The following is a 115,343-nucleotide window of genomic DNA, read 5'->3' on the forward strand; positions in this document are numbered from 1 at the left end:
GGGAACCTGGTACATGGCCTCAAGGACATTGCTGGAAATGATACCCTTCCTGTTCAGGGACTCCACCATCTCCTTTCTTATATAATGCATACCGTCAGCGCTCTGGTACAAAATATCCTCCGTATTCCACGCCTTTTATTCCCTTGTAATCCACCTCTAATTTCACATCGGACCACCAGCCCCGGAATGACGGCATCTTAAAAGTGGAATAAATGAGAACATAGCGGTATTCCTCGGATTGCTTCACCTCATCATAGAGGCGGCGCAGCGTATCCATTTGGGCAGGCCTGATAACAGCTCCGCCCGTATCGCGGGCGATCATGGCCAGGGACTGGTCGGGTTCCTTGACTGAAATGATATAGATTGGTATGAAGTGCGACCTGGCGTACTGGATTACGGTTCGAACCGAATACTGGGTAAATGAATTCTCTGCAACTGTACCGTCGGTGATCATGATAACGGCCCGGCGGTTCAAACGGGGTATGAGGTCGGTAACGGCGTTGTACAGGGCTGATCCCATGTTTTTACCCTTATCGTATTCACCTTCTTTGACAGCTTTCAGGGTCCTTCTTCTGCTCCAGTCGAAGGGGCTGCCTTCCCAATAAGTGTTGTTGAAGTTCATCACCCTGATCGAATCGTTCTTCCTCATCTTTTTGAGATAAAAATCGGCCAGCCAGGCAAGCTCGTTCCGGTTACCCCGATTCTCCTCGGACCTGTCCACACAGAGAACCGTGGAGACTGAAACCGCCTTCTTCTTCAGATAATTTGTCTGAATCTGCGTGATGGGAGCATTATCCTCCACAATGGTAAAATTGCTCCTGTCCAGGGCGTAGAGAGGATTTCCTGATCGGTCCCTCACATTGATATAAAAAGCAACAATGGGAAACCGGCTCACATCGACAGACACTATTTCCACATCGAGATTGGCATATTTTTTCTGTACCGGTGAGAAGACATCAACGGCCTGACGGTCGAAATCGAGACAATACAAAAGGCCGTCCCGGTCCACAACGGAGGACATGAGACGTGCGAATTTATTGTTATCCCTGCTCCCGTTATTTTCGCTCTCCCAGGAGTAAAACCAGTTTATTTCACCCGATACGGTATTATACTGAAGAAGTCCCTTTTTCTCATCGGCAATGAGCAGAATGTCTCCCGCCGAACTGATCCCACGGGGAACCTCAAGCTGATCCGTGAGGATATTCTCGATGAAATTGCCGGAATCATCAAAACAGGCAATACGGTGATTATTGGTATCGGTTACATAGACCCTGTTACCGAGACACACCATATCGTTGGGATTATCCAGCTCCCCCTCATAGGTCCCCTTGGTGCCGAAGGAATAGAGGAAGGAGTTTTGGCTGTCAAATTTCTGGACGCGGTGATTTCCCGAATCGGCTACATAGAGATGACCCTCAGGGCTGAAGCATACTCCTTCGGGACCGTGAAACTCCCCGCCGTTATTCCCGCTCTTTCCTATCTTGCTCTCGATGGTGCCTTTCGTGTTGTAAAGGAATATCATGTCATTTTTGAAATCAGCTACGGCTAACTTTCCGTTACGGTAATCAAGGCCGTAGAGGCGGCCGTCCAGGGAAGGCGTCCTGGTAAACTCTCCCTGACCGTTGGCGTTTATTTTCACCAGCTTCCCGCCGGGGAAGGATGTTATATAGATATTTTTCTCATTATCCACGGCGAGATCAACGGGCTGGGCAAAATTGAAACGCTTCATGCGATAGGAATGCAGGGTGTTATTATATACCAGCGTAGCCAGGCTTCCCTGCTCTTCCATGAGGCTGTCCCTGAATTGCAGGCTCTCAAGCCTCGAGGCTGCCAGCACATTGTCGGGAAACATGTCATTGAGCACTTTCAATTCCAGCATGGCCGGATCGACAAATCCTGAAAGCTTATATGACCGTACCAGGTAATCACGGGCTGAAAAGTAGTCGGGATAGATGGCAATAGCTTTTCGAAAAAATTCCACGGCCGCCAGGTAATGCATCTTGTTATAGTGCTCCATCCCCTTCCGGAACTGGACCTTGGCAGTCTCGAACTTCACGAAATCCCTGGACTGCGAAAAAAGATTTTCCGCGGCGATGCCCAGGAACACAAATAGTATAAGTGCCGTTATTTTTCTTTTTCCCATGTTCTGTGAAATCCGGAGTTATTTCATTCTGCTCTGAAAAAATGCGCACCAATGATAATATCTTTTAACATTATCGGACCGTATTATGTCTTTTTAAAAGGACTTTTTAAAAGATGCAAGCTTTATTTGCAATGAGGCTCTGACCCCTTTTTTTCGTCAAATTTGTTTATATAATTTTGCATTTCATAAATTTAAAAAAATTAAGAAATTTCATTGACTCCGTATATGCTCAGGCCTATCTGTCCTTCATTTATTGTATATATTATATTCATAGTGATAATGGCCATGGAACACACAATATACACAAGGGACTCTGATGAAACGCTCTTCGGGCTCCTATCCTCGTATAAATTCAATAACACCTATGTGAGAGTACTGGAATCTCCTTCAGACAACTGCATTTCGGTACAGGTCACGGATAATCCCAGGAAATGGAGTTATATTCAGGACCGGAAATACACCAATTTCCGGGAGCTGCGCCGCCTGGAAATAGGCTGCGACCGCCTCTGCCTCAAATATATCAATCACAACCAGCTCCTCATGGCCCGTGGGCCGCTGCTTGGGATAAAGATACCTTCAAAAAATGCTGCTGTTGTCAACAAACTGGAAAACCTGGATGTACATATCTTTGAGACCACCATGGAATTCAGGGAGAAGATACTGAAGGGTGTGAAAAATCTGCTGAACCTGAGCCCTCAGAAAAAGATGGAAATAATAGAGAAATGCATCAACCAGTGTCTCCGGGACCAGGAGGACTGATCCTCAGCGCCTGCTGAATATCCGCTTGAGAAACTGTCCCGTGTAGGATTCCTTCATCCTGGCTATTTCCTCGGGCGTTCCCGCACCCACGATGGTACCGCCGCCGTCACCGCCTTCGGGGCCCAGATCGATGATCCAGTCAGCCGTTTTAATGACATCGAGGTTATGTTCTATGACAATGAGCGTGTTGCCCTTGTCCACCAGGGAATTGAGCACATCAATAAGCTTCTGTATGTCGGCGAAATGCAGTCCCGTTGTGGGCTCATCGAGAATATACACGGTCCTTCCCGTGGCCCGCTTTGACAGCTCCGTGGCCAGCTTGACACGCTGTGCCTCACCGCCTGAAAGTGTCGTGGCGGGCTGTCCCAGCTTGATATAACCCAGCCCGACTTTGTTCAGCGTATCCAGCTTGCTTTTAACGGCTGGAATGCTTTCAAAAAATTCCAGGGCCTCCTCGACGGTCATCTCCAGTATTTCGTATATGTTCTTTCCCTTGTAGCGGACCTCCAGGGTCTCATGGTTGTACCGCCTTCCCTTGCACACCTCGCAGGTAATGTAGACGTCGGGAAGGAAATGCATTTCTATCTTCTTGACGCCGTCTCCCTGGCACGTTTCGCACCGGCCCCCGGCAACATTGAAGGAGAAGCGGCCGGCCTTATATCCCCGTACCTTTGACTCGGGAAGCCTGGTAAAAAGATCACGAATGGGAGTAAAGAGCCCGGTATAGGTGGCAGGATTGGACCGGGGCGTCCTTCCGATGGGCGACTGGTCTATATCAATGACTTTATCCACTTCCTCAATGCCCGTTATCTTATCGAAGGCGCCGGGATATTCCCGGGAGCGCATGAGCAGGTTTGAGAGCGCCTTGTACAGAATTTCAATGACCAGGGTGGATTTTCCCGAACCGGAAACACCGGTAATCGCGGTAAAAACACCCAGGGGAAACCGGGCATCAATTTTTTTCAGATTATTTTCGGCTGCTCCCGTTATTTCTATATGCCCCCGGGACTCACGCCGTTCCTGCGGTACCGGAATGGACTTCCTGCCTGCGAGATAATCGCCGGTTATCGAAGCCATGTTTGCCTCGATTTCCGCGGGAGTTCCCGTGGCCACAACGTAGCCGCCATGAAGCCCCGCCCCGGGTCCCAGGTCCACGACGTAATCGGCCTCGCGAATGGTCTCCTCGTCGTGTTCAACGACAATGACCGTGTTGCCCAGGTCCCGCATGTGCTTCAGGGTGGTAAGGAGCTTCTGGTTGTCGCGCTGGTGCAGGCCGATGCTGGGCTCATCCAGTACATAGAGTACACCCGTGAGGCTCGAGCCGATCTGTGTGGCCAGGCGTATGCGCTGTGATTCGCCGCCCGAGAGGGTTCCGGCCGCCCGGTCAAGAGTCAGGTATTCTATGCCCACGTCGTTGAGAAATTTAAGCCTGGTCCTGATTTCCTTCAGCACCTGGCGGGATATTTTTTCCTCCGTGGGAGAAAGGGCCATGGACCCGAAAAAGTCATGGGACTGCCTGATAGACATGGCCGTCACCTGGTCGATCGGTCTGCCCGCCACTTTTACTGAAAGACTTTCCTTTTTCAGCCGCTTGCCGTTACAGCTGTCGCATACCTGGTTGGCCATGTATCCTTCCATCCATTCACGCATTTCATCGGACTTTGTTTCACGATAGCGGCGCTCCAGATTGGGAATGACCCCCTCGAAGGAACGGTTGAATTTGAACTCCAGGTTCTCGCGTTTCACATTGAAATTCATGCGCTCACCGCCGGAGCCGTAGAGGATGATCTTTTTTATCCGTTCGGGCAGCTTCTTCCACGGCATGTGCGCATCAAAATTCAGGCCCCGTTCCAGGGACTTTATCTGTTCAATATACCAGTAGCTCGTGGTCTTCCCCCATACATCAAGCACCCCGTCGTAGAGTGATTTGTCGGGATCGGAGACTATTCGTTCGGGATCGAAACGCATGATAAAACCGAGGCCGCTGCACTTTTCGCAGGCGCCGTAGGGGCTATTGAAGGAAAACATGCGCGGCGAGAGTTCCGGAATGGATATACCGCAATCGGGACAGGAGAGGCTCGTGGAGAAAAGTTTCTCCTCGTCATCCTTGAGTAAAACAAGTACCAGTCCGTCGGCAATAGACAGGGCCGTCTCAATGGAGTCGGCCAGGCGGGGACGGATACCGTCCTTGATGACGATGCGGTCCACGACGATTTCTATTGAATGTTTTTTGTTTTTATCGAGCTTGATAGTCTCTTCCAGGGTGAGAATTTCACCGTTCACCCTGACCCTGACGAATCCGTCTTTCCGGGCATGCTCAAACTTATCGGCATGCTCGCCCTTTCTGCCGCGGACCACGGGCGCCAGGACCTGTATCCGCGTTCCCGAACGAAGCGTCATGAGGGACTCCACTATCTGGTCCAGGGACTGGGACGATATCTGCTTGCCGCATTCATGACAGTAGGGAACACCGATGCGGGCGTATAATAAACGGAAATAATCATATATTTCCGTAACGGTCCCCACGGTTGATCGGGGATTACGGTGCGTGGTCTTCTGTTCGATGGAGATGGCCGGGGAAAGCCCATCGATGAAATCGACATCGGGCTTTTCCATGAGGCCGAGGAACTGGCGCGCATACGAGGAGAGGGACTCAACATATCGCCTCTGACCCTCGGCGTAGATCGTGTCAAAGGCGAGGGAGCTTTTTCCGGAACCGGAAAGACCGGTCATTACCACCAGACTATCCCGCGGGATTTCCAGTGATATGTTTTTCAGGTTATGCTCGCGGGCTCCCCTGATGACAATGGAACGGCTGGTCATATCTGCTCGATATTGAGAGAACCGCACATGGGACAGATGACGTCGGCTTCATCCACCTCCTCAACATAATCATCCTTTTTCTTAATTATTATATCATCCCAGCGATAATCACAGTCTTCGCAGGCATAGCTCACATGAATCTTTTTTTCATTTGCTTCGAGATCGTCAGCATCGTCGTCAACGAGATCATCATCATCCACCAGTTCTTCCTCGTCGTAATGCTCTTCATAATATTCGTCTTCGTATACGTGATCGTCATATTCTTTTTCGTAGCTTTCGTGTTCGTTCGACATGATATCACCCTGCATTTCTAAAGTTTATTTTTCATTGTCCCATTGCCGAATACTGAACCGTCCATTTCAGCTAAATGACCTGTCCGGGTACCTTTTCCATAAAATGAAACAACCAGCACTCACCTTCAGCCCGTCCTTACCAAAGGTTCACTTTTAATATAATAATAAAAGAAAGATAAGAATGAAAAATATTTTTTTAAATAATTGCTACTGAAATCAACTTACAAACATGCTCTTTTTATTGTCAAAAAAATTTTATCCCATTAAAAATATTTTTACAAAAGTGTCGGATGCTATAACTATTCAAATTTACATAAACACAATAAAGGCTATTCACTTCTACACTTTCACCCGGAAGACCCCGGCGAAAACAGGCCCTTTTGTTATGTATCCCCTCTCGCCGCCCCTTTAAGGGGCTGGGGAATGATCCCCGGAAACCTCTGAAAAGATATCCCTTATTTCTTAATATGTCTACTCCAGAATCTTCTCCTTCACCGGCAGTTTCACGGGCTCATGGATCTGCCGGTAATAGTCCGGAGAAAGGGGCAGTTCCCGGGTATCGGTGATGATCATGTCCCAGATACCCCAGGTCCTTTTCATGGGAGACAGCTCTCTGAAGAGAATAGTTATTTCCCCTTCAGCGGACATCTCAAAGGGTATCTCAATCCGCAGAAGTTCGCCCCCCGCATGTGGAAAGGAACAGGTGCGCATGAGACGGTAGTCGTGACGGCGGCTCCTGATAAAAATTTTTAATGTCGAGGGAAACTGCGCAGAATCAGGATTGCGGAAGGACACCAGGTCGAGCCAGAGAATGTACATCCCCGAGGTTCTCAGGTCCTTCACCGTGACATAGGTGCCGTGAAGGGACACAAAAGCGGCCATTTTATCCACAACAGGACCCATGTCTTCCTTCATGTAAAGATTCTGGCCCCTGCCCCAGGCATAGATTGCGGCGCCGTCAATCAGGGGCCCCCACGTTGACGACCAGGCAGCGGCGTCGGCCGAGCCGGGATTTATAACGATGATCTGCGGCTTCTGCGCCGTCGTGTTATCGGCAACAGCTTCTTCTTTTTTATCAGCGACATTTTCCTCTTTTTTCTCCGGTTCTTTATCAGGCGCTTTTTCAACATCCGTTAAAATGTCTTTTTTGGATTCTTTATCCGGTGTCGCTTTTTTTTCAGGTTTTTCCTCAGTTTTTAACACCGTCGCTTTTTCAGTCTTCGCAGGTTTTTCATCGGGTTTTTTTATCGCAGTCTCCGGGGCTTTATCGGTTTTCACCTTATCTTTTTTCGATTTTCCTTTTACAGGAGCGGCGGCCTTTTTATCAGCTTTTTTCGCTGCCGGTTTCGCGGCTTTATTCGTTTTCGGGGCTGTTTTTTTCGCAGGCGCTTTCACGGATTTGGGGAGCTTTGCATCGGCTTTCTTTGTCGTGGGCTTTGCCGTATCAGCGGTTTTCACATCGGCTTTTTTCTCAGCTTCCATTGCAGGCTTCTTGTCTGCCAAATCGGCCTTTTTTTCAGTCGCTTCAGGAATAGCTTTTTTTTCTTCTATAATCTGTTCTTTTTTATCACCTGCGGCAGGTTCCTTTTCCTGAGCCGCGGCAGAATTCACCGTAAGCAAAAACAGGATCGTGCATAAAACTGCAAAATATTGTCGAAATGTTTTCATTTTCAGATCCGCCAGTTCTTATAGCATTTTCCGGGAAAAGCATGCCTTATTAAAAATCACCATTCCCGAAACGCGTCAAGCAGGAATAAGAGAAATTTTAAAAATAACAAGTTGAGAGTTCCCTTGCGGCACCGGGGGTGGTAAAACCAGGTTTTCCACCACGTTGACATGATAAAACCTGATTTTAATAAGTGTACATAAAATAATTTATCGCCCAAATTTAATTATTGACTTGGAAAATCGGGACGAGGCATATATCTTAATTAGTATTAAAACATGATAAAAAATCTTACGAAAATATCGGGAGAATACGCTATGAAAAAATATGGGATATTACTGGGGATTCTGGTGGGTGTGATGGTGATGGTTGGGTGTGTGGGGGATACTGAGCTTCGATGGAAAAATGTGAGCAGCAATACGGCAACAGATATTCGCTGGGTGGATTACTCCGGAGATGAAAGCGACGTTGTCTGGAATGAAAATTTGGCTGATACTGATTACAGCAATTTTAAAAAAGTAAATGCTACCCATGGGTGGGGAGAATGCGACCTTGGAGGGGGAGCTGCTCAAATTGATGTAGATAATGATACTAATCCTGATACTTTATCTTTGAATGAGGGCAGTTCAGAAACATATAATATTTATGGTGTGGCAAAATAAATTATTTAAAATTTTTGATAAAAAAATCAGCGATAAATAGGAGTAGAATCTGAACAGATTATTAATAGCACTGGCAATAACGATAAACATGATTAATTGCTCATCTTCAGCAAAGGATGATATAAAGCCACTGAGAATGACTACAATTTCCAATGCAGAGGAACAAGCAAAATGGTATCGCATTGCCGGCTACTGGACTGTTCAGGACTCACTCCTTACGGAAAACCGCGGCAGGTCGAGCATCTGGGGCTATCATGAATTGATGAACTATAATACCCTGGTTACTGTTGACAGCTATCCCCAATATACAAACTATAGTGCCGATATTAAAATTTTTAATGTAAAGCGCACACCCGTTGAAATACTTTTTGCTTTTCTTGTCAATAGTCCCCACCTGCATTACTATTACAATTTTTACGCTTTTAAACTTACCGGTTCAGCGGAAAAGATAACCAGGATAAGCCTTATTCAATCACAGCGTAAAAATGACGCTCTCCCGTTCAATGCCAAGTTCAATTATACAATAAAGGAACTACAGGGTGTTGATTATAGTCTCAACTATAATGAAAAACATGCAATTAAAATCACCTTTGACGAAAAGAAAGCAACTCTTAACATAAACGGCAAACCCGTAATTTCTTTTGAACTCCCCGTTGAAAACATGGAGGGACGGTTCGCCATCAGCAACCGAAATGCCAGCATTCAAATTGATAAGATCACCATTAAAAACGGGAAAGAAATTCTTTTTACCGATGATTTCAATTATGATTCCATCAAGGTCTTCAAGGTTAAGGCCGTAAAAACAAACAATCCACAGTAATCATGCAGCGCCGCACGGACTGATTGACCTCACCCCCTGCCCCCTCTCCCACAGGGAGATGGGGTATCATTAAAAAATATCCAGCGATAAATATACCTATTCTAATGTATGTAATTATAATAGTTATGAATGAATTTATCTGGCAATGCATTAAAATGCATTCAGGCGGGGGTAATCATTTTAGCTCCCCCTCTCCGCTCCGGAGAGGGGGCCGGGGGTGAGGTCAGCGTATCAGCTTCATCACCGCGTCGGGGCTCAGGCGTGAAATGTTTTCCAGGTGGGATGCATCCACGCCGGAAACCACGGTGTTGATGTTGCCCATGAGGTTCTCCACCTTCTCGGCGCCGGCAAGGTTGGAGGCCATAATGTTATCCACCTCGACCTGCAGTTTTTTCAGTCGTGAAACATCGCCGCTTATATCGAGGTTGATCTGTTCTGATTTCTTCGTCAGCGTATCGCCGGTAAAGGGTTCACCAACATAGTCCAGCAGGACTTGCTTTTTATTGAAGGTGACGTCGGCGAGAATGGCCTGCTGACCGGTGCTGCCGCGGGAAATATCTTTCTGTAACTGATCGATGCCGTCTTTGACAATCTGGTTTTTGGTGAGCGAGTTCTGGATGTCGCGAAGTTCCGTCTCGATGGAATCGAGGCGGGAGTTTATTCTGGAGCCAATGGTCACAGAATCGGTTTTAATATCTTTTTTCTTTTTGGTGCTGCCCGCATCCTCTTCAACCTGCCGCTGATTGTTAATCCTCCGTGCCGATCCCAGGATTCCGTCTACTGTTACTTTCATTTTACACACCCTCCTTTGTGTTTATAGGGATTTTCAAATACATCCGACGAACTCTGTTTTTATTTCCCTGCGGAAACCGGGGGAAACCATCGGATATATAAGTTCATTTTACACCTATCCAATGTCAATATATCAACTGTCTATTGGTATGTCAATAACATTACTTAAACATACAGTTAAATATGACTATGATAATAGTAATATATTGATCAAACCAATTGCTCATACCGGGCTCTGACCCTTGATTTGGCATTTAATTTATATATTATAATTTTTTTATTGAAAATCAAATTCCATCAGCATAGTATTGACTATTACTTTAAGGAAAGGCTTTCGTACTGATAGTGCATAAACAATGATTTTTCATGCTTGCAAAATGATTGTTTATGCACTATTAATATGTTACTATTAAAAAAGCACTACTATCGGGGCATCAGAATGAACACACAACCGAATATGTACAAAACCCTTCTACAGTCCCTTCCCGATATCGTTTATGAAATTGACCATAAGGGGAATTTCCTCTATCTCAATGATGCCGTTGAGAGGCTTGGATATGACAGGGGGGCGCTCCTTGGGTGTCACTTCAGTTCCATCATTCACCCCGATGACCTTCAGGACATTCAGAGAGCCACGGTGCTTCCGCAATTTGTGGGAAGGGAAACAGGAGCCGATGGCTCTCCCGGACTTTTTGATGAACGGCGTAACGGTAAAAGGATAACAAAAAATCTCCGCCTCAGGCTGAAAGCGGCCCCTGGCACCAATCCCGAGACATGGAACGGCGAAGTCATTTCCCTGGGCCTGTACAATTTCCATACCACATCTGACAGGGACTTTATCGGCACCCTGGGCATCATCCGCGACACAACCTGGAAGAAAAAAAGTGAGGAGGCCTTTCTCCGTACGGAAAAATATTACCGGGTCCTCCTCCAGAACTCATCGGAGCTCATTTCCATCATTGCCAACGACGGAACCATACTATATGCCAGCGATTCATCGGAAAAAGTTCTGCGGTATAATTCCTTCGAGCTCATCGGTGAAAACATCAATGATTATATTCACAGCGATGATGCCGAAAGTATGAAAAAAATCCTTGAAGAGCGTAAAACACCGGAAGAACCCGACGCGGTCATCACCATCCGTTTCTGCAACCGCAACAGCGCCTGGCGATTCTTCAAAACAGAGATGAATAAAATCGCCGATGACCTGGATGAAACGATCTGCTTTGTCATGAATTCCATCGATGTTACCGACCGCGTCCTGGCCGAAGAGGCCGTGAGGGAAAACGGCGAAAAATTCAGAGCCATCGTCGAACACAGCTCCGAGGCAATCGCCCTTATTTCACGCACCGGCGAGATCGAATACATGAGCCACCCCATCGAGAGAATCATGGGCTATTCACCGTATGAACTGGCAGGAGAAAATGCCAGCCGGTACCTTCATCCCGATGAAATACAGCCTCTCATGGACCGGTGCACGACACGAATCCGGGAAGGGAACATGTTTTTCACGGAAGAATTCAGGATGCGGCACAAGAACGGCTCATGGCACTATATGGAAGCAAGCATCAGCTGCAGGCTCAATATACCGCCCATTGACGGCATTATCGTAAACCTGAAGGATATCTCCGAAATTAAATCGGCCCGCACTGCCCTGAAATACAGCGAGGAAAAATACCGCATGCTCTACGACTCAGCGCTGGTGGGGATGGCATCCCTCGAGGCCGACACCGGCACCATACTGACGGTAAATAAGATGACCTGCGGCATGTTCGGGTATCAGTTAAAAAACGAATTAATCGGTGAAACTATTTTCAGCCTCATTGCAAACCCTCAAATACTTGAGCATATAAAAAGACAGGTTTCTTCGAATGGACTTATTGACAACGAAGAGATGATGTTCACACGCCGAGACGGTTCCACATTCTGGGGAGCCCTGACCGCCAGAACCAATCTCCAGACGGGCGCGGTAAACGTCATCATCAATGATATCACCAGAAGCAAAAACGCCGAGGACCAGCTCTACCGGCTCACTTTTTTCGACCCCCTCACCGAGCTGCCCAACAGGGAGATGTTTAAAAACAGGCTTTCCGTCGAGCTCATGCGAATGAAACGGTTCGCCATCATGTGTATAGGCCTTGACAACTACAAACAGATGAACAATGTCTTCGGCCCCGTTTTCGGCGACCGTCTTCTCTACACCGTGGCCTCGGAGCTCGATGAGGTTTATTTTAAAAACGACATGGTTTCCCGTCTTGCCGAGGACATATTCATCATTCTTCTCTCCGATATCGGCGGCGGTGACAACACAACAAATATTGAAAACATCGACACCATCGCCCAGAAAACCAGGGCCATCTTCAGCCGTCCCTTCCTTGTCAACAATCAGAGCATCGACATCGTCACCAGTATCGGCATTGCCATTTTCCCCCACGACGGCAGCGACGCCGAAGCCCTGATAAAAAACGCCGAGTCGGCCATGTTCGTTGCGCGGGACAGCGGGCACAACAGGTTCCATTATTTCGACAGAGAACTGAATCAGAAAATGATGACCCGCATGAAACTTGAGAACGAAATAAAGACAGCCATTAAAAAGAAGGATTTTTTCTCACACTATCAGCCCAAGTTCGACGCAAACGGCGTCATAATTGGCATGGAATCCCTCATGCGATGGCATCATCGCAAAACCGACACACTCATCCCCCCGGCAGAGTTCATTCCCATTGCTGAAAAAAACGGCATGATAATCGACCTGGGAATGTTCATCCTGGAAGAGTCATGCATCCAGAACCAGTTGTGGCACGTGGACAATGACCCGCCGCTCAGAGTAGCCGTAAACCTGTCACCCTTTCAGTTCAGCCATCCGGAGCTGATCCCGGAAATCATCAGGAGACTTGAAAAAACGGGACTTCCCGCTTCACTGCTGGAGCTGGAAATAACGGAAAGCGGTATCATGGAAAATGAAAAGGACAGCATCGGAAAACTGAGAAAGCTCCACGAAATGGGAATAGCCATTTCCATCGACGATTTCGGCACCGGTTATTCCTCGTTGAGTAAACTCAAGGATTACCCCATTGACACGCTGAAGATAGACCGCACCTTCGTAATAGACCTGCCCGGCAATGCCATGGCGGCCACGCTGGCAACGACCATCATTGACCTGGCACATAACCTGGGATTCAAGGTCGTTGCCGAGGGAGTGGAGACTGCGGAACAGTTTCACTTCCTCCGGGAGCATGGCTGTGAATACTACCAGGGATATCTCCTCTCCCGCCCCCTCTCATCGGAAGATTTCACGGCGAACCTCGACCGGTTCAGGAAGGGGATACCCCCCCTAAATTTCCCGGAGGGGAATTTGAATAATCGTTAATATCAATCCCGCCCCCCGGCGAATTAATCTATAGTATACATACAGGCTCTTTCGCCGCCCCCGGAGGGGGCTTTAAACATCAGTAGTAGTTGAGGAGTAAAGAACTGATAATTCTTCGACCCCTCGCAGGGGTGGCGGCGATGAATCCGGAAAACAGGAAGGATATCTTCGCCGGGGTCTTTCTCTCGGCGGATGACAGCATATACATTACAAACGGACAAACACCGTAAACCGGTGCCAGAATTTACTATTCAGGAGTCAGTATTACCGGCGAGGGCAGCACTCCCGGAGCGGTGACGGTTTCTGTTGCGGATATATATCCATCGAGAGAAAACTCCAGTGTGTGTTCTCCATCGAGAAGTATGCGGTGAAACCAGCCGTTCTCATCGGTATGGGTGATGATATCGCCGTCCGTTACTTTTACGGCTACACCGGGCAGGGGATTCCCGCCTCCATCCTCCACATATCCGGAAACGCCCAGGCCGGCGGCGTCGATATAGGCCAGGAGTGACTCACGGTTATAGGCATAGACTTCGTCTATGCCCTCTTCGGTTTCGGGACTGTAATCGGCGATTTCTATGGTAATATCGATGCATCCCTTTTCCACATAGCTCCAGTCCTGAAGCGACCCATATGCGATGTACCAGTCACCACCGTTAATGACGCCGTCATCCACATCGGGATCGGCGAGAATGTCGGGATTGGCCAGAAATGTCCCGGCCATGGAATAGATTTTCCCCAGTTCCCACACCAGATCGTTCTCCAGGGGAATATCCCCGCCGGTACTCATACGGGCATAATCGAAGGGAAGATTGACAATGACCGTCCCGGCATGAAACGTCGCCGACAGATGGAAATTTTTGTCCATGGAATAATCCCGCAGGGCCGCCGATTCGGGTTCCGAGAATGCAACATCGCCATGGGACCCGCCCGGCACAAAGGCGGTGCTGAAATTCCGGTTCAGGTCGACATCATGGTCGTTATACCGTCGCCCGTCCCACATGCCGTCGGGATTCATGACGGGAATGATGACGATGTACCGGGTGTCCACGAGATTCTTGATGTCGGGGTCCGTGCCGTATCGGCCCGTAAGCTCTTCGATGAGGCGGATAAGTATTTCGCCCGAGATTATTTCATTGCCGTGTATGGTCCCGGTGAGACGGACCCGCGGCTCCTGTTCATTGAGCTCCGGGTTATCCGATAAAACCAGGGCGATGATTTCCTCGCCGCGCACACTGAAGCCCACAGTTTCCAGGCGGGCAATGTCGGGATGCTGCGCCTCCACATTTTCAAAAAATGATCGTACTTCGGAAGGGTCATGATAGTCTACAGGTATAGCGAGTTCAGCGGGGCTTCCGTTCCAGCACGAAATGGATACCATAGCAAGAAAAAGCAGTAAAATAGAAAGCCGGTAAGTAAGGGGACTGTTTTCTGGAAGCCTGCTCATCATACTTTTTAATATATCAACAGCTTAAACAACGGGCAATTACATTTTTTAATCACAAATGCTTAAAAACCCGGGAGAGATTATGTATTTTTTCAATTGGGCCATGGATTATCTCACGCAATTTCCACCCGACTCTCCGTGCCCCTGTGTCTCTGTGGCCACATTATCTTTAGAGATATTGTCTGAAACCTGTTTATTATAACACAACCATTCCCTAGTTGGGATTGGCCACCTTGTTCATCTGGAGAGACACCACCTTGGAAACCCCGGCCTCTTCCATGGTGACTCCATAGATCGATGCGCCGATACTCATCGTCTTCTTGTTATGCGTAACAATGATAAACTGGGTACCCTTGGCGAACTCCCGGAGCATCTTCAGAAATCGCCCGATATTTTCCTCGTCGAGAGGGGCGTCGATCTCGTCAAGAAAGCAGAACGGCGACGGCTTCACCATATAGGTGGCGAAGAGCAGCGCGATGGCCGTAAGGGCCCGTTCTCCCCCGGAAAGCAGGTTGATATTCTTCGCCTTTTTACCGGGAGGGCGCACCATGATATCGATGCCGCTGTCGAGAATATTCTCCGGGTCCGTGAGTTCCACCATGGCGTCGCCGCCCTCGAAGAGCTGACGAAATATCTGGGAGAAGTTTTTCTGTATTTCCTTGAACGTATCCAGGAACAGGTCAACGGAAGTCTTGTTTATATCCTCAATAACAGAGAGAATGTCCTCCCGGGCGGACTCAATGTCCTTTTTCTGGCTTATGAAATATTCGAAACGTTTTTTCAGATCCTTGAATTCCTCTATGGCCAGGTTGTTGATGGGGCCCAGATCGCTGATTTTACCCTTCACGCCCTGAAGCGAAGACTGGATATCATTCAACTGCGATTCATCGAGGACGACCTTGCTGAATTCTTCGACCTTTTTCTCGTAATCCACCCAGATGTAATCCTCGATGTTGGACTTTTTAAACATGAGCTCCACGGTGGATTTTTCCAGGTTGCCGATGCGATCAACGATTTTCGACAACTCCTCTTCATCTTTACGTGAAATATTTTTCCTGTCGTGAATTTTCTGTTCCAGTTCCTGGCGCCGGCTCGTGAACTCCGTGATGTTTTTCATCAGGGCATTGCTCTTTTCATTGAATTCGATGAGCCTGTTTTCCCACTCCTGAATCTCATTCTTCAGGTTTTTCATTATCTTCTCGGAGCGCTGCATATCCTCGCGGTGGTTTTCGATCTGCATATCCATGTCCTTGATCTGGTATCCCAGGGACTGCAGATGCTTTTCGATCCAGGCAATATCATTCTCGAATTTTGACAGGTCTTTTTCAATGCGGGTGATCATGCCGTTTATATCTTCCAGTTCGGCTTGTTCGTTCTGGATAAATTCATCGAGCATGGAGTTCTGGCTCCGCAGCCCGTCAATGGCGTCAGTCTCGGCCTTGATTTTTCTGTCCAGTTCTTCCTTCCTGGCATGGATACCCGTCTTATCGAAGAGGATGGACCGGAACCCGTCCTCATAGCTTTCAAATTTCTGGATATTATTGCGCAGTAGAATTATATCGATCCCGGCAAGGTACCGTACCGCCTCCTCGGCCATCCCGACTTCAAGGCTCTGCCTGGCCTTGCGCAGAAGTTCATCCATACTGTTAAGCGTCTCGTTAATTATTCCTCGGACCTGCTGGCGTTCATCCTCGGACCCCTGGAGCTCGGCCTTGCGTTTATCAATGGCGTCAATAAGCTGTTTTACCACCACCTCCAGGGCCTCGCGAAGCTTCTTCAGGATTTCTTCCTTTTCCTTGATGAGCCTTTTATTTTCTTCGATAGTGTCGCGCGATTTATGTATGGATTCTATCTTGCGCTTTCTCGACTCGAAGAGGTTGGCGAGCTTGACCTTGTCGCTCTCTACTTTACCGCGGATATCAACCTCGGACTTTTCAGTTTTAAGTTTTTCCTCAAGAAGGCGCTTGCGGTTTTCAGTCCGCTCCTGGATCTTTTTATCGACACCGGCCCGATGTTCTTCCTGCTCGGCAATGCTCCGCCGGTTCATATCGGTTTTCTTATCGATATCCTCCACGCGGATCTTGTAGGCGTCGAGGCGCTTGTCCAGCTCCCAGAGCTGATGCTGGATATCGTTCTTTCTCTTTTCATCCTTCTCGTTTTCCGACGATATGGATGATACGCGGACCGATATTTTTTCCCGCTCCTCTTTCAGGCGGTTGATATCGTCCTGCACTTTGGTAAGTCGCTTATCAAGATCACGGAATTTCAGAATATTCAGTTTTATGTCCAGGTCCTGCAGTTGATCACGAAGTAAGAGATAATCCTTGGTTTTATCGGCCTGCTTCGCCTTCAGATCCTTTTCACGCTCTATTTCTTTTATAACATCGTTGAGCCTTTTCAGGTTCTCGCCCGTCTCCTCGAGTTTCCTGATGGACTCCTTCTTCTGCATTTTGAAGCGCGATATTCCCGCCGCCTCTTCAAAGAGATACCGGCGGTCTTCGGCCCGGGTCGAGAGGATGAGATCCATCTTCCCCTGCTCCATGACGGAATAAGCCGACTTGCCGATTCCCGTATCCATGAAAAGCTTTTCAATGTCCTTGAGGCGAACGGGGGATTTGTTAATCAGGTATTCCGATTCGCCGTCCCTGAAGATACGGCGGCCCACGGTGACGGAATCGGCGTCGAAATCGAGAATGCGTTCGGTGTTGTCAATGGTGACTGAAACTTCCGATAGTGAAACGGGTTTGCGGTTATCCGTGCCGGAGAAAATAATATCCTCCATCTTAGAGCCGCGGATATTTTTGGCCTGCTTCTCCCCCAGCGCCCATTTAATGGCGTCAACGATATTGGATTTCCCGCATCCATTGGGACCCACAATAGCTGTAATTCCCGGCTCGAACTGGACCATGGTCCGGTCAGCAAAGGATTTAAATCCAAAAAGTTCCATTGATTTTAAAAACATAGAGCAAGCACCATTCCAGGAACCCTATTCCCGTGTCAGATTATATGATTATATAGACATTTTTGAAATTATACGAATATTATCATCAAAAATGAGAATCATCGTGGCTTTTTGGCATAAGGCCAGACTGTTAATTAAGATTCTATGGCTTCATTAGGCAAGAAAAATTTACATTTCTCACAAAATTTTTAGATGACGGGACATAAAGATATTGCATCATAATGGAGATTATTTCACAATAGCGTCCATTATCCGGGGTCAGAGCCTCCATGAAAAGCATGCAAATACTCATATCACTACTCGTTTTATCCGTGTTAACAGCCTGCGCCGGTGCAGGGACACGGGGCTCCGGTGACATCATGTCCACGCTCAACGCCAGTTCCGGGGAACTTTCGCCCTGTCCCGACGCTATAGACAGGGGAAAAACCTACCAGGTTTTCTTCAGGCTTGAGAAAGAGACACGCTGCATCCGGGTCAGTGTAATCGCACAGTTTCATCCCGATGAATTCACCACAAAGATGAGAGTGGCGAAAACCTATTTCACCGTAGACAGAATGATAGACATATCATCCTTTAATAAAAAGCGGAATTCTCTTTTCACCGAGATGGGCAGAAATTTTACCGGCACCTGGGACCAGCAGAGAGACGCAACGGTCTGCGCATCGATAACCGACCCCCTGCAGAAACTGGACAGCCAGTCTACATACAGGATCAGAATAGCCACGTTCGAAAAAGACAACTACCAGTTTCAGGTCATTATTCATGCCGATGAGAAAGTCCAGTTAATGAAGGAGCTGATGCAGTAATTGTATACCGAAAACAGGGAAAGGTTATTAAAAGAGAAATTTTTATGTTGCCATGTTTCACTTGTTATTGTAGTATTGCACCATATATTAAAATATTAACCATAAACAGAATGAATAAAATTAGGAGGATATGCACAATGAAAATGTTCATCAGGAATACCGTTACAACATTTGTTCTTGTATTATTTATTTCCCTGGTTTCGGGAAATGCCTTTGCCGAGGCCTTCAAGAGTCCCAGTTTCGGAGGGACAACGGGACTTGTTTCCACACCCACGGCCAATACGGGATGGGAGGACGCCAAGATCGGCCTTGATGTCGGGTATCATTATATCAACAACGATAATGATGACAGCTCTCACATACCCAAGGTTACGCTGCAGCTCTTCAACATCTGGGAACTGGGAGTAGCCTTTGATCTCCAGGACCGCGCCGCGCAAGATGAAAACGATATGATCCTTCACACAAAAATCAATTTTTACAATGCGGGATCATCGGCCCTGGCCATTGGTGGCAACCTGCAATTCATCGACATGGGAAGGGACGATGGCGAACCCAACGGAGGCTATGCCGATCATGGAACATATGGACAGCTCTACATGGCCGTGACCTACAGCGGCAACTTCTTTTCCATGCCGGCCGAGACCACCCTGGTTGTGGGAAAAACCTTTGGAGATAACTACGACAACAGCAACATCGACTTCTCCATGGGCTTTGACCTGAACCTCCTGCCCCAGTATCTTAAAGGATACGTTCACTGGATCAACGACTTTGCCAACTATTCATATAGTGTTGATGCCATGGGATCAAACAACTGGTACCGGGGCTGCTTCAACACGGGGATCCGGCTTGCCATTCTTAAGACCAGCCGGTACAAGTTCAACATTGACGTAATCATGACCGACGCACTGGACACGAACCGGGGCTTTGCCCTGGGAACTGCCTTCGGTCTGGCGTTCTAAGCAGAATTTAGTATAACCACATAAAAAGAAAAATACATAGAGGCGCATAAACAAGTAGAGACGCGAGACATCGCGTCTCTACTTGTTTATGCGCCTCATTTTTCTACTCCTCTTTCCCGTACTTGCGGGGCCAGAGCCTCCGAAGCCTTTCGGCCATGGCCTTCTCCGTTCCTTCCTCCGACGGTTCGTAAAACACCAAGTCTTTTATGGCATCGGGCAGATATGCCTCATCGACAAAATGGCCCGGGAAGTCGTGGGGATAGCGGTAGCCTTTCGAATATCCCATCTTTTTCATCAGGTCCGTTGGGGCATTACGCAGGTGAAAGGGGATTTCGTGGGGATATGCCGCTGCTGCTTCCTTGGCCTTCCCGATAGCCAGATATGAGGCATTGCTCTTGGGTGATGATGCAAGAAATACGGCGCACTGGGACAGGATTATCTCAGCCTCGGGCAGGCCGATATTTTTCACTGCCGTAAAGGCAGAGACAGCCAGGGTCAGAGCCGTGGGCGATGCATTGCCCACGTCTTCCGAGGCGAAGATGACCATGCGCCGTGCAATAAAAAGGGGGTCCTCTCCCGAAAGGATCATGCGCGCCATATAATATACGGCCGCGTCGGGGTCAGAGCCCCGCAGTGATTTAATGAAGGCCGAAATGGTGTCATAATGCTTCTCGCCGGCCCGGTCATAATAGAGCATGCTGTTTTTCACGGCCTCGGCAAGGTTATCACCGGTAATCATACTGCCGTCGGAAACGGCATGGGCGGTTTCCAGTATATTCAGGAGCCGCCGGGCATCCCCTCCGGCCAGGTCGATAAGGCGGTCCCTTACCCCGTCCCCGAAGGTCATATCCCCAGAGCTGAAAAGTTCATCCCTGGCCATGACGGAATCAAGAATTAAGGACAGGTCTTCGTTTGAAAGAGGGTTCAACTTTATAACACGGGTCCTGGAGAGAAGAGGCGAAATCACACTGAAGGAAGGGTTTTCCGTTGTCGCCCCTATGAGGATAATATCACCCGATTCCACGGCACCGAGAACGGCATCCTGCTGGGCCTTGTTAAACCGATGGATCTCATCAAGGAATAACAGGGTCTGCATTCCCTCCTGCCGGTTTTTTCTTCCCGTATCGATTACTTTGCGCACATCGGCAACGCCGGCGGAGATAGCACTGAGAAAATGGGAGTCCATGGAGCAGTATCGGGCAATAAGCATGGCAAGGGTGGTCTTCCCTGTTCCCGGTTCTCCCCACAGTATAATGGAAAAGGCCTTGCGCGAATCAATGATGGAGTGGATTATTTTCCCCTTATCCAGCACATGCCTCTGCCCCACAAATTCCTCAAGTGTCCCGGGGCGACATCGCTCAGCCAGCGGCGCCATTGTATTTCGATCTTTCATAGCAGTTATCTTTTAAATGATGGGGATATAAAAAGAAAGCGACATCGTTTGATGTCGCTGACCCTTATTCAAGTAAATTATTTTTTTCGATTACATTTAAACTTCTCATCAGCAGGTCTTACATACCCGGTCCTCTTTGAACCTTTTTAGTCCTGCTTTGCTGAGCCGCCATTCTTCTCATCTTTTTCAGTCTGCGTCTTTCAGCTTCCTCTTTTTTCCGCTTTTTTTCTACGCTGGGTTTCTCGTAGTATCTTCGCCTTTTGAGTTCTTTGAAAATACCTTCAAAAGCCATCTTCTTTTTAAGATTCTTAAAGGCTTTCTCGATATCGCCATTTACCTCAACTTCGAGGGGACTGGTCATTGGTAATCACATCCTTTTTTATTAATTTTGTAAGTACAATGGAAATTAGAGATAATTTTTTGTCAATGCTAAAACATTAATCCCTCAAATATCTTTATTCCATCAGAATTACTTTATTTCCCTACATATTCATCATTCTTAAAGCGTCCCTTGGCTATCTCATCACCATAGGTGTTATACAGGGTACCCTGCCCGTTGGCCCTGTTATCGCGATATTCGCCCACATATTTCTGGCCATCGGGCCAGGTGTATGTACCGATTCCGTGCCTCTTCCCATCCTTAAAATCACCCACATATACAGAGCCCGTGGCCCAGGTCAGAGTACCCTTCCCCTCCGGCTTGCCGTTTTTAAAATCACCGTTGTATTTCTGACCGTTGGGCCAGGAAAAGGAACCGACACCATGAGGCCGACCATCAAGCACATACCCCTCATATTTCCTGTTATCAAACCATGTTATGGCTCCTTTGCCGTTGGGGCTCCCCTTCTTAAACTCGCCCACATAACGCTCTCCATCGGGCCATACCTGTACACCCTTTCCCTCGATCTCGTTATTTTTAAAATCACCGGAATACTTTTTACCGTCCCGCCAGGTCATAGTCCCGGTTCCATGCATGTTTCCCCGGTCGAAATCCCCTTCATATCGACGTCCGTCCTTCCAGGTCATGATCCCTTTTCCGTTGGGTACCCTGTCCTTTAAATCTCCTGAGTATTCCGTACCATCGGGCCAGATAAGAATTCCCGGGCTGGCCGGCTCCCCATCGACAAAATTGCCCTTGTAGCTTTTACCATCGGACCAGGTGAGCATGCCCTGCCCGTGAGGAACACCGTTTTTGAACGAACCGGTATAGGATCGGCCGTCCTTCCATTTCATGGTGCCCGTACCGGAGGGTACACCATCCTCAAACACGCCAGTATAGGTCCTTCCATCGGTCCACACAATGGTCCCCTTTCCCGACGGTTTGCCCTCCTTGAATTCACCGACATACCGGGTGCCATCTTTCCATTTCATGACACCCTCACCATGAGGCTCGCCATTGAGGTACTGGCCGGAATAAGTTCTGCCGTCACTCCAACGCATAACACCCTTTCTGTCCGGTTCACCGTTTAAAAAATTTCCCGTATAACTGCGGCCGTCTTTCCAGGTCATGGTCCCGTTTCCATGGGGAACGCCGTTTTTAAACAACCCGGTGAACCGGCGACCATCCTTCCAGGTCATAGTCCCTTTGCCCTCGGGCAGCCCTTCCTTGAAATTTCCCGTGTATGTCTTTCCATCCAGCCATGTCATTCTTCCTACACCCTGGGGCTCACCGTTAAAAAATGTGCCGGTATAGGTGCGTCCATCACTATAAGTCAGCGTTCCCTTGCCTTCAGGTTTTCCGTTTTTAAATTGTCCGGTATAAACCGTTCCATCGGGTTTCTCCAGGGTTCCCGAACCATGGGGTTTGCCGTGCATGAACTCACCTGAATATTTCGATTTGTCGGCAAAAATTTTAACTCCCCTGCCATGAGGTTCTCCATTGAGAAAGTCCCCTTCATACCGTGATCCATCGGCCGACTCAAGCACGCCTTTCCCGCCGGGCAAACCGTTTTTCACCGCACCGGTATATTTGGAGCCGTCCTTATAGACAAATGTTCCCGTTCCATGGGGTTTCCCGTCCTTAAACTGCCCGATATAGCGGGTCCCGTCGGCATAGGTAATGGTGCCGGATCCGTCGGGCTTCCCTTTTTTAAATTCACCCGTATAAGCGGTACCGTCTTTATATGTTATAGTCCCCGTTCCTTCGGGAACGCCATTTTTAAAATCGCCTTCATACACGGACCCGTCGGCATGGGTCAGCTTCCCTTTTCCATCGGGAATATTATCCTTAAAGGTTCCCACATACTGTGATCCATCGGGGCTTATCCGCTCTCCTTTTCCGGTAAGCTTCCCATTGACAAAAGTTCCGGAGAGCACCGTACCATCGGCAAGAGTGAAAGTTCCTACTCCGTGGGGAAGACCGTTGCGAAATTCGCCCTTATAGGAGTCGCCGTTTTTCCAGGTAATTTCACCGGAGCCGTGGGGTTTACCTCTTTCAAGCTCCCCCGTATAGACACTGCCGTCTCTCATTTTTATCGTACCACTGGGCCGCCCGTTATGAAACGTCCCCTCGTAACTGGAACCGTCGGAATATACCTGTTTGCCCGTTCCATGGGGTTTCCCGTCCTTAAACTGCCCGGTATAGCGGGTCCCGTCGGGTGCTGTCATGGTGCCGCTTCCCTGCAACTCCCCGTTTATGAATGTCCCGACCAGAACAGTCCCGTCAGGCATGGTCTTTGTGCCGCTGCCATAGGGAACACCGTTTTTGAATTCGCCTGTATATTTTGATCCGTCAGGATAGGTGAGCACCCCTCTGCCGTGGGGAACACCATTGATGAAATCCCCCTCGTAAACAGAGCCGTCTTTTTTTGTCAGGACGCCCTTGCCATAAGGAAGGCCGTCTGCAAATTCACCGGTATAGATGGAACCATCGGGATTATATTGAGTTCCCATGCCATGTGGCCTTCCATCCCTGAATTCACCTACATATTTTGTGCCGTCGGGCAGTATTCTCGTCCCATGACCATGGGGTTTTCCGTCCTCGAAATCACCCTCATAAACAGTACCCACGGGAAGCGTGAGTTTCCCCTTGCCATGAGGTTTCCCATCTTTAAAATTGCCCACATAAACCGACCCGTCGGGCATAATCATTTTACCATATCCATCGGGTACATCGCCGCGGAGCTGACCCGCGTACTTTGATCCATCGGGGAGAACCTTCATCTTCTCACCGTCCTGGGTCGTTTTACATGACAAGGACAGCAGAAAAAGTAAACAGACCAGAATAATGATAACCGGTGAATTTTTTTTCATTAACATCGACCTCTGTAATTTATGGTTTTTATTGATAATTATCGAAGACACGTATTTGCAGATTCCTTCTTGACCTTACCTCTATTAAAATATTTGTCAAGATATATGCTCCAAATTCTCTAATTATTTTTTAATTGACTGGGGTAACAACTTCATTTACTCTCAGATTATATGCGGCCTGGTATGCAACCGGACTACGCCGGAAGCATTTCCGCCCCCTTCGGCGGTAAATATCACCACCGGTTCGCAGCTGATCCATAACTTTGACATATCCCCAATTACACCGGAGTAAAATCATGATGAATGCCGAGCAGAAAAACGGGCAGAAAATAACAAAACCAAAAAAAAAGATGAAACTCAAAGTAAAAATCACAGGATTGAAAAACAGTTTCATCGCCTATTTTTTTGAAGACAGTATTGGAAGCAGGGCATATAATAAATACCTCTCCAGGCTGATAACCGTCGTAAAGGTTTTCTTCATATCTACTCGCAAATTCCTGGCCGATGAATGTCTCACCAAGGCTTCATCAATAACCTATACTATTATTGTTTCATTGGTGCCCACGCTCACGGTGGTACTCACCTTCTATTCGATTTTCTCAGGGGTGGGCGATAAAAAGGAAGATCTTTTTAAAAATATTTCCCTCTTTATGCTTGAGCACAATATAAAACTTAACATTGACTTCCTTTTCGCAGCCATCTCGGACCTGATCGAGAACGCGGAAGCAATCGGAGGCATCAGCGCCGCCATCATGATTTTTTCTGCAACAGCCATGCTCAGATCTCTGGAGAAAAGCCTTAACGACATCTGGAAAATAAAAAAGCAGCGTCCCCTGGTTCTGAAAGTAGTATATTACTGGGCGGCCCTGACCCTGGGACCGGTAATGCTCATTGCCGGCACGACCGTTGCCGCCCAGGTTTCCGAACTCTTCTCGGCACCCCACTGCCGTTCAGCCTCTTTCGACGACGCCGGCAACATCTGGACGACGGGAACAAAGGCAAGAATACAGTACTCGCCGACACAAAAACTACAGCTGACTACAATCACCGATGACAAAATAGATTTTGACAACCAGAAGGCCTATCAATTCATCGCCGGTGAGAAAGTATTCAAACAGCAGGAACTGGGAATAGACATACTGGAATACAAAAAAATCAGGTTCAACGATATCCAGTTCATTGACAACGAGGGATGGATAGTCGGCAGCCAGGGGATTGTCATGCACACGGCGAATGGGGGAAAGACCTGGAGCCTTCGAAAATGGGGCGTTTTTTCCATTAACGACATACACATGCTGGACATACGCCGCGGCTTCATGGCATCGGATAATGGAATAATACTTGAAACGGAAGACGGCGGTAAAACATGGAAGGTCCTGGAGTGGGAAGGCGTTGTTAATAATTTTTCATCAATCAGCTTTTTCAACAACAGGGGAATAATAACGGGGAGCGGTGGTATCATTCTTTACACGGCCGATGCCGGTAAAAAATGGCAGCTCATGAATATCAAGGAGGCCCGCCGCAAGGACAGGCCCATTAATTTAAACAGCGCGTTTTTCGTCAATGAAAACGTCATATGGCTCATGGGGAACGAGGGGGTGATGCTGAAAAGCACCGATGGCGGTAAAAGCTGGAAAAACCTGAAGTTCAAGGAAATAAATTACCATTACTGCTACTTCTTCAATGAAAAAGAGGGGATGGTCGTGGGGACCAAGGGAACCGTGACAACCACCGTCGACGGCGGTGAAAACTGGGTAGTTAACGAACTGCCCACATACCAGATTAACAAACTGATCCACCGGCAGGGCCTGTTCTGCGCCGTAGGTGACAACGGCATGATAATGCTGTCAAAGGACCGGGGAAAAACCTGGAACGGCACGGAAGGAAAAAGCATCATTGCGTTCCTCATTAATTTCCTGGCCCCCTTTATCATCATCTGGCTCTTGTTCTTCCTGTGCTACCTCACCCTTCCCAACACAAAAATACCGGTTAAGGACGCAATGCTCGGGTCAGCCTTCACCGGAGCAGTCTGGGTAATATTCATCCTGTCCTTCATCGTATATGTCAAGGCATTCGCCCGGGGAACCTTTGCCGTATACGGCGCCCTGGCGTCGATCCCTCTTTTCCTTCTCATGATCTATGCCTCGGCAGTCATCATCCTCTACGGTGCCGAGGTGTCATACACGCTCATGCATCCCGAAACATACCGGGATCTGAAACGGGCCTTAAAGGGAAAAGTCGAGACACATGTCTATTACGGCATCGCCATTCTGCACCATATATATGAAAAATTCGAAAGCGGCAAGGGGGCGGCGAGTTTCAACGAAATACTGAAGGTATGCTCCAACAACACGGAAGAGGTGGATTTATTCCTCGCCATGTTTGTCAGGGACGGCATCATTGTTCAGAAAGACGAAACGGAATATATTCCGGCTAACGCCTCGGAGAATATCCTGCTTGCCAATATCATCGACAATATACACGACATCAGCCTGCATATCCCTGGAGCAAATAGAAAATCGCCACTCAGGGATTACCTGGAAACCATGTTTAAAAATATGAAAGATAGCAGAAGCAAGGTTCTTGGAACCACGACACTGAAAGACGTCATTTCGCACAGCAAGGGTTAGAGAGTATCCCCCCCGGTATGTGACAGCGCTGCCGGGGTTTTCACTTGAATATGTTTTTCTCATCGGGGAAGAGACGTTCCTTTACTTCCCTGCTGTAGTCATTGACGGCATTGGTTATAGTGACGGAAAGATCGGCGTACTTTTTCAGGAATTTAGGATAGAATTCCTGTTCAATGCCGAGCATGTCGTTGACGACCAGGACCTGGCCGTCGCAGTAACGACCGGCACCGATACCGATTGTGGGGATGGAAATACTCTCCGATATCTCTTTTGCCAGTTCCTCGGGAACCATTTCCAGCACCAGGGAAAAAGCCCCTGCCTCTTCCAGTATTTTCGCATCTTCAAGGATCATCTTTCTCTTCTCCTCGTCACGTCCCTGGACCGAGTATCCCCCCAGCTTGTGTACCGACTGCGGCGTGAGCCCCAGGTGTCCCATTACGGGTATGGAGGCCCTCACCAGGGCCTCGACGACGCCACGGAAATCGCTACCCCCCTCAAGCTTGACCGCATTGGCGCCGGTCTTCTTCATGAGATTCCCGGCATTACGCAGAGAATCCTCTATGGAGACATGATAGCTCATGAAAGGAAGGTCCGATACGAGAAACTTGGATGGAGCGCCTCGCCTCACTATTTCGGTATGATAAATCATCTGCTCCATGGTCACGGGAATGGTACTGGTGTATCCGGCGACGACATTGCCAAGGGAGTCACCGACAAGAATAACGTCCAGGTCGGTTTTTTCCATGATCCGGGCGAAAGCGTAATCGTAACAGGTCAGCATGGATATGGGTGTGCCTTCTTTTTTGAATTTTTTAAAATCATTTATGTTTTTCAGTGCCATACCGTACCTCGCTGATTTTTTTCTGTGTCACCGGATCGACAAGCCCGGGATCGAGTTCCAGAAGCTGGTCCATCACAAATACTCTCCTTAACATCTCCCCGTGAGGGATGGTAAGGCTCCCCGTCTTCATTACCAGGGACCCGTAAAGAATAATATCAAGATCGATGATTCGGGGCCCTTTGGGAACGGATTCTTTTCTGCCCATATCCTGCTCAATATTTTTCAATAAGGCAAGCAATTTTTCCGGCTCATAGGCGGTCTCCACCATGACCATCTGGTTAAGAAAAAAGGGCTGATCAGTATAGTCCACGGGTTCCGTTTCCAGGACCCCGCTCACTACCTTGATCCGCATTCCCCGGTCTTCCCTGATTTTCGAAAGGGCCGTGGAGAGATTCCGTTCTCGGTCTCCCAGGTTGGTCCCCAGGCCGATATATACGTCCGTCATTTACAGGCTGTTCCTGAAATCCTCGCCGCTCAGTTCAAGGATATGACACATTTCTTTTATGCGGGAAAGAATCCTTCCCTCGGAGAGCTCCTTGAATGCCTTGAGGGGATTGAGATTGGACGTAAACACGGTGAATTTTTCCGCTTCGTAGCGGGCATCCACCAGGTTGTACAGAGTTTCCTGCTCCCAGGGCGAATCGCGCTGAACGCCGAAATCATCGATGACCAGGATATCGACCTCCTGGACTTCCTTCTCGATCTGGCTCGACTGGCCGTAGGTTTCCGACGCCTCATGAAAGGTGGCTTTAAGCCGGTTGAAAAAATTGCGCGATATTTTCACAAAACGTCCCTCCACGGCGTGCCTGGCAATGATTTCGGTCAGCATAATGGAGGAAAGCAGGGTTTTTCCCGTACCGGGATTCCCCCAGAGAAATAGTCCCTTGCGCACATCGGGAAAGTTCCTGACGATCTCATAGGCGGCATTTTTAGCTTCATTCCCCAGCCTGTTCCGGGAGGCATCAAAATCACCGAGAAACTTCCACTGGAATTTCCTGTCTATGCCGGACCGATTGTATATTTTTTTGATCTTTTCTATGCGCATCCTGGCCTCGCGGCAGGAACAGTCCTGTATCTTTCCATTATCAATATAATAATAGGGCTCCTGCCCGCCGCAGCGGCATCCCGGTATGACACAACGGGGACAGGGCAGCAGGGGCTCCTCGCCCAGTTCCAGGTAATGGGCATGATGAACAATGCCATTGAATTCACAATAGGAGCATTTTTTAATTTCACCTTTTCCGGTTGCCTGATCAGTATTCATAATTGTATCCATATCCGCAGGATTTGCAGTAATTTCATATGAATAAACCTGATAAAATTGATGTCAACAAAATAAAAAGGTATTATTATACTTATTAGACAGGGAGACTTGCTTCTCTCATGAAAACGCTAAAAATTCACCCCGTGAAACCGGGCAAAAGAGAAAATGAATCAATTTTACAAGCCCCTCTGCCGATAAAATATAGTGAACAATACCACGTTTTAAATAAAGGGGATACTAATGAAATCAAAAATTAAAAATACAACAGCACTCTTTATTGGCCTTTTTCTCATGCTTTGTACGGTGACGGCCCTGGTGGCGCAGCAGGCTCCGGCAGGAGACAAAACAGACCCGGCAAAGGAAGGGAAAATTCAGCCCGATGATACGGGATGGAGAATACGCGATTTTCAACCCTATGTCAAGGCCATCGAGGAGCTGGAAAAGCTCAATAAGGAATATTCGGAAAACCTTTTAAAACTTTCCATTGATGAATATTCAACGGGACTGGACATCCTGGAAGATATGGAAAATGACCTGGTTAAAATCGTCGAGCAAAATAAGGGCAAAAAGAACCTGAATGAACGATGGTACTGGCAGGAAATCGACAGAAAAAACCAGGAACAGCGCCAGATTGCCATGAAAAAATATGAAGCGAAAATGAAGTCCGTTACCTATTTCACCAAATCGATTAATTTCCTGGATCAGGTTCAGAATGTGGAAGTAAAGAAGGACCCGAAATTCATCAATTTCCAGGCGCGCCTTTTCCAGGCCTATGTATCCAGCCAGTACGACCTGGCGAACATGAAGCCCTGCATTCCCATCCTGGAAAGATACCTTGCTCTATCGGAAAAAAACAAAAAGGACATATGGGCCTATAAATACCTGGCCAGCTGTTATGGGTACATGGAGGCTGTTCTGGCCAAGTACAAGCACGCAACAGAAGACCAGATCATGGAATACCGCAACAAGAAAAACAAGAGTATGCTCCAGGCCGTTGAGTTGAAATACGGCGTTGATTCGCCTCATTACAAACATATGCAGGAAGTCGTGCAATCCAACGAGAAAAAAAGTGAGAGAATCAACGACTTTAACTGATCCGCATATAATTTTTAATTTAAGCAAAAAAGCGGCGCTCAAGGGCCGCTTTTTTATTTCCTCTCAATAATACTCCAGACTTTTATTCCTTCATGACGCTCTGGCGGAATTGAAACTCCTGTCCGTCGAATTCCAGGGAAAGCCGTATGATCCTGTTTTCCGGAACAAATATCCTTACCGCCCCGGGCTGATATACATTGTTGGCGCGGTAATATTGTTTTTTCCATTTATCGAGCTCCCACCGCTCCACCTGGATAACATGGTATTCACCGGCTTCACACATGATTTTGAAGGATTTCACCACATGCTTCAATCCCGTCTCCGTCCTTCCCTCTTCACTGCCGTCGATAAAAATTTTATAAAAAACCATGGTTTCGGCATCAAGGGGCTTATCTGCGGGATTCACATCCAGGGCATCAAAGACAAGATTGTATTCATCGGGCACCTTCAGGCCCGATTCCCGGGAAAACTGATAGAGATTTTTCAGAAGGCGGATATCGACCAGTTCATTGCCGTCATCACCGCTTATCACGGCCATGCGCTCCCTGTAAACAGTACTTATGCGGAGCGCTCCCCTCATCATGAGGGGCACGGTCCCGCCATTAAAATTAAGACGGAGTGAATCACCGGCGTCCTCGATGAGAAGCAGTTTCCCCTGAACGGAACAGGCATCGACAATATTTTCTTTTTGTTCAACCCTGCCTTCATTAAGGCTGAACCGCATGAGAACTGACACGGAACTTTCTTCAGTCCCGTAAAGCACATAGGCGGCGTCATCCATAATAAATAATTTTTTTATTAAACATTCGTGTGGATCCAGGGGAAGCAATTTTTCATACACGGGAACGGTATCACCGCGATTTATGCAGCCTACATACCATGCGGAACTTTCCTCCGTCGGCAACGTCACGGTTTCAGTTTCCGCATTTTTATCAATTTTTTCTTTGCAGGCGGGCATACCAGCCTTGATATAATACACACGATACGGCGTCTCAAATATCTGCGCTACACGTCCTTTCACATCGATAATGGCGGCCCTGGCCGGATACAATCCCAGCAGAGATCCGTCACTTAACTGATAGGAGCTGATTTGCTCATCGGGGGAAGGAGGCATCGCCTCGTCTCCGGCCAGTACACGGCAAGGAATTGAAAGGAAGAAAATGACAATAAGAATTTCAACCCCGTACCGCCGCATAAGATCAAACTTTTTCAAGACGATGATAGAATTCCGATTTGTAGATTTTTATACCCAGCCTGTCCTGCTGGTCTACGATTTCCTTTAATATCTCCGGTGTTGTGAGCGGGTTGATTGTTATGGCCCGCAGTATGACGACATTTTGAGACAGATAGTAAGGTGAATCCAGCATTGTCCGCGAGACAAAACTCTCGTCTTCCTCGCGCAGTTCCTTGTGAAGCTCAATATTGAGATCGTTGAGAATATTATTTATCTTTCTGACAAGTTCTATCTCATGTCCGGCTTCCCCGTCAGGTTTCCCATTTATCTTCAGCATGAGAGATTCAAGCCTCTCACGGATCTTTTTCGGCACGAACCGGTAATTGTAAATAAACAGCTCGGGCTGGTTCATGGGCTCAAAATTGCAGTGCCGCTCCACCAGCCCCCTCAACGCCGAGGTCAGTTCAAAGGCGTGCTCAAAAAGGACTTTGAAGCCGTCCTTCCCGAAAATCTTAATCGTCGTCCAGGGCTTCAAGGCAGAAAAGGGACGGGAGCCCTCAATATTGAATCGTCCCAGGTCCACCGAATCGGGCCTGATGATATAGTTAGCAGTATGTTTCAGATTGTTCAGATCATCCTTCTTGCGAAACACCACGATACCCATAGCTACCGGTGAATAGAGAAGTTTGTGGGCGTCAACGGCGACTGAGTCGGCTCTTTCAATACCGTGAAAGAGATATCGGAATTCATCGACCATGAGAAGCGAACCGCCCCAGGCAGCATCAACATGAAAGTGGGTCTTATATTTCGTAGCTATCTTTCTTATTTCCTTGAGATTGTCAATGTTGCCCGTCTCCGTTGTCCCGGCAATTCCCACGATGCTGATTATTATAATTTTCTCCCTGCTATTCTCATTGTGTTTACGAATATCCTCACACACCTTTTCCAGGCTGTTGATGTCCATCTTGTTCCGTGAATCCACGGGAATTTTGATCACATTGTCGTCGCCGAGTCCAATGGTCCGTGCCACCTTATCAATGGAGTAATGTCCCCGCTTGGAAACAATAATCACGGCCTTGCTCACGCCATAATAGCGGTACGCTTCAGCTATGCCCGCCCTCCTGATACCGGGAAATCTCTCGTCGGCCGGAAAGGCCTTGTTGCGTGCCACAAGCAAAGCCGTCATGTTGGCCAGGGTTCCATCCAGTGTTATCGTCCCCAGGGCCACATCGCGATTCTGTATATGGGACTTGTAGTATTTGGGGTCCTTGTTATAGACAAGCCGATGCATCCACGCAATGAACTCGCGCTCCACGAAGGTGGATGCCTTTGCCGATTCCACCTTCACCTGGTTCTGGTTGAGAGCAGCAATTATCATTTCGAGAAGAATCATGAAATAGGGAATGGCACTGGTCATGTGGCCCACATAGTAGGGATTTCCCACTTTTACCGAATGGGCTATCATTTTATTTTTTATTTCAAAAAGGACGTCCTTTAGCAGATGAGGTTCCTGAGGGATGCTGATATCTGAAAAAAGTTTTGCCAGATCCGGGAGGGAAATGGCACTATGTATGCCGCCCTTTTCCTTGAAAAAGGAATGAATAAGATCCAGGAGTTCTGTTCCAAACTCAATAAATTTATCGGGTGAATCGGGCATTATAAAGAGCTTTCTGAGATGCTCCATATCAGCCCTGATTACAGGCCTTCTATCCTGCTTTTCAACGAGCTTCATCGCTTCTCCCGAATTTCTAGAACTCATGCCATGGATCCTGACTCTAAAATAGAAAATATTTCAGAAATAGCCTATCATTCATAATAACGAATAAAGTCGCATCCAGCAAGCTTTCTTTTTCAGATGATGAAACATTTGAAGAGAAGACGCCTGATTCATTATAATGAGTAATTCTATAACCTAACAAATGATTGTTAACCACTTAAAAACTATTCTTTCATTTTTCAAGTGATTTTTAACTCCAAACTAATGAATAATTCCGTCCGTCCGTATTCTAAAACTATTGCCTGAAATCTTTGCGATTTTTCTGGAATCTCGCAGGTGTTTTTTTCTTTAGCAAAACTCAATTTATAACGAAAATAAATACAGAGGGAGGAATACGCAGGAGGCTTACTTTCTCCCTTGTTTGTAAAAAAAACGCTAACAACAGGGATGTTAAACACTATGAATATGAAAATCCACAACACTAAAGAATGGCTGTTTCCCGAATCTATCAAATTTGAATCCGTAGCCGATTACATGCAGCATTTTGAACAGGTTGATACATCGGCACATATAACCTTTGATCTCAGCGACACTACAACAATCCATTCATCCTTCATCGGATTCCTGATTCACGTCAAACATATGACACAGCAGAACGGTGGAAAACTATCACTCGTGCTCTCATTTACTGCCGAGAGAATACTTATTATGCTGAATATTCTGGACTACTTTGCTCCGGAAATATCGACGCTGATCAACAGGAAAACCGCCTGATCATTTTAACGCAGGTGTGAAAAAACATTGACAAAAATTACAGCATTTCACAGAATACCTTAATACTTAATTGCTAAAACTTTTCACCTATAGAAGGTATTCCCAATGATGTTTTCAGATTGCCAGATCGATATAGCAACCGAGATATTGAAATCAATTGCGCACCCCATACGCCTGAAAATACTCTGCTTCCTGTTGGACGGCGAAAAAAATGTGGGCGAAATAGAACAGCAATTCGGATCAACCATCTCGAATATCTCCCAACACCTCACGGTGCTGCGCAAGGCAAACATAATCTTCCGCAGAAAAGAAGCAAATTTCATGTTTTACTCCCTGAAAGACACGAACATCTCCACTCTGATGGAAACCATAAAAGCAAATTTCTGTGAATGAATTCTTCATTATCCTTACGTCTCTTCTGCTTAACGTGCCTGATTGTTATTTTCATCGTCAGCCCCCTGACCGCTCGTGACCGCCTGGTTTACATCCGCGGCCTTTCAATCTACAATGAAAAAACACTGCTCCGATCCCTGGGGCTTAGTAAAAGAATCCCCGACTCCTATACCCCTTCCAGATTAATAAGGGAAATTAACTCATTCTACCGCGAGAAGGGATATATTCTGGTGAGGACTTACATCGTCGCCAAGAATGACACCTCACTCGAACTGTTTGTCGACGAGGGCCGACTGGGTAGAATAGTCTTTTACGATCTCAACACATACGATATGCTCAGGGTAAAATATGACTTTACCCTCAAAAATAAAATCTACAACAAACCGGAAGTTGATCATAATGTCAGCAGACTGAAGGAAAAATTCGATTTCTCCGACGTAAATATAAGAATCGTACCTGCTGAAAATTACGATAACTCCCTCTTCCAGATAGACCGGGACCTGAACATTCCCATATTGGGCAGAAACCAGATTGAATTTTTTGATAAAATCGGATACCGGTATAACATGGAGGTCTATGTAACAAAAAAAAAGGGACAGGGTTTTTCAACGGGGAAGAAAGACGGATTTGCCATAAAAGTGAAATCGGACGGTACACGCGGTTTAATGCCCATTTTCCGCTTTTACCAGCATGATGTGTTACAGCAGAAGGATTTTATCAACGCAGGTACATCCATGGGCCTCATGTATGGATGGGATTACAAATTCGACAGGCCTCCCCACATCACGTATCTGGCAGCCGACGCCGATTATCATTTCCCGCCCATGCTGATGAACTACTTCACTCCTCTTGCACGGGTGAATTACCTTACCTCCAATAACTCGAGGAAGGACCTGGGGATAGAGGAATTCCGGTACAGTAAAATAAAGGGATTGATCATACCCGGTCTCACCCTTCTGGAAAAACTGAAATTATACCTTGGAGCCGGCATTGAACTATCACACCTGTACAACAGTGTCAGCGATCCGTCGGCCACAGCACCCGTGATTTTCAACGATGAGAGATCAATGTATTACCTCATGGAATCGGAACTGAAGCTGGAACTGCTTCCGGACCGCATCGGAAGTCCCCTTAACAGAAGCTTCTCCATTTTATACGACCTGTACGGCGACCACCGGACATTCCACAAACTGCAGGTTGCCGCCCTGTTTGATTTCGCCTTTGAAAGAAATGATATTCTTGCCCTGGCATCGGAATATACGGGACTCTGGGGCAAGGTCCCTTACAGTTATGAACAGCCGGTCACGGATTCCGCATTCAAAGGATTTCAGAGACTTGATATTTATACCAATTCTGTCTGGTCCCTTTCGTCGGAATACCGTTTTTCCATTTACCGGGATTTCGTTTATCTGGGGATTTTTATCGATACCGTACTCTTCCAGGGAAGTGGATACGACTACAGCGGACTACAGTCCGGGCTGGCCGGCGGTATCTCCGGACGTTTTATTGTTCTGGACCAGTTCGAATGGACCGTCTACTACAGCCGGGACTGGCTTATAAAAGAAATGAAGAGTCAAAATAATTTTTATTTCAGATTCGTGAAAAAATGGTGACCCCTACCCTATTTCCAGAATTCCCTTTGTACTGAAATAACGCTCATTATTCCTCAGGTAGCAGAAGGCAACCAGATAGTTCGTATTTCCGAAACGGACAAATTCCCGTGGAAGAATATCGCGCTCCGTGACTTTTCCCTCGGAATCGCAATACCGTATATGAACACGCTTCCCCATGACGAAATTACTGCTGTAATACAAGGAGGCTGACTTTCTCCTGGGCAGCCTGGGCTTTACCAGTTCTCCATGAAACTTCAGTAAATGAGAGAGTCGCCACAAGGCCCGGGGATCAAGGTCCCGCATCACTCTCTTAAATATACCCATGGCCCCTCCTGCGTCGGAGAGGGCCCGATGGTGGCTGAGCGGAATATTGAGATAACCGCAGAGCGTGTCCAGTTTATGATTCAGTATATCGGGATAGGCATACCGGGCCAGCCTCACCGTGTCCAGCGCCAACATGCGGGGAAGCGGACGGTTATTGCTCCTGAATGCGCCGGCCAGGAAGGAAAGGTCAAAATCGGGATTATGGACGACCAGTATCGAGCCGCGCATAAATGTTTCAACATCATGAAGAAGATCGGCAATCACGGGTTGTGAGGCCACCATGCCATCGCTGATACCGTGTATCGCTTCGACCTTTTCAGGGATATCCATTTCTGGATTGACAAGCGTCTCGTATTTATCTTCTTCTCCGCCCATGGTAAACCGGATCATCCCGATTTCCACAATACGGTGAAATACCGGATTGGTCCCCGTTGTCTCCAGGTCCAGGGCGCAGAATTCCAGGTCGGATATTTTTTCCCCCTTGAGGGTGTTCATTTAAAATTCACCGATCATCCGTATTTCCGTTTCCAGTGATACGGCGTAGCGGGTCAGTACGGTTTCCTGTATCGATTCTATGAGCGTCTTGATATCCTTCGATGAGGCATTACCCCGGTTTATGACAAAGTTCGTATGTTTCTCCGAAACCATGGCACCGCCTATGCTTTTACCTTTCAGGCCTGCGCCGTCGACAAGCTGCCAGGAGCTGTGGCCCGCGGGATTCTTGAACACCGATCCGGCCGAGGGAAATTCGAGGGGATGCTTGCCCCGCCTGTCCTCCAGTATATCGGCAATTCTCTGCTTCAGAAGATGCGGATCATCACTGATGGGCAATCTAAAACTTCCACCCAGGATCAAGGTTCCCTTTTCTATTCTGAAAGTGCGGTAATCGGACATACCCCGGTTCACCTCCATGGCATGAAACTGTCCTGCTGCATCGACATATTCAACATGCACCAGTACATCGATAAAGGAACCCAGATTTGTCCCGGCGTTCATGACGATCCCCCCACCAATGCACCCGGGGATGCCGGTCATGAATTCCACACCGCCCAGGCCCTTCTCCAGGACGAAATCGATAAAGCGTTCCTTCAGGACCGGTGCATCGGCATAGACCAGGCCGTCGTCGCCAATCCCGATACGCCCCGGGCCGCTGAACTTTTCGCACAGCACAATGACCAGTCCCCGCACACCCCGATCGCCGACAAGCAGGTTGGATCCGCCGCCAATGACAGTCACAGGAATGGATTCACCGGCAGCGGCCCTGATCACTTCGCCGGCCAGTTTTGCATGACGGGGAATAACCAGTATATCGGCCGGACCTCCCGTTTTGAACGTGGTATATGAACTCATGGGCTCATTGATCCGGACAGTACCCAGTTCGCCCAGATGATCAAGCAGGTTCTTTTTTATAGTTATATTATCGTTCATGAGGATATTTCGCCTGCCGTACGCCGGTAAAAATAGTATAAAAGTCATTTCCGGCGGCCGTCACATTACTTTCAAGGTCATCCAACATTTTTGACACGGCTACTTTTCTGTCAATCATTATCAACGGAACCTCTATAAATCATACTATGGATGTTCCCTTGTGGCGCAACATTGGAAAAATCAGTTTCCCCCCATCTTGTTGATAATGAAAAACCTGATTTTTAGAGATACTATCAAATAAGCAGGTTTTATTGTTGAAATTTGGATTATACATGCCGAAATATTGATATAGAAGAGTTATATTCACAAATAACCGCCGTTTACAGCCATGAAAAAGACGACAAAAAAGACAATAATTCCCGATCTGACGGAATTTATCGACGAAGAGGGGAAAAAGTGGGTCCAGACATCTACCGATGACCTTTTTTCAATGAAGGAATTCAATGAGATACTTGAATCCATTGAAAAAGATAAGGATAAGGGCGAGATAGTCCTGGCGCGAATCAATTTCCAGAAAGTCAATAAAGAATACTATGAAACGGCCCTGGCCCTGAAAAGCAAACTGGATAAGCAGACGCAGGTTCTGCGCAAGGTGATCACGGAATCCACCAGGATAATCGACAGAAAGAATAAAAAGCTCAACGAGCTCATCGAGTATATTAAAAAGCTCCATTATTTTATAGCCAACCTCCAGGGCGGTGTACAAGACCTGGACAAGGTCAGCATCTTCACCAAGCCCGTCGAAGAGAAAAAGACCCCGGAACCGGAAATCCATACCTCAATCTACGAGGATGTTGAGGAGATCATCATCCCTCTGAAAGAGGACATCAACGGCAAGGTTTCATAAAAAACATTTGACAACCATATCCCCGTCCAAAGATTTAAGAGTGTCTGACAGTTTACCGCTTAAAAATAATGCTGAATGAGATGTCACCAGGAGGTTGTCGTGGCACTGAGAATACACAACACTTTGACGGGTATGACCGATGAACTGGTTCCCGGCGGCGTAAAAAAGGAGCGCATTGAGGATTATCCTCACGTCACTATATACTCTTGTGGTCCCACGGTGTACAGCTACGCCCATATCGGCAACTTCCGGACTTTTCTCTTCAATGACTTTCTCCGACGCTACCTCAAGTTCCGGGGATTCATGGTCGATCACGCCATGAATATAACCGATGTGGACGATAAAACCATCGCGGGGGCTGAGAACGAGGGTATCTCTCTGAAGGAGTACACGGAACGTTACACCGACATATTCTTCGAGGATCTGAAAACGCTGAACATTGAGATCGTTGAGTTCATCCCCCGTGCCACGGAATCCATTGATGCCATGGTGGACATAATTAAAAAACTCGACGAGAAGGGTCTGATCTACGAAAAGGACGGGTCCATATATTTCAGCATCTCCCGGTGGGATGGTTACGGTCGCTTAAGCCGCCTCGACTCCCGCGAGATCAAATCGGGACTGCGGTACGATACGGACGAATACGAAAAAGATGATGTACGGGATTTCGCCCTGTGGAAATCGGCAAAAGAAGGAGAAGTATGCTGGGATACACCTTACGGCAAGGGACGCCCCGGCTGGCATATCGAATGCAGTGCCATGATCAGGAACATCTTCGGAACCACCATTGATATTCATACCGGCGGTGTCGACCTTATATTTCCTCACCATGAAAATGAAATAGCTCAGAGCGAAGCGGCCTACGGCGAACTTTTCGTAAGACACTGGATCCATGCCGAACACCTCCTGGTTGACGGAACCAAGATGTCCAAATCAAAAGGCAATTTTTACACGCTCCGCGACCTCCTGGCAAAGGGTTTCTCCCCCCGCTCTATTCGGTATCTTCTGCTCTCGGCCCATTACAGAAAGCAGCTGAACTTCACCTTCGAGGGGATCGGCCAGGCCGACCAGGCCCTGGCCCGCATCGATAATTTTATCGTCCGTCTGAAGGACGTCAAAGGCGACGGGCCCCGATGCGCCGAACTGCCGGGTCTCATGGAAAAATTCATAGCCGATTTTATCGAAGGCGTCGATGATGACCTGAATATTTCCCGGGGACTGGGGGTCCTGTTCGAGTTTCTCCACGAGATGAACAGCCTTATCAACGAAGACAGGCTATCCCGCGACGACGCCGGAGCGCTTCTTGAGACACTGGCAAAAATAGACTCGGTACTCGGTGTCATCTTCTTCCCGGCTGCAGACGATGCCGTGGATGCGGAACGCATAGAGTCCCTCATCGCAGAACGAATTGCCGCTAAAAAGGCGAAAAATTTCCAGCGTGCCGATGAGATACGGACGATCCTCCTCGAAGAAGACATTATTCTGGAAGATACGAAAGACGGAACGCGGTGGAAAAGAAAGAACTGATCCTGGGCAGAAACCCCGTCATGGAATACCTGCGCACCCTGGCACCGGGAGCGGGCGGCCTTCTGCGCGTCTCGGACCACGCCCATGGCCGCATCATCGACGAAATAATGGGCGTAGCGAAAAAAAAGAATGTACCGGTCCGCCGTGAAAACAGGGAGTTTTTCTCATCCCTGGGTCCCTCGTCGGCTCATCAGGGCGTGGCACTGGAAGTCAGCCGGCAGGCAAAAAAACATGACGAATTGTCCCTTCTCGAGGATGCCATGGCGGCAAAGGGGGTCCTCGTGGCCCTGGACCAGATAACTGATCCCCATAACGCCGGAGCGATAATCCGCAGCGCCGAGGCCCTGGGGTGTCACGGTATTATTATGCCCGCGGCCCATACAACCGAAATAACCCCTGTCGTTATCAAGGCATCGGCGGGGGCCACGGCGTATATCCCCGTTATCACGGTAAGCAACCTGGCATCGTTCCTTGAGAAAGCGAAAAAAACGGGGTTCTGGATAATCGGTTCCACGGATCACGGCGACCGGGACCTGGACTCGCTGAAGAACACGCGGCCGGCTATTGTAGTCATCGGCAGCGAGGGTAGCGGTATGAGACGGCTCACCGAAGAAAAATGCGACTACACGGTGCGGATTCCCCTGAGGGGACGGGTATCATCGCTGAACGCCTCCGTGGCCGCCGGTATCATCCTGTATGAAATATTGAAAGAAACGCCGGAAAAAAACAATCACTGATCGCCGGAAGACTCATTGATGCGGGAATAATCAACATCCTCATCGAAACGCATCTCCGTGACCATCTGCAGTGTATTCCTGCCGTTATAGAGATGCTGCATATGCACCTCGGTGCACACCCTTGTATTGCCGACAACCCTGAACTCTTTACAGAGCATCTGCTTGAAGGGCGTGCTTTCATTCTTCTGGTAATAATCAATGCGGACCACGCTGTACTCTTTCATATCGACCCACATGACAAGCCGGGTATAGGCCGACCCGTCATACACGGGACGGAGACTCAGCACAAGACAGGGCACACCGCCCTCCTCCTCCATGCGAAGCGTCATTCCCGCATAATGGTCCCCCCATGAAAAAGAAGCCAGGTCTTCGTAGGTGAAATCCGATTCCATCACGTAAGCACTGCGGTTCACCGGCTGTATATCGCGTGTATCTTTTTTAAACGGAGAGGTGACGCTTATGGCATTCCCCTTCTTTTCAATATTGACGATAATTCCCTTGACCCAGGCAGGGGACAGGTAGTGATATATGCGTCGCTCGCCTTTATCAATGCAATACAGGTCTACATTGACGATTTTCTTTCTTCCCGACGGCTCTGTTATGATCTGCTTCAGGTTCTGGTAAATATTCCGTTTCTTTGATCCGTCGTCAATTTTATTCAGTACACTTTCGGCCGGTTCGAGATCCGCGGCAGTAATAGTTCCCGGCTCCAGAAAAACAAGAGAAAGACCCATGATATAGCAGCATAAACCTGTTTTCAGCATCGTTTCAATCATCCTTTTGTCCGTATGGGAGATTAATGCTATCAATACGGGCTCCCATAACGATTCACGTGAACTGATATAACAGTGACACCAAAAGCGCAAGCATAATTGCAATCTTTTATTGAGATTTTCAGCGTGTTCATTTTATTTAGTTGCCAAAACTACGGTAATTTTTGTAACGTTGAATCGGTTTTTCAGTATTTTGTATCATGCGGCACATGAACCAATGAAAAGTAAATGCGGGATATTACCGTCATAGTACATATCCTGAAGACCATAACAACACTCAGCAGGATTATCACTAATGGATCTCAGACACATACGCAATTTCTCAATCATTGCCCACATCGATCATGGCAAATCCACCCTGGCCGACCGCATCATTGAAAAATGTCACCTCGTAGACCCACGGGAACACAAGGACCAGATGCTGGATACCATGGACATCGAACGCGAACGGGGCATCACCATCAAGTCCAACGCCATCACGCTTAATTATACGGCCCGTAATGGGGAAATTTACGTTTTCAACCTCATCGACACGCCGGGCCACGTGGATTTCACCTATGAGGTATCGCGGGCCCTCCATTCCTGTGACGGCGTACTTCTCATCGTAGACGCCACCCAGGGAGTTGAGGCCCAGACGATCGCGAACCTCTACCTTGCCATGGAAAACGATCTTGAAATATTACCGGTCATCAACAAGATCGATATGCCCGCAGCCGACATCGAACGGACAAAGGAAAGCATAGAAAAAAGCCTGGGACTAAATGCCGAAACGGCCGTGCTCGTATCGGCCAAGACCGGCCAGGGTATTGATGAACTCCTGGAAAGGATCACCGAGGTAATACCGCAGCCCAAGGGCGATCCGGAAAAACCCCTCAGGGCCCTCATCTTCGATTCTTTTTACGATAAATACCTGGGCGTCATCACCAAGGTGCGGATTTTTGACGGCCGTGTCAGAAGGGGCGATACGATCCAGCTCTGCTCCACGGGAAAACAGTTCGACGTCACCGATGTGGGCGTTTTCCGCCTGAACCTGGAAAAACGAAACCTGCTGGAACCGGGTGATGTGGGATACATCGTGGCCAGCATCAAGACCGTGGTGGATACAAAGATCGGCGACACCATTACCCTGGCCACCAATCCCTGCCAGAACCCGCTCCCGGGCTTCAAAGAGGTAAAACCCATGGTCTTTGCCGGACTGTACCCCATGTTCAGCGACGAATACGAGGACCTGCGTGAAGCCCTTCAGAAGCTGCAGCTCAACGACGCTTCGCTGCTTTTCGAGGCAGATAATTCCTATGCCCTGGGATTCGGCTTCCGCTGCGGGTTCCTGGGACTCCTCCACATGGAGATAGTTCAGGAACGGCTGGAGCGTGAATTCGACCTGGCCCTGGTTACCACGGCCCCCAGCGTCGAGTTTCACATAAACCTGATTAACGGCCAGAAACTGATTATCGATAACCCGGTGAAGATGCCTGACCCGGGAATGATCGAATCGATCGAGGAGCCCTTCGTTAACGCGGCAATCGTGACACCAAAAGAATATATCGGCAACATTATGGCCCTGGCAACGGACATGCGCGGCATCCATAAGCACATGGAATACATGGACACCATGCGCGTCCAGCTCACCTATGAACTTCCCCTGTCGGAGATAGTGTTTAATTTTTATGATAAGTTAAAATCCATATCGCGGGGATATGCCTCCTTCGATTATGAGATCAGCGACTTCCGCGTGGCCGACATGGTGCGCGTGGATATCCTGGTGAACGCTGAACCCGTGGACGCTCTCTCTTTCGTGGTTCACCGCGACAAGTCCCGGATCCGCGGCAAGGACATCATCGCGAAACTGAAGGACATCATTCCGCGGCACCAGTTCAAAATACCCCTGCAGGCGGCAATCGGCGCCTCGATCATAGCCCGGGAGAACATATCGGCCGTGCGAAAAGACGTTACGGCCAAGTGCTACGGCGGGGATATCTCCCGAAAACGAAAGCTCCTTGAAAAACAGAAGGAAGGCAAGAAGCGCATGAAGCAGGTGGGTAACGTCGAATTGCCCCAGGAAGCCTTTATGTCCATACTGAAGATTGATTAACAATCGCGACAATTGCCGCAGCGTCACCGTCGGGACCACGCACGCAAATGACCGGCAGCATCTCCCTTGATTAAACAAATCGGCGGTTTCCCGTTTATCGGGAAACCGCCGGATCAATACGCAGCCCGATGATGTTTTCAGCGATACAACCCTCAAGTCACTCCGTATAGTACTGCACCACAATAAATTTATCGTTCCCAAGGGCGGCCCGGTAGGAGAACAGGCCCCAGGAGAATATCCTGCCCGCATCAAAGGAATCAGCCGGAATATTCTCCACAAACCCACCGTAAATCGTCGTACTGGTAGTGGTGATGGAATAGCTCTCACCGTAATGAAACCCGGCGCTGACTCCGGCGACAAATCCCCCGACGCCGGCCTCGGCCTCGATATTCACCCCGATGTCAAAGGCAAAAGTTGAGCAGCCCGTGTTGGCTACGCTTACCTCAATGGAGGTACCGCCCGAACCCTGGCCCACATCCATCATGTTTACAGACTTGACCCCCTGATTGCTCCCCGCTGCGATGAGCTGGCTTGCCTGATATGACGACGGATATGAAAGGGGATGGCCGACGGTATGGGAAAGCACCGTGCCGCCGATGTCGGGAGTACTGCCGTTATGTTCGTTATAGTAGCTGCGCTCCACGGGAATGGTAAAGGCTTTCCTTGGCAGGTTTGCCGTGATCATCGTCCCCACCATGGCCGGGTCAGGGCTGTTGATGACCCGGTAATAGAAAACATCGTAGGGGACCGTGGCAAAAATAACCTTGTCCTCGTTTTCCGTGGTGTAGGTGCAGGTCTCCTCGATGGAAAGTGATTCGGAAGCGGTCCAGTCAAAAGATGATTCAAAAGAGGCCTTGATACTGACATCCCATGAATTGAAAAGCCCCTCGAATTCATATCCCACGGAAAACCCCACGGAGAATCCAATCGCCCTTTCAGTCCCTTCTTCGATGCCCGTGCCGACTCCGAAGGAAGTCTCACCGTACATATCAATATCACTCCAGTAAGGATTAGAGGCCAGCACCGCAATAGGATGCGGATCGGTAAAGAGCACCTCGGATTCGACGAACTCGATGGCGATACAATCGTTTCCGTCAAAGTTGCCCATCACCACTGTGGGACACCAGGGATTATCAACACCATGCCCCTCTAAAGAACCCCCGCCCTTACGCACCCATTGGTTGGTGAGATTAAAGCCCATGCAATACATATCACGATCTATAGATATATATGCGATATCGGCCCTTCCATCCCCGTCAATATCTCCAATGGTCATGCCGGCATCATACAAACAGCCTTCACTTACCAAGGATAAAACGTCTGACACGGCCGATTCCCGGACAAAAGAGCCATCGGTCTCGGAAAGATTTTTATACATATACTTGAATCCGATAAACTCTTTTTCTCCATCGCCGTCGAAATCGGCAATGGCGCAATTGGGTGCTATATGTTCAATCGAACCGCTGCTGAAGGATTCATACTGCGGTAAAAAACTGAAGGTGAATCTCCCGGAGCTCTCATCCCATTCCGTATCGAGAATCATCATGTAATAATTATATGAAGCATCGCCTTCTGCCTGCCCTGCAAACAGCACTTCATTGAGGCCGTCAGCGTCCAGATCTCCCACTGCGCAGCTGGCGGATTTGAGCGCAACGGGGATTCCCCCTTCCGTAGCGGCAACAGAGCCACTGTCCAGCTCGTCGAGTGCGGCCCCGGTATAAATATGGTACACGGCCGTTCCCGATAGAAGGTCTGACTCCACATCATTTTCTACCACGACAAACTCGTCGGCTCCGTTATTGTCAACGTCGCCCGCGCTTGTTTTCAGCAATTTATAGGCCGTCGATTTATCATAGGTAACGGATTTAATACAATCGTAACTCCCGGCACTGTCGCCAATGAGAAAAAGGGACTTGTTAAACGAGATAAGCGTTTCAGCAAGGCCGTTGCCGTCGGCATCGCCGCAGACCGCATTAAAATTATTGATCCACCCGAAATACTCAGAAAAATACATGTAATACTCGGTGTCATAATCATATCCCGTCATATCCGTCAAATCCGCGCCCGTATATGAATCAACGGTATTTTCAGCTATTACGGTATACTGCCCATCTTCATACTTAATCACCCGAAACGCCAGGTCCACAACATAACCAGCCTGTTCACTGGTTTTCATATAGGCTACAAAAATCTCATCCACACCATCGCCGTCCACATCACCGGCAGCCATGGCCCTTTCGGACAAGAGCCACTCATCGTCCCCGGAAATGATGTAACGGGTAAAGTCCGTGGTGGTCTGGATAGGGTCAGGCCAGTCCAGCACGGCATGGTGAGGAGTGTTTTCATCCCAGATGTCACCGGACCATCCAGGATAACCGGCCACGAATATCTCACTCCTCTTTGCCAGCTGCATCACCGGTTTATTGACGGGATTATAGTTTTCCCGTACCGGTTCCCCCGCCGGTGTTTCCAGTTCACCGATATCGGTATCAACGCCGAGCTCTTCCAGCATATCATTGTGCGTATACTTTGCATCGCCGCAACCAATCACCGGCATCAGACCCGCCGCCATCAACAAAAAGAAAATACAAGAAATAATTCCGTTTTTCAACCCATCCTCCAAGGTACGCAGAAATCAAAGGTTTATGTATTTATTATAACATAGAATAATTTGCACAACGAGACAATAGGTTGGGAGCAAACGGTGCTTGTCGGGGAACAAACGGTGCGTTAAAGTGAGATTTTTTTTCTCAGCGACTCAAGGAACGCGGCTCCTATGGGGAGCTCCGTGTCATCGTCATCGCGAAGGCGAACCCGGTAGCGGCCCGACAGCACATGGGATATGCTGTAAATGTAATTGATGTTGATGATGTAGCTTTTATGTATCCTGACAAATATATCGGGCGGCAGACGGTCGGCAATCTCTTTCATCAGAAGAAGCGCTTCAATATCGCCTTCACGGGTATGCACGATAATGTTTTTTGATGATGAGGTGATATAGATGATATCTCTGAAGGTCAGCGAATAGGCCCTGTTCCTGCCGCGGATGGTGATACCCGTGGCCGCCGATTTACAGATGTTCCTTAACTTCAGCATCGTGCTTACCCGTGCCATAAGCTCGTTTAAACGGAAAGGCTTCACAACGTAATCATTAGCTCCGGCTTCAAAGGCGTCGTCTATGTCGGATATCATATTTTTTGCCGTGAGCATGATCACGGGAAGCTCCTCGGGCGGCCGTTTAAGGCGTATCCTTCTGCATACATCACAACCCGACACGACTGGCATCATTATATCGAGAAGTACAAGATCAATGGAGTCATCACGGTCTAAAATATCGAGGGCGCTGATCCCGTCGGCAGCTGTTTTTACAATGCATCGTTTTGACTCAAAATAATTCCGGAGAATCCTGATATTTACCGGATCATCATCGACGACAAGGAATACCGGATTACCGCTGAAGGATCCCTCGCTGATTTCGGAGAAAGACCCGGGCCGATTCGGGATGGTATCCTCTGAGAGTCCGTCACTCATGCTCTCAATAAAATTTTCATCGGAAGTATCTGCCAAAGGTTCCTTTGCTATCGGAAGGGTGAAGAAAAATACGGAACCCCCGTTCTTTCCCGATGCTACACCGATCGTGCCATTGTGCAGTTCTATGATCTGCTTTACTATGGCAAGCCCCAGGCCCGTCCCGGGATACGGGCGCGTATTGTTTCCGTCAACCTGGCCATACGCTTCAAATATCTCCTCTTTACATTCGTCGGGAACGCCGATTCCTGTGTCCGCTACACTGACCTCAACTGCCGTGGCAATTCCCGCATCACGGTCTTCATCGGCCTGAAAAACCAAACGGGCTGACAGTTCGATTGTCCCTTTATTGGTGAATTTAACCGCGTTGCCGATAAGATTATACAACACCTGCCGTATCCGGTCTTCATCGGCACATACACAGGATATATCCGGTTTAATATTGTTAATAATTTCCAGGGGTTTCCCGCCGACCAATGGCAGTGAAAGATTCACGACCATTTCGCTCAGCGAATAAATATCCACGGGTCGCAGGTTCAGGTTCAGCCCCTTGTCCTGTATCTTCGCCATATCCAGCAGGTCATTGACCATATTTGCAAGACGGTGACCGCTTGATGCAATAAGTGAAAGATTTTCACGCACCTTGGGGGTAAGACTGCCAGCGTCGCCTTCTATCATGGATTCCGCAAGGCCTATCATACCGTGGAGGGGTGTTCGAAGCTCGTGGGACGTATTGGCGAGAAATTGGTCTTTAAGCCGGTCCATTTTACTCAGATATATATTTTTTTCTGCAAGGTCCCGGGACAGCTCCCCGATCGTCCACAGGGCCCTGGAAAACCTTCGGGAAATTACCGTGCTTGTTGAAATGCAGAGAACAAGCATTCCATACTGAGTTATATTCGCGGTATCAATTATCCACATCGAGTAGAGCAAATCATTAACACCGCAGACATACAACGCAGTAAAGCCAATCAGGAACAGTATGGCATCATCTCTCCGTTTTACTACGGTTCTGACCGTGACATACACGAAGTATAAAACAAAAAAGAAAACGAGAATAACATAAATCCTGAAAATAAGATCAGCCGTTTTAAATTCAACAAATAAAAGCGGGATGATACATCCCACGGACAACGCCTGGGCTAGACGAACGCCGGTCATCGAGAAATCATCGGGGTACAACGACTTGATGGTCATCACACAGAGCGGAAGGCTCACGATAGCCGTTATAAAATCTAACAGAAAAGGATTTGCATGATACGACAGGCTGCCGGATAAAACCGGGATTTGCAGATTATATATGTTCACAGCCCATACAAGGCAAAAAATTCCGAAATACAGCGGGGCCTCTTCATTTTTCCGGAAAAAGTAAAAAATAATGTTGTAGATTGAAGCGAACAGGAGCATGCCCACAACGAGTATGCCGATCGTATGTTTCCAGAAAGCACGCTGTGACGCAGCATGCCCATCCTCCAGCCGCAGCGGCCTGTCAATGCCGCCCGATTTATTTTCATTATTTAAAACATGTAAAACTATTACATTTTCACCCTCATGGAGAGTGAAGGAAGATATTCTTTTACTGTGAATAAAAATATAATCCTCCCTGGTCTTTGGCGATTTGTCCGCTTCTTCTCTTTTATCCGCCAGGACTCCATTGATCCAGAGAGTATAGGCTGAAAATATACGATGAATACTCAGAAATTTCATCTTTTTATCGGGGCCGCTTATTATTTTCAAACGGTATGTGGCATACCCATTGCCGGGCAGGTCGGCACCATGGACTTTGCAGCTTTCCCACAATCCGGGCACGGAGATAAATCCGCAGTCTTTTCGATCCGCTCTTTTTGTGAAATCAGATGGCTCTATAAGACGGTCCCAGTAAAATTCCCATTCGCCGTCAAGGTTTAAGGGACCGTCCTTTGTAAAGTTCCAGTCCCTGAGATCAAGGACTCCCCTGACGGAAACGGGTTTTTTCTTCAAAGTAGAATCATGACTGCAGGTGATTAATGCCGGAAATATGAGACAGGCAAGAACGGCAAGAATAGAAATAATACTTTTAATCGGCATACATTGTCTCATATCCGAATCAGAATAAAGTTTCGGGATATTGTCAACACATTTCACACCAGGTGTTTTTCCCGCATCGATAAGCCGGCTAAGGTATTACGATATGAGCATTTTCATATTGACAAGTGGAATAATATCATGATAGATGTATAATCAGGCCACCGGGATTCACCATGTTAAATACTCCGGTCACTTACAATGCCCGATAAAATGTACGATAAAACCGGCTCCGAATTGGAAACCACCATCATAAACAAATCCCTTGACTTCGCCCGGGACCGGATGAAAAGCCTTCATGCCAGTCACGGCTGGGACCACGTGCAGCGCGTAATCCGCAACGCGGAACACATAGCAGCCACGGAACTTCAGGCCGATGCTTTCATTGTTAGAACCGCCGCCATACTCCATGATATCGCCCGGGACGAACAGGACCGTGCCGGCGGCACCCTATGTCATGCCGAACTGGGAAGTGCCGAGGCGGAAAAATTCCTGCTCTCTGAAGGACTGGACCCGGATCGCGCCCGCCACATCGCCCGTTGCATTCTCTCCCACCGCTACCGCAAAGAGAGGAAACCTGAATCCATTGAGGCCATGATACTCTATGATGCCGACAAGCTCGATTCCATCGGCGCCATCGGCATCGGCAGGGCTTTCCTCTTCGCCGGAGAAGTGGGCGCGCGTCTCCACAATTCCGAAGTGGACATATCCCGCACGGCATCATACAGCGAGGAGGACACGGCGTACCGGGAATTCATGGTTAAACTCCGTACGGTTAAGGACAAGATGCTCACCGATGAGGGACGCCGCCTTGCACAGGAGCGCCACGACTTCATGATTGATTATTTCAGGAGACTCGACGAAGAAGTTAAGGGAGAGCTCTGATCGCCCACAGTTGCCGCCCAGACGCACTATAATCCTATTTATTTCAACGATCATTACACTTTTTAATTGCCCGGAATAAAATTTACAATCATTCCTTCATGCATTATTCCTGCTACATAAATTAATATTACTGCGCTGCTATTCCGTCAAAAAATAAGTTCAGCAAAATATATTCATTGCCGTTGATAAAAAACAAAGCTGGGAAAATATTGTTGTTGTTTATTAATGAATACTGTACTATTAAAAAAAATTATTGCATATGACATTGAAAATGCACACATAAAAGAGCAATATCTCAAGCAACCTCCTCGATAAAAATGACAACAACAAATATGGGGAACCGAGGGGTTCAAACTTAAAATAAGGGTAATGGAAAATTCATGAAAAATTTTAAATTGCAAACAAAATTGTCCGCCGGTTTCGGCGCAGTCCTTCTGCTTTTAATCACCATAACCGCCGTAACTTTTTACGGCATAAATGCGATGATCTCCAACCAGGAGGAGATCATGATGAGCAACAAGTTACAGGCTCAGCTGAAGCAGCGCGAAATAGAACATATAGAATGGACACTCAATCTGCAACGGCTTTTACTTGAACGGGACACTTCGGGGAAAATAGAGACCGATCCTCATCAATGTGCCTTTGGCAAATGGTATTACGGTGACGAACGGATACATGCTGAAAAACAGTTCCCCCTTCTAAAGGAAACCCTGAAAAACATAGAATCGCACCACAACAGGCTTCATGAAAGCGCAACGGCAATTATAAAAGAACTTGGCGCCGGGACAGGGAAGCATGACTGGGCCGTCCGCCAATATTCCACTGTTACCCGAACAAGTCTTATTGAAGTACGCCGGAATATCTCCGAGATGAACAAGCTCATCACCGGGAAGATTGACTCAATCAATACCACTAGCAGGGACAATTCCCGGAAAAGTCTGGCAGGAATAATCATCCTCTCCTTGATTGCCCTCGCTGCCGGAGTAATCATCACCTTACTGATCACACGAAGTATCACCGGTCCCGTATTCCAACTGGTAGAAGTATCCAAGAGGCTGGCCCAGGGAGATTTTAGCGCATGGGAAGCTACATCAGCGGGTGATGAAATCGGAGAGCTTTCCAGACAATTTTCATCGCTAATCGGAAAACTCAGGGAAATATTGATACAGATCAAAGAAGGGACCTATACGGTTGCCAGCGCGTCAACACAGATCAGCTCTACCGCACAAATGCTTAGTTCGGGAGCGAATGAAGCGGCGTCCAATGTTGAAGAGATCACCTCATCACTGGAGGAAATAGGCGCAGGCATATCACAAAACGCCGGGAACTCTAAAGCTACCGATGAGATCGCCCGGCAAAGCGCTATAAAGGCAGAAGAGGGCGGACACGCCGTGGAGGAAACGGTAAAGGCCATGAACCGGATTTCCGAGAAGATTCGTCTTATCGAAGACATTGCCTACCAGACCAACCTGCTTGCCCTGAACGCCGCCATTGAAGCAGCCAGGGCCGGAGAACATGGCAGGGGATTTGCCGTTGTTGCCGGTGAAGTGAGAAAACTCGCTGAAAAAAGCCAGGTTGCGTCACAGGAAATAAGCGGTCTTGCCGATTCCAGCGTTGACGTTGCCGAACGGGCCGGTCGCCTGATTAACGAGATTATGCCGGATATAAAGAAGACTGCTGAACTGGTTAAAAGTATAACCCTTTCCTCGGAGGAACAGGATTCAGGAGTAATACAGATCAATCTCGGCATGAGTCAGCTGAATGAAGTAACCCAGCATACGGCTTCTTCATCAGAAGAGCTTGCTGCTACGGCCGAAAACCTGAATGCACAGGCCGACCATCTTCAGCAGCTCCTGAGCTTTTTCAGTATAGAGTCGGAAAAAAATAACAAAACCGATCACAGGCTTAAAATAGAAGCAGAACGATTATCACATAAAGACTAATATACTCACCGATGGGGAGCGACGCCTGGCGGTAAAACAGCGCATTGCCAGGCGCCCTGCCTTTCCTTGTCATGAAATCAACCCAGGTCTTTTTTCATTTCCAGAAACTCATCCCTTGTGATTTCTCCACGGGCGAATCTCTCCTTCAGAATCTCCAGAGCATCATTTTTTTTTGAAACGCCTGTTGTGTTATTCCTGAGAGCCCTGAGGCCAAATACACCAAAAATAATAATCAGAGCAATTATGAGTATCCACATGACAGAACCTCCGCCGAACCCAAAAAATCCCGGACTGCCATAAAGGCATCCGCCGTACCCGCGACCGCCATATGCCATAAGTGACACAGGAGCGAGCAGCAGTCCCGTAAGCATTATTGTTTTTTTCATGGTTTTTCTCCTTCGCAGATCAATTTAAATTACCGAGAGACACACCGATCGTTTAAAACGCGGTACCCGTCATATAACGTGTACCGCCGATAGTATCAATAGCTGCCATACGGGCATCCGTTCATCCGTCCGTTGTGAGCATACCCATATCCGCGGGCATTGAATGCATCTCTCTGCTCCGTCGTGAGAACTTTCTCAACAGCCTTTCGGTGCTCAATCCGCAGCTCAGCAAGCTTGTCATAATTTTTGCGGTTCTCAAAATATTTTTCCCGGTACTGTGTACCCAGATCGAAAACCTGTTTGACCTGTGTATCGGTCAGATTGAGTTCCTCTTTCATGGCCTCAAGCCTGCCGAATCCATGATATCCCATATGAATACCGTTACCATAACCGAAGCCATTGCGGCCATCGTGATGACCGCGTCCCCAGCCATGGGCAAAGGCTCCCGGGGCTGCAAGGATCATGGAAAGAAGTATGCTCGTGAGAATTATTTGTTTTTTCATATGTTTTAACTCCTTTTTTGTTATTTTGCCCTGTATGACCCGTATCAGCGAAAACCGGTTCCATTAATTTTAGTTTTTTAGTTTTTTCTATATTTCCTTTCGTTCCCGGCAATATACTTGACTTTTCATCCTGAATGATTTATAAAATTACAAAAAGGAAATTCATTTTACTGCCGAGACGGGTAAATCGAAGGACATGGACCTGCCGGTTACGCTTCAGCTGAAGATACTCTTCACAACTTTAAAATCTATGATCGGCAGAGGGATATGTGATGACGGCAATATCCACCCTGAAAAATATTACCTTTTGCATCTTTTATGATTGATGTTTTTAAGAAAAATAGAGCCATGGATACTATGAGCAGAAAAGAATCATCACTAACATCGGACCAGCTGCTGAAAACAGCCATGGTCCTGAGCATCATAACCATAATTTATAATATCGCCGAAGGCCTTATTTCTACGGCCTTCGGGTATGCCGATGAAACCATGGCCCTCTTCGGGTTTGGCGTGGACAGCTTCGTGGAAGTTATTTCCGGTCTGGGCATTGCCCACATGGTCTGGCGGATGAAAAGAAATCCCGTAGAGCAGCGGGACCGGTTCGAAAAGACAGCACTCTATGTCACGGGTTATGGATTTTTTATTCTTACAGCGGGTCTGGTTGCCGGATCAATTCTTATCATCGTGCAGAAGGCAAAACCGGAATCGACCCTGGCCGGGATTATCATTTCAGCGATCTCCATACTCACCATGTATTTTCTGTACCGGTACAAGCTTAAAACTGGACAGTCCCTGGACTCGGCGCCCATCATTGCCGATGCCAACTGCACAAAGACCTGTTTCTATCTCTCCTTCGTGCTTCTGGCCTCGAGCCTGATCTACCAGGTATTCCGGGTTCCCTACGTAGACGCCCTGGGGAGCCTGGGTATTGCCTGGTTCGCTTTCAGCGAGGGACGTGAATCCATTGAGAAGGCACGGAGCGGCAATCTCACGTGCAGCTGTGACGGATGCTGCTCCTCCTCCACGCGCCCCTGAGCCGGCCGCGCAGGAGCTAAATATTTTTCTTATAAAATTCCGTCACCAATCTCTCTGCCTTCTTCGTATCTCCCTGCCATGCCCGGGCATGACGGTCACAGGGAGAATTCCAGAACTGTTTTGGCTCATTTGCCGATTCATAAATACGCCTGCCATGCTCATAAGGGATAAAGTCATCTTTCTCGCAGTGAATTATGAACACGGGACGGGAGATGATTTTTTTTATCGAATCCTCGGCATTCATCTCGTCACTATTCGCTCCCGTTCGCAGTTCAAAAATCGCAACCACAAGATTCAACAGGGGATACCTCGGTATATGAAAATCCCTCCAGGCAATATCAGCGAGAAGATCTTTAAAATTTGCTATTCCGGCTTCGAAAACCCCGGCCTTTATGCGAACATCGGCAGCCATGGCGGGAATACTCGTTGCAGCTCCCATCGATACGCCGAAGACACCTATATCACGCAATTTCCTGGCATCTACAAGATAATCGACACCGGCAATAACGTCATCCCTCTCATGATAGCCCATGGAGATGGGCCCGGGCGTGCTCTTCCCGTGGCTGCGTAGGTCAATGAGCAGAAGGTTAAAGCCTGCATTGTGAAGCGCTTTTACCCAGCGCATCCCCTCATTGCGGTTCGCCCCATGTCCATGGACCATGATGATACCCTTTACTGATGGTGACGGCGACGGGATATACCAGGCAGAAATGTTTACACCATCGGTGCTTTTATAGGTAACATCCTCGAAAGAGAGGCCCAGCTCCGATGGATCGCCGCAGTATATGAAATGGTCCGGATCGCATACACCTTTTTTATTAATGAGTTCCGATGAAAAGTGCCAGGCCGCCCCGAACATAATCAGAGCAATGACGGCAATAAGACTTACCATGATCTTTTTCACATAGCCCCCCAGTGATTAAATGCCGGAATGATACAAACAAACACCAGCCTGATGATTTTTCAATTGATATATGAAAATTACCCATTTTCAAGGAATTTTTGGCCGGCAGGTTATTTTATCTCGATCAGTTGATCCACATTAACGGTGAAAAGTTGTTTTTCTTCATTAGTGATAAGCAAAGTATTATCGTCCATAAAGCAGATAGCTTCACACTGACCGGCATCAATACGGAGCCGGTACTTCGTACCATTGAAATAATTGTCGCCGGAGGTCACTTCGAAGAGCCATATGATCGATGATGTAATCGCCGTTGAAGGATATCCGACATATACATTGGCTAGTACCACGAGCCGGTTGCCGTCTGCCGAGGCATCGGCTGCTGATACGCTCCCCTGGGCATCGAATGAATCAATACGTGTCAGTGTTGTTGTTTCTGAACCACTGAGATCGTCAAATCTGTAGAGGATGCTCATCGTGTCGAGATAATGCTTTGTCAAAAGATAAACTGTGCCATCGGACCAGAAAATGGCCTCGGCGTCATAATTATAGCGCGTTGCAAATGAGTAATCAGGATACACAAAAGGAATCGCCACCGCGCCAGAAACCGTTGAGGATTCAAGATCCGGTTCAGAAATTTTATACAGGCAAAGGTTATCTCTTTCAAAATAAGGGGGGTTATTATTCCCGATATCGCCCACATAAATATTACCGTCACCGTCCATGGTGATGTCCTCCCAGTCAATGTTTGTAGCATCGCTGATCGTTATTGCTGCGGTTGATCCCGATGTCCCATCAGCTTTAACCGAGTAGAGAACGGCGTCGCCTCCCGAATCATTATGGGTCCAGTACAGACTGGTATCATGTGAGCTCTGTATAATCCCCGATGATTCATCAATATTTGTGTTTGAAAAGGTGCCGACCGGTTCAAGCACCAGAGCCTGATCTTCATCGGAGCCCGCTTTATCGCATGCAAATAACGATGCGATCATCATGGCGGCATACAGAACAAGTATTATCCGTAAGATGGTTTTATTCTTCATAAATCTTTTATCCTGCATGATTTAAAAAAGACAAAAGTCGTATTTTAACCCCCTCCGGGGGTGGCGACTACTCATTTATGTATAAATGTATGCATCCGCCGGGGGAATTCACTTCGTGTTCTTCCTGTAATAATTATTAAAAACCCGGTGCATCCTTATCCCTGATACGTTTTATTCTTGAGCGCAATCCTTTTCGCCATGCCTTCCACGGCCATGAAAAGAGAATTAGACAGATCGGACTTTGCGCCGTAATCGGCCGATACCAGATTGGATACCCGGCCCTCTTCGATGAATTCCCAGGCCGCTCCCCACCGGTGTTCCCTGCTGCGGTCATATACGCCGATGGCGATCCCTCCCTTGTCCCTCACCAGGGAAAAACAGGGAACATCGGTAAGCCCGTCGCCCACGACGATCATCTGGTCAAAGGGAATCCTGACCCTGGCCGGGCTGACTTTTTTATTCACCACAAAGGGCTGTCCCCGGTACTCCTCTCCCACGATCCCCTTGGATATCTGGAATATATAACGCGTCTTGTCCGTAAAGCTGATGATCTTCTTCGGATAGGAAATTGATCCGTCGCGGTCAAAATGAAACTCGCAGGACCAGATGTCACGGAAATGACGGGCGATCTTCGTGTTCCTTATGACATCACCGATGCCGCTGCTGATACAGTAGAACTCAACGGTGATATCCTGACTTATTGTTTCCGCGTGTTTTTTCACCCTGTTGAAGATAGTGCCGGCCCCCTTATATAACGGCGTTTCGCGGGCCCAGTCCTGCAGCACATCGGCGGTGATAACAGGCCCCCGGGGAGAACGTGAAAGCTCGATCATCTCGAAAAGGTAAGCCGGTACGGGGTCCCAGTCAAGGTCCACCCGCTGCTGCACACTTTCCCAGAATCGACCGATGTCGACGCCCAGCTTTTTCAGAAGCCCCGTGGTGGTATCAGGGGCCAGGGTGTCATCGAAATCAAATATCACGGCGATGATATTTCCCACAATTTCTCCTTCAGGCGGCATTTATCAGCGTTTACACAATGTTACAATTACACCTGCACGAATCAACCTATTTTTTCGATAAACTCATTACTCATTTTATCAATATATGATTGACGTTAATTCTTTTTAACCATAAAAGCATATAAAATCTAAATCAGGATTAAAGTCATGCATACACATATTCTCCTGGTGGACTGCCGCGACGAAGAGGGCCTGGTGCATCGGGTCACGGGCGTCCTGTACAGGCACAACTGCAATATAATCAGCAACGGCGAGTTTGTCGAAAAGGAAACAGGGCATTTTTTCATGCGCACTGAATTCTGGGGACAGGTGAGCGATGAGGAAATAACCGGAGAACTGAGAACAGCATTACCGGCTGACACGCGGATAAAACTCACAAAAAAACTAAAGAAAAAGGCTGTCATATTGGCGACTAGGGAGCATCACTGCCTGGGAGATCTGCTGCTTCGCAACAATTTCAACGAAATCAGCGCCGATATCCTGGCTGTTATAAGCAATCACTCCCTGCTGAATGAACTGACGGAAAAATTCGGCATCCCCTTTCACTGCATCGATCATGAAGGCCTTTCCAGGAGTGCTCACGAGGAACGGATACTGCAAATCATCGACGAACTGAAACCGGAATATATCATTCTCGCCAAATACATGAGGGTTCTCTCCCGTAATTTCGTTTCCATGTTCCCCCACCGCATCATTAATATTCACCATTCCTTTCTACCGGCCTTCATTGGAGCCAATCCTTACAAAAAAGCCTTTGACAGGGGAGTAAAGATTATAGGAGCCACGGCCCACTTTGTCACCGATGACCTGGACGAAGGACCGATAATATCACAGGGCGTTGTTCCCGTAGACCATACACACAGTGTCGACGACATGATTCGCGCGGGAAGGGAAGTAGAGCGGCTTGTCCTGGCCCAATCGCTGAAACTGGTACTGGAGGACCGGGTCTTTGTTCATAATAACAAGACCATCATTTTCGATTGAATTCATGGATTTAATAAATGTCTTCTGAAAACAAATTCATGACCGAAGCGTGGCCGCAAGGCGCAGGGGATTCCTGATAAGTTTCAGGGCGTCGATAATGGTATGGCACACAATATCGGCAGACAGAAGAACCTCTGCGGCCGCGCCTTCCTGTTGAATCACCGCTACGGCCAGTGCCGCCTCTTCAAGCATGATCACATCGTTACGACCGTTGCCGATACAGATGGCCGTGTCACTGCCGATTTTTCTCACGTATTGCGCCTTTGCCTCAGCCTGGTTTTCCCGCCTGATCACCGAAACTGAACAGGGAACTCCCTCGAGTTGCTTCCGTACCGTACCGAAGGTATCGGCCGTAAGCACGTGTATGGCCATATCCCTGGATATCTCGTTAAGCAGTTCTTTTACACCATCGATGAGCCCTCCGTCACAGGCGATTGTCCCGTTGTAATCCAGAACCAGGTTCTCGATGATAAGTATTTTATAGCCCGGAATCGTCAGTGTTATCATATCAGTACCTTAATTCATCGGCATTCATTTGGATATATCAATGATAATGCCATATCCTGCCTCACGTCAATTAAAATGCGATAATACGTGAATCCCGGTCAATTGCAATATATGAATTCTTGTCAAAACTTTTCTATCACCGGCATGATTTAGACAGGAAAGATACTCGGAGCTTTTTTCAATATTATTTGGAAATAAATTGTAATTGCAAAGAGAGGGACTCTATTAAAAATATCCTCATTCTAATTGCCGGATTCTTTGGTGATATTTCTCCGTGCCTCTGTGTCTCTGTGGCCCCATTATAGAAGCAGTTATCACCATAAATGAAGATAATTTGAAATTTACACAATCATACATGAGAAAACAGACATGATCAAAGTACTGAACCTTACAAAATCCTTCGGCTCCCAGGATATACTTGAGAGCGTCAGCTTTAACATAAACGAAGGGGAACGCATCGGGCTTGTGGGCCGCAACGGCCACGGCAAGACCACGATATTCCGCATGATAATCGGCGAGGAACAGCCCGACAGCGGAGAAATCGTCATTCCGAAGAATTATTCCATCGGCTATGTCACTCAGCATATAGGTTTTTCCCGCGACACGGTCCTGGACGAAGGATGCCTGGGCCTTCCGGAGCACATGAAAGACGATCACTGGCGTGTTGAAAAAATTCTCTTCGGTCTTGGCTTCGGCCCCGGTGATATGAAACGGCACCCCTCGGAGTTTTCCGGTGGTTACCAGGTACGCCTGAACCTGGCCAAGGTCCTGGCCGCCGAGCCCCACATGCTCCTCCTCGATGAGCCAACAAACTACCTTGACGTCGTATCGATCCGGTGGCTCTCTCGCTTTCTCCGCCAGTGGAAGGGTGAGCTCATCCTCATCACTCACGACCGCTCCTTCATGGACGACGTCATCACCCATGTCGTGGGCATTCACCGGAAGAAAATACGGAAGATAACCGGGACAACGGACAAGTACTACGAGCAGCTCCTGCGCGAGGAGGAAATCCACGAAAAGACACGTCTCAACGACGAGAAAAAACGCAAAGAAGTCGAACAGTTCATAACCCGGTTCAGGGCCAAGGCCCGCCTTGCCGGCCTTGTCCAGTCACGTGTGAAGGCCATGGAAAAACAGGGACGCCTGGAACGCCTGGAGAAAATAGAGTCCCTGGATTTTTCCTTCACCTATAAGCAGTACCCGGCAAAAACAGCCATGCACGTGAAAGATCTGAACTTCGCCTATGATCCCTCATCACCCCTCATACAGGACCTGAGCTTCACCGTGGGAAAAAGCGACCGCATCTGCGTCATCGGGAAAAACGGCCGCGGCAAAACCACGCTTCTGAAGCTTCTCTCGGGAGACCTCGATCCAGACCGGGGAGAAATACTGACCCATCCCGAATCGAGCAAGGGATATTACGCCCAGACCAACGCATTGAACCTCAATGAAAACATGACCATTGAAGATGAACTAATGACGGCCGGGTGCGAGCGCCAGCGGGCCCGGGACATATGCGGCGCCATGATGTTCGAGGGGGATAATGCCCTGAAAAAAATAAAGATTCTCTCGGGCGGTGAAAAGAGTCGCGTTCTCCTGGGAAAAATCCTGGCCTCGCCGTCGAACCTGCTCCTCCTGGACGAGCCAACGAACCACCTGGATATGGAATCCTGCGATGCCTTCCTGGCAGCCGTAGATGACTTCGACGGCGCCGCAATAATTGTTACCCACAATGAAATGTTCCTCAACACCCTGGCGAACCGTTTCATCGTTTTCCAGGGCGGCGGCGTCTCTCTTTTCGAAGGAACCTACCAGAGCTTTCTGCAGAAAATCGGCTGGGAAGACGAAGTCGATACTTTCAAAAAAGAACAGCTTTCCTCAACAGAAGTAGCGGCGGAACCCGTGAACAAAAAGGAACTGCGGAAACTCCGGGCCGCCATTCTGACGCGCCGCACGAAGGAACTGAAACCCCTGGAGGAGCGCTCAGCGGCCATTGAAAAGGAACTCATGAAACTGGAAGCGACACAGAAGGAAATAAATGAAGCGATAATTACCGCCTCGGCCACGGGCAGCGGCCAGGAGATACAGCGGCTGTCGAAAGAACTGCATAACGTACAATCCGGTATTGAGTCCCTTTACGACGAATACGCCCGCATCACCGATTCCATCGACGAGAAAGGCAAACAGTTCGACCGGGAACTGGAGGAACTGGGAGAATAACAATCGCAGGGGCACGGCATGCCGTGCCCCTGCGATTGTTATTCATCCTTCATTTTATTGGCAATCCTCTCCTGGTACTCCGTGATCTCGTTGCGGAGAATCGTAAGATCGGTGATACGGTCATCGAGTTTTACCAGGTGGCTTGTCAGGAGCTCAAGGAGCCTGGCCAGCACCACACTGTTAGACTTCTGTATAGACCACATGGCCTCGAGCTCCTGCATCTCCGAAAGGTTGAGTCCCAGTATCTTCAGGCGTTTTATCAGCTTCAGGCGGCGCAGGTCATCGGTTGTATAAACACGCTTGCCTCCCTCTATCCGCCTCACCGAATTGAGAAGACCGATCTCCTCGTAATAGCGGATAGTCCGCTGGCTCATTTCCAGTTTGCCCGCTATCTCCCCTATTGAAAGATACTGATCGTCATTTTCCATCATTCACCTTTCCTTCAGTTATACTTGCCCTGAAACATTTCCCGCAGCTTGTACTTCTGGACCTTGCCGCTGGCCGTCATGGGATACTCCGCGACAAATTCCCAGTACCGGGGAATCTTGTGCCGGGCGATCTTCCCCGTGCAGAAATCAACAAACTCATCGGCCGTGGCCGTCTCGCCGTCTTTCAGCCTGATCGCGGCCAGAACCTGTTCGCCATATTTCCGGTCCGGTATACCCACAACCTGTACATCGCTGACCTTGGGATTCTTATAGAGAAATTCCTCGATTTCACGGGGATAGATATTTTCCCCGCCTCGGATGATCATGTCCTTGATTCGGCCCGTTATCCGGTAATAGCCTTTTTCATCCACGGTTCCCAGGTCGCCGGTGTGGAGCCACCCATCCCTGTCGATAGCGGCAGCCGTGGCTTCCTCCATTTTATAATAGCCCTTCATGACACAATCGCTGCGCGTGACGATTTCGCCCTGTATTCCCGGACCTGCATCATCTCCCGTCTCGGGATCAATGATCTTTCCCTCAATATCGGCAAGTAATGTTCCCACGGTGGCAACGCGCAGGTCAACGGGATCATCGCGCCGCGTCATGGTCATGACCGGCGAAGACTCGGTCTGCCCGAAAGCGATGACTACCTCGGGACAATGCATTTTTGTCCTCACCTGGTTCATGACCTCTACAGGACAGGGCGCCCCGGCCATAATTCCCGTGCGCAGAGAAGACATATCATATTTTTCAAAATCGGCATGATTCACGATGGCGATAAACATGGTGGGCACGCCGTTAATCGCCGTGCATCTCTCACCGTCAATGGCCTTCAGGGCGAGCAGGGGATCAAAGTTCTCCAGTACAACCATGGCCGCCCCGTGCACCACGCTGTTCAGCGTGCTCATGACACAGCCGAAACAATGGAACAGGGGCACCTGGATAAGGAGACGGTCCTTTTCAGTCAATCCCATCACATCCCCCACCATGCGCGCATTGTTGACAATGTTATAATGAGAGAGCATGACTCCCTTGGGAAATCCCGTGGTGCCCGAGGTATACTGCATGTTGATGACGTCACGGCTGTCCAGGCATCCTTCCCTGGCGGTCAGTTCCTCATCACTGACAACTTCCCCCAGACGCAGCAGGTCCTGAAAACTGAACATCCCCGGCGTTTCCTTTCTTTTCCCGATGTAAACCACGTTTCTCATAAAAGGAAGCGCGTCCGATTTAATGTCTCCAGGTTTCACGTTGTCCATGTTTCCAACGACCTGGCGGGTCACTTCATAGTAGTTGGTATCGCGGTATTCCTCGATGATGACCAGGGTGGTGGAATCGGACTGCTTCAGTATATATTCCAGCTCATGGCTTTTATAGTTTGTATTTACCGTGACAAGGACAGCTCCCGTCATGGCGAGACCGAACTGCAGGTAGGCCCACTGAGGAACATTGGTGGTCCATACCGATACATGGTCCCCTTTTTTTACTCCCAGTGCCATAAAGCCCCGGGCCGTTTTCCTGCACATTGCATGGAACTCGGCATAATTCTGACGGATTCCCGATTCAGGACAAACCAGGGCTTCGCGTTCCCCAAAAGCCTGCGCTGTTTCTTTTAATGCATCACCAATAGTTTTATCGACAAAATCTGACATTTGCATATATTCCTCCCCGATAATTATAGCCAGTTGACGTGAAGTGGAATATTCAACACTTAACGTTAACTGGCAAACACATAGATTGAGGGGGAACTTATGTCAAGAAAATAATCACTGTTCATTCGGGTAAATAGGAATTACCATCGTGGCTTGTATCAGGGGATATTGAATTCTTTTTTCCAGTCTTTATATATGCGCAGGCATTCATCGATATGGTCCTCATACCGCACGTTCATGTATTTAACCATTCTTTTCAGGACATCTTCAAGGCGCTTCAGGCGTTCTTCCGCCGGGCATAAGGAAACATCCTTGAGGGACTTCAGACCGTCCCGAATACCGTCGGCCAGGGCCCGCCTGATGAATCCCCTCACCGTGGTAATTTTCATCCCTATAACATGAGAAAAATAAACGGCAAAACGTTCCAGAAGAATTTTCTGCTCCTCGGTTCCGATTGTATCACGGACCAGGTTTCCCATGTGCAGCATATTAATTTTCCTCCATGAAAATTACGAATCGGCGGGCATCGGGCACTGCCATGTCTCCTGCCCGCCTAAGGCTGATTATCCTTCGTAAACAACGGCAAGAAGCACGGCATCCCTGTCTTCCATGGCATTGCTGACCCGGTGAGGCATATCGGAAAGATAATATATGCTGTCACCGGTCTCAAGCCGTTCCTCGCGGTTTCCCAGTGTGATGATTATGGTCCCTTCCAGAACCATGATGAACTCTTCACCGTCGTGGCTCGAAAGTTCGCTGCTCACGCTCTTCCCCGTGAGAGTAACTATGAAAGAATTCATGTGTCTGTCCCTGACTCCGCTTGCCAGTGACTGGTAGTTATAATCAGGATGATCCTTCGTTCCGGAAATATGCCGGGCAATATCCCTGCGTTCCTTTTTTCTGACCACGGAATAGCTGTAGCCCGATTTATCACCCAGCAGGAGAGCCATGGCGATCCGGAGTGCCTTTGAAAGACGGATAACCGTCTCAATATTGGGATACGCGCTCTGACCCTCAATCTTCCTGAGCAGATCGACATCAATTCCCGCCATCCTGGCCAGTTCCTCGGGCTTCATTCCCTGCAGTTCCCGCAGTTCTTTCAACCGTTTTCCAAGGGGTACCCTCTCTTCATCCTTTTCCATTCCCTGGTAGTAGCCGGAAAGATCGTGAAGAAAATCGTCGTATTCAGCGCTTTTAACTTTTGATTTCATATCTTCCCCCGCTATTTCGTATCGTAGCAGCCTATCTGCCGCGAGATGACAACACGCTGTATCTCCGATGTTCCCTCGCCTATCGTCAGCAGTTTCTGGTCACGGTAGAAACGTTCAATGTTGTATTCTTTCATGAGTCCGTATCCGCCGTGCAGTTGCACCGCTTCATCCACGACCCTGCCCATTACCTCGGAGCAATAGAGTTTAGCCATGGCAGCCTCTTTTCCAAAAGGCTTTTTAGCGTCGCGAAGCTTGCATGCCTTGTATAGAAGGTTCCGCGCCGCTTCGATTTCCATAGCCATATTGGCCAGCTTGAAGGCATTTACCTGGAAGGTGGATATGGGCACGCCGAACTGTTTTCTTTCTTTTGCGTACTTGAGTGCCAGTTCATAGGCACCCTGGGCTCCCCCGAGTCCCATGGCCGCAATGGCAAGCCTGCCGTTATCCAGTGTTGAAAGCATCTGGTGAAAACCCTCGCCCCGCTTGCCCAGGATATTTTTTTCCGGTACGCGGCAGTCGTCGAAAAACAGCTCACCCGTATCGGACGAACGCCACATCATCTTTTTATGCATTTTATTCGCCGTAAACCCCGACGTTCCATTTGGCACCAGAATACACGATACTTCATTCCGGCCTTCCTTCGATTTGCCAGTCACGGCCTGCACCGTACACACACCGGCCATCTTTGACGTGGAGTTGGTTATGAATATTTTGCTGCCGTTTATGACCCAGGAGCCATCCTTTATCTCAGCTTTTGTCCTGCTCGACCCGGCATCAGAACCGGCCTCGGGCTCTGTGAGTCCGAAAGATGCCAGAATTTCGCCGGAGCAGAGCCGGGGAAGCCACTCCATCCGCTGTTCCTCATTGCCGAAATAATAGATGGGGCCGATGCCCAGGGAATTACCCGCGGCCACTGTGGCGGCCTGGGACCCGTCAACACGAGCCAGCTCCTCCACGGCTATAACATATGAAAGATAGTCCATTCCGGCACCGCCGTACTGTTCCGGCACGACAATACCGAAAAGCCCAAGATCCCCCATCTTTTTTGTCAGATCGAGGGGAAACTCTTCTTTGTCATCAATCTCCTGCGCAACAGGAGAAATCTCGTTTTCCGCGAATTCGCGGATATTATTTCTGAGCATTATCTGCTCGTCATTTAGCCAAAAATTCATGTCTACCCTCCCCAGGTATACAGACTTTTACCGGAACGTGCAGTACCGGTTTGTGTCAGCTTCACGATGCTGTGGGAGGCATCACAGACAATATTCATGCCTGTGAGCCATCCCCGTCACCGTATCAATATACTATTTCCCCCGGTTTACGTCGGGGAGTACGAAGCGGAAACCGGAAACTATTGCAATCCCTACCCCTCCAGTTTCACTTCGTGCCCCCCTCTGACAATAAACGGGACCTTAAGCAATTAAAAAGAAAAACCCTCGGGCAGTTCCTTCTCCTTCGTTCCCTCGGGAACCCAGGAAAGATCCATAATGGTATAGGTCGGATTGGTCGTCTTGAAAATCGGAACAACCCGCATTCCCATGGAAGGATCTCCCTTGGAAAGGTAACTCATGAGAATCGTCGAAACACCGTCAAACTCGATGTTGATAAACTTGATGGGTTTATCAAGAAGGTTGAAGGCCCCTGACCGCTCGCACACCATGAAGGTATGAACCTTAGCGGTCTTACGTGCCAGATCGGTCATATCGAACACCGTCATGCGTTCCAGGCAATCGGGACAGCATATCCTGAACGGCTGGTAGATGGTTCCGGTGTATTCACATTTTTTGTTATCGCAGCGGGTCGCCATAAGCTTCCCCTTGCCCAACGACTCAAAAAATATGGCTTCCCCGCCGTAAGAATGAATGTAAGTCATATTACGGGGATTGGTAATACCCATAAGCTTCCATCCATCATCGGCATTTTTGATAGGGGTATTGGCTTCCAGATGATGAAAATCACCCTTTATTTTGTATTGATTGTTTTTTACGTGTACTTGTGCAAACATGCTCATAGCTGGTTCTCCTTACGCGTCTTTTTTCAAAAGATGATCGGGATCCATAAGTATCGTTGCCGTTACATGTGATCCCACACCGGCGTGGCTGATTGCCAGCGCCCTCTTGGCACCTTCGACCTGGAGATTGGTCCAGTCTTTCGGTTTTTCCCTGTTGAATTCCTTCCACCGCTTTTCGTCGCTGTGAATCTCTCCCCAGCGGTTCCATAGATGGGTGGCTATCTCGAAAACCTGCATGATGCCCGTGGCGCCCACGGCGTGCATGCACCCGATCAGGCCGCCGGAAAGATTTGAAGGCAATTTTCCGGGTTTACCCGTATGCGGGTTTATATGATAGCAATCGCCCGATTCAACATAGGTCCGCCCTTCACCATAGGGTCTTATTCCCACATCCTCATATGTCTGCACATCACTGATGGTGAAGGCGTCATGCAGTTCGATTACGTCGAGGTCCTCGGTGGGATCCTTGATACCGACCTGGTTGTAGGCGTAATAGGCTGCCATCCTGGCCGCGAGGAAACCGGTAAAACCGGGATAACGCTCTCCACCGGGGAATCTTTTGCCTAAATCCTTGTACTGATCAGCTGTTTCGTTGGGAAGCAGTGGAATCTCCATGTCCCTTCTGTCGGCAGGTCTTAAACTATGCGATCCGGCGGTCACCCAGATACGAAGCGGCTTATGCGGTGAGTTTTTCGTCAGCTTCATTGCCGTTTCTTCATCGCATAATATTGCGCAGGCGGCTCCGACGCTCATAACGCAGGCGTCCAGGGCCCTGAGAGGATCGGCCACAACGGGCGAGTTCAGAACATCATCAACAGTGATTTTCATAGGAGCCTGAGCAAAGGGATTAAACCGCGCATACCCGTGATGTTTCACCGATATTTCCGCCAGGGTTTTTCTGAAGGATGCCTCCTCCTTGCCGAAAACCTTCCAGTACTTTTGTGCCATTACGGCGTAGTATCCCGTATAAATATGTCCCAGGGGAGATTCCCAGTCTTTGTCAGCGGCACATGAGATGAGAAAATTTCCCTCATCGGTGGGAACCTCGTCCATACGCTCCCAACCCATGGTAAGGACACAGTCGGAATATCCCGAAGCAACGGCCTTCACTCCCTCCCAGAGAGTGGAGCCTCCCGTGGCGCCGCCGGTCTTAACACCGATATTGCCCAGTGGATCAAGACCGAGACGGTCATGTATAACCGACTCACCGAGCAGCTGATCGCCGAAATGGTCGGCAAAATGTCCATAATAACATGTATGAATGTACTTCTTCAATTCAGCCGGCGACATGTCTATCATCTTCGCTGCCATGACAAGAGCATCCACGCAGAGCTCTTCTGTTCTTTTGTCCGGCATTGCCCGGTCGAATTTACTCTGTCCAGCCGTGACCAGGTATACCGGTCTCAGCAGTTTTGGTATTTTCAGCTGTTTTTCACTGAAAGTTATCATACCCGCAACCTCCCTAAGTTGTTTTACCCAAAAAATTTTTTATAGTAGCATTTTATTATGTGCTGTTAAAAAGTCCCCAGCCAGAAGGCAATGGCCCTCACAGCGGTATTGTTCACTATCATCTGTTCATCAGGCTTGGTCCAGTAATGAATTGAGTCGCCTTCATGCAGCTCGATGGTATCCTCACCGTATATAAGCTCTACTTCCCCTTTCAGTATGCAGAGTATCTCCTGGCTGCTCTTGACCCCCTTCCGGGCCGGAATGGACTTGTCCGGTTCAACCACCAGTATGGCCGTATCGATAATGGACCGGTTCTCCGGCGGGAAAAAACGCTGCGTGGCAAATCCTGAATGGGGAAGATCCACGTTTTCCCATTCACTTTTCCGAATGAGCGACCATGCCTTCTGTTTTTCCACCTGGTTCATAACGTCGCTGGCGCTTATACCGATAGCAGCGCATATGTTCATGAGTGTATCCACCGACGGTGAATTGACATTATTCTCTATCTGGCTTAAAAAGCCCTCGGAAATGCCCGCTTTTTCCGCAATCACCTTCATGGTGAGCTTTTTATCTTTCCGGTATCTTCTTATTACAGAGCCTAAATTCATATTCCTTCTTCTGCCTGTGTGGTTAATTGCGCTGTTATTTATAAATATTTACTATTTATATTTATTTATTATATGTAAATATTTACTATTTATTAACATTTATTATTGATTAAAAATGTCAAGTATTTTTTCCAGTAATCTTAATATAGAGCCAATTTCCATGATAAGTCGGACCAGATTGAGTTTTTTTATTGACTTTATAATTTAATTATAAAGAAATGTTTGTTATCAGACATAATATATATAAAATTGAGTTTCAATTTTATATACAAATTAAATTGGAGGATTTTATGAAAAAGTCTTTTCTCATCTTCCTGGCAGTTGTAATGACTGTCACAATGTTTGCCGGATGCAAAACGATGGAAAAATCATATCCCGGCACAGCACTTGTACCCCAGCCAGCTGATTACAAAATATCAGGTGAAGTGACCGGTAAAGGTGAAACAATAGTTATTCTCGGCTTTATCACCATTGGCAAAAGAGAGTTTGGCCACACATACCAGTGGGCCGCCGCTAATCCGCTGGCTTTCCTGGGCTTCCTTTCATCCTTTTCCGGACGCAGCATTGCGGAATCAAATGCGATGTATGACGCCCTGGGAAAAATGAAAGGAGCCGACAAGGTTATCGAGCCCAAATGGGAAGTTCAGTCAACAGGAATTCCCATTCTCTTCACGAAATACAGTGTAACCGTGACGGCAAAAGCAATTACCTTCACGGGCCCCAGCCAATATGGCAGATAAAAACATTACGTAATGATACACCATAGGAGGGGTGGTGCACACATGCAGCCACCCCTCTTCATTTCAGCACGGTACAGGAGAACCCATGAAAAGAATAATGACCGCGGCAATCCTTGTAATACTGGCCCTGTCGGCCGGATGCTCACCCCAGTATTACCTGAAAAAAAACAAGGATACTCTCGGCAAGAATGATATCCTTATTCTCGGTCCGCTTTTTCTATCCGACATATTTTCCCCGGAAAACGACGAGGACATATTCAACCGCAACCTTTACGTGGGAGCCATTACCTTTTCCGGTGGAATTGTCACTAATGAAAAAATGGGCATGACGCGGCAGTCGGAAAAACGCACATTCGAGAAACAACAGGAGTTTCGCGACACCGTAAGGAAATTTTATCTCAATACACTCAAAGAAATCGTTCAGGATAAAAAAGTGCGGGCACAATTCATAGAATCGCCGTCACAGCTCGGCCTGGAAGAAAAAAACATCATCGATCTTAGCGTAGAAAAGGACCGTCGCCGTTATGAAGAAGACGGTCAGGACAACATCAACCTGCCGCGGAGCATTTTCTCCATCGGTCCCCTTTCAACCTCCGTGACCGATGCGGTTAAAAAAATTTCACGGGCAGACACGATTGTCATTCCCGTTATCGAATATTATTACGGCCACGACGGTGGCTGGTTCAACGACCAGGAATGGGGATGTGGAGCCGGGGCCCGCATGTCCTTTCACCTATACGCCTTCAATGTAGAAACGGGCAATGTGATCTTCACTTTCAGGAACGTGGAAAAAAACATCATCAAATTCCATTACCAGATGAGCCACCTCGAAATGTCTAAGGAACTGTACAAACTTGAGATAGAGATGGCGAAAAAACTTCGAAAGGTTTTTCCCTGACCGACGCCTGCAGTTCATTATTCGCTGATCCTACAGATCCGGAAGCCAAGACCGTCCTCACCGTAGGCCGGTCCGGCGCATTCGCGGTATGACGTAAGCAATGACTTGAGCAGATCACTGTAAGTCACTGAGGCATCGAAGGGAAGATGATAAAAGGCGCCTCCCCTGATCGACCTGGATGAACCGGTATCAGGCCCCTGGGGATCGGTCACACTTTCGGTGGTCCAGTCTTCCTTCCAATCCCAGCACCATTCCATGACATTGCCCGTCATGTCGTAAAGCCCCAGGCTATTTTGATTTTTTTTGCCCACTTCATGAGTGTAGCCCCCGGAATTCCCACTATACCAGCAATAATCTCCCAGAGCCTGGCTGCCATCCACATATCCGCTGAATTCATCTCCCTGCGATGTCCCGCCATTCCGCGCTGCGTATTCCCACTCGGCCCCGGTAAGAAGTCGGTACCCATCAGCATTCCAGTTTACACAGTCATTGGAAATATCCCGGTCATAATCCTCCTCTTCTTCATAATAATCATCATCCTCATCGTAGGCATATATGGATGCATCCCGGAATATCTTATCCTGCAAAGCACTGGTATAGTAACAGGGAGTCAGTCCTTCATTTTCTGAAAGAGCGTTGCACCAGGCAATGCAGTCCCGCCATGTGATATAGGTAACGGGATGATCATCGTTGGCATGGTCACTGTCGCTTCCCTGGTAGCCCGATGAATAGAACCCATAATCATGATCGCCTGCCCAGTTTTTAATAGTCATCCACTGGTAGTAAGTAATCTCATATTTCCCTACATGGAGATTCTTTGTGAGAGTAACCGTTCTCAGAATGTCCTCAACGCCCGTATACCCTTCTGTGAAAGAACCGCCTGCCGCAACTACCGTCTCCAAACTGATTTTTCCCGCATCATAAAGATCATTTTTTCCACAGGAAAGCAATGCCAGCATGAGAACAAATACCGTCCCTGTTGAACCGATCCATTTTACATTCAGCATCAACTACACCTTTTCCGATTTTTAATACATCTGTACTACCACATAATCATTTGCGCTGATAGTGACCGCTGAAGGACTTCCCAGTTCGATATTTTCATTGATGATTATGGTATACCTTGATGATGTATTTTTTATTATGGTAATGTCCAGGTCCGAGACAGGCTCCTGGTATATGACATCACCGTACCGGAGCACTGCATTATATTCATCGTGAGCCTTCAGAACATCTCCTGTCGCGGTCGATCCGTCGGGAATTTCAAAGAATACCTTCAGATTGAAAGTATTATCACTATTCATTGCGGCGAAGCCGAAATAATCTTCTTCATCGTCAACGGCCTCACCGTTAAAACCCACGGCCAGGCACGCCTCACCACTGCCGGTGAGAGTAGCGGAAACAGCACCGGACAATGTCAGATCGAATTTTTTTTCCGACACCAGTTCATAAACCGTATCAAAATCAAATTCGATAAAACCTTCGTCGTCGGAATCGGACGTGTAACCGGCACAGCCCGCCACAAAGATTGCCACGCAGACCAGCATGGGTACCGTCAGTTTTTTCATAAGTATACCACCCCGAATTTCTAAACCGGGGTGCCGGCGATTCCTGACGGACCTCTCCGCGCTCCGCCACTCCGGACTTCATGAAACTCAACCCCGATTGAAGGACGTCGGTTCCATTTTTTTAAAAGCATTTCAAAAAAAAACCGGTGCTTAACAGGGCATTTTATATTCATGGCAAAGAGAGGTATTAAAGCGAAGATAATCCGTTCGAGGTTGAATAAGGTTTTTCGTGCAATACCGATAGAATACAGTGGCAACGGCGCCTAATAAAGGCGCCGTGTTTTTCCCCCGTCTATGGTCACGGCCGCTCCCGTAATATACGTATTGCGCGGCGATGAAAGAAATGCCGCCAGGTCTCCCAATTCCCGCGGATCACCGGGACGCCCTACCGGTATATCACCGGAGAATTCCTTCAGAAACTGGTCCCCGGTTATGCCCCTCTGATCCGCCTGCTGCCTGGCGATATCCCTGATCCGGTCTGTAAGAAAAATTCCGGGACAGATGCTGTTCACCAGCACATTGAATGGGGCCACTTCCCGGGCAAGAGCCTTGGCGAAACCGAGAACGGCGGGCCGCGATGCATGGGAGAGAATGAGCCCGTCCAGGACCTCCAGTCCGGCTATAGACACGATCTGGGTGATCCGACCAAAGCGCTGCTCCTTCATGGCGGGAAGCAAGAGAGCCGTGAGATGTGTCACTGACCCCAGGGCCAGTTCAATGGCGAGCTGCCAGTGCTTCTGCCCGAAGCTTTCAAATGTTCCCGTGGGAGGGCCGCCGGCATTGGCCACGAGAATATCGACGCCGCCCAGCTCTTTCTGAGCAAGTTCCACGAGGCGCTCACGGTCCTCGCTTCTTGTGAGATCGGCCGCCACGGGGAAGGGCCTTACACCGGTTTCCTCTTTTAGGGAATCGGCAGCTTTATCCAAAACATCGCCAGTCCGTGCCGCGATTACCACCCGGACTCCTTCCTCCAGAAGTGACCGCGCTACGGCATAACCGAGCCCTTTACTGGCTCCGCAGACAAGCGCCCGTTTATCCTTCAGATGCAAATCCATAAATCCTCCGCATAAAATATTTTTTGATCAGCATGTCATTCACATTCATTCCTATTGTTCAATGCGGATTCTCGCATCGAGAACGATCACTCCGGAACCGTCGGAGAGAACCCTCACGGGATTAAGGTCCATTTCACGGATCTGAGGGAAGCGCGCCAGGAGGTGCGAAACCCGTTCAATGAGATCCACGTAAGCGGGGATATTTCCCGCGCTCCTCCCCCGGGTCCCCTGCAGGATTGCATGGGACTTGAGGCCCTTCAGTTTTTCCATTATCTCCTCCTGGCATGAGGGACAGAGAATATTCTGCACGTCGCGGAATACTTCAATATATATGCCGCCAAGACCAAAAAAGGCCACGGGGCCGAAGGACTCATCATAGTTGCCACCGATAAACATATCATACCCGTCACCGGCCATTTGCATTATCCGCACCCCTTCAAACCGCGCCTTACCGTTATAGCGGGAAAGGTTATCCCTGATAGTATTATAGGCAGCAGTAGTTTCGGCCTCATCTTTGATTCCGACAATGACGCCCCCGGCATCGGATTTATGCAGGGCTTCGGGGGACATGACCTTCATGACCACGGGATATCCGAGCCTTTCCGCCGCAATCACGGCCTCGTCCGCGGTGACAGCTGTGCAGGAGGGTGCAGTCGGGATTCCGTAAAGCCCGAGAAGCTCCAGGGCCTCCTCTCCGATATTGCCGCTGCGCTCCTGAATCCATGACTCGGCGGCTCTGTCATTGATGCCGGTTGGAATTCTGATCTCGTCCCCGCAGCGCGACTTGTGGGCGTAGAAATCCTTCTGCCGCCGCAGGGCCGTTATCATTTCCTCCGGTGTGTTAAATATGGGCATATTGAGGCTTTGCTTTATCATGGAAATGGTCTTCGACAGCCCGAAAAGGCAGGTTCCCATGGGCTTTCCCGACGAGAGAATGCTTCCGATGGCCTCATTGGAGAGATCCGTATGGAACATGCGGTAGAACACATCGTCACCTTTAGGCATATGAGGCCACTGGCTCACGAATATGGCCCCGTCCACCTCTTCATTATGCATAACTGAGAAGAATATGTGCTTGTACATGTCGATATCATAGATATCACCCATATCAAGGGGATTTGAAAACTTTATGACACCGGCATTAGAGAACTTTTGCAGCCCCTCGTAAAATTCCTGACCCGGATCGGCGAATTCAAAACCATTCTTTTCGCAGAAATCGGCCATCATGACTGTGAATCCCCCGGCGGGGCTCATGACCATAATACGGTTTCCCATCATGGGAGGCATTTCGAATGCCTTGGCCACTGATATAAAATCGGCATAATTGAAAATACGTATTATCCCGGCACGCTCGAACCCCGATGACACGATGGAATCATTGTTGCTCAGGGCCGCGGTGTGACTCATGGCCGCCCGCCTTCCCGCCTCGGAGGTGTTGGCTTTGAGAATAATGACAGGCTTATTTATTCGGGAAGCGGCCTCAATGAGTTCCCTACCCCGGGGAATGCTTTCCAGGTACATGCCGATGACTCTCGTCTCGGGGTCCCGGCCAAAATACTCCAGTATCTCCACCTCGTCCACATCGAGCTTGTTCCCGATGCTGGCAAACTTGGCCAGGCCCACATTCTCGTCGGACATGAGATTCCAGAGCATGAGGCCCACCCCGCCGCTCTGCGTTATAAGGGAAAATCCGCCCTGGGGCGGACTGTACGAGGGCACAAAGGGTATGCACAGACCATTCGCCGTGTTCGCCACTGTCAGCGCATTTGGTCCCATGAAGCGAACCCCGTATTTCTGGGCATTTGCCATGGCCTGTTCGGCAAGTTTCTTCCCTTCCTCGCCGAATTCATTGAACCCGCCCGACGGTATGGCCATCCAGGAAACACCGGCCTTGCCGCATTCTTCTATAACCGAGGGAACGAAACGGGCAGGGATCAAGGCGACTACGAGATCGGGCACGTCGGGGAGCTCCTCCACCCTGCGATACATTTTTATGCCGTTTACATGGAGTTCCTCGCCCGAGGGATGAATGCCGAAAATCCGTCCGCCGTATCCCCACCGTATGAGATTTTCCAGGATGAGGCGGGGAATATTCTCCACCTTGGAGGACAGTCCATAAATTCCAATTGAATCGGGATAAAATAGTTTTTCCATGGCGTATCTTCCCCTGCTTGAAGGTTTATTCCCGGTTATCCGGCCACATATATCTCAATACCGCGCCGGATCATTCTGCCAGCCGGTACCGGCCGATTCTGTCGTTATGCAGACTCCCCAGGTAGAGATATCCTCCATGCTCCTGCGCCGAGGTTATTTCATAGAGAGGCAATCCCGACGGGTCCTGCAGACTTTCAACGATATTCCCCTCTTCATCCAGCCTCAGCACAAAGGCATACGGCTCCGGTTTCGGCCACAGCGCGGCGGGCATACGTGCCATTAAAGATTTTATCCATGGAAAGGGATGAATCAAGTCCGCTATATCGTTGCGCACAGTAAAAAGGGCGACCCAGAAGGACCCTCTCCGGTTCGATGATACACCGTCGGGAAATCCCGGCAGGTTGTCGATGAAAATATCCCTGGCTCCCTTTTTTCTCCCTTTGAGCCAGTATCGCGTTATACGATATCGGTATGTTTCGTTCACCAGGACGAAATCCTCATTTTTAGACAAGGCCACGCCGTTGGCGAAATACAGGTCCTTTACCAGAACGACAACGCGCTTTGTCGCGGGATCATAGGATAGAAGCCTGCCATGAGGACGCGACTCCATCATGTCCAGCATATACTCATCCACAGTGAAGGTATCGGATGCATCGGTAAAATATATAATGCCGTCCGAGGCGATATCGCAATCATCGGTAAACCGGAATTGAACACCCTGGGCTTCCGTGGCCAGTACCGTCACCTTACCGGCCGGATCGATGGAGAGAAGACCTTTATAAGCATCACAGACAATGAGATTACCCAGGGCATCGAAATGAAGGCCCAGGGGACGGCCCAGGCCAGAAACGAATTCCTCTATCTTCCCATCGGGAAGGAGGCGGATGATCTTCCCATCGCGGGTCCCGCCGTATATGCGCCCCCTGCCATCCACATCCACATCCTCGGGCCCGTTGATCTTCCCGGCCATGAGAATCTCGGCCTTTTTAAGTCTGTCATTTTCTTTCAGAACTCCTTCCATGGACCGTTTTTGGGGAGGATCATAGGCTACGGCATCGATGGGAGAATCCCTGAGCGCCGTAATTACGAGAAGAACACAAACAATACCGACCAGGGAGTAAATTGTCTTTTTCAATGCTCACTTCCTCTCTAATTGAATGATTATTTTGTCGGGAATACCGGAAAATATCTTGCTATTGCCGCACAGTGTTCTTATCCTATCCGATAAAATTCTGATGTCAAGCAATTACCTGAATTTACCGGGCAATGCTTTCCGTCAGGAGGGTCTGATAAAGGCCCGGCGAAGACAGTAAAGCAAAAGCAACATTTCCCTGGAAGCGGAATCCATGAAAAAAAAGAGCTTCACCATCCACACGATTCACGGCTACATCTCCACCATCTTTCTGGCAGAATATCCCGATAAAATACTGCTCCTGGACGGCGGCACCATCAGTGACACGCAACGAATAAAGAAATTCTGCGAAACGAAACTGCATCGGCCCGTAACAGAAATCAGGCTCTGCGTCGCCACGCATATTCATCCCGACCATGCCGGAGGAGCCATAGAAATGAGAAAACTTTTCGGCATTCCCATCGCTGCACATCCCCTCATCGACCAGTGGTACCGGGGCATATCGGGATTCATTCAGCATAAAATCGACTGTGCCCTGGCTCATTACGTCAGGGCCGCAGACAGGATATCCTTTCAGAGAATTCTCTCCAGCAGGCATGTCGGGGCCTTCCATATTCTTCAGGACGGCGACAGACTTCCCGGTTTCGATGACTGGCAGGTTTTCCATGTGCCGGGCCACACCCTCCACGATCTGGTGCTCTACAACAGGAGCGCCCGGCTCCTCTATGCCGGCGACTGTCTCATCAATAAAAACGGGAAGATCAACCTCCCCATCCCCGTATTTTTTCATGGTACGATGCGGCATTCCTATGAAAAGCTGGTCTCCCTGGACATAGAAACAATCCTGCCGGCTCATGGCGATGCCATCACCGGCGGCAATATTCCCGAAATTTTCAACAGGCTGATTGAAATGCTGGGAGAACCGAAAAATGATATGAGCAGAATGGCCCACAGTGTGTCGATATTCGCTCCTCCGGTATGGAAGGCCTATATACGGAAACTGAAGCAGGGAAAGGAGAGCTGAGTCTCAGAAGGATTTTGCCCGGGCCTTTTCCCTTTCATCGGAAGTAGAGCCTCCCCCTTTCCGGTTTATAAGGTAGGGATTGTTTTCGCTGCTATATTCCGGCAGGGCCTGGTTGGCCAGGCGCAGTGCCTGCATGTAATCGCCCGAAGCCGCTTGCGCGTCGCCCATTTTATACCGTGCATACCCCTTGAGATACCATGCCTTATGATTATGAGGCTGCATGAGCAGCGCCACATTGAAATCCTCGACGGCCCTGGCATATTCCCCTTTCTCAAGATAGGCAAGGCCCCGGAAATACCATGACTTGAAATAATCACGGTTGAGTTCAATGGCCTGGGAATAGTCCTGTATGGCGCTGTCATACTGGGCGCCATAATGCCTGGAAAGTCCGCGATTATGGAAGGAATGGTAGGCTGCAGGATCGAGCTTTATGGCCTTTGTGTAATATTCAATGGCCGCATCATACTGACCCAGGTGATGCATGACCCCGCCGAGAAAATGCCAGGCTTCACCGTTTTCGGGCTCCCTGGCAACAACGTCGCGGAAACAGTCGCCGGCCTCCCTGAAACAGGAATTCATATACTTGATTTTCCCGACGCGCATAAGTTCTTTTACCGAAACGTCCGATGCCTTTCCAACTCCTTTTTTATCTACGGGAGAATTACTTTTCAATGAGTTGCCGGAATCTTTTTCCTGCGCGTACAGAGGTATGACACTTACAAGAAAAGCGATGAGTATAAAACAAATATTTCTTTTCATAATTCTCCGCATATAACTGACCGGAATATAGCTATTTATAATTTCACGGATTTCTTTGTCTCGGCCATGGTTACCACCGGCAGTTTCATCTTTCCTTTTCCGAGAATCTCATCAACCAGTTCCTGTGCTGCCAGCCGGTATAAAAGCCTTACTTCTATTGATATATTTTTTGATGCCGTTGCCGGAAGCTTGACGATTTCCCTGAGGGACTCTCCGGGCGGGACCCGTTTATCCTTGAGTATCTCCCGGGCCTGTGCAATATTCCTAACAGGGTTCCCTTTTCCGTCACCGAATATGGTATTGTAGACAAAGGAACCGGCTGGAATATATCCGTCCCTGTTCAAACGTCCCGATTCATACAGGGTCTTGCCCGACGCGTCACGGATAATAATTTCAAGCCACATCTGACGTGTATCTGTAAGCCCCGTTGGCAGGTAATGTCCGGCCCCGGTATTTTTTATATCAAAAACAACAGTGCCGTTTTTCACCGCTGAATCATCTATGGTAAGCACAGCGGCATTTTTAAGCCGTTCCTCGGCCAGTTTCATTTTACCCGGATCATCATTGTGGGCCAGAAAGCTGTTGCCCCCGACGAAATAATGCGTGAAGATATGGGGCCGTTCCCTGGAACCCGACGAGGCCGTACCGGGATTCACAGGCCTTTCCGTCGAACCCGTGGCCGGAACACCGGGCCTCTGGTACATATGACAGCCCTGGCATGTTATTCGCTTTGCCGGGTCCTTCGAGTTAAAAGGACTGTTCTGCCATTCCTCGTAGGTGGTTTCAAGCTTGGTTCCGAAGACCACGTGACGAACATCATGACAGTTGCCGCAGATTTTTGCGTCTTCATGAAAGGCCGAATAGGCTGATTTATGATAATCGGACTCCGAATCCTTAAATGGGCCCCGCTTCACGCCAGGGTCGGCATCACCATGTCCCGGGTCAAGAACGATACCGTTATTGTATGGTTTGTCGGCTCCCGTAGCTGAATGGCAGTAGTCGCACTGAATGCCCTCGCTGGGTATGTCACCCGCCTTATTGAGGTCATCGGAGGTTTTCAGGGGAAAGCCCGTAACAACGCCGATAGGAGTGTGGCACTTAACGCAGGATTCCGCCTCGGCCATTTCATCTTTCGAGGAAAGTCCTTTGAGATAGTATTTGGCCACGGCATTATACAGTTCATCAGTATGAGCCTGGTTATGCATGGAGTTTTTCCATTGGGCGTATATGGTATCATGGCATCCTCCGCAGGTTTCGGCGGAAATAAACCGGGAAAGCTCGAAGTGCTGTTTTTTTGCGCAGGTGATGAAGGCACCGGAAAATATCAGCGCCATTAAAAAAAAGAATGCCGTTTTACCTTTCATTTTCTTTACCTCTGATTTGGATATACTGTTCCCATTCCGGTTAGCCACATGCCGATGTATTGTGAAAACCGTGTAATTATTTATTCACGGTGCTATATCCGCATTGATTCAGTGTAGAATTCATTTGTTTTTTATCAAGCTAATTTTACATTCCATTATCATTATAAAGCGAAAATACATTCTATCGTGACGGGCAATCGGAGCAAAAGAGGGTTTGGCTTAAGGTGAAGAGGTGCGAACTGGTAGTCTATTCATTCTGACTGCGCGACCGGGCCTTCTCAATGAGTTCCAGGATTGAGGACACTTTATCCATGGGAGGGGTGAATATCTTTTCCTGCTCTTCAGAGGTAAAATGTTCATCCATGAAGGAGCGCACATCAATGGTTTCAAACCAGCAGTCCAGCACCTTCCTGCACGGCAGGCCATTCGCCACGGTCCGGCAGTACCGAAACTCGATATAATGCCCCAGCATGCGACAGTACCCTTTTTCATTATCATATTGCTCTATCATACGCTTCCCTTACTATGATTACTATGATGCAATTTCCAAAAAAGCCTTTGACTTCCATCAGGAATTTATCACCTGATTAAGCAAAAACCAGCCACAAGTCAGAGAGTACAAGGATGTACTCTCTGCTGGACTGCGGCCGAGGACAAGCCATGAAGGCGTCCGCAGGCCGCATAAAGCAAGTTACTTGCCGATAAAAGACAAAGCCCCTCGCGGCCAGCGAGCACGCGGGGGTCGTTAGGGGGTGGTCGTGCAACCACCCCCTGACATTCCTACCATTTCCCCGTTCTGTTTTTTGCTGCAACGGGATGATGGCTTATTTCCTTCAGGGCTGCGTCCACTTCATCCTGGTGCATGGCGTGGTCCACGAGAAGCCCCTGCATGTACTTATCATAACCGGCGAGGTCCATGAGCCCGTGACCGCTCAGGTTGAAAAGGATCACTCTCTCCTTCCCTTCCTCTTTGGCCTCCAGCGCCTTCCGTATCGTGGCGGCAATGGCGTGGCTGGTCTCGGGGGCCACTATGATACCCTCGGTCCGGGCGAAAATCATGGCCGCCTTATAGCATTCCATCTGCTGGATTGCCATGGGCGAGAGGAGTCCCTCCACTACCGCTTGAGAAACCAGCGGCGCCATACCATGATACCGCAGGCCACCGGCATGTATGGGCTCCGGCACAAAGCTGTGACCCAGGGAATGCATGGGCAGCAGCGGCGTCATTTTGGCAATATCGCCGTGGTCATAGACAAAAGGCGCCTTGGTCAGTGTCGGGCACGATGCGGGTTCCACTGGAATGATCTCTATCTTTGCGCCGTGAATCTTGTCATTGACGAAGGGAAACGCGATTCCCGCGAAGTTACTGCCACCGCCGGCACAGCCGATGACCGTGTCGACCTTTTTCACACCGGCTTTATCCAACTGCTTCTTCGCCTCGAGGCCGATGATGGTCTGGTGCAGCATGACGTGATTGAGCACGCTTCCCAGGGCATACCGTGTCTCCCCCGTTGTATCGGTGACGGCCGCCTCAACGGCCTCGCTGATGGCGATGCCCAGGCTTCCCGGCGTATCGGGATTCTTGGCCAGCACGTCGCGTCCCGCCTGGGTTTCAGTACTGGGACTGGGCACACACTGGCCGCCCCATGTCTGCATCATGACCTTTCTGAAGGGCTTCTGGTCAAAACTGATTCGCACCATGAAAACCTTGCACTCAAGTCCTACCAGTGAACAGGCGAAAGACAGGGCGCTCCCCCACTGCCCGGCTCCGGTTTCCGTAGTGAGCTTTTTAATGCCGAATTGCTTGTTGTACCAGGCCTGTGCCACGGCCGTATTGGGCTTATGGCTGCCCGCCGGGGATACGCTTTCATTTTTAAAATATATCTTGGCCGGAGTTCCCAGGTATCTTTCCAGGTGTATGGCCCGCTGCAGGGGCGTAGGCCTCCAGCGGTACAGGAGTTCCAGGACCGGTTCGGGTATATCGATCCACCTCTCCTGGCTCACTTCCTGTTCAATCAGGTTCATGGGGAATACCGGTGCCAGCTGATCGGGTCCGACAGGGTTTCCATCAGGTCCCAGGGGCGGAAGCATGGGTGAGGGAAGATCCGCGGCCAGGTTATACCACTGCCGTGGCATCTCATCTTCGTTTAAAAAAATCTTATACATGTCAAATCTCCTTAAATGTTATAATTGGCGTTTCCTTAAATACTACGGCGGACGAAACCGATTCTCTGTCGGGAAACCCCTCAGTTTTTATTGAATTTCTCGACCATTTTATCCATGGCCGAATCATTATCCCTCAGTTCCTTCGAGCCGCGTGTTATCTTGCAGAGGCTGACACCCAACCTTTCCGATATCTTCCGTTGACTCATCCCCGTTTTGAGAAGTTTCACGATTTCCCAGCGGGACGATATCTCCTCGATTTCATTGCCGGTCAGAATCGATTTCAGGAACTCCTCCACCAGGTCCCTGTCCTTCGTGGCTGCCAAAACGGTCGCTATTTCATCAAGACGATATATCTCTTTCATAGTTGTTCAGCTTAACCCGGACATTTATTGGCCAACGTTTCTATCAATAGAAACGTTTCTACCTATAGAAACATTGACAAAACCGGTGTTATTTTGTCAATATTTTTTTGCGTCAAAAATACATTGAAACGCGCCATGCTGGAGCAATAATAATCGTGAGAATGATGCTATCAATTCATTCCTCCGGAACATCCTTTTGATGAAACAATTATTGACAGGGAGACCCGTACTGATATCCTGTGCATAGGATAAGAAAATGAACCGGATCAGATTACAGACCATAGCCTTCATAATAATCATGGCGGCATCATCGCAGTTCTTTTGCAGGGCCTCATCCCCGAATGATGTAACAGTTACTTTTGCCGGCGATATAATCATGCATATCCCGGTCAAGAATTCGGCTTTCCAGCACAATAACAGTGCCGATGGGGGCAATGAATCGCTGAATAACAATGGATTTGATTTCCTCTTCGAAAAAATACGCCCGGCCATGCAAAAATCCAATATTGTCCAGGGAAACATGGAATTCCCCGTATCGCCTCCCTTTCAGAGCAGGCCCTGGATTTTCAACAGCCCTCCCCATGTTCTGGGGGCCCTTAAGAACGCCGGTTTCACCATGGTGACCATCGCCAACAACCATATCCTTGACCAGTCCATACAGGGCATGGGCGACACCATGACGTACCTGCGGAAGTACGGGCTTGACTTCGTCGGAGCCCATACCGGTGAAGAGGAATCACGCGCCGGATTGGTCCGGGAAGTAAGGGGAATCCGTATCGGTTTTCTCGCATATACGGGCGTGCTGAATTACGGCATGCCAGTGAAAAGAAAGACCGGTTACCTGAACTGGTTTTATGACAGGGAAAAAATCATCGGGGACATCAAGGCCATGCGAGGGCGCTGCGATTACCTTGTCATGACCGTCCATACCGGGAATGAATACGCCACAACTCCCCTGAAGAGAGACGCGGAGCTGATGAAGGAATATCTTGAAACGGGCGTTGACTGCATAGTGGGCCACCATCCCCATGTACTGCAGCCCGTGGAAAAAGTCCAAACGAGCGACGGCCGGCAGTGCTTCATATTTTACAGCATCGGAAATTTTATATCAAACCAGAGCAGCCAGGTTACCCTGCCCGGCGCCGCGGGTGCTCTGAGCACCCGGGATGCAGTTCTTATTAATCTCTACCTGAACAAAAATGACGAATCTGTTGCGGCCCGCTTCAGTATCGTCCCCATTACCACCATCAACCTGCGCAATCCAGTCACGGGCAAAAGACAGATTCAGACCCGTCTATTTATTGATGAACTCAATGAAAAAAAGTCTTTACTTACTGGCCTTTCCGGTGTACAACGAAAGCAGACAGAGAAAGAAATAGCCGATCTGAAAAAACGCCTCAGGACCATGCGGACGGTTCTTTTCAATAACAGCGTCCTCACCGATATTGACATGCAGGACGACAGCGGAGAATAGTATGGCCAAACCTTTTTCCATGACATACCGGAATAAATTCGATTACAAAATATTCGATCTTACAGGCGACATCGATTCCAATGATGCGGTCCATATTGAAGCCTCCATCAAAGAAGTTAATCCTGAGATCAATCAGGTGATCCTGAACATGGAGGAAGTGGGATACATCACCGGAACGGCCCTCAATTACCTGATGAAGCTGAACAAGGAGATGCCGGGCAACATTTTTATCATGAACGCCAACCAGGACCTGATTCAAATATTTAAAAGCAATAACGCGGCAAAATTTTTCAACTTTATCGTCAACGAAAATCTGCTCATGGAAAAGCAGAAGAAAAGGCAGCTCAACGATCTTCTTGATATCGCCGATGATTGATAAATTCACTGCACAGCGCCATGGTCGATGAGACCCGGTTCCCTATGAGGTAATCAGGAACATCCGTACCGGAGAGAAGCAGGTAGGGACATATCTCTCTCGTGAGCGTTTCAGGGAATCTCCCGCTCCCGGCGAAAGACCGGCTCTCCTTCACCAGTTCCCGCAGGGTAAGATTGAATTCCTCCTCATCAAAAACAAAATCCCCGGCATGGTTGTATATCCGCATCTCCCCGGTTATAATTACGGGAAGATTTCCCTGTTCAACGGTGACCTGCACCGAGTTGCCGAAACCGACCGCGTCACGGATATCGATGATGCCCGCCTGGCTCTCTTCCAGGCCCAGTTCCTCGCATAGCAGGGTTTTTTCCCTTTTCGCCAGTTCGATGTTGATGCCCGCCATGAATATTCGGACACCCGTTATTTTACCTTCCCCTTCCCTGATCAGGGATGGGGCCCGGTGCGGTTCAGCGGGATATATCTTTGCCTCCAGGGAACCGCCGCCGGCGCCGTAAAAACCGAAACGCTGCAGAAGAACGCTCCCGTAATGACCCGTGGCCTCCAGGATTGCCAGGAAGGTTTCCTTCATGAATGATGTGGGGAATGACCAGGGGCTGTGGGTCACGCCACGGCACAGCAGAACGGTCCTGGATTCACGGTAAAAAAGCATGGGCATGAGAAGCAGAACCATATCCACGGCCGATGAAAATTTTCCAGTGTCAATATCAATCCGCCACTGCTGAAGACGGCCCGGTGTAAAAAGCAGGTCATCGGCCTCGCAGGACAGCAAACCGGCGCCCGAGGCGGTAAAAAAAGCCTCCATGTCACGGTACAATGGAATGAATACGGGATTCTCCTCGAGGAAACGGCAGCCCTGGGAAATTCTCACGGGCCGCTGCTGCAGGAGCGACAGGGACAGGCTCTGCCTGATGTCGATCCAGTCGAGGCCGGGGATATCTACGTTTACCTGGTCCATGGCGCGGGAGATTCGACGTCAGGCTACACCGGGCGTTCCATGTACGGCTTAAGGGCCGCCGGTATCTCGATCTGTCCGTCGGCGGTCTGATAATTTTCCATGACTGCCGCCAGGGTCCTGCCGGCGGCAAGGCCCGAGCCGTTCAGGGTATGAACATGCTGGGGCTTCGAAGCCTGGTCCTTTTTAAAGCGTATGCGGGCACGGCGGGCCTGGTAGTCGAGAAAATTGGAACACGATGATATTTCCACGTAGCGGTTCAGCCCCGGCATCCAGACCTCTATATCGTAGGTCTTGGCCGACGAGGCCGAAGTATCACCGCTGCACAGGAGCACGACACGGTAATGTATATTGAGGCGCCGGAGTACCTCCTCGGCGTTAGCCGTAAGCTTCTCGAGCTCATCAAAGGAAGTTTCGGGATCAACGAACTTCACCAGTTCCACCTTCTGGAACTGGTGTACGCGGATGAGACCCCGGGTGTCCCTGCCGGCTGCGCCTGCTTCACGGCGGAAGCACGAGGACTGCATGGTCACATATACGGGCAGGTCGCTGCCTTCGATAATTTCATCGCGGTACAGGTTTGTCAGGGGTACCTCGGCCGTGGGAATGAGAGAGAGGCCATCACGGTCGATACGGTAATACTCGTCTTTGAATTTAGGATACTGCCCCGTCCCTATCATGCTTTCATCATTCACGATGAAGGGGCCGAATATCTCTGTATAACCGTGATTTTTTGTGTGCAGGTCCAGCATGAAGCTGATAATGGCCCGCTCCAGCTGGGCTGCCAGGCCCCGATACACATAGAAGCGGGCCCCGGCCAGTTTGACACCGCGCTCAAAATCCAGTATGTTCAGGTCAGTGCCCAGGTCAAAATGGGCCTTCGGTTCAAAGGAAAATTCCGGTTTTTTCCCCCATTCGCGCACTACTTTATTGTCAGCATCGTTTTTCCCCACAGGCACCGATACATCCAGCATGTTGGGAATAGACAGGTGCATGTCGGTGAATTGATCATTGAGTTCGTTTACCCGGTCGCCCATGGTCTTCAGTTCGTCAGCAATGCCCTGGACCTCCTTCATTTTATCCGAAGCGTCCTCACCGCGCGATTTCATCATGCCCACTTCCTTGGACAGCTTGTTCCGCCTCTCCCGCAATTCATCGGAACTGCTGATGAGCCGGCGACGCTCTTCATCCACCTTCACCAGTTCATCGATATCAACCACGTCGCTCATGTTTCTTTTCATCAGGACATCACGGACCGTATCGATTTCATCACGGATTATTTTCGGATCTATCATCGCTCTTACCTCAACTGTTATATCAATGTGCCGGAATAACGGAAAATCCCCGCCGGCGGGGAAAGGAACACAACATGCATGCCTGTATGAACCAAAGAATAGGCCTGTCGGATAATTTGTCAAGAGGATATATGATTGCGTAATGAATGAAAATTAACTTGATTTGTCAGGGGCGGAAGATAGGATGAAACAAAAGGGAAAAAATATGTGGTCAGGGACGGAGTCGAACCGCCGACACGAGGATTTTCAGTCCTCTGCTCTACCGACTGAGCTACCTGACCACTGTTAAAAACAAAAACATAAATAATATACACCTGAAATATGTCAACAAGTAATTTAATAATAATTTTAGTAGCGATTTTTTTTTCCGCCGGCGGTGAAAAAGATACGACGCTGCTCCGGGAGTCGTGGCAGTATTACTTTGAAAAGGGAAAGCTGCAGTACCGCGCCGAGATGTTTGATTACTGTCTGGAGAATATGGACAATGCCCTGCGGAAAAATCCCCGGCTCTACGAGGCTGCCAATATCATCGCCCTGATCCAGGACACCCGGGATAAAAAATTAGTTGCGCTGGAATACTTCACCCGGTCCCTGGCCATAAAACCGGACCAGCCCGAGATTCATTACCGCGCCGGCCTGCTCCATGAATACTTTGCCGATTACGATAAGGCCTTTGAACATTTTCAGGAAGCGGTGCGTCTCGATACCGCCCATGCGCGGGCCCATGCCTGTCTTATCCGTCACTATCTTCGCAGACAAAACAGGCTGAAGGCCGACGAACATTTCAGGCTTAGCAATACCGTGGGCGAAAAAAACGGCCGGGCTCTGTACCTCCAGGCCGATGCTGCCCGCCGCAGGCATGAGAATGAAAAGGCAGTGTTGCTTTACAATGAAATTATCACCGCCTATCCTGCCTGGATCGAAGCGTACCTTGACCTCTATGAACTGCATCGTTATCTGGGCCGATATGACAGGGCTGCCGAGACCCTGGAAAAGCTGGTCTATGTCAAACCCGATTACGGGAAAGCCCACCTTTTCCTGGCCAATCTCTATTTTACAAGAAAATTGCCCGGCAGGAGCAGAAAATACTACCTGGAAAAATCCATCATGCATATACAGAAAGCACTGGAGCAGGACCCCAATGATGCCGAGTCCTATCATCTCTTGGCCGAACTGCAACACTATATGGGTAATGACATGGACGCTGAAAAGTCGAGGATCAAAGCCCACGAACTGGAGACGAAAAAGTGATTCAGCGGTTGACAGGGCTGCCTGCATCGCCTATACTGTAAAAACAATTAAAGGGAAACCATGGAAAAACTGAAAAAAATTCTGCAGTCACGTATCTTCCAGGCCGCGATCATAATACTGGTACTGTTCATTATAGCTGTAATCTGCACAATCACGCAGTCGCGCACCTGTCTTGTTAAAAACAGCGAATCGCAGTATTACCGGGCCCGGTCCCTCTTTATCATGGGCAACACCCTGGTCTGCCGCAAGGGCACTAGCGAGTATAATAAAAGAGAGGAGGCACTGTCAGGAGAAACGGGCTTCACTCTCACCCTTGTGAACCTTAAGGATATAGCACTCATTGAATTCATGCCCGACGAGGAACAGGCGGAGGAAGCAGGGCCTGTCCCTACCCGGTTTCTGGGGTCGTATAATATCATTGTAGCCGCCCACCAGGGTTTCCTCTACCTCTGGAGCAAAGACGGCCGCGCCTATGGCTCCATCCGGTTCCCCCACTGGGGTCGGGGCGTTGCCGAACCCCTGAAGGGCGTCTATATCAGCAGCAGCGGCAATATCCGCTTCACACGGTCCGTTACCACCAGGGCGGAACAGTCGAGAGTTGGTTCCTCAACCTATTTCACCCAGGGTTATTACGGCAAATACTATAAAAACGGCAATTTCATCAAGGGATTTTATACCCGCGAAGGACATCGTGGACTCTGGGAGGCCGTACGAAAAAAATAAAAAAATTCCCCGCCATGGTTGACATTTTCATAAAAATATGGCATATTTAATTCGATATTTATCAAATTGTTAAATTTTTAAATTATATGGATATTAAAGAACTATCAAAAGCCCTGAAAGCCCTGTCCCATCCCCATAGACTGGAATTATTTATGGAGATAGCACAGAAGGAAGATTCCCTGTACGACACGGAATGTGGTCAGTGTCTTGTGTCCGATATTATTGGATCACTGAATATTGGTGCGCCTACCATTTCCCATCACATTAAGGAGCTGGCTAACGCGAACCTTATCACAACCGAAAGAAACGGCAAATTTCTTTCGGCGCGTATAAACAGGCCTCTCCTTGAGGAAATCATCAGGGCTCTTACCGTAGAATAGGTCTATGCATTGATTTTGCGGGTGATAAACAAATCACCTTTTTTTAGGATTTCACAATTCGATATTTATCGAATTTTATGACTTTGCAAGTTTAAAAACAATCTACCGGAGGTACACCATGAAAAGTTTCAACCTGGATATTATTATGGAAATCCTGAAAAATCCCGCTCTTTATACACTGGAAACAGTGATCAAAGCCATGGCGGAGATACGTGAAGCATCACCGGCACCACGTAGCTGAACAAGGAAGATATCACATTCTAGAATAATATATTAATCTGACAAAGCAGGGGAAAAATATGAAAAATAATTTTGATGAGAAAGAAGCTATAATGAAACGATATTCCTGCCGCACCTATGAAAAAAAATCTATCGAGCCGGCCACGGTAGAGGAACTGCGATCATACATTTCCTCCCTTGGAAACGGTCTCTTCGGCAGTGACATTCGATTTGACATAACCGCATCGGTCCCCGGCGACAGTGAAAACCTCCGCGGACTGGGCACCTATGGCTTTATCAGAAATCCCGCGGGATTTGTTATTGGCGCCATGAAAAAAGGAGATCATAACCTGGAAGACTACGGATTCCTCATGGAAAATATCACCCTCAAAGCCGCATCATTAGGACTGGACAGCTGCTGGCTCGGCGGTAGTTTCAGCAGGAGTTCCTTTGCCGGGCGGATCAACGCCGCCGCCGATGAAACCGTCCCGGCCGTTCTGGCCATAGGATATGCGGCTGAGAAAAAGCGTGTTATCGAGCGGGTTGCCCGATGGAAGATGGACGCCGATAACCGGAAGGCCTGGCAGAGAATCTTTTTTCACGGCGATTTTTCAACACCGCTGACTGTTGATGAGGCGGGAATTTACCGCGAGGCCCTGGAATTCCTGCGCATGGCGCCCTCGGCAGTGAATTATCAGCCATGGCGTATTTTAAAGGAGCGGGATAAAAACCGGTTCCACTTCTACCTTAAAAGAACAAAAGATTATGATGAAAACTCCTTCATGGTGAAGTCCGATCTGCAGCGCGTTGACATGGGCATCGCCATGAGTCACTTTGAAGCGGGAGCCGGGCTTCATGGGCTGAAGGGAAAATTCAGTGTTACCGACTCCCCGGTACCGGGTAAAGAAACACCCTTCATCTATACAGCCACATGGAAAGAAGCGCGTTAAATTATCCTTCCTTCTGAATCTTCAGTTCACTTGCGGGGCCGTCACACCAACCTGGTTTTGACGGCCTTTTTCATTAATGAAACCGTTATTCTGAAAACATCGTTAAATTTTCATTGACATATTACCTGCAGATCAAGTTGTATTATAGTTAATACATTAATACATTGTTTCCGCGTTTCATCTTCCCGGAAACACCTTTCTCATATAAATAGAGGCATAAGCGTCCAGGACCTGACTTCATCATCAGAGGATCGAGCTATGCCGAAAGGGGGTAATGTATTACACAACTAAATAAAAAGGATGGCTATCGTATGAATGTTGTAAAAAACACTGCACCCGTCATGCCCCGCTGGATTCCCCTGGTAGGCGGCATTCTGGGAAGCACAACCTGTGGAGCTCTTCTGTATGCCTGGAGTGTCTTTATCAAACCCCTGAACGCCGAGTTCGGCTGGGACCGGGCCGATATCGCCCTGGCCTTCGCCATTGCCTGTCTCGTTTTTGGCCTCATGACTTTCCCGGCCGGAAAATTGAGCGACCGCTTCGGTCCCCGAATCGTAGTCATAACGGGCGGCATCATTCTCGGAACCGGTTTCGTTCTCTCCGGTTATATCCAGACGAAGTGGCAGCTCTATCTTACTTATGGACTCATTTCCGGCTTCGGCGGCGGGCTCATTTACCTGCCGCCTATAGCAACGGCCCCCAAGTGGTGGCCCGATAGAAAGGCTCTGGCCACGGGATTCGCTGTGGTGGGACTGGGATTGGGCTCCTTTATCATGGCGCCGCTGGCTACATGGATCATTGAAAATATCGGCTGGCGATATGTCTTCATCTATGTGGGGATTGCCATGGGCATCATGGCGGTGATAGCCGCCCTCTGTCTCCAGGTTCCGCCGGCAGGCTGGAAACCCGCGGGATGGACGCCGCCTGAAGGAGAGAACAGCCATGAAAAGAGCGTTAGCCGGGACTTTACACATAAAGAAACCTACCGCACGCCGCAATTCTGGCTTCTCTATGCGGCCTATTTCTGCGGCTCCTTTGCCGGACTCATGGTCATCGGCCACATTGTCGGCCACGGGCGCGATCAGGGGCTGGAGCCCATGGTTGCAGCAGGAGCTGCCAGCTGGCTTGCCATAACCAACGCGGCGACACGGATACTCATCGGGCAGGTGGCCGACAAGGTGGGCTCCCGGGCCAGCTTCATAACGGTTTTTATTCTCCAGGTTGCAGCCATGGCCCTTCTCTATCCTTCGGGGCAGGCATACTGGTCACTCTGGGCCGTGGCCGCTCTCATTGGTTGGAATTACGGTGCCATGTTCACGCTCTTCCCGGCAACATGTCTCCAGTATTTCGGACAGACTGCCCAGGGATCGAATTACGGCCTGCTCTTCACGGCCTGGGGACTGGCCGGCTTTGCCGGCCCCTATGTGGGAGGATGGCTCAAAGACTCCACAGGGACCTATTCGGCGCCTTTTATCGTCGGCGCCGTCGTGGTGGCCTTATCTGTGGTGATTATTGCCCTTATAAGGCCGCCGGAGAAAAAACCCATCTAAGGGAATTCTTTGATGCGGGCAGGAGATAAATGCCGGCGGTTACTTTTTAATATTGATCCTGAACCTGTCATAGAGATTGTCGACGATTTTTGACACCTCTTCATTCATGACATTCTGATCAGCGCCGGCACTCTTATCCCGTTTCAGGACAAGGTTTATTATTTCACCGGCTACTTCATCATCCATGTGCCGGACGACCTCGGCAATTTTAGTAAAATCTATGTCCAGATTAAAATTGTCCTGTGTAGGGCGTATACCCAGACCTATGAGTGTCAGAAGTATGGCCACATGGTAATAACGTTCGACTTCTCGCTTCTCTTTTTCCAGCATATTGATATTCCGGACCAGCACCTGCTCGGAATTTTCCAGGCGCTCTATCAGGCTCTGGATCAGCCGCTGGGCGAATTCCACGTTGTTGATGATGAGGGCCTTCATATTATCCCGGCCCGCAACAGCAATTATGCAGTCCGTAACGCACTTTGCCGTTGTGGCACGCACCGTATTGCTGATAATGGACATCTCACCGAAAACCTCTCCGGCATCGGCAGTGTCCATGGTGATGATTTCCCCCGTGTCCTTTGTCTTATACAGAATCACCTTCCCCTTCTTGAGAAGATAGAAATGATCGCCGCGGTCGCCCTCTTTGAAAACGATGCTGCCGGCCTCAAACAACCTGTCCTCCTGCATGGTGGATATGGGCCGCATGAAAAGCTTCCTGGTATGCTCGAAGCCCGGCAGCCTGAGGAGAAAAATGATACCCTTCCTGAACCGAAAGAGGTTGTACCGCACAATGAAAAAACGGTAGTGCAGAGTGGGAGCCTCGATGCGAACGATCGTTCCAATGGCCTCCTGCCTGTTGGTATGATTTTCCCATGCCACCACGCCCTGCACCTCACGTGATGTGGAACCGGGGAATTCAAAGGTCATGTTCAGCACAGTGCCTGCCTCCATGGGCTCAGCCGTGCGCAGGAAGCAGTTTACGGAAGTTATATCGTAAGTTATGAAAACCTCATCCATCTCATGTTCACGACGCACATCCACATCGGAAATAACGGGCATCTTGATTTCACTTTTTTTGAAAAAGTTGGGGTTCACGGCCCCCACCAGGATCATGATTATACTGATGGAGCTGGGGAATATGCCCAGCAGGATGATCTCCTCCTCCCTTCTCATGGTTATCTGGAGCATGTCCATTATCTCTCCACGATAGGACAGTCCAAAAATGGCCGCGATCATGAAAAGGAAAACAAGAAATATTCTTATATACCCGGGTCGCCATACCAGCATACTAACATCTTCCGTACCGGGCATTCCCATGGACTGCAGTATCCATCGTTCATAGCGGCGCTGTCTGTTTATGGTAAGCCATTCCTCCAGCCGCAGGTTGAAGGCCCCGAGCATTTTCATGGGAATAATGGTCTGCGCTTTGGCCAGGTAGAATTCAAGGAAGAGAACCATGACGATGAGAAGCGGTGACACGGAAAAGGACAGGGCGCCCCCCATGATGAGGAAGCTGTCGAAAATACCGTGCAGCATCACCGGGAGCAGAAAGGCCTTGAGGGAAAAAACGAATTTATACATGCCGGTACTGCATATCCTCCGCATGCCGCTATAATAGCCCATGATACCGCAGGTGGTGAGGTGAAGGGGCACGGTAAAGACAATACGGAGGATTATCAGGGAGTCACCGTAGGTGGCGGCATAAAAAATATTTTCCACCACGGAGAAACCGATGCCGTAAATCATGGCAGACAACGTGGCTTCCATTATTGAAAAATTCGGGAAATGTCGCTGGATAAGATATATGATTATGAAAGCGCCCGTCTTCTCAATCAGGGCAGCGCTGAAAAATCCGACAAAAAAGTCATCCTGGGGGGCCAACACGGGATAAACGATGGGCGCCACCACGACCAGTGCGAGAGCGAAGGCAATTCCGTATAAAAGGGATTCAACATGCTTTCCTATCTCGGGCCTAAAGGTAAAATACCTGTAGTAAATAAGATAGAATACCGGTACCGGAATCAGAGATAAGGCGATTCTATCCCATGCCATATTTTTTCAGACCCGCCGGTTTATTCGTTCCCCTGCTATTCCTGTTCGATTACGTCGGCAAGAGAACTCAATTCAAGAACGCGGGCTATCCGCTCGGAAAGGTGTATCAATTTGAGGGTCTTTCCCTTTTCTTTCAATATTTTGGAAATGGTTATAAGAACCCCGATACCTGAAGAGTCCAGGTACGTTACATTGGCAAAATCAATCACAATATTTTTTTCCGTTTCATTCACCACATCAAAGAGTTTTTCCTTCAACCCTTTCATTTTGATCATTTCCACATCGCCGTTTATGATAATGATAAGTTCCTGGCCGGAATCTACTGTTTGAATATCCATATTATTCTACCTCCCCTTCTCCCGAAAACAATTGCTGACATCCGGGACTACGCTCTTTTCTTGGGACACGAGACAAGAAAAGTCACTATTTGTCCATCATTAATTATAAGGGACCATAACGGTCTTTCTATTATAATCGTACAAAACGTGCTAATTTATAATGAAATAATTACCGGGAGACCTGGAGAAAATAAAATTGTTACAATGAGGGCCGATAGCGTATCAGCCCTGTGTTAATTTATCGCCCCTACGGGTTGACGCGACTGCCCCTTCGCGTCCCTATCGCGGGTGTGGCAGGGATTATCTGTGTTGACGAGGGGCGCGTCCGGGGTATTTTTATCTTGACTAAATCTAATCTCGTATGTAATTTATTTTCAGTAATAATAATTGGCACATGAGGTATATCATGAAATTTAATATAATTCTTGAACCGGCGGAAGAAGGAGGCTTTAACGTTTCTGTTCCGGCCCTTGATGGATGTTATACCCAGGGTGAAACGGAAAAAGAAGCGCTTGAGAATGCCAGGGAAGCCATTCTCTGTTACCTTGAAGGTCTTGAAAAAATAAATCAGATAAAATCTGCGCCGAAATCAATTATGAAGCAGATTGAGGTCAGTCTTTGAGTAAAACGTTTTCCGGCAGCCAGATTGTAAAAGCCCTCAGAAGAATCGGTTTCATCGTAGACCACCAGAAAGGTAGCCACATATTTATGCACAACCTGGAAAAAAATATATCTGTCATTATCCCGAATCATAAAGAAATAAAAAAAGGCACGCTCAATAATATAATCAAAAAAGCCGGAATTACCATTGATGAATTGAAAACATTAATTTAGCTCTTCCCCCTTCGTGCTGTTCAATATCCCCGTCACATACTCATAGAGGTTCACACCCTCGGAATAGACCTTGCCCCAGAACTCCTGTTCTTCCTGTTGCCGCTCCTCTTCATCCCCTCCCCTGGGCCGGTCATACACCGCGGGATTATTCCGGAACAGCGGATCAGCGGAGAGCCACCGCCCCAGCCAGCTTGCGTAGTACCGGGCCCCGAAGTAGTACAGGCCCGTGGCGTCGTCTTTCTCTTTGCCCGTGTACCGGTACTCCTTGAGTTTTACCTCTTTCTGTGCCGTGCCGGCCATGAGGCTCGTGTCACCGTAGGGAAAATATTCTTCATAGGAAATGATGCTTCCGGAATTGTCCAGTTCCAGCGAGGCGCTGTCCAGGTGGTTGGAGAATGGAAGTAACAAGTTGCAAGGCAAAAGGAGCAAGTCTGACTTTCTATTGTACCTTGTACCTTGTACCTTGTTACTTGCAACTGTCTTTTAGTATTCGGCGTTGTCGATGTTGTTCGTGCGTTGTAAAAGAACGGCCGAGGCGATGTTGTCCCGGTAGTTCCAGGTAACGTCTACCAGGGTCTCCAGGCTCGTGATGTTGCCATTCTGGTTATAGTAATCACTTATTGTCAAGCAGAAGGGCGTGTCCCTGCGGGTCCCGGCAGGGATCGCCGGTGTGGGGGTTATATGTGTCGAATAACGTCTTTGATGCGCTTTGAGGAAATTATTTTATTGTGATGAATATCCCGGCAGCATGAAAGCGTGCCGGAATACAATACGGTTCCCCGGTACAGGTTCCGGGATTGCGGAGTTACCTATGTCATGAACCGTGAGGTGACAGGCTCATTCTGCCTGTACAAACTGCTTCCCATGGATTCTGCCAGCCTGTTCAAAGTACTGTTTCTTATGAACATTTCTTTTAGCGCCCACAGCGGTCAGAAATGGATGATTTGTCGCTGCTATATTTACAACCCAGGCCGGAAGTGACCCTCCCATTTCGGCGTGCAGCCAGTATTTTACATATATTTTGTCATTTTCATATCTTTTGAATGTAAACTTGCCATGCATCTCGGGCATTCTCACGCAACCTGAGTCTTTTTTGTAATCGCTTTTCATTGAATCAATTGTAACCCAGCCGTCTCCCTTTTCGATATCCCACCATGACTTCACTTTTACCACCAGGTCCCTGTCGGTTACTACGGGCACATCGAGAACAAAATACATGTCGTATTCCCGTTCACTGTACTTTTTGATCACATAGAGTTCCTTGCACATGCCATACCATTCATGGTATGCATCACAGTCTTTCACGAATTCAACACCCACTTCAAAGGGAACGACTTCGTACCCGTCGGCATAGAGTTCCTTATAATCAGACCCCGGGTACGGCCTTGAATAGACCTTGACTCCCCTGGCGTCCTTTATCATTTTCCACGTGCCGTTGTCTCCGGCAAAACCCTGTAATGATATAAAAACAACGAGTAGCAGTATCTTACAGCAGATGATTCGAGATTTCATGGCCCCTTCCTCGCAGCGAAAAGCTGCTTTAATTGTAGGATATTTAAGGATCACGGCAAGAACCTAAAGGATACAAAAACAGGATTAAACCAGGAAAACAAAAGGCCTCACCCTCCCCCGCTTTATCGCGGTCCGGAAGCGTGAGGCCCGATATCTACACTTTTTCTATAAGCAGAGCGCCCGCATTACCAAAAGCGCCGCACAGCGATGCAAGGCCGTAGCGTGCATCAGGGAATTCTGTTTTCATCACGTTGAGCAACGTTATGATTATTCTGGCTCCCGATTGTCCCAGGGGATGTCCAAGGGCCAGGGCTCCGCCCCACACATTGACTTTATCAAAGGGTGCGTTTTCCTTATCCAGCTTGAGCTCACGGATACAGGCCAGGGACTGGCTGGCAAAAGCCTCGTTCAGTTCAATAGCACCTATATCCTTGGGAGACAGGCCCGTCTTCTGAAACAGCTTTTTAACCGCGGGAATAGGACCTATCCCCATTACCGTAGGATCACAACCGGCCAGAACACCATAGCTGTATTTGTATGAATACTTGAGTCCCAGTTCATCGGCTTTTTTCCTGCTCATCATAAGGATGGCGCAGGCCCCCTGTGTAAGAGGAGATGATGTAGCCGCAGTAACTGAACCATTGGGTCTGAAAGGAGTATTCATGGTTTTCATCTTTTCCCTGTCCATGACATCGCGGATCCACTGGTCGCTATCGATCATTTTTTCGTTTCCATCATCATCGAGTCCCTTGATGGGGATTATCTCATTTTTAAATTTACCGGCGTTACGAGCCTCGGCAGCTTTTTTGTTCGACCAGACCGCCATATTATCCATATCGTCACGTGAAATTTTGTACTGCTCGGCCACCTTTTCGGCCGTTGCACCCATAAGCAGGTCCGCCCCGTTATAAAACTGCAGCAGGCGCGGAGGAAAATTCATATTGGCTCCCATGGGAACCTTTTCCATATCTTCAACACCGGCTGAAATGATGATATCGGCCTCACCAGTCATGATGGCCCTGGCTCCGTGCATGGTGGCAGACATGCCCGATGGGCACTGGTTGGTGAGCGTATTGGAAGGCACTGTATCGGGCAGTCCCGCCGCAAGCCAGGCAAGCCGGCCTATATCATTCTGCATCCCCGACGGGTTGGCGCTGCCTACAAAAAGAGCGTCAACATCCGCAGGCTTGACCTTGGGATTGCGTTCAAAAAGTCCGGCATACACCGATGTCAGCAACTCATCGGGACGCAGGTTCCGAAACCAGCCCTTGTCCTTGTGGGCCCTTCCGTTTGGTGTTCTTGCACCATCAATAAATACACACTCTTGCATAATTATCTCTCCTTATAATCAAACCGCATTAATACGGCTGTTTGCAAAATCAATTCACATTTATTTTTCCGAGAAAATCATCGACCGCCCATTGTCTCAGAAGTTTCTTGTTTATTTTCTGGACCTCAGTCAAAGGCAGTTCATCGACAATTTTCAGATATTTTGGCAGGGCATATTTTGCTATTTTTGACTTGAGAAATTCCATCACTTCAGCCTCGGTGATAACCGCTCTGAATTCCTCCCGGGGCTGAATATATACGGCCACCCTTTCGCTCCCTTCACGATCAGGATCGGGTATACCGATAGTAGCAGCCATCTCCACGTAGGTATGACTGTTAAGAATATCATCAACCTCGCGCGAGTAGACCTTGTAGCCCGAAACGATAATCATATCCTTGGTCCTGTCCACAATGTAGAAATATCCCCGCTCATCGATTCGCACGACATCACTGGTATGGATATATCCATCTTCGTCAATTCCGCTTCCCGCATCAGGCCAGTAACCCAGCATGCGTTGAGGCCCCCGCAGGAGCATTTCCCCGGTTTTCCCCGTCAGCATCTCCTCCCATGACAATTCGCGCTGCGTATCCACATCAATTATTTTCACTTCCGTGTCGGGGAACGGAACGCCGATAGTCCCCCTTTTTTCCTTTGTTTTTTTGCCTTTTTTACCGCTGTTCGCCGTAAGCCTGAACTGCAGGCCGAGAATCTTCGTAAACATTTTCCCGAACAGGCGCGTACCCATCAATCGAATAAAAGTGTTAATCACAGGCCCGACTCCCGGAATACGCAGAAAATTGCAAACAATCATCAATGGCGTCCTTCCACCGATGATCCTGGTCAGAATGGAGGTATTGAGATGCGACACGGGCGACATCTCGGAAAGACCGTAACCTTCCATGATCCCGCCTCCGGTCTTCTCCTCGAACTCCTTCTGCGTTCCTTCGGCAAGGGGAGCCGATCCCGATATTCCCAGCATGGCGTATCCCTTAAGCTCTTCCCGGGCCAGATTCATGAACTGGACTGGCACGCCGATCTGAAGCACGGGGAAGTGTTCCTTTATCATGTCAGCCATTCCCTTTGTATCTCTTGGTTCGGGAACAAGAAGAAGATTGAAACCGTACAACATCATAGCATGCATGATAACGTGGCCATATGAATGGAAAAAAGGAAGAGAAAGGAGCACTGATATCCCGCCCCTTGCTACCAGACCGATCTGCCCCAGGGCATGAAGGTTCTGTACCGAATTGGCAAAAATATTCCGGTGCGTCAGCATGCACCCCTTGGGAACTCCCGTTGTACCGCCGGTAAATAAAAGCGTCTCTACATCATTCACCACATCGTATTCAACCTCGGGGGGTTCGGGAGAATTCTTTTTAATAAGCTCCGTCATCCAAGTTGTGAATCTCACATTGGCGAATTTGTATGTCTCCTCATATTCCTGAAGGTCTGCCAGAGTCGTTCCGTAATCATCGAGCTTTGTCAGAATAATAAAATCTATATCGATTCTTTTAGTAAGGATGGATATAACATCGACATGGCCGGCCATAGCTATTATTGCGCGCGGCGTCCCCTCCTTCAGTTTGTGTTCCAGTGTATCGGCTGGTTCAAGCGAACTGCAGGGGATATGCACAAGACCGGCCCGCGATATGGCATAGTCGGCAAGTATGAACTGGATGGATGTGGGAAGTATGGTGGCGACCCGATCACCTTTTTTCAGGCCCATATTAAAAAAAGCCGTAGCCAGACGGTCAACCTTATCCTTCAATTCGGGGTACGTCATCTTATAGCTTAACTGGACAAGTCCATTCTTCCTGTACTTTCTCGCATTTTCCGCAAGTATGTCATAGACAGGCTTGTCCGTATACGGAGCAAAAGTAGAAGGAATTCCCACCAATCGATATTCTTTTTTCCATGGTACATTCTTGGCGGCCATAACTTTCTCCCAAATGAGATCTTTATTTTTCGATACATATCCGTGCATTGCAGAACAATGCACAGACAGAGGTATCTTTATGACAAGATAAGGAAGAAGGGGAAAATCTTCCAGGTCTTCTATGAAAACAGGGGCTGCGTAGCCATGGCGAAACTCATATCGCCTTCAATCTTCATTGCACCGGACATGAAAAGATTAACGGGATTCGTGTCTTTTCTCATAAGAGCGGCGGTATCCTTTGCACTCATCTTGAATATTGAATGAGGCTGCTGTGCACCGTTGAGTACAGCTTCAATTTTGAAGGTGTAGCCGTCTTCATTGGCTATTTCTGCAGTAAAACTTCCCTTGAGAGAATTAAGGGCATTGTATTTTGATTTGTTGAGATCGCTCTGAAGACCGAAGAGCATGTCAAGATTCTGAGTCTGGATCATTTTGTTGAGGTCATCCTCGGTTATTTTGATATACATATTTGAGCCGGAAATATCTCCTTTGGTAAACAACAATGATTTTCCGTCCTTCAGCGTGTAAGCGTATTTTTCGCCGTTTACCTCAACAACCATGGATATTTGTGTACCTGAAAGTTCCTGAGCCGCGCTGTTCTTGGCGAGCAGGTCTTCCACTATGCCCGGCATAAGTTTTGAAAGCAGATCGGCAACGCTCGTATCCGCTGGTACTGTTGGTAGTGTAGCCATAATTCGTCTCCTCTGAATTTGATAATACTGACATGTCAGTTTCAGTAATACTGACATGTCAGTATTTTTTTCAAAGAAAAGTCAACAAAAAAATAATTTGACCATATTAATTTTTTTGATATTTCCGGGGATTCAGAATTTGCATATTACAAATATTCAAATTAGCATTGACATATATAAAATTTCTATGAAATTGACTTTTATAACTAATTATAATATTATACAAAACGTCCTATCCTATTTATTAAATATATAACAATCAACCAGAGGAATATCGGGGAATATGGAACGATCAAGTATAACACGGGCGAAAATACTGGACTGCGCCAAAAGGCTCTATTCACAATCGGGGTATCACGACACACAAATTTCCGATATAATACAGGACGTGAAGATCGGACGGGGAACCGTATATCAGTACTTCAATAACAAGGAACATATTTTCATTTCACTCCTGGAGCTTTTTTATGAAGAATGGGAAAAAGTAAGCTCGATTGATATCTCCCTGGAGGAACTTCGCAGTATGACTGCCCGGGATTATCTCCGAATCCGCCTGGGTCAGACCTTCAATTATTTCGACTCCGATCATGACAGGGCCAACATAATATTGAGGACCAGCCTTGGACTGGGCGGTCCCTTTGAAACAAAAGTATCACGCCTCGAAAAAAAAATTACGGTCAATATCACCAACGATCTGAAACTGGGCATCCGTAACGGCCACATACACGAAAACATCGACCTGGAGTTCGTCTCCAACTTCATTGCCGGCGCCATTTTCCGAACATCATTTCACTATTTCGTCAAAAACAGGAGCCCAAAAAAGGCAAAGGAGATGGAACAGATAACGGAAAAGGCCTTCAACATGGTGGCCCCCGCCATATTTATAAAAAGTAATTGACAAATTTATTTTAAGCTATATTTCGGTACTGACATGTCAGTTTCTATCATTTCTTTCCATCTCACCGGAGGTTTTTTATGTCGGAAAATATTATAAGCTTCGACCTGTCTGAAGAACAGGTCATGATGAAGGAAACAATAAGCCAGCTGGTCAAGAACAACATACTGGATAATGCCCACAATATGGATGAAAACAAGGATTTGCCATCGGAATTTCTCCAGAAATTCTGGGGCCTGGGCATACCGGCATCGAACATTCCCGAGGCATACGGCGGATTCGGCATGGACTCATCACCATCCATGAACGCCATTGTCCTGGAAGAGCTGGCATGCGGCGACATGTCCTTTGCCATCGCGGCAACCCTTCCCCTCTTATTCGCCCTGACTGTATCGGAAATGGGAACGGAGGATCAGAAAAGTAAATATCTCCCTTCGTTTTGTTCAGAAAAATATTTCCCTGCCACAGCGGCAGTCAATGAAATGCGTTTCGGTTTCGATGCCTCTCGACCCGCCACAACAGCGGTGAAAAAAAATGGTTCTTATATCATAAACGGCGGAAAATGTTTTGTACCGCTGGCGGATAGTGCTGAACTCATGCTCGTTGCCGCTTCCTGTGACAATAAAGCTGATCTCTTCATTGTCGAAAAAGACGCGCCGGGAGTAGCCGTCCAGGAACGGGAAAAAAACCTGGGACTTTATGCATTGGCCACCAATGAAGTTACATTCAAGGACTGCGAAATCCCCGCAGAAAACAGGCTCGGAGGCGATCAGGGATGCAACTTCAATCTCTTCCTGCAGAAATCACGGATCGCACTCTCGGCCATAGGCACGGGAATATCCCGGGCATCTTATGAGTATGCGAAAAGCTACGCAAGGGAACGCAAGCAATTCGGGGAGCCCATAGCCAGCAGGCAGAGCATCGCTTTTATGATAGCCGAGATGGCGTATGAAGTGGATGCCATGCGGCTTCTTACATGGAAAGCCGCTTCCGCCCTGGAAAACGGAAAAGACGCGCAGCGGGAATCCTATCTCGCCAAACTCTACGCCGGCGACATGACGATGAAAATTACCGACTACGGCGTCCAGATCCTGGGCGGGCACGGCTATGTCCGGGACCATCCCGTTGAACGCTATTACCGGAACGGCCGGGGGATAGCGATACTGGAAGGGATGGCCCTCGTTTAAATTATTCTTTCAGGAGAAAAACCATGATTAATCTGGAAACACCCGACTATATCAATAACATGCGCAGCAGCATGAACAATCTCGCAAAGGGAGTCCTTCGGCCCATCGCGAGAAAATATGATGAGAGCGAACACGCCTATCCCACGGAACTGGAAATGTTCCGCAACATCAAGGTGATGGGGCGTCCGAAAAAGAAGAAGGACGGAGAGCAGGCAAGCCCCGACAAGGGCAATGGCAAACCCAAGCGGGGCATGAACCTGGGAACCGTGGTAACTATCGAAGAAATGTGCTGGGGTGACGCAGGACTCCTTTTGTCCCTCCCCAACTCCGGCCTGGGCAACGCGGCCATAGCCGCCGTGGCCACGGACGAACAGCTTGAAAAATTCGGCGACAAATGGGCAGCCATGGCCATAACCGAACCCGGATCGGGATCCGATTCCGGCTCTATCACAACAACGGCAAAACTGGAAGGCGATGAATGGGTCCTCAACGGTGAAAAAATATTCGTCACCTGTGCAGACCGCTGCGATGTCGTGGTGGTATGGGCCACGGTGGACAAAAGTGCCGGAAAATCCGCCATTAAATCTTTCATAGTCGAGAAGGATCGCCCCGGATTCAAACTGGAACACCTGGAACACAAACTGGGAATCCGGTCCTCCGACACAGGCACCTTTGTCCTTGACAACTGCAGAATACCGAAAGGCAACATTCTGGGCGATCCCGAGGTAAAAACAAGCACCGACGGATTCAAGGGCGTCATGAAGACCTTCGACAACACCAGGCCCATGGTGGCCTCCATGGCCGTCGGCATAGCCCGCGCCGCCCTGGACTTTACCAGGGAAAAACTTGAAGAAAACGGATTCGTACTCGATTACAGTAAAAACCTCAATAACGTGAGCAGCATGGAAAAGGAATTCTACACCATGGAAGCGAACCTGGAAGCGATGCGGATGCTGACCTGGCGCGCGGCATGGATGGCGGACAATGAAAAATTCAACAACGTTGAAGCATCCATGGCCAAGGCCAAATCGGGAAGGTATGGCACGCTCATAACACAGAAGTGCTGTGAACTCCTGGGCCCCCTGGGCTTCTCTCAGCAGTACCTTGCCGAGAAGTGGATGAGGGACAGCAAGATAATGGACATCTTCGAAGGAACAGGTCAGATTCAGCATCTTATTATTGCACGCAACGTTCTGGAAATGTCCAGCAGCGAGCTAAAATAAATAGAGGCCTCTGCGGCCGCATTATCAGGGCAAAACTTTTAGAACTATAAGGAGTATACTATGGACGTCAGTAACGTAAAAAAAATTGCCATTATCGGATCAGGGGCCATGGGTCACGGCATAGCACAGGTGTGCGCCATGGCCGGTTACGAAGTGGTGATGAAAGACATCAAGCAGGAATTTCTTGACAATGCTGTAGTCAAGGTCAAAGAAAGTCTGCAGTTTCTCGTATCCAAAGGGAAAATGGCACAGGATCAGTTTGATACGATCACTACAAAGCTCTTGAAAACATCACTGGATACTAAAGAAGCAATCACCGGTGCCCAGATCATACTTGAAGCGGTTCCGGAGATTATGGACCTGAAGAAAAAGGTCTTTAAGGAGCTGTCAGATCTCGCTCCGGAAGATGTTATTCTGGTAACCAACACATCCACCATGAGCATCTCCGATATCGGGTCCGTTGTAAAAAACCAGGCCCGTTTCGCCGGTATGCATTTCTTCAATCCGGTAAACCGCATGAAACTGGTTGAACTGATCTATGGCGACAAAACCGATCATGCCACCATTGATCTCCTTTTTGCCGTCTCGCAGAAAATAGACAAGATACCCATCAAGGTACTGAAAGACCGTCCGGGATTCATCGTGAACAGGATAAGCGCCCCCAACCAGGCTCTCCTGAGCGCCATACTCGATGAAGGTAAAGTGAAGCCGGAACAGGTTGACGGAAAAATGAAAAAAATGGGAGTCAAAATGGCGCCCTTTGAAACGGCCGACTTTGTCGGTATAGATGTTTTCTGTCACACCCTGGAATATTATGAAAAAACCCTTTCACCGCAATACAAACCGGGCAAATTTCTCACCGGTCTTATAAAAGACAACAAGCTGGGGATGAAATCGGGCCAGGGAATTTATCAGTGGTCAAACGGAAAGGCCGCAATTCCTGAAGGCGAAGATACAGATGAAATAACGCCCATCCACTTCATGGCGATCCAGGTCAATGAAGCTGTGAAGGTCTTCAAGGAAGGACTAGCCGAATCGGTTCAGGCCATCGATGACGGTGTGAAATTCGGCATGAATGCCTTTGCCGGCCCCTTTGCACTGGCTTCGGGCATGCCGCCCCAACAGCTTGCCGACGCCCTTAATTATCTTGTGGATCGCTTCAAGCTTGATTTATTTAAGCCGGAACCCGAGATAATCGACGGCTCTTTTAAAACTTTAGGCCGATAAGGAGGGACGATATGTCCGACGCAATACTTTTCGAACAAAAGGACAACATCGGAATTATAACGATAAACAAGCCCAAGGCGAACCAGTTGAGCCATGAGGTCTTTGAGGGAATACGCCGACGCCTGGACGGCCTTGAACTGGACAAGAGTGTCCGCGTAGTAATCATAACCGGGACAGGTGACAAGAGTTTCTGTGCCGGTGCGGACCTCTCCAGCGGTTTCGGCGATTATAACGCCGTGGATTTTCTGAAGCGGGGACAGGACGTATGGAATAAGGTAGAAGATTTTTCAAAACCGATAATTGCCGCAATGAACGGACATGCCCTGGGCGGCGGTCTTGAGCTGGCAATGGCCTGTCACTTCAGATTTATGAAAAAAGGCGCGCGCGCGGGTCTTACCGAGACCAACCTGGGCATCATGCCCGGGTACGGCGGTACGCTCAGACTGCCGCGCCTTGTGGGACGGCCAAAGGCTATAGAGATGATGCTTCTTGGAAAACAAATAGAAGCGGAAGAGGCCCTGGCTATCGGGCTCGTCAACCGGATCTGTGAAGAGGGAAAACTCATGGAAGAATGCATTGAGTTTGCCACGGAACTGGCGGGGCGTCCTCCCCTGTCGGTTAAGGCTATTCTTAAAACGCTTTCTTTGAGCGCCTCGGTGTCACCTGAGCAGCAACTCAAGATTGAACGCGAGGAACTGGCACGTCTCTTTACAACCAAAGACATGCAGGAGGGAATGACCTCCTTTTTCCAAAAACGAAAACCCGAATTCAAGGGAGAATAACAGGCTGATAACAGCCCGCAGGTCAGAAAATTTTTTAGCTGTATCATATTCTATGAATGATTTTGCGACCCTGATAATGTGCATAATCACTTTTCCCCTTCTACATGATGCACTATGGACCTGCGGGCTTTTTTTAATGAATCCAGGAGTTACTATGAAATTTTCAATACTTCTGTATCTCTTTTATCTGCTTTTAAAAACCTTCTCATTTTTTTCCCCGTCATTTAAAAAACGGTTGCGCGAAAAAAATATTACGCTCCTCATAACAACGGAAAATCGTTCACGGAAGCGCTATTATATTATAGAAAATGGTCTGGTGCGTTCCGGGAAAAAAATTGTTTCTCATCCTGACATGTCACTCATCTGGAAGGACCACGAGACGGGATATGCATACATGCGATGCAGAAGCATAATGGCCTTCATGATGGCCATGAGAGAAAACAGCCTGAGACTCGAGGGGAAACCCCTCCCTTCACTCTGGTTCATGGGAATCATGGGTGAAATGGCTTCTCATTTAAAAAAATAATACGGGGATATCCGTTTTATGTTTCTTTCAGTCGCCAACAACATCATATTGTTTGCCGCTTCACTGTCCCTCCTGACATCCGTGGGCCAGCTGTTTATGCGGGAAAGAAGAGAAGAGAATGAAAACCTTTTTTTCCTCTTCTTCGTTCTGGGCGTCATTCTCATTCAATCCCACTCCATTATTACAGGGATAATGTACGAATATCCCGCGCTCTTCTTTCTGAATATGACCTTCATGTCGCTACTGGGCCCCATCCTTTTCAGGGCCTATTACTACGTGATTTTTCCCGTGACATCGTTTCGATTCAGGCACAGCCTGATCTTTTTCCCTTCCCTGGCAGTCCTTGCCGTCGATCTCCACTATCTTTTCCTGCCGGGAATGGAAAAGACCGCCATACTCCGGCATGTCCTCCAGGGATCGGCAACAGTCGCCTCGCGGGTATACCAATTCACTTACCTGCTATCATTGCTGGAAGCCGCTCTGCTTCATTTATATCTGCTCACGGTTTTAATCAGGGAGATGCGGGATAACCGGTACGGACGTATCCTCCTCATCGACATCACCTATACGGTGCTCTCTCTTGCTACATTTTCCCTTGCCTGCACCGGCATACTTCTGGGCTCCGTGCCCCTCATCCGTACGGGAAGTCTCATGGCCGCAACCCTCCTCATCGGCGCGTACCTGGTGGGATTCCGCTTTCCCCAGTTTCTCCACCTCTTTTTCGTGAGCGCCATGACGGGCAAACGAAACCGGTCGCTGACTTCAGGCATCGAGATCGACCGGGTTCTGGAACAGCTCATGAAAACCATGGAGGAGGAAAAGCTTTACCGCGAAGAGGATTTATCCCTGCAATACCTGGCCGACGAACTGTCCATAACACCCCACCAGCTTTCCCATATCATCAACGAAAGTTTCAATATGAATTTCAACAACTTCATAAACCGCTTTCGTGTCGATGAAGTGCGTCACCACCTGCTGGCAACGCCAAGACGTTCCATTCTTTCTATTGCCCATGAAGTGGGCTTTAACTCCAAGTCGGCTTTTTATGCCGCCTTCACCCATTTTACCGGAAAAACCCCCACACAATTCCGCAAAGAAAAACAGTCCGGACGGTTAAATTAATTTGTCCTGAATTATAATTCGGGGCGACAAGACCGAAAATATCGTCCTATCCTGTCTCATGTTACCGGATACCTCTCCCCTTTCAACACGGAGAGCACCTGCCACTGGCACAAAAACATAGAGAAAACAGGAGTTTACCATGCAGGAGATTACAGGCACCAGCAATAAGATTCTTGAAGTTGATCTCACCATGCAGACATTCACCGTTGCCGATATCAGCGATAAAGACCGCCGCATGTACCTGGGCGGCAAGGGCATAGGCCTCAAACTGCTCTATGACCGGCTTCAGCCCGGCATTGATCCCCTGGGCGAGGATAATATATTCATACTCGCCATGGGCGTATTCATGGGCACGGGAGTGCCCTGCTCCGGCCGGTTCGAGGCCATTACCAAGTCACCCCTCACGGGTACCATGGTGACCGCGTCATGCGGAGGCCCCTTCGGTATGGCGCTCAAGACATCGGGATGGGACGCCATGGTGATCCGGGGGAAAGCCAGGAACCCCGTTTATCTTGCCGTGGATTCAAAGGGTGTCCGGTTTAAACCAGCCGGGAGCATCTGGGGGAAAAACACTGAAAAGGCCGAAGAGCACCTGCTGAAAGAAGGATCGGGGGCCATGGTCATAGGCCAGGCCGGCGAAAATCTGGTGCGCTATGCCAACATCCGTTCCGGTCACCGTTTCCTGGGAAGAGGCGGCATGGGCGCGGTCCTGGGGTCCAAGAACCTCAAGGGCATCGTGGCCGCGGGAAAGGAATTTAAAATGGCCCCGGTCAATGTAAAAAAGTTCGAGAAATTAAACAGGCAGTTTCTGAAATACATCAACCAGAACGCCATAACGGCCGGTTCCTTTCGTTCCTACGGAACTAATGCCAACCTTAACCTGTCCAACGCGGCGGGGATATTACCGGTGAGAAATTTCACCGGCGGCACACACGGCTCGGCTTACAAGATTTCCGGCGAGGCCATGGCCGAAAATTTTAACACAAAGTTCGATACCTGCAAGCCCTGTTCCATTCTCTGCGGCCACAAGGGAACCATCGAAGGAGAAGAACGCCACATTCCCGAATACGAAACCATCACACTCCTGGGCTCAAACCTGGAAATTTTCGATCCCGTACTCATCTCACGTTGGAACGAACTATGCTCGGAGTACGGCATGGATACCATATCCACGGGCGGCACCCTGGCATGGGCCATGGAGGCCACGGAAAAAGGCCTCATTAAAACCGGCCTGAAATTCGGAAATCCCGACGGCGTATCGGAGATGATAAAAGATATCGCACTGCGAAGAGGTATCGGCAGGGACCTGGCCCTGGGTTCGGCCCTGGCCTCAAAAAAATACGGGGGTGAGGATTTTGCCATGCATGTCAAGGGCATGGAACTGCCGGGCTATGACCCCAGGGGATGTTTCGGTCAGGGGCTGTCCTATGCCACGGCAAATCGCGGCGGGTGCCATTTATCCTCATACGTTCTGTCCCTGGAAGCCTTCCTGGGAATGGCCGATCCCCATGCCCTGCGATGGAAACCCTTCATGGTTAAATTCCTCGAGAACACCTTCGCCGCCGTGAACTCGCTCCATATTTGCCAGTTTACGGCATTCGCGGTATTCCTTGAACCGCCTCTCATCAAGGCAACACCCACTTTTCTTATAAAAATACTGAACCAGAATATTTCCCTGCTGGCCCTGAACCTCATGGATGTAAGCCTCTGGCCCGAACTCTGGCATGCTATTCTGGGCAAGCGATACATACCCTACCTGAGTATGCTGAAGTTCAGCAAAGCCGGTGAACGGGTCCACGTTCTCGAGCGTTACATGAATACCCGCGAGGGAATATCCAGAAAGGATGACACCCTCCCCCGCCGTTTGCTTACCGAGGGAAGGAAATGCGATGCCGGAGAGAAGACCGTGCCGCTTGAGCCCATGCTGAAAAAATATTACCGTCTGAGGGGATATGATGCCAACGGCATTCCGAAAAAACGTACCCTCCGCCGTCTCGGCATTACCGTGCAGTAAAATGACATCTTTCCTCGTCGATATCGACGGGGAAATGAACAGCATATTGTGACTTTCATACAGGAGAAGGATGAAAATGAAATTATTCGATTACAGATTTTTCAGTCATTCCAAGATAGTATCGGGCAGTTGCGCATTGGAGACCATTCCGGCTGAACTGGAAAGCTATGATGCCCGCAAGCCCCTGGTGATAACGGGAAAAGACATCACACGTCGCGGCCTGGAGAAAAAACTGATCAGGGCCTTTTATGATTCGGGTTTTCCTCTTGGCGGGATATATGATGAAGTGCGTGATTATGCCGGTATAGGCCTGGCACAAGAAGCAGCCCATCTCTTCAGGGAAAGAGGCTGTGACTCTCTCATTTCCCTCGGAAGCGGACCCATAACAGATACTGCCAGGGCAGTCAACATCCTTGTATCCGATGCCTCCGGTGATCCTTTCAGGTTTTTCGACGGAACGCCCCTTGCCATAAAAATGAAGCCCATGGTTCTCATTCCCACCTGCTGTTCCGGCGGGCTTGAGGCCGGAAATATCATCACTCTGGACAACCGGCAGTTTCAGTCCGATTCACTCTATCCCGATGTCGTTATCCTGGACAAGCGGATGACTCCCGCCTGTTCATCGCGATGCGCCGCAGAGTCGGCCGTTTTGGCCATGGACAATGCCATCTCAGCCCTCATGGACAGTAAAAGCAATCCCATGAACGATGCCTTTATACATGCATCACTTCAGTTCATATCACAAAACCTGGCAAAGTCAATGCGGCGGCCCAAAAATAAAAAGATCAGTCTTGCCATGGCCAATGCCGGGGTTATGGCCGGAATTGCCGCATCAAATGCAGGGCCCGGCCTGGTGCGGCTCCTATCCGAAGAACTATCCCGCTCAACAGGCCTTTCCCGGGGCGTGTTCACGGCGATGTTGCTTCCGTCAGCACTTGTTCACCGGGAGCAACAGCCTGACCCCCTGAACGGTGATCTGCTGCTTGCGCTGAAAGGCATGGATGTCTTTTCTGGGACGCCGGAAAGGAAACGGAGCAGCAGAGGTATCGAATCCGCCCTTGATCTTATCGGCATGACAAAAAAAATAATTCCTGAAACCCTGTCCGCATTGAACATTCCTTACTACAAGCTTGAAGATGCCGCAGAAAAAGCGGCAGCCAGGAGCCATAAAACCTTCTCCAGCGAGGACTGTCTTGCCGTTATGGGTCTTAGCCGGCAGGTAAGAAAATAGCAGGGAACGCAGAAAAAGGAGTTTGATATGAATATAAACAAATACCCGGAAATACAACCGAAACAAAAAATTATAAAAAAGATTTATATCTTCATCATGCTTTTTATAGTGGGCCGCGCCATTGAGGCAGCGGCAAAAGTGGACAAGACCGTGAAGGATATCTTCAACGGCCTTCCCGACGATTTCATCTTTTATCTCGGGGTCAATCCCGGCGGCCCCTACATGGTTGTGGGCAAGGAAAAGGACGGAACGGTAAGATATCTTGGGTGGAAACTTTACGGTAAAAAAATCAGTCTCGCTATGAGGATCAAGAACGTCGAGTCCGCCATCAAGGTCTTCACATTTCAGGAATCCACGGCCCTGGCTTACAACTATGACCGTTTTATCGTTGAAGGAGACCTGCCGCGGGCCCTGGCCATTGTCAGGGTACTTGACATCGTTGAGGTCTATCTCCTGCCAAAAATAATCGCCCGGCTTGCCGTTAAACGATATCCTCACTGGTCCGAAATGTCCCCGGTGATAAAGTATACGGGCAGGATCAGAATTTATGTCAAATCATTCACCACGGGCCTGGTCAGGGTCATACTTCAGAATTTATAAAAGGGGGAGAAATATTATGATAATGCCGGATTTTTACGATTTCTGCTGCCGTGTCAGAACAGTTTCAGGGAACAAGGCCCTGGAAGAAATACCGGGCCTCCTGGCAGGAATGAATTCCCGCCGCCCTTTGATCATCACCGATAAGGGAGTGGAAGCAGTCGGGCTCATCAATGTGTTAAAAAAAGCCCTGGGGAAAAAGCTGTCTATCGGCGCCGTCTTCGATAAAGTACCCGTTGATTCCGACTATAAAATTGTCGATGAGGCTGCCGCACTTTACCGTTCAAAAAAATGCGATTCCATAATAGCCGTGGGAGGCGGTTCGGTCATCGATACCGCAAAAGGTGTGAACATAGTGGCGTCTCTGGGAGGCAAGAGCCTGCTTCAATACCAGGGCGCGGGAACCGTGCGACAGAAACTCAATCCCATGGCCATAATTCCCACCACGGCCGGTACCGGTTCGGAAATGACCCTGGTTGCCGTTATTGCCGACACTGACCGGCATATTAAAATGCTTTTCGTGTCCTATTTTCTGCTTCCGGACCTGGCCATACTGGACCCGCGCATGACCGCAACCCTCCCTGATTTTCTCACGGCCGCAACGGCCATGGATGCCATGACCCATGCCTGCGAGGCCTATTACTGTATGGAAAAGAACCCCATGAGCGACTCCTTTGCTCTCGGGGCTATTGAATTGATAAGCAGAAATCTTCTCAGGGTAATGAAAAACCCGGGAGACATGGATGGAAGACTGGCCCTGGCCAGCGCTTCAACCATGGCCGGCGGCGCCTTTTCAAACTCTATGGTAGGGCTCGTACACAACCTGGGGCATACAATCGGCGCCCTGTGTCATGTTCCCCACGGTAACTGTATGAGCATACTTCTTCCCTATGGTTTCGAATATAACCTGCACCGCAGGGCCGCAATCATCGGCGAGCTGCTCTTTCCCCTTGCAGGCCCGGAGGTATATGCTAAAACCCCCAAAAAGGACCGACCGGAAAAGGTCATTGAACACATCCGGCAGATGAACCAGGATCTCCACGATGTAACGGGTGGACGGCATCCGCGCTTTTTAAAAGAAATAAAAAACCGCCAGGGTGATCCCATGGTTCCCCGTTCCATGCTCCCTGACATTGCCGCGGCAATGATGATGGACGGTGCAAGGATGCACAATCCCGAGGAGATACTGCCCGATGATGCGCTCATGGTCCTGGAGCACGCCTGGGAGGGAACTCCCCTGGATAGGAAAAAAGTTAAAAAAGGATAAATCTCAGGTAAGATTGCAATAAAAAACCGATTGGACGGTAATATTGGTTGACGCAGATATGGTACTGCCGATCATTCCTCTGTACTGATCAATCTAGGAACAAGGAAAATCGGCATGGCATTAATAAAAGGATTAAAAAAGCTTCTTTTCCCGCTACTGGCCACGGGCCTGTTGTTCAGCGCCTGCACCTCCATGGGCGCGAAAACTATACCAATGGCGGAGCTGGAAAAGAAGTATTTTTATAACAACTCGAAATGGATTGAAGTCGACGGCATCAAAGTCCACTACATTGACGAAGGCAGCGGACCGGTACTGGTGCTGCTCCATGGTGTATGCGCCTCACTGCATACCTGGGACGGCTGGGCAAAGGAACTAAAAGGACAATACCGCATTATCCGCTTCGATAATATGGGATTCGGCCTCACTGGCCCGTCAAAAAATCCCCGCTATGAGATCGATAATTATATCCGGTTTCTCGACAAATTCACGACGGTCCTGAACCTGAAACATTTTACGATCGTTGGGAACAGCCTCGGTGGATATATCTCCTGGAACTACGCATTGGCCTATCCGGAAAAAGTGGACAAAATGCTTCTCATCGACACCGTCGGTTACAATCAGGAAGTGCCGGGGCTCATGAAGCTGGCCTGCTTTCCCATCATGAGACCCATTGTGCGACACATCATGCCTCGTTATTTCCTCGACAAGGCTGTAAAAGAAGTTTACGGCGATAAAACCAGGATAACACCGGAGCTCCAGGCTCGTTATTTCGAACTGGCCATGCGCGAAGGCAATAAAAACGCCTGGGTTGATATCTTCATGGTCATGAAGGCGCAGTCAAAAAGTAAAACGCTGTCTCTAAAAATAAAAGACATTGCAGTTCCAACTATGGTCATGTGGGGCGGCAAGGATGAATGGGTTCCCGTGAGCCAGGTTGAGAACTGGAAAAAGGATCTTCCCTCGGCACGATATGCAGTATTTGACAAGGCAGGGCATGTCGGGATGGAAGAGATCCCCGTGGAAACGGCCCGCGAGGCACGTCTTTTTTTCGAAGGAAAGGAATCAGGCATGCCGAAATAAGTCATTGCCGAAAAAGAATGAATTGATGATCAGCAGGACCTGTCATTGAAGCAGTACTGGACCATGGTGGTTTTATTCTCCCGGGATTTAAAATCCCTGAATATCTTCAGAACCTTTCTTTCCAGTCCTGCCAGGTTACTGTTAATGAGAGCCACATATGAAGAGTAATACTGATACATTCTGAGATACAGGGATGCATAAAATCGTTTTATTCCTTCCGAAAATGAAACCTTCCCGGCATTTTTATCCCCATCCCTGCCGTCCAAAAAAATTTTTATCATTTTTTCTCCCGGAACATGTTCCAGTATCTGCTTTTTTATTTCGGGAGAAATAAGGGGTGATACATCATGGCTGCTGCTCCTCACGGGATTGTCCAGGGATTTGACGTCAACAAGCGCGGCCCGCACGGGCTCCAGTGTTTGTACCTGTTCCCCTGCGTATGCATGAAATTTTTCTTTGGAAGTTTCCTTCATGGTCAGATGTTTTTTCCGGGTCGGAACCGGTTCCTTCTCTACCAGAATATTTTTTCTGCTTTTTCTCAGGATCAACGCCAGGACCGACTGATTGACCGTTCTGGTGAGCATATATCTATGAACCTCCAGGGAAGCATTGTCGCTCCGCAGAGGTACCGGCACAAAACCGTTATTTATCGTAAAGGCGTAGCTGTATCCGGCTTCGCGCAGGGTCCTTATGGTAACTGGTGAACGGACACCGAAGGGATAGATAAAAGCGGTTACCCTGGATCCGAGTTTTTCTTCAAGTATCTTCTTTGATTTATATATCTCATCCATGAAGGCCTTTTTATTTTTCCTGTAGAGTTTCTCATTCACGAAGCTGTGAAAATATCCGTGAGCAGCGATGGAGCAGCCGTCCCTGGCCAGCTGCTGCAGTTGCTCCCAGGTTAAGGCATAGTCCTTCTTGCTTATGATATTAGGATAGATACCCAGCAGTGGCTTGATATTATACTTTTTTAATACCTTATAATATGCCTCCAGAACAGTCCGGTGGCCGTCATCTATGGTCACCAGAATATTTTTATTCCCCTTTATTTTTCCCTGCGTCAGATCATTATACGAAATAAAAGTGAATCCGTTTTTATGCAGGTAATCGCAATGCTGATCGAGTTCCTGCAGGGAAAAGCTGAACATATTTTTGTCTCCCATAAAGGTATGATACGCCAGCACATAAAACCCGGTACCGGTGCTGGTGCTATTGCCCTGGGCCGTACTGAAAGCAAGGAACGCTGAAAAAAGAAGAGAAAGAGCCGTCATGGTCAACCTCAAATAATTAGTCTGCTACTATATCTATGATAAATCCTTCTTCACCTGTTCGGCGATTTCCTGTTTTCTTGTATCAATGACTTTCCCGTAATCGCTGCTGATGGAAAGTACACTTTTTTCAAGAAGTCCCAGGTACTGCCGAAGCGGAGGCAGGAGATACTTTTCAATATAGGTATATTGCTTCCAGTCCTCATCCTCTTTATAGTCGTTCATTTTATGCAGGGTAACCTGCTCAAGCTGATACATCTTTTCATAAAATGATATGGCAGCGGCCGGTTCATATTTTTTCATGATCCCGTTCAGTTTTTTTTCATTTTCTTTCAGCGCCGCTTCACTGTAAGCATGGGTAAAGATATAATCCAGTTTCACCGATGGATCAAAACCATAACCGAATCCCAGCGCCCCCGTTGTCTCCGACAGAATCGTTTTCTCCTGCCCGGTATAATATGTGCTTTCTTTTTTAAAAACCTTGTAGTAAAGGGAACACTGAACAAGCAGTATGGGTATCAGAAGTATTATCCATTTTTTCATTCTCACATCTAACTCCTTAAACTAAATATTCTCTTCGTATAAGAAAATCCTTTTTAATGTCGGTGGAGGCTGTTCTTCCGATCACCAGTCCCGCCTCATTGGGGGCGATGCCGACACCGGGCCTGAAAGAAACGAGGTCTTCCTCTTTAATAACAGCACCCTTTGCAATAAATCGGCGCGCGAAAAGACTTCTCCGGGCGGCCCGGGCCACACCCTTTTCATGCTCACCGTATCCTATTGCTCCCGACCCCAGCATGTCAACGCACTCTTCCACGGATTCAATCATGCGGGCAAATTGCTCCGGTGTGACCGATACATCCTTATCGGGACAATCATATGCGCTGTCAATCGTAAAATGTTTTTCAAATATCCTGGCGCCCAGTGCCGCCGCAGCAACCATGGCCTTTGCGTCGCGGGAATGATCGGAAAATCCCACATCAAGCGAAAACCTTTCCCTGAGACGGACTATCCTCATAAGGTTTGCCTGTGCCGGTTCCAGGGGATACAGGGAAACACAGTGCAGGAGAATGAGTTCCCCGCCGCTGTTTTTTCTGAATACATTAATGGCATCGGTTATATCACGTTCCTGGGAAATCCCCGTGGAGAGAATGGCCGGTTTACCGGTTTTTGCAATCTTTTTAATCAGCGGCAGATTTGTCACCTCCGACGATGCAATCTTATACAGGGAAACATCGAGTGTCTCGAGAAGTTCCACCGACAATTCATCAAAGGGGGATGAAAAGAAAACCAGCCCCAGGTCACGGGACAATTTTTGCAACTCTGCGTACTCCTCCCCGGTCAGGGTAAACTTTTCGAAAAAATGCCATGGGGATTCATCGGTAAAATCCTCCCTGCCGCTTTCAAGCAATGCCGTTGTATATATCGAATTGAGCTGCTGCGGCACTATAGTCTGAAATTTAACCGCATCGGCTCCAGCCGCAGCAGCCGCTTCAATCATGGCCCGCGCAACTTCCATATCACCGTTATGATTGAGCCCGATTTCGGCGATAAAAATACACCTTCTATTATCTTTTTTTCCAATAATCGTATCCAGCATTGACCTATTCCTTGGCAGTTTGTATAATAGGGAAACTTCTCAAAAGCCTATATTTAATAACCGGTTATTACTATTATCGTTCAATTTCCCTTTCGACATAATCTATCTCCGTCTCGTTATAAAATTTTAATAAGTTTTCAGCGTTACCACGCTAACGTAAGTGAACATGAGACTCATAACGGCTCTGTATCTGCTAAAAAATCCCTTTCACAAGGGTTTAATTTTATTGACATATACTTTTTCATAACTATACTATTTAAATGTCACATCAGTATATACATAATATAATTATAAATGAGGCGTATAGAGAGTTAGATGGACAAAAAATTTATAATTTCCATTGATCTGGGCACCACCGGTAACCGTGTTTTCTGTTTTGACGAAACAGGCCACCCCATTTCCAGTGAATACAAGGAATTCACCCAACATTTTCCCAAACCAGGATGGGTCGAACACGATGCAGAAGA

General features: G+C 48.6%; 103 protein-coding genes and 1 tRNA gene (2 of these 104 cut by a window edge). 46 read left to right on the forward strand and 58 right to left on the reverse strand.

Going from position 1 to position 115,343, the window contains the following annotated elements; translation table 11 throughout:
- Positions 1-111: the start of a protein-L-isoaspartate(D-aspartate) O-methyltransferase gene (locus tag CVV44_15315; GenBank protein PKL37710.1), read on the reverse strand. It extends 525 nt beyond the left edge of the window; only the first 111 of its 636 coding nucleotides appear in the window; the start codon lies at positions 109-111; the stop codon falls past the left edge of the window.
- The gene (locus CVV44_15320) at positions 95-2,143 is read right to left on the reverse strand and encodes a hypothetical protein (GenBank protein PKL37711.1); all 2,049 of its coding nucleotides are present in this window, start codon (positions 2,141-2,143) and stop codon (positions 95-97) included. Before CVV44_15320 ends, CVV44_15315 begins: the two co-directional genes overlap by 17 nt.
- 225 nt (positions 2,144-2,368) lie before the next feature.
- Between CVV44_15320 and CVV44_15325 the strand changes: the two genes are divergently transcribed.
- Positions 2,369-2,902 (forward strand): hypothetical protein, encoded by a 534-nt coding sequence (locus CVV44_15325; GenBank protein PKL37712.1) that lies wholly within the window; start codon positions 2,369-2,371, stop codon positions 2,900-2,902.
- Positions 2,903-2,905: 3 nt separating this feature from the next.
- On the opposite strand, the gene CVV44_15330 is transcribed toward CVV44_15325, so the two are convergent.
- Positions 2,906-5,725: an excinuclease ABC subunit UvrA gene (locus tag CVV44_15330; protein ID PKL37713.1), complete on the reverse strand. Its 2,820-nt coding sequence runs from the start codon at positions 5,723-5,725 to the stop codon at positions 2,906-2,908.
- A complete protein-coding gene (locus tag CVV44_15335; GenBank protein PKL37865.1) occupies positions 5,722-5,925 on the reverse strand; it encodes a hypothetical protein in 204 nt (67 codons plus the stop codon). Before CVV44_15335 ends, CVV44_15330 begins: the two co-directional genes overlap by 4 nt.
- Positions 5,926-6,247: 322 nt before the next feature.
- Between CVV44_15335 and CVV44_15340 the strand changes: the two genes are divergently transcribed.
- Entirely contained in the window at positions 6,248-6,430 is a 183-nt protein-coding gene (locus CVV44_15340) for a hypothetical protein (protein PKL37714.1), read from the forward strand.
- Between the two features lie 59 nt (positions 6,431-6,489).
- Here CVV44_15340 and CVV44_15345 read toward each other — a convergent pair whose 3' ends face one another.
- The gene (locus CVV44_15345) at positions 6,490-7,686 is read right to left on the reverse strand and encodes a hypothetical protein (GenBank protein PKL37715.1); all 1,197 of its coding nucleotides are present in this window, start codon (positions 7,684-7,686) and stop codon (positions 6,490-6,492) included.
- A gap of 276 nt (positions 7,687-7,962) precedes the next feature.
- Between CVV44_15345 and CVV44_15350 the strand changes: the two genes are divergently transcribed.
- On the forward strand, positions 7,963-8,346 hold the full coding sequence (locus tag CVV44_15350) for a hypothetical protein (protein PKL37716.1): 384 nt from the start codon (positions 7,963-7,965) through the stop codon (positions 8,344-8,346).
- 136 nt (positions 8,347-8,482) lie between these two features.
- Positions 8,483-9,166, forward strand: coding sequence for a hypothetical protein (locus tag CVV44_15355; protein ID PKL37717.1), 684 nt, complete (start codon positions 8,483-8,485; stop codon positions 9,164-9,166).
- Between the two features lie 223 nt (positions 9,167-9,389).
- On the opposite strand, the gene CVV44_15360 is transcribed toward CVV44_15355, so the two are convergent.
- The gene (locus tag CVV44_15360; GenBank protein ID PKL37718.1) at positions 9,390-9,959 is read right to left on the reverse strand and encodes a hypothetical protein; all 570 of its coding nucleotides are present in this window, start codon (positions 9,957-9,959) and stop codon (positions 9,390-9,392) included.
- A gap of 399 nt (positions 9,960-10,358) precedes the next feature.
- Between CVV44_15360 and CVV44_15365 the strand changes: the two genes are divergently transcribed.
- Positions 10,359-13,328, forward strand: a complete 2,970-nt coding sequence (locus CVV44_15365) for a hypothetical protein (protein ID PKL37719.1) — start codon at positions 10,359-10,361, stop codon at positions 13,326-13,328.
- Between the two features lie 247 nt (positions 13,329-13,575).
- On the opposite strand, the gene CVV44_15370 is transcribed toward CVV44_15365, so the two are convergent.
- Complete coding sequence (locus tag CVV44_15370; GenBank protein PKL37720.1) at positions 13,576-14,778, reverse strand: hypothetical protein; 1,203 nt, start codon at positions 14,776-14,778, stop codon at positions 13,576-13,578.
- A 211-nt stretch (positions 14,779-14,989) separates the two neighbouring features.
- The gene (locus CVV44_15375) at positions 14,990-17,737 is read right to left on the reverse strand and encodes a hypothetical protein (GenBank protein ID PKL37721.1); all 2,748 of its coding nucleotides are present in this window, start codon (positions 17,735-17,737) and stop codon (positions 14,990-14,992) included.
- Positions 17,738-18,006: 269 nt separating this feature from the next.
- Here CVV44_15375 and CVV44_15380 point away from each other — a divergent pair, with 269 nt between their 5' ends.
- On the forward strand, positions 18,007-18,543 hold the full coding sequence (locus CVV44_15380; GenBank protein PKL37722.1) for a hypothetical protein: 537 nt from the start codon (positions 18,007-18,009) through the stop codon (positions 18,541-18,543).
- Between the two features lie 143 nt (positions 18,544-18,686).
- Positions 18,687-19,502 (forward strand): hypothetical protein, encoded by an 816-nt coding sequence (locus tag CVV44_15385; GenBank protein ID PKL37866.1) that lies wholly within the window; start codon positions 18,687-18,689, stop codon positions 19,500-19,502.
- A 103-nt stretch (positions 19,503-19,605) separates the two neighbouring features.
- Here CVV44_15385 and CVV44_15390 read toward each other — a convergent pair whose 3' ends face one another.
- The 3 genes from CVV44_15390 to CVV44_15400 form a co-directional block, all read right to left on the reverse strand.
- Positions 19,606-20,895: an AAA family ATPase gene (locus CVV44_15390; GenBank protein PKL37723.1), complete on the reverse strand. Its 1,290-nt coding sequence runs from the start codon at positions 20,893-20,895 to the stop codon at positions 19,606-19,608.
- A gap of 118 nt (positions 20,896-21,013) precedes the next feature.
- Entirely contained in the window at positions 21,014-21,256 is a 243-nt protein-coding gene (gene rpsU / locus CVV44_15395; protein PKL37724.1) for a 30S ribosomal protein S21, read from the reverse strand.
- Between the two features lie 113 nt (positions 21,257-21,369).
- Positions 21,370-24,198, reverse strand: coding sequence for a hypothetical protein (locus tag CVV44_15400; GenBank protein ID PKL37725.1), 2,829 nt, complete (start codon positions 24,196-24,198; stop codon positions 21,370-21,372).
- Between the two features lie 245 nt (positions 24,199-24,443).
- On the opposite strand from CVV44_15400, the gene CVV44_15405 reads away from it, so the two are divergent.
- Positions 24,444-26,777: a hypothetical protein gene (locus CVV44_15405; GenBank protein PKL37726.1), complete on the forward strand. Its 2,334-nt coding sequence runs from the start codon at positions 24,444-24,446 to the stop codon at positions 26,775-26,777.
- 40 nt (positions 26,778-26,817) lie between these two features.
- Here CVV44_15405 and panB read toward each other — a convergent pair whose 3' ends face one another.
- The 3 genes from panB to CVV44_15420 are packed head-to-tail and all read right to left on the reverse strand — an operon-like array spanning position 26,818 to position 28,894.
- Positions 26,818-27,618 carry a 3-methyl-2-oxobutanoate hydroxymethyltransferase gene (gene panB / locus CVV44_15410; protein ID PKL37727.1) on the reverse strand — a complete coding sequence of 267 codons (801 nt, stop codon included), beginning with the start codon at positions 27,616-27,618 and terminating at the stop codon, positions 26,818-26,820.
- Positions 27,596-28,063 (reverse strand): 2-amino-4-hydroxy-6-hydroxymethyldihydropteridine diphosphokinase, encoded by a 468-nt coding sequence (folK, locus tag CVV44_15415; GenBank protein ID PKL37728.1) that lies wholly within the window; start codon positions 28,061-28,063, stop codon positions 27,596-27,598. Before folK ends, panB begins: the two co-directional genes overlap by 23 nt.
- Complete coding sequence (locus CVV44_15420) at positions 28,064-28,894, reverse strand: DNA replication protein DnaC (protein PKL37729.1); 831 nt, start codon at positions 28,892-28,894, stop codon at positions 28,064-28,066.
- 228 nt (positions 28,895-29,122) lie between these two features.
- Here CVV44_15420 and CVV44_15425 point away from each other — a divergent pair, with 228 nt between their 5' ends.
- The gene (locus CVV44_15425; GenBank protein PKL37730.1) at positions 29,123-29,977 is read left to right on the forward strand and encodes a hypothetical protein; all 855 of its coding nucleotides are present in this window, start codon (positions 29,123-29,125) and stop codon (positions 29,975-29,977) included.
- 82 nt (positions 29,978-30,059) lie between these two features.
- Here CVV44_15425 and CVV44_15430 read toward each other — a convergent pair whose 3' ends face one another.
- Positions 30,060-31,190, reverse strand: coding sequence for a hypothetical protein (locus CVV44_15430; protein ID PKL37731.1), 1,131 nt, complete (start codon positions 31,188-31,190; stop codon positions 30,060-30,062).
- Complete coding sequence (locus tag CVV44_15435; GenBank protein ID PKL37732.1) at positions 31,177-32,883, reverse strand: glutamate decarboxylase; 1,707 nt, start codon at positions 32,881-32,883, stop codon at positions 31,177-31,179. The genes CVV44_15430 and CVV44_15435 overlap by 14 nt, the downstream gene beginning before the upstream one ends.
- Before the next feature lie 444 nt (positions 32,884-33,327).
- Between CVV44_15435 and CVV44_15440 the strand changes: the two genes are divergently transcribed.
- From CVV44_15440 to CVV44_15450, 3 genes are all read left to right on the forward strand, one after another.
- On the forward strand, positions 33,328-33,642 hold the full coding sequence (locus CVV44_15440) for a hypothetical protein (protein PKL37733.1): 315 nt from the start codon (positions 33,328-33,330) through the stop codon (positions 33,640-33,642).
- A gap of 105 nt (positions 33,643-33,747) precedes the next feature.
- Positions 33,748-34,035, forward strand: a complete 288-nt coding sequence (locus CVV44_15445) for an ArsR family transcriptional regulator (GenBank protein PKL37734.1) — start codon at positions 33,748-33,750, stop codon at positions 34,033-34,035.
- Positions 34,032-35,648 carry a hypothetical protein gene (locus CVV44_15450; GenBank protein ID PKL37735.1) on the forward strand — a complete coding sequence of 539 codons (1,617 nt, stop codon included), beginning with the start codon at positions 34,032-34,034 and terminating at the stop codon, positions 35,646-35,648. Before CVV44_15445 ends, CVV44_15450 begins: the two co-directional genes overlap by 4 nt.
- A 3-nt stretch (positions 35,649-35,651) precedes the next feature.
- On the opposite strand, the gene CVV44_15455 is transcribed toward CVV44_15450, so the two are convergent.
- Together CVV44_15455 and CVV44_15460 are read right to left on the reverse strand one after the other, a co-directional pair.
- Entirely contained in the window at positions 35,652-36,467 is an 816-nt protein-coding gene (locus CVV44_15455) for a hypothetical protein (GenBank protein ID PKL37736.1), read from the reverse strand.
- Entirely contained in the window at positions 36,468-37,448 is a 981-nt protein-coding gene (locus tag CVV44_15460) for a UDP-N-acetylenolpyruvoylglucosamine reductase (GenBank protein PKL37737.1), read from the reverse strand.
- A 280-nt stretch (positions 37,449-37,728) separates the two neighbouring features.
- On the opposite strand from CVV44_15460, the gene CVV44_15465 reads away from it, so the two are divergent.
- The 3 genes from CVV44_15465 to CVV44_15475 all read left to right on the forward strand — a co-directional run bounded on the left by CVV44_15465 (position 37,729) and on the right by CVV44_15475 (position 40,511).
- A complete protein-coding gene (locus tag CVV44_15465) occupies positions 37,729-38,247 on the forward strand; it encodes a hypothetical protein (GenBank protein ID PKL37738.1) in 519 nt (172 codons plus the stop codon).
- A gap of 75 nt (positions 38,248-38,322) precedes the next feature.
- The gene (locus tag CVV44_15470; protein PKL37739.1) at positions 38,323-39,774 is read left to right on the forward strand and encodes a cysteine--tRNA ligase; all 1,452 of its coding nucleotides are present in this window, start codon (positions 38,323-38,325) and stop codon (positions 39,772-39,774) included.
- Positions 39,756-40,511, forward strand: coding sequence for a 23S rRNA (guanosine(2251)-2'-O)-methyltransferase RlmB (locus CVV44_15475; protein ID PKL37740.1), 756 nt, complete (start codon positions 39,756-39,758; stop codon positions 40,509-40,511). The genes CVV44_15470 and CVV44_15475 overlap by 19 nt, the downstream gene beginning before the upstream one ends.
- Here CVV44_15475 and CVV44_15480 read toward each other — a convergent pair.
- On the reverse strand, positions 40,505-41,287 hold the full coding sequence (locus CVV44_15480; GenBank protein ID PKL37741.1) for a hypothetical protein: 783 nt from the start codon (positions 41,285-41,287) through the stop codon (positions 40,505-40,507). The genes CVV44_15475 and CVV44_15480 overlap by 7 nt on opposite strands.
- A 292-nt stretch (positions 41,288-41,579) precedes the next feature.
- Between CVV44_15480 and CVV44_15485 the strand changes: the two genes are divergently transcribed.
- Positions 41,580-43,376, forward strand: coding sequence for an elongation factor 4 (locus CVV44_15485; protein ID PKL37742.1), 1,797 nt, complete (start codon positions 41,580-41,582; stop codon positions 43,374-43,376).
- A 157-nt stretch (positions 43,377-43,533) separates the two neighbouring features.
- Here the strand turns inward: CVV44_15485 and CVV44_15490 are convergent, their stop codons facing one another.
- Positions 43,534-45,948 carry a hypothetical protein gene (locus CVV44_15490; protein ID PKL37743.1) on the reverse strand — a complete coding sequence of 805 codons (2,415 nt, stop codon included), beginning with the start codon at positions 45,946-45,948 and terminating at the stop codon, positions 43,534-43,536.
- A gap of 158 nt (positions 45,949-46,106) precedes the next feature.
- Positions 46,107-49,028 (reverse strand): hypothetical protein, encoded by a 2,922-nt coding sequence (locus CVV44_15495; protein PKL37744.1) that lies wholly within the window; start codon positions 49,026-49,028, stop codon positions 46,107-46,109.
- 141 nt (positions 49,029-49,169) lie between these two features.
- Between CVV44_15495 and CVV44_15500 the strand changes: the two genes are divergently transcribed.
- Both CVV44_15500 and CVV44_15505 read left to right on the forward strand, forming a co-directional pair.
- Complete coding sequence (locus CVV44_15500) at positions 49,170-49,853, forward strand: phosphohydrolase (GenBank protein ID PKL37745.1); 684 nt, start codon at positions 49,170-49,172, stop codon at positions 49,851-49,853.
- A 380-nt stretch (positions 49,854-50,233) separates the two neighbouring features.
- Positions 50,234-51,796 (forward strand): methyl-accepting chemotaxis protein, encoded by a 1,563-nt coding sequence (locus tag CVV44_15505; GenBank protein ID PKL37746.1) that lies wholly within the window; start codon positions 50,234-50,236, stop codon positions 51,794-51,796.
- 77 nt (positions 51,797-51,873) lie between these two features.
- Here CVV44_15505 and CVV44_15510 read toward each other — a convergent pair whose 3' ends face one another.
- Positions 51,874-52,131, reverse strand: a complete 258-nt coding sequence (locus CVV44_15510; GenBank protein ID PKL37867.1) for a hypothetical protein — start codon at positions 52,129-52,131, stop codon at positions 51,874-51,876.
- 146 nt (positions 52,132-52,277) lie between these two features.
- Positions 52,278-52,685 (reverse strand): hypothetical protein, encoded by a 408-nt coding sequence (locus CVV44_15515; protein ID PKL37747.1) that lies wholly within the window; start codon positions 52,683-52,685, stop codon positions 52,278-52,280.
- A 357-nt stretch (positions 52,686-53,042) separates the two neighbouring features.
- On the opposite strand from CVV44_15515, the gene CVV44_15520 reads away from it, so the two are divergent.
- Positions 53,043-53,720 carry a hypothetical protein gene (locus CVV44_15520; protein PKL37868.1) on the forward strand — a complete coding sequence of 226 codons (678 nt, stop codon included), beginning with the start codon at positions 53,043-53,045 and terminating at the stop codon, positions 53,718-53,720.
- Positions 53,721-53,736: 16 nt separating this feature from the next.
- Here CVV44_15520 and CVV44_15525 read toward each other — a convergent pair whose 3' ends face one another.
- The 3 genes from CVV44_15525 to CVV44_15535 form a co-directional block, all read right to left on the reverse strand.
- The gene (locus CVV44_15525) at positions 53,737-54,624 is read right to left on the reverse strand and encodes an alpha/beta hydrolase (protein ID PKL37748.1); all 888 of its coding nucleotides are present in this window, start codon (positions 54,622-54,624) and stop codon (positions 53,737-53,739) included.
- 110 nt (positions 54,625-54,734) lie between these two features.
- Positions 54,735-55,682: a hypothetical protein gene (locus tag CVV44_15530; GenBank protein PKL37749.1), complete on the reverse strand. Its 948-nt coding sequence runs from the start codon at positions 55,680-55,682 to the stop codon at positions 54,735-54,737.
- 137 nt (positions 55,683-55,819) lie between these two features.
- Positions 55,820-56,662: a hydrolase gene (locus CVV44_15535; protein PKL37869.1), complete on the reverse strand. Its 843-nt coding sequence runs from the start codon at positions 56,660-56,662 to the stop codon at positions 55,820-55,822.
- Between the two features lie 168 nt (positions 56,663-56,830).
- Between CVV44_15535 and purU the strand changes: the two genes are divergently transcribed.
- Positions 56,831-57,667, forward strand: coding sequence for a formyltetrahydrofolate deformylase (purU, locus tag CVV44_15540; GenBank protein ID PKL37750.1), 837 nt, complete (start codon positions 56,831-56,833; stop codon positions 57,665-57,667).
- Between the two features lie 36 nt (positions 57,668-57,703).
- Here the strand turns inward: purU and CVV44_15545 are convergent, their stop codons facing one another.
- Positions 57,704-58,174 carry an ATPase P gene (locus CVV44_15545; protein PKL37751.1) on the reverse strand — a complete coding sequence of 157 codons (471 nt, stop codon included), beginning with the start codon at positions 58,172-58,174 and terminating at the stop codon, positions 57,704-57,706.
- Between the two features lie 369 nt (positions 58,175-58,543).
- Here CVV44_15545 and CVV44_15550 point away from each other — a divergent pair, with 369 nt between their 5' ends.
- Entirely contained in the window at positions 58,544-60,394 is a 1,851-nt protein-coding gene (locus CVV44_15550) for an ABC transporter ATP-binding protein (GenBank protein ID PKL37752.1), read from the forward strand.
- Positions 60,395-60,432: 38 nt separating this feature from the next.
- Here the strand turns inward: CVV44_15550 and CVV44_15555 are convergent, their stop codons facing one another.
- From CVV44_15555 to CVV44_15590, 8 genes are all read right to left on the reverse strand, one after another.
- Positions 60,433-60,825: a MerR family transcriptional regulator gene (locus tag CVV44_15555; GenBank protein PKL37753.1), complete on the reverse strand. Its 393-nt coding sequence runs from the start codon at positions 60,823-60,825 to the stop codon at positions 60,433-60,435.
- A gap of 11 nt (positions 60,826-60,836) precedes the next feature.
- On the reverse strand, positions 60,837-62,474 hold the full coding sequence (locus CVV44_15560; protein PKL37754.1) for an AMP-binding protein: 1,638 nt from the start codon (positions 62,472-62,474) through the stop codon (positions 60,837-60,839).
- Between the two features lie 158 nt (positions 62,475-62,632).
- On the reverse strand, positions 62,633-62,962 hold the full coding sequence (locus tag CVV44_15565; protein PKL37755.1) for a hypothetical protein: 330 nt from the start codon (positions 62,960-62,962) through the stop codon (positions 62,633-62,635).
- A 75-nt stretch (positions 62,963-63,037) separates the two neighbouring features.
- The gene (locus tag CVV44_15570; GenBank protein ID PKL37756.1) at positions 63,038-63,685 is read right to left on the reverse strand and encodes an XRE family transcriptional regulator; all 648 of its coding nucleotides are present in this window, start codon (positions 63,683-63,685) and stop codon (positions 63,038-63,040) included.
- 11 nt (positions 63,686-63,696) lie between these two features.
- Positions 63,697-64,857: an acyl-CoA dehydrogenase gene (locus CVV44_15575; protein ID PKL37757.1), complete on the reverse strand. Its 1,161-nt coding sequence runs from the start codon at positions 64,855-64,857 to the stop codon at positions 63,697-63,699.
- Positions 64,858-65,105: 248 nt separating this feature from the next.
- Positions 65,106-65,696, reverse strand: a complete 591-nt coding sequence (locus CVV44_15580; GenBank protein PKL37758.1) for a hypothetical protein — start codon at positions 65,694-65,696, stop codon at positions 65,106-65,108.
- Between the two features lie 12 nt (positions 65,697-65,708).
- A complete protein-coding gene (locus CVV44_15585; GenBank protein PKL37759.1) occupies positions 65,709-67,145 on the reverse strand; it encodes an acetyl-CoA acetyltransferase in 1,437 nt (478 codons plus the stop codon).
- A gap of 65 nt (positions 67,146-67,210) precedes the next feature.
- Positions 67,211-67,753, reverse strand: a complete 543-nt coding sequence (locus tag CVV44_15590) for a hypothetical protein (GenBank protein PKL37760.1) — start codon at positions 67,751-67,753, stop codon at positions 67,211-67,213.
- Positions 67,754-67,971: 218 nt separating this feature from the next.
- Here CVV44_15590 and CVV44_15595 point away from each other — a divergent pair, with 218 nt between their 5' ends.
- Positions 67,972-68,493, forward strand: a complete 522-nt coding sequence (locus tag CVV44_15595) for a hypothetical protein (protein ID PKL37761.1) — start codon at positions 67,972-67,974, stop codon at positions 68,491-68,493.
- An 85-nt stretch (positions 68,494-68,578) separates the two neighbouring features.
- Entirely contained in the window at positions 68,579-69,391 is an 813-nt protein-coding gene (locus CVV44_15600) for a hypothetical protein (GenBank protein PKL37762.1), read from the forward strand.
- 17 nt (positions 69,392-69,408) lie between these two features.
- On the opposite strand, the gene CVV44_15605 is transcribed toward CVV44_15600, so the two are convergent.
- The 5 genes from CVV44_15605 to CVV44_15625 all read right to left on the reverse strand — a co-directional run bounded on the left by CVV44_15605 (position 69,409) and on the right by CVV44_15625 (position 75,291).
- A complete protein-coding gene (locus CVV44_15605) occupies positions 69,409-70,398 on the reverse strand; it encodes a hypothetical protein (GenBank protein PKL37763.1) in 990 nt (329 codons plus the stop codon).
- Positions 70,399-70,419: 21 nt separating this feature from the next.
- The gene (locus tag CVV44_15610; GenBank protein PKL37764.1) at positions 70,420-70,959 is read right to left on the reverse strand and encodes a hypothetical protein; all 540 of its coding nucleotides are present in this window, start codon (positions 70,957-70,959) and stop codon (positions 70,420-70,422) included.
- A gap of 263 nt (positions 70,960-71,222) precedes the next feature.
- Positions 71,223-72,014 (reverse strand): hypothetical protein, encoded by a 792-nt coding sequence (locus CVV44_15615; GenBank protein ID PKL37765.1) that lies wholly within the window; start codon positions 72,012-72,014, stop codon positions 71,223-71,225.
- Between the two features lie 51 nt (positions 72,015-72,065).
- Positions 72,066-74,168 (reverse strand): hypothetical protein, encoded by a 2,103-nt coding sequence (locus CVV44_15620; GenBank protein PKL37766.1) that lies wholly within the window; start codon positions 74,166-74,168, stop codon positions 72,066-72,068.
- Positions 74,169-74,238: 70 nt separating this feature from the next.
- Positions 74,239-75,291 carry a gluconolactonase gene (locus CVV44_15625; protein PKL37870.1) on the reverse strand — a complete coding sequence of 351 codons (1,053 nt, stop codon included), beginning with the start codon at positions 75,289-75,291 and terminating at the stop codon, positions 74,239-74,241.
- Between the two features lie 223 nt (positions 75,292-75,514).
- Here CVV44_15625 and CVV44_15630 point away from each other — a divergent pair, with 223 nt between their 5' ends.
- On the forward strand, positions 75,515-76,324 hold the full coding sequence (locus tag CVV44_15630) for a Zn-dependent hydrolase (GenBank protein PKL37767.1): 810 nt from the start codon (positions 75,515-75,517) through the stop codon (positions 76,322-76,324).
- 3 nt (positions 76,325-76,327) lie between these two features.
- On the opposite strand, the gene CVV44_15635 is transcribed toward CVV44_15630, so the two are convergent.
- The 5 genes from CVV44_15635 to CVV44_15655 all read right to left on the reverse strand — a co-directional run bounded on the left by CVV44_15635 (position 76,328) and on the right by CVV44_15655 (position 80,975).
- Positions 76,328-77,095, reverse strand: a complete 768-nt coding sequence (locus CVV44_15635; protein ID PKL37768.1) for a hypothetical protein — start codon at positions 77,093-77,095, stop codon at positions 76,328-76,330.
- 23 nt (positions 77,096-77,118) lie between these two features.
- Complete coding sequence (locus CVV44_15640) at positions 77,119-78,447, reverse strand: cytochrome c554 family protein (GenBank protein ID PKL37769.1); 1,329 nt, start codon at positions 78,445-78,447, stop codon at positions 77,119-77,121.
- Between the two features lie 247 nt (positions 78,448-78,694).
- Positions 78,695-78,958, reverse strand: a complete 264-nt coding sequence (locus tag CVV44_15645) for a hypothetical protein (GenBank protein ID PKL37770.1) — start codon at positions 78,956-78,958, stop codon at positions 78,695-78,697.
- A 269-nt stretch (positions 78,959-79,227) separates the two neighbouring features.
- On the reverse strand, positions 79,228-80,613 hold the full coding sequence (locus CVV44_15650; GenBank protein PKL37771.1) for a TrpB-like pyridoxal phosphate-dependent enzyme: 1,386 nt from the start codon (positions 80,611-80,613) through the stop codon (positions 79,228-79,230).
- An 80-nt stretch (positions 80,614-80,693) separates the two neighbouring features.
- The gene (locus tag CVV44_15655) at positions 80,694-80,975 is read right to left on the reverse strand and encodes a transcriptional regulator (protein PKL37772.1); all 282 of its coding nucleotides are present in this window, start codon (positions 80,973-80,975) and stop codon (positions 80,694-80,696) included.
- A 256-nt stretch (positions 80,976-81,231) separates the two neighbouring features.
- On the opposite strand from CVV44_15655, the gene CVV44_15660 reads away from it, so the two are divergent.
- On the forward strand, positions 81,232-82,449 hold the full coding sequence (locus CVV44_15660; GenBank protein PKL37773.1) for a hypothetical protein: 1,218 nt from the start codon (positions 81,232-81,234) through the stop codon (positions 82,447-82,449).
- A 1-nt stretch (position 82,450) separates the two neighbouring features.
- Positions 82,451-82,825: a hypothetical protein gene (locus CVV44_15665; GenBank protein PKL37774.1), complete on the forward strand. Its 375-nt coding sequence runs from the start codon at positions 82,451-82,453 to the stop codon at positions 82,823-82,825.
- On the opposite strand, the gene CVV44_15670 is transcribed toward CVV44_15665, so the two are convergent.
- From CVV44_15670 to CVV44_15680, 3 genes are all read right to left on the reverse strand, one after another.
- Positions 82,794-83,798: a hypothetical protein gene (locus CVV44_15670; GenBank protein ID PKL37775.1), complete on the reverse strand. Its 1,005-nt coding sequence runs from the start codon at positions 83,796-83,798 to the stop codon at positions 82,794-82,796. The two genes, CVV44_15665 and CVV44_15670, sit on opposite strands and share 32 nt — an antisense overlap.
- A 23-nt stretch (positions 83,799-83,821) precedes the next feature.
- Positions 83,822-85,090 carry a serine--tRNA ligase gene (locus CVV44_15675; GenBank protein PKL37776.1) on the reverse strand — a complete coding sequence of 423 codons (1,269 nt, stop codon included), beginning with the start codon at positions 85,088-85,090 and terminating at the stop codon, positions 83,822-83,824.
- A gap of 208 nt (positions 85,091-85,298) precedes the next feature.
- Positions 85,299-85,371: transfer RNA gene (locus CVV44_15680), tRNA-Phe, on the reverse strand.
- A 40-nt stretch (positions 85,372-85,411) separates the two neighbouring features.
- On the opposite strand from CVV44_15680, the gene CVV44_15685 reads away from it, so the two are divergent.
- The 5 genes from CVV44_15685 to CVV44_15705 all read left to right on the forward strand — a co-directional run bounded on the left by CVV44_15685 (position 85,412) and on the right by CVV44_15705 (position 90,163).
- On the forward strand, positions 85,412-86,341 hold the full coding sequence (locus CVV44_15685) for a hypothetical protein (GenBank protein ID PKL37777.1): 930 nt from the start codon (positions 85,412-85,414) through the stop codon (positions 86,339-86,341).
- Positions 86,342-86,401: 60 nt separating this feature from the next.
- Complete coding sequence (locus CVV44_15690) at positions 86,402-87,064, forward strand: hypothetical protein (protein PKL37778.1); 663 nt, start codon at positions 86,402-86,404, stop codon at positions 87,062-87,064.
- Between the two features lie 86 nt (positions 87,065-87,150).
- Positions 87,151-87,444, forward strand: coding sequence for a transcriptional regulator (locus CVV44_15695; GenBank protein PKL37779.1), 294 nt, complete (start codon positions 87,151-87,153; stop codon positions 87,442-87,444).
- 299 nt (positions 87,445-87,743) lie between these two features.
- On the forward strand, positions 87,744-88,613 hold the full coding sequence (locus CVV44_15700; protein PKL37780.1) for a nitroreductase: 870 nt from the start codon (positions 87,744-87,746) through the stop codon (positions 88,611-88,613).
- Positions 88,614-88,954: 341 nt separating this feature from the next.
- Positions 88,955-90,163, forward strand: a complete 1,209-nt coding sequence (locus tag CVV44_15705; GenBank protein ID PKL37871.1) for an MFS transporter — start codon at positions 88,955-88,957, stop codon at positions 90,161-90,163.
- A 39-nt stretch (positions 90,164-90,202) separates the two neighbouring features.
- Here the strand turns inward: CVV44_15705 and CVV44_15710 are convergent, their stop codons facing one another.
- Both CVV44_15710 and CVV44_15715 read right to left on the reverse strand, forming a co-directional pair.
- Positions 90,203-92,215, reverse strand: a complete 2,013-nt coding sequence (locus tag CVV44_15710; protein PKL37781.1) for a hypothetical protein — start codon at positions 92,213-92,215, stop codon at positions 90,203-90,205.
- 35 nt (positions 92,216-92,250) lie between these two features.
- Positions 92,251-92,553: a hypothetical protein gene (locus tag CVV44_15715; protein PKL37782.1), complete on the reverse strand. Its 303-nt coding sequence runs from the start codon at positions 92,551-92,553 to the stop codon at positions 92,251-92,253.
- A 406-nt stretch (positions 92,554-92,959) separates the two neighbouring features.
- Between CVV44_15715 and CVV44_15720 the strand changes: the two genes are divergently transcribed.
- Positions 92,960-93,175 (forward strand): type II toxin-antitoxin system HicB family antitoxin, encoded by a 216-nt coding sequence (locus tag CVV44_15720; GenBank protein ID PKL37783.1) that lies wholly within the window; start codon positions 92,960-92,962, stop codon positions 93,173-93,175.
- The gene (locus CVV44_15725) at positions 93,172-93,387 is read left to right on the forward strand and encodes a hypothetical protein (protein ID PKL37784.1); all 216 of its coding nucleotides are present in this window, start codon (positions 93,172-93,174) and stop codon (positions 93,385-93,387) included. Before CVV44_15720 ends, CVV44_15725 begins: the two co-directional genes overlap by 4 nt.
- Here the strand turns inward: CVV44_15725 and CVV44_15730 are convergent.
- From CVV44_15730 to CVV44_15750, 5 genes are all read right to left on the reverse strand, one after another.
- Positions 93,379-93,687, reverse strand: a complete 309-nt coding sequence (locus tag CVV44_15730) for a hypothetical protein (GenBank protein PKL37872.1) — start codon at positions 93,685-93,687, stop codon at positions 93,379-93,381. The genes CVV44_15725 and CVV44_15730 overlap by 9 nt on opposite strands.
- A 537-nt stretch (positions 93,688-94,224) precedes the next feature.
- On the reverse strand, positions 94,225-94,899 hold the full coding sequence (locus tag CVV44_15735) for a hypothetical protein (protein ID PKL37785.1): 675 nt from the start codon (positions 94,897-94,899) through the stop codon (positions 94,225-94,227).
- Between the two features lie 154 nt (positions 94,900-95,053).
- A complete protein-coding gene (locus tag CVV44_15740) occupies positions 95,054-96,229 on the reverse strand; it encodes an acetyl-CoA C-acyltransferase (GenBank protein PKL37786.1) in 1,176 nt (391 codons plus the stop codon).
- Positions 96,230-96,278: 49 nt separating this feature from the next.
- Positions 96,279-98,165 carry an AMP-dependent synthetase gene (locus tag CVV44_15745; protein PKL37873.1) on the reverse strand — a complete coding sequence of 629 codons (1,887 nt, stop codon included), beginning with the start codon at positions 98,163-98,165 and terminating at the stop codon, positions 96,279-96,281.
- Between the two features lie 119 nt (positions 98,166-98,284).
- Positions 98,285-98,857 (reverse strand): sterol-binding protein, encoded by a 573-nt coding sequence (locus CVV44_15750; GenBank protein PKL37787.1) that lies wholly within the window; start codon positions 98,855-98,857, stop codon positions 98,285-98,287.
- Between the two features lie 283 nt (positions 98,858-99,140).
- Here CVV44_15750 and CVV44_15755 point away from each other — a divergent pair, with 283 nt between their 5' ends.
- The 12 genes from CVV44_15755 to CVV44_15810 all read left to right on the forward strand — a co-directional run bounded on the left by CVV44_15755 (position 99,141) and on the right by CVV44_15810 (position 112,008).
- Entirely contained in the window at positions 99,141-99,755 is a 615-nt protein-coding gene (locus CVV44_15755) for a hypothetical protein (GenBank protein ID PKL37788.1), read from the forward strand.
- An 89-nt stretch (positions 99,756-99,844) separates the two neighbouring features.
- Positions 99,845-100,939 carry an acyl-CoA dehydrogenase gene (locus CVV44_15760; protein PKL37874.1) on the forward strand — a complete coding sequence of 365 codons (1,095 nt, stop codon included), beginning with the start codon at positions 99,845-99,847 and terminating at the stop codon, positions 100,937-100,939.
- Positions 100,940-100,962: 23 nt separating this feature from the next.
- Positions 100,963-102,162: an acyl-CoA dehydrogenase gene (locus tag CVV44_15765; protein PKL37789.1), complete on the forward strand. Its 1,200-nt coding sequence runs from the start codon at positions 100,963-100,965 to the stop codon at positions 102,160-102,162.
- Between the two features lie 60 nt (positions 102,163-102,222).
- A complete protein-coding gene (locus tag CVV44_15770) occupies positions 102,223-103,389 on the forward strand; it encodes a 3-hydroxybutyryl-CoA dehydrogenase (GenBank protein PKL37790.1) in 1,167 nt (388 codons plus the stop codon).
- Positions 103,390-103,400: 11 nt separating this feature from the next.
- The gene (locus tag CVV44_15775) at positions 103,401-104,171 is read left to right on the forward strand and encodes a crotonase (protein PKL37791.1); all 771 of its coding nucleotides are present in this window, start codon (positions 103,401-103,403) and stop codon (positions 104,169-104,171) included.
- Between the two features lie 154 nt (positions 104,172-104,325).
- Complete coding sequence (locus CVV44_15780) at positions 104,326-104,697, forward strand: hypothetical protein (GenBank protein ID PKL37792.1); 372 nt, start codon at positions 104,326-104,328, stop codon at positions 104,695-104,697.
- A gap of 18 nt (positions 104,698-104,715) precedes the next feature.
- Positions 104,716-105,819, forward strand: coding sequence for a hypothetical protein (locus tag CVV44_15785; GenBank protein PKL37793.1), 1,104 nt, complete (start codon positions 104,716-104,718; stop codon positions 105,817-105,819).
- Positions 105,820-105,958: 139 nt separating this feature from the next.
- The gene (locus CVV44_15790) at positions 105,959-107,833 is read left to right on the forward strand and encodes an aldehyde ferredoxin oxidoreductase (protein ID PKL37794.1); all 1,875 of its coding nucleotides are present in this window, start codon (positions 105,959-105,961) and stop codon (positions 107,831-107,833) included.
- Positions 107,834-107,903: 70 nt separating this feature from the next.
- On the forward strand, positions 107,904-109,064 hold the full coding sequence (locus CVV44_15795) for a hypothetical protein (GenBank protein PKL37795.1): 1,161 nt from the start codon (positions 107,904-107,906) through the stop codon (positions 109,062-109,064).
- A 27-nt stretch (positions 109,065-109,091) separates the two neighbouring features.
- Positions 109,092-109,664: a hypothetical protein gene (locus CVV44_15800; protein PKL37796.1), complete on the forward strand. Its 573-nt coding sequence runs from the start codon at positions 109,092-109,094 to the stop codon at positions 109,662-109,664.
- A gap of 16 nt (positions 109,665-109,680) precedes the next feature.
- The gene (locus tag CVV44_15805) at positions 109,681-110,928 is read left to right on the forward strand and encodes an alcohol dehydrogenase (protein ID PKL37797.1); all 1,248 of its coding nucleotides are present in this window, start codon (positions 109,681-109,683) and stop codon (positions 110,926-110,928) included.
- Positions 110,929-111,042: 114 nt separating this feature from the next.
- Entirely contained in the window at positions 111,043-112,008 is a 966-nt protein-coding gene (locus CVV44_15810; protein ID PKL37798.1) for an alpha/beta hydrolase, read from the forward strand.
- A 29-nt stretch (positions 112,009-112,037) separates the two neighbouring features.
- Here the strand turns inward: CVV44_15810 and CVV44_15815 are convergent, their stop codons facing one another.
- Genes CVV44_15815 through CVV44_15825 form a run of 3 tightly spaced genes read right to left on the reverse strand, consistent with a single transcriptional unit; the run spans position 112,038 to position 114,876 of the window.
- Positions 112,038-113,279 (reverse strand): hypothetical protein, encoded by a 1,242-nt coding sequence (locus CVV44_15815; protein PKL37799.1) that lies wholly within the window; start codon positions 113,277-113,279, stop codon positions 112,038-112,040.
- A gap of 33 nt (positions 113,280-113,312) precedes the next feature.
- Positions 113,313-113,819, reverse strand: a complete 507-nt coding sequence (locus CVV44_15820) for a hypothetical protein (GenBank protein PKL37800.1) — start codon at positions 113,817-113,819, stop codon at positions 113,313-113,315.
- A gap of 16 nt (positions 113,820-113,835) precedes the next feature.
- Positions 113,836-114,876, reverse strand: coding sequence for an N-acetylneuraminate synthase (locus tag CVV44_15825; GenBank protein PKL37801.1), 1,041 nt, complete (start codon positions 114,874-114,876; stop codon positions 113,836-113,838).
- Positions 114,877-115,191: 315 nt separating this feature from the next.
- Between CVV44_15825 and glpK the strand changes: the two genes are divergently transcribed.
- On the forward strand, positions 115,192-115,343 hold the 5' portion of the coding sequence (glpK, locus tag CVV44_15830; protein PKL37802.1) for a glycerol kinase. Its footprint extends 1,336 nt past the window's final position; 152 of the gene's 1,488 nt are visible here — the first part of the coding sequence; its start codon is at positions 115,192-115,194; its stop codon lies beyond the right edge, outside the window.

It is taken from the genome of Spirochaetae bacterium HGW-Spirochaetae-1, assembly GCA_002839375.1.
Taxonomy (GTDB): Bacteria; Spirochaetota; UBA4802; order UBA4802; family UBA5550; genus PGXY01.

Bases quoted from the DNA above. Each gene is read 5' to 3' on its own strand.
- CVV44_15420 (PKL37729.1), bottom strand. From the start codon at position 28,894: ATGGATACAATTATGAATACTGATCAGGCAACCGGAAAAGGTGAAATT.
- CVV44_15500 (PKL37745.1), top strand. From the start codon at position 49,170: ATGCCCGATAAAATGTACGATAAAACCGGCTCCGAATTGGAAACCACC.
- CVV44_15795 (PKL37795.1), top strand. From the start codon at position 107,904: ATGAAAATGAAATTATTCGATTACAGATTTTTCAGTCATTCCAAGATA.
- CVV44_15490 (PKL37743.1), bottom strand. From the start codon at position 45,948: ATGGCGGCGGGTCTGATGCCGGTGATTGGTTGCGGCGATGCAAAGTAT.
- CVV44_15775 (PKL37791.1), top strand. From the start codon at position 103,401: ATGTCCGACGCAATACTTTTCGAACAAAAGGACAACATCGGAATTATA.
- CVV44_15660 (PKL37773.1), top strand. From the start codon at position 81,232: ATGAACCGGATCAGATTACAGACCATAGCCTTCATAATAATCATGGCG.
- CVV44_15780 (PKL37792.1), top strand. From the start codon at position 104,326: ATGAAATTTTCAATACTTCTGTATCTCTTTTATCTGCTTTTAAAAACC.
- CVV44_15565 (PKL37755.1), bottom strand. From the start codon at position 62,962: ATGCTGCACATGGGAAACCTGGTCCGTGATACAATCGGAACCGAGGAG.
- CVV44_15480 (PKL37741.1), bottom strand. From the start codon at position 41,287: ATGATTGAAACGATGCTGAAAACAGGTTTATGCTGCTATATCATGGGT.
- CVV44_15785 (PKL37793.1), top strand. From the start codon at position 104,716: ATGTTTCTTTCAGTCGCCAACAACATCATATTGTTTGCCGCTTCACTG.
- CVV44_15730 (PKL37872.1), bottom strand. From the start codon at position 93,687: ATGGCCGGCACGGCACAGAAAGAGGTAAAACTCAAGGAGTACCGGTAC.
- CVV44_15450 (PKL37735.1), top strand. From the start codon at position 34,032: ATGAATTCTTCATTATCCTTACGTCTCTTCTGCTTAACGTGCCTGATT.
- CVV44_15655 (PKL37772.1), bottom strand. From the start codon at position 80,975: ATGAAAGAGATATATCGTCTTGATGAAATAGCGACCGTTTTGGCAGCC.
- CVV44_15560 (PKL37754.1), bottom strand. From the start codon at position 62,474: ATGTCAGATTTTGTCGATAAAACTATTGGTGATGCATTAAAAGAAACA.
- folK (PKL37728.1), bottom strand. From the start codon at position 28,063: ATGACGGACGTATATATCGGCCTGGGGACCAACCTGGGAGACCGAGAA.
- CVV44_15470 (PKL37739.1), top strand. From the start codon at position 38,323: ATGAGATGTCACCAGGAGGTTGTCGTGGCACTGAGAATACACAACACT.
- CVV44_15445 (PKL37734.1), top strand. From the start codon at position 33,748: ATGATGTTTTCAGATTGCCAGATCGATATAGCAACCGAGATATTGAAA.
- CVV44_15690 (PKL37778.1), top strand. From the start codon at position 86,402: ATGGAAAAACTGAAAAAAATTCTGCAGTCACGTATCTTCCAGGCCGCG.
- CVV44_15515 (PKL37747.1), bottom strand. From the start codon at position 52,685: ATGAAAAAACAAATAATTCTCACGAGCATACTTCTTTCCATGATCCTT.
- CVV44_15345 (PKL37715.1), bottom strand. From the start codon at position 7,686: ATGAAAACATTTCGACAATATTTTGCAGTTTTATGCACGATCCTGTTT.
- CVV44_15650 (PKL37771.1), bottom strand. From the start codon at position 80,613: ATGTATAAGATTTTTTTAAACGAAGATGAGATGCCACGGCAGTGGTAT.
- CVV44_15320 (PKL37711.1), bottom strand. From the start codon at position 2,143: ATGGGAAAAAGAAAAATAACGGCACTTATACTATTTGTGTTCCTGGGC.
- CVV44_15595 (PKL37761.1), top strand. From the start codon at position 67,972: ATGTTTGTTATCAGACATAATATATATAAAATTGAGTTTCAATTTTAT.
- CVV44_15645 (PKL37770.1), bottom strand. From the start codon at position 78,958: ATGATAGAGCAATATGATAATGAAAAAGGGTACTGTCGCATGCTGGGG.
- CVV44_15820 (PKL37800.1), bottom strand. From the start codon at position 113,819: ATGAAAAAATGGATAATACTTCTGATACCCATACTGCTTGTTCAGTGT.
- CVV44_15705 (PKL37871.1), top strand. From the start codon at position 88,955: ATGCCCCGCTGGATTCCCCTGGTAGGCGGCATTCTGGGAAGCACAACC.
- CVV44_15380 (PKL37722.1), top strand. From the start codon at position 18,007: ATGAAAAGCATGCAAATACTCATATCACTACTCGTTTTATCCGTGTTA.
- rpsU (PKL37724.1), bottom strand. From the start codon at position 21,256: ATGACCAGTCCCCTCGAAGTTGAGGTAAATGGCGATATCGAGAAAGCC.
- CVV44_15685 (PKL37777.1), top strand. From the start codon at position 85,412: ATGTCAACAAGTAATTTAATAATAATTTTAGTAGCGATTTTTTTTTCC.
- CVV44_15815 (PKL37799.1), bottom strand. From the start codon at position 113,279: ATGACGGCTCTTTCTCTTCTTTTTTCAGCGTTCCTTGCTTTCAGTACG.
- CVV44_15710 (PKL37781.1), bottom strand. From the start codon at position 92,215: ATGGCATGGGATAGAATCGCCTTATCTCTGATTCCGGTACCGGTATTC.
- CVV44_15800 (PKL37796.1), top strand. From the start codon at position 109,092: ATGAATATAAACAAATACCCGGAAATACAACCGAAACAAAAAATTATA.
- CVV44_15360 (PKL37718.1), bottom strand. From the start codon at position 9,959: ATGAAAGTAACAGTAGACGGAATCCTGGGATCGGCACGGAGGATTAAC.
- CVV44_15665 (PKL37774.1), top strand. From the start codon at position 82,451: ATGGCCAAACCTTTTTCCATGACATACCGGAATAAATTCGATTACAAA.
- panB (PKL37727.1), bottom strand. From the start codon at position 27,618: ATGGCACTGAAAAACATAAATGATTTTAAAAAATTCAAAAAAGAAGGC.
- purU (PKL37750.1), top strand. From the start codon at position 56,831: ATGCATACACATATTCTCCTGGTGGACTGCCGCGACGAAGAGGGCCTG.
- CVV44_15770 (PKL37790.1), top strand. From the start codon at position 102,223: ATGGACGTCAGTAACGTAAAAAAAATTGCCATTATCGGATCAGGGGCC.
- CVV44_15750 (PKL37787.1), bottom strand. From the start codon at position 98,857: ATGGCTACACTACCAACAGTACCAGCGGATACGAGCGTTGCCGATCTG.
- CVV44_15530 (PKL37749.1), bottom strand. From the start codon at position 55,682: ATGCAGGATAAAAGATTTATGAAGAATAAAACCATCTTACGGATAATA.
- CVV44_15805 (PKL37797.1), top strand. From the start codon at position 109,681: ATGATAATGCCGGATTTTTACGATTTCTGCTGCCGTGTCAGAACAGTT.
- CVV44_15435 (PKL37732.1), bottom strand. From the start codon at position 32,883: ATGAAGCTCGTTGAAAAGCAGGATAGAAGGCCTGTAATCAGGGCTGAT.
- CVV44_15635 (PKL37768.1), bottom strand. From the start codon at position 77,095: ATGCGGAGAATTATGAAAAGAAATATTTGTTTTATACTCATCGCTTTT.
- CVV44_15485 (PKL37742.1), top strand. From the start codon at position 41,580: ATGGATCTCAGACACATACGCAATTTCTCAATCATTGCCCACATCGAT.
- CVV44_15765 (PKL37789.1), top strand. From the start codon at position 100,963: ATGATTAATCTGGAAACACCCGACTATATCAATAACATGCGCAGCAGC.
- CVV44_15825 (PKL37801.1), bottom strand. From the start codon at position 114,876: ATGCTGGATACGATTATTGGAAAAAAAGATAATAGAAGGTGTATTTTT.
- CVV44_15745 (PKL37873.1), bottom strand. From the start codon at position 98,165: ATGGCCGCCAAGAATGTACCATGGAAAAAAGAATATCGATTGGTGGGA.
- CVV44_15610 (PKL37764.1), bottom strand. From the start codon at position 70,959: ATGAAAAAACTGACGGTACCCATGCTGGTCTGCGTGGCAATCTTTGTG.
- CVV44_15640 (PKL37769.1), bottom strand. From the start codon at position 78,447: ATGAAAGGTAAAACGGCATTCTTTTTTTTAATGGCGCTGATATTTTCC.
- CVV44_15405 (PKL37726.1), top strand. From the start codon at position 24,444: ATGATGAATGCCGAGCAGAAAAACGGGCAGAAAATAACAAAACCAAAA.
- CVV44_15370 (PKL37720.1), bottom strand. From the start codon at position 14,778: ATGATGAGCAGGCTTCCAGAAAACAGTCCCCTTACTTACCGGCTTTCT.
- CVV44_15375 (PKL37721.1), bottom strand. From the start codon at position 17,737: ATGTTTTTAAAATCAATGGAACTTTTTGGATTTAAATCCTTTGCTGAC.
- CVV44_15465 (PKL37738.1), top strand. From the start codon at position 37,729: ATGAAAAAGACGACAAAAAAGACAATAATTCCCGATCTGACGGAATTT.
- CVV44_15810 (PKL37798.1), top strand. From the start codon at position 111,043: ATGGCATTAATAAAAGGATTAAAAAAGCTTCTTTTCCCGCTACTGGCC.
- CVV44_15715 (PKL37782.1), bottom strand. From the start codon at position 92,553: ATGGATATTCAAACAGTAGATTCCGGCCAGGAACTTATCATTATCATA.
- CVV44_15580 (PKL37758.1), bottom strand. From the start codon at position 65,696: ATGAGCATGTTTGCACAAGTACACGTAAAAAACAATCAATACAAAATA.
- CVV44_15585 (PKL37759.1), bottom strand. From the start codon at position 67,145: ATGATAACTTTCAGTGAAAAACAGCTGAAAATACCAAAACTGCTGAGA.
- CVV44_15790 (PKL37794.1), top strand. From the start codon at position 105,959: ATGCAGGAGATTACAGGCACCAGCAATAAGATTCTTGAAGTTGATCTC.
- CVV44_15425 (PKL37730.1), top strand. From the start codon at position 29,123: ATGAAATCAAAAATTAAAAATACAACAGCACTCTTTATTGGCCTTTTT.
- CVV44_15735 (PKL37785.1), bottom strand. From the start codon at position 94,899: ATGAAATCTCGAATCATCTGCTGTAAGATACTGCTACTCGTTGTTTTT.
- CVV44_15510 (PKL37867.1), bottom strand. From the start codon at position 52,131: ATGGCATATGGCGGTCGCGGGTACGGCGGATGCCTTTATGGCAGTCCG.
- CVV44_15740 (PKL37786.1), bottom strand. From the start codon at position 96,229: ATGCAAGAGTGTGTATTTATTGATGGTGCAAGAACACCAAACGGAAGG.
- CVV44_15575 (PKL37757.1), bottom strand. From the start codon at position 64,857: ATGAATTTTTGGCTAAATGACGAGCAGATAATGCTCAGAAATAATATC.
- CVV44_15460 (PKL37737.1), bottom strand. From the start codon at position 37,448: ATGACTTTTATACTATTTTTACCGGCGTACGGCAGGCGAAATATCCTC.
- CVV44_15365 (PKL37719.1), top strand. From the start codon at position 10,359: ATGTTACTATTAAAAAAGCACTACTATCGGGGCATCAGAATGAACACA.
- CVV44_15545 (PKL37751.1), bottom strand. From the start codon at position 58,174: ATGATAACACTGACGATTCCGGGCTATAAAATACTTATCATCGAGAAC.
- CVV44_15550 (PKL37752.1), top strand. From the start codon at position 58,544: ATGATCAAAGTACTGAACCTTACAAAATCCTTCGGCTCCCAGGATATA.
- CVV44_15440 (PKL37733.1), top strand. From the start codon at position 33,328: ATGAATATGAAAATCCACAACACTAAAGAATGGCTGTTTCCCGAATCT.
- CVV44_15755 (PKL37788.1), top strand. From the start codon at position 99,141: ATGGAACGATCAAGTATAACACGGGCGAAAATACTGGACTGCGCCAAA.
- CVV44_15675 (PKL37776.1), bottom strand. From the start codon at position 85,090: ATGATAGATCCGAAAATAATCCGTGATGAAATCGATACGGTCCGTGAT.
- CVV44_15720 (PKL37783.1), top strand. From the start codon at position 92,960: ATGAAATTTAATATAATTCTTGAACCGGCGGAAGAAGGAGGCTTTAAC.
- CVV44_15620 (PKL37766.1), bottom strand. From the start codon at position 74,168: ATGGAAAAACTATTTTATCCCGATTCAATTGGAATTTATGGACTGTCC.
- CVV44_15340 (PKL37714.1), top strand. From the start codon at position 6,248: ATGCTCTTTTTATTGTCAAAAAAATTTTATCCCATTAAAAATATTTTT.
- CVV44_15455 (PKL37736.1), bottom strand. From the start codon at position 36,467: ATGAACACCCTCAAGGGGGAAAAAATATCCGACCTGGAATTCTGCGCC.
- CVV44_15355 (PKL37717.1), top strand. From the start codon at position 8,483: ATGACTACAATTTCCAATGCAGAGGAACAAGCAAAATGGTATCGCATT.
- CVV44_15390 (PKL37723.1), bottom strand. From the start codon at position 20,895: ATGAAAGATCGAAATACAATGGCGCCGCTGGCTGAGCGATGTCGCCCC.
- CVV44_15670 (PKL37775.1), bottom strand. From the start codon at position 83,798: ATGGACCAGGTAAACGTAGATATCCCCGGCCTCGACTGGATCGACATC.
- CVV44_15605 (PKL37763.1), bottom strand. From the start codon at position 70,398: ATGCTGAATGTAAAATGGATCGGTTCAACAGGGACGGTATTTGTTCTC.
- CVV44_15555 (PKL37753.1), bottom strand. From the start codon at position 60,825: ATGATGGAAAATGACGATCAGTATCTTTCAATAGGGGAGATAGCGGGC.
- CVV44_15520 (PKL37868.1), top strand. From the start codon at position 53,043: ATGAGCAGAAAAGAATCATCACTAACATCGGACCAGCTGCTGAAAACA.
- CVV44_15615 (PKL37765.1), bottom strand. From the start codon at position 72,014: ATGGATTTGCATCTGAAGGATAAACGGGCGCTTGTCTGCGGAGCCAGT.
- CVV44_15695 (PKL37779.1), top strand. From the start codon at position 87,151: ATGGATATTAAAGAACTATCAAAAGCCCTGAAAGCCCTGTCCCATCCC.
- CVV44_15570 (PKL37756.1), bottom strand. From the start codon at position 63,685: ATGAAATCAAAAGTTAAAAGCGCTGAATACGACGATTTTCTTCACGAT.
- CVV44_15630 (PKL37767.1), top strand. From the start codon at position 75,515: ATGAAAAAAAAGAGCTTCACCATCCACACGATTCACGGCTACATCTCC.
- CVV44_15330 (PKL37713.1), bottom strand. From the start codon at position 5,725: ATGACCAGCCGTTCCATTGTCATCAGGGGAGCCCGCGAGCATAACCTG.
- CVV44_15505 (PKL37746.1), top strand. From the start codon at position 50,234: ATGAAAAATTTTAAATTGCAAACAAAATTGTCCGCCGGTTTCGGCGCA.
- CVV44_15385 (PKL37866.1), top strand. From the start codon at position 18,687: ATGTTCATCAGGAATACCGTTACAACATTTGTTCTTGTATTATTTATT.
- CVV44_15325 (PKL37712.1), top strand. From the start codon at position 2,369: ATGCTCAGGCCTATCTGTCCTTCATTTATTGTATATATTATATTCATA.
- CVV44_15350 (PKL37716.1), top strand. From the start codon at position 7,963: ATGATAAAAAATCTTACGAAAATATCGGGAGAATACGCTATGAAAAAA.
- CVV44_15600 (PKL37762.1), top strand. From the start codon at position 68,579: ATGAAAAGAATAATGACCGCGGCAATCCTTGTAATACTGGCCCTGTCG.
- CVV44_15590 (PKL37760.1), bottom strand. From the start codon at position 67,753: ATGAATTTAGGCTCTGTAATAAGAAGATACCGGAAAGATAAAAAGCTC.
- CVV44_15700 (PKL37780.1), top strand. From the start codon at position 87,744: ATGAAAAATAATTTTGATGAGAAAGAAGCTATAATGAAACGATATTCC.